Here is a 115,343-nt window from a genome sequence, read left to right on the forward strand (position 1 = left end):
TCCGCTCCTACGAGTGGTACATCCTTCCCGCGGAGGAGCGCGGCCGCATGCTGCGCGACCACGGTCTGCTGGGCCGCGAGTTCCCGCAGGTCCAGTCCAACACGGTGGCCTCCTTCGCGCTCGGTGACTGGGAGTGGATCCTGGCCCTTGAAGCCCCGGCGCTGGTGGACCTGGTGGACCTCATGCGCCATCTGCGTCACACCGACGCCCGCAACCACGTCCGTGAGGAAATTCCGTTCTACACCGGCCGCCGCATCCCGGCCGCCGAGATTGCCGAGGTTCTCGCATGAACACGCCGCTCGACACCGCCCTCGAAGCCCTGAACATCAGCATCGAGCCGAACGCCGTGACGGAGCGGGGACGCATGGCCCCCGCCGATTACGACGCCGTGCTGCTGGCCTCCTTCGGCGGCCCGGAAGGCCAGGACGATGTGATCCCGTTCCTGCGCAACGTCACGCGCGGCCGCGGCATCCCGGATGAGCGCCTCGAAGAGGTCAGCCACCACTATCGTGCCTTCGGCGGCGTGAGCCCCATCAACCAGCAGAACCGCGAGCTCAAGGCGGCGCTGGAAGCGGAACTGGCGGCGCGCGGCATCGCTCTGCCGCTCTACTGGGGCAACCGGAACTGGGATCCCTACATCCCCGAGACCCTGCAGAAGATGTACGACGACGGCCACCGCCGTGTCCTCATGATCACCACGAGCGCCTACTCCTGCTACTCCAGCTGCCGCCAGTACCGTGAGGACATCGGCATCGCACTCACGGAGACCGGTCTGGACGGCAGGCTCCAGGTGGACAAGGTGCGCCAGTACTTCGATCACCCCGGTTTCATCCTCCCGTTCGTCGAGGGCACGCTGGAAGGCCTTCAGAAGGTCCGCCTGGCTCTGAACGCCGAGGACGGTTCCCGTGACTCCGAGATCCGGGTGCTTTTCGCCACCCACTCCATCCCGACCCGGGACGCCGAGGCAGCAGGCCGCAGCGAGGACGAGCCCCGCGAGTTCGAGGGGAACTCCGCCTACGTGGCGCAGCACCTCGCCGCGGCCCGCGCCATCATGGCCGTCGTGGCACCTGACGTCTCCTGGGATCTCGTGTACCAGTCCCGCTCCGGCGCGCCGCACGTGCCGTGGCTGGAGCCGGACATCAACGACCACCTCGAGGAGATCGCCCCGCTGGGCGTCAAGGGCGCTGTGATCGTGCCGCTCGGCTTCGTGAGCGACCACATGGAGGTCGCCTGGGACCTCGACACCGAGGCCCTGGAGACCTGCGGTGAACTCGGCATCGAGGCGGTCCGCGTCCCGACCCCGGGCACGCACGGCACCTTCGTCGCCGGGCTGGTGGATCTGATCTCCGAGCGGACCGTGGAGAAGAACATCTCCGAGCGTCCGCATGTGACGGACCTCGGCCCCTGGTACGACATCTGCCGTCCGGGTTGCTGCGAGAACTTCCGTGGCGCCAAGCCCGTCATCGCCGAAGCGGGCGTGACCCTGGGCACCACGCACGACTGAGCCGCTTCCAGACAGAGGAGTTTGAGGAACATGGGCGTCCGTATCGGAACCCGCGGCAGCCAACTGGCTGTCACCCAGTCCCAGCACACGGCGGATCAGCTGGCCGCTGTCGGGGGCTTCGAGACCGAGCTGGTCCGCATCAAGACCGATGGCGACGTGCTGACCGGACCGCTGTCCCAGATGGGCGGCACCGGGGTGTTCGCCGTCGCGCTGCGGGACGCGCTGCTCGTCGAGCGTTGCGACGTCGCCGTTCACTCCCTCAAGGATCTGCCGACGGCGGCCGTGCCGGGCCTGGCGATCGCAGCTGTCCCGGCGCGTGAAGACGTCCGCGACGCCCTCTGCGCCCGGGACGGGCTGACCCTCCAGACCCTCCCGCAGGGCGCCCGGGTCGGCACCGGGTCGCCACGGCGTGCCGCGCAGCTGCTGATGGCCCGGCCCGATGTGCAGATCGTGGACATCCGGGGGAACGTCGACACCCGGCTTGGACGCGTGCCCGGATTGCCCGGCAACGCCGCGGACGCCCCGGGGGACCTCGACGCCGTCGTGCTCGCCGCCTCGGGTCTGAAGCGTCTGGGCCGCACGGATGTCATCAGCGAATACCTGGAGACCTCCGTGATGCTGCCTGCGCCCGGACAGGGCGCGCTGGCGGTCGAGACCCGCGCGGCGGACGCCCCGCATCACGAGTCGCAGGCCACTGCACCGGAGGTTCTCGCCCAGGCTCTCGCTGCGATCGACGACAACGACTCGCGACTCGCGGTGACGGCTGAGCGCGCGCTGCTGGCACGGCTGGAAGCCGGCTGCGCGGCACCCGTCGGTGCTCACGCCTATCGCAAGGGAAGCTTCCTGCACCTCGAAGCGGTGGTCTGCGCAAACGACGGTTCGCGGCACGAACGCCGTGCGAAGGCCAGCGACCTCTTCACCGAGGTCGGTGCGACCTTGCTCGGGATCGAGCTGGCCGAGGAACTCCTCGACGCCGGGGTGGCGGACTTTGCCGACCTCGGCTGAGAAGCCTCCCCTCGCCGGACGGTCCGTGCTCCTGACCCGGAGTCCCGACCGGTCCGGCGGCATGACCGCCGCCCTCCGCACCGCCGGGGCGGAAGTATTCCTGCTCCCTCTCATCGACTTCGAAGCGGTGGAGGAGGAAAAGGCCGTGGTGGAGGCGCTGGAGCGCGCCGCAGCGGGGGAGTACGACTGGCTCGTGGTCAGCAGCATCACCACCGCTCGTGCGATGCTGCAGTACCTCGGCACCCAGCGCCTCGAAGCCTTGGGCAATGCTTCGCTCAAGGTGGCGACCATCGGCCCGAGCTCCCGGAGCATTCTGGAAGAGCTCGGGTTCGCCGTGGAACTCGCCCCGGAAGACCGGCAATCCGCGGCCGGCCTGCTGGAACTGTGGACCGCCGCTGGAGCCAGGATTCTGCTGCCACAGGCGGACATCGCCGGGACCGCACTCGCGGAGGGACTGCGGGCGGCCGGAAACGTCGTCGACACCGTCACCGCGTACCACACGGTCGACTACCCGGCCCGGGCAGACCGCCGTCTCACGGCGGATCTCGGCAGGCCGGATGCCGACGCCTCGAACGAATCCCCGGAGCCGATCCTCAGCCCCGGAGAGGCCCGCAGCGCCGACGCGGAGGGCGCCTTCGACGTCGTCGTGGCTGCCTCGCCCAGCGCGGCACGTGCCGTCGTGGATCGCCTGGGTTCTTCACCACGGGCCCGCTTCCTGGCGATCGGGCCGAGCACTGCCGCCGAAGCCGAACGCCTCGGCCTCGCCGTCGCGGCCACCGCCGCCACCCCCACACCCCACGGAATCGTCGACGCCGCCATCGCGGCGCTGAACAGTTGATCATTCAGGAGAAGGATCCATGGAACTTTCACACCGCCCCCGCCGTCTGCGCACCACCCCCGCCCTGCGCCGTCTGGTCGCTGAGAACAGACTGTCTCCCTCCGAGCTGATCCTGCCCGCCTTCATCCGTGAGGGGCTGAGCGAGCCTGCGCCGATCACGTCGATGCCGGGCGTCGTGCAGCACACCACGGACACCCTCCGGCGTGCGGCTGCTGAGGCCGTGGAACTCGGGGTGGGTGGCATCATGCTGTTCGGCGTGCCCGAGGTGCGCGACGCCGAGGGCAGTGCCGGCCTGGACCCGGACGGAGTGCTGAACAAGGCGATCCGCGACGTGCGGGCCGAAGTGGGCGACGAGCTCGTGATCATGAGCGATGTGTGCCTGGATGAGTTCACCGACCACGGGCACTGCGGCGTGCTCGACGCCGAGGGACGCGTGGACAACGACCGCACCGTGGACATCTATGCCCGGATGGCCGTGGCACAGGCCGAGGCCGGTGCCCACGTCCTCGGCCCCTCCGGCATGATGGACGGTCAGATCGCTCCCATGCGTGCGGCTCTGGACGCGGCCGGATTCCAGGACGTTTCGATTCTCGCCTACGCGGCCAAGTACGCCTCCGCCTTCTACGGTCCGTTCCGCGAAGCCGTCGACTCTCAGCTCAAGGGCGACCGCCGGACGTATCAGATGGACGCCTCGAACCGGCGGGAAGCGATCCTGGAGGTCCAGCTGGACCTGGAGGAGGGGGCGGACATGGTGATGGTCAAGCCCGCCATGAGCTACCTGGACATCCTCGCCGATGTCGCAGCCATGAGCCCCGTGCCCGTGGCCGCCTACCAGATCTCGGGTGAGTACGCCATGATCGAGGCCGCCGCAGCGAATGGCTGGATCAACCGCGAGGCGGCGATCCAGGAATCGGTCTTGAGCATCAAGCGGGCTGGTGCGAACATGGTCCTCACGTACTGGGCGAGCGAGCTCGCCGGGTGGTTGCGCCAGGGCTGATCTCCTGCGCAGGCAGGCGGCGGGGCGTCGTCTGAGCGCCGCCCCGCGTGCCGGGACAAAAGGGGGACGCGTTGGCTGAGGTGCAGATCGCCGTATCGGGCGGCCGTATCAGGCCGGAAGAACGGCAATCCTGGATCGAGACCTCCAGGAGTCAGGGGCAGGACGTCTTCACCGGCCGCGGTCTCGCCACGCTCGGAGCCGTCCTCGCGGCCGTGCTGCTCTCCGCCCTCCTGGCCGCAGGAGTTCTGCTCCTGGCGGGTACCGTCGTCCTGCCCCGGCTCATGGGTTACGAAGCCGACCTCAGCGGACTCGAGGAACAGCCGCTGAGGCTGGTGCTGCTCCTCCTGGTCCTGGCCGGCAGCGCGCTCGGCGGTGGACTCGACGTCTCCTTCATCGCTTCGGATCCGACCCGGGTGTTGCCGGTGCCCGGCGCGTACGTGACCGGCCCGGTACTGGCCTACTTGTTGTTTCTGTGGTGGATTCTGCGCTGGCTGTACCGACGCGCATCCCGTAGGCAGGCCGTATCGATGACGATGTCCGCGGTCGTGTTCCGGGGGCTCTGGGAAGGTCTGTTCTGTGCCCTCCCCGTGATGGCCTTGCTGTGCTTCTGGCAGCTGGGGCTGGAACTGCCGCAGGGAGGGAGTGCTGTCCTGCAGAACCGCTGGTGGTCCGTGGCGCTCACCGTCTTCCTGGTGGTGACCTGTGCCGCGATCCTCGGGCGGTCTCGGTATGTGCGGGACGACCGCAAAGGAGTGTTGGAACTCGCGCTGCTGGAGACGGCGGCGTTTTTCGAACGGGTGATCGTCGTGTTCACCCTCGTGACCCTCTGCGTCAGCTACGTCATCATTCCCATCACATCTGCTCCGGGGGCTGAGAACGCCGATCTCGCCATGATCGAACAGCTCCTTGATCCGGTCGCCATCGGTGCGGGTGTCGCCGCGGTTCTGCTCGGTGGCGGCCTGATCGCGTGGAACACCATCGGCCCCGACTTCCAAGCACTGGTGGAGGTTCCCGGACCCTTCACCCCCGACGTCGGGGTGACCGATCCGATGCTGCCGGTCCTGGCCGTCGTCCTGGTCCTCCTGCTGTCCCTCCGGTCCGCCGTCGTCATGGGCATGCGGCGCTTCGTCGCAGAGCGCTTGATCGCCGGACGTCCGCAAACGGCCGAGGTCGTGTGGAGGCGCGTGATTCTGCGGGGTCTATCGTTCCCGGTGCTCGTCGCGATCACACTTTTCCTGCTTCAGCGGTTCACCGTGGCGGCCGTATCCATCGTGGAGCCGATCATCCTTCCACCGTCCGGAGGAGTCGCCCCGGGATATTCGATAGGCGCCTTCCTGCCGTGGTACGCCCCGGTCTTCGGCGGGGTTCTCGCCTTGCTGATCTCCCTTGTCTCCGCGCTGGTCGCCGTGGGCGCCGGGAGTGGATCTCCGCGGTTGCTCTCGCTGCTCGCCTGGCGGTCCCCGGTGTTGTTCCCCTGGGCCGAGGAACGGGCGTTGCTGCGTGGCGAGCCTCCGATGCGGTCGGCCTGGTCCGTGGAGATCCGGGAACTGGAGCCCGGAAACGGTGCACCCGGGGACTCCCGGGAATGAATCCCACCGAGCCGCAGTTTGGATGCATATGCATACAGATTCCACGAACCCGCTTCTGATCGGCGTCGATACCTTCGGCGATGTCACTCTTGGCGATGACGGCCAGCCCAAGACCCACGCGGAGGTGCTCCGCGATGTGGTGGCCGAGGGTGTCCTGGCGGACCAGGTGGGCCTCCACAGCTTCGGGGTGGGGGAACACCACCGCAAGGATTTCGCCGTCTCCGCCCCTGAGGTCGTCCTGGCCGGGATCGCCGGCAAGACGGAGAACATCCACCTTGCCTCCGCCGTGACCGTGCTGTCCTCGGACGATCCCATCCGGGTGTTCCAGCGTTTCTCGACCTTGCATGCGATCTCCGGAGGCCGTGCCGAAGTGGTGCTCGGACGTGGCTCCTTCATCGAGTCCTTCCCGCTCTTCGGCTACGACCTTGAGGACTACGAGGTGCTGTTCGAGGAGCGTCTGGCGCTCTTCGACAAGGCCCGCTCCCAGAAGCCGATCCACTGGGAAGGGCGCACCCGAGGCCCGATCCGCGGGCTCATGGCCTATCCGCAGCTGAACGAAGGGCTGCTGCCCGTCTCGATCGGCGTCGGCGGCAGCCCGCAATCGGTGGTTCGCACCGCGAGCTACGGGTACCCGATGACCCTGGCCATCATCGGTGGTGATCCGAAGCGCTTCCGTCCCTACGTCGACCTGTACTACAAGTCGCTCGAGGAACAGGGCAAGGAATGGCAGCCGCTCGCCGTGCACTCTCCGGGACACGTCGCGGAGACCGACGAACAGGCCCAGGAGGAGTTCTTCCCGCACTGGCTGGCGAGCCGCAACCGGATCGGGGCCGAACGCGGCTGGGGGCCGGCGAGCCGTATCGAGTTCAACGAGCAGGTCGCCGCTCATGGTGCGCTTTACGTGGGATCACCCGAGACGGTCGCGAAGAAGATCGCGAACACCGCCAGGAACCTCGGGCTGCAGCGCTTCGACCTGAAGTACTCCAACGGCACCCTGCCGCACTCGGCCATGATGAAGAGCATCGAGCTTCTCGGCACCAGCGTGACTCCGCTCGTGCGCGACATGCTCTCCTGACTGCGCAGCTCAGTGCGCGGACCAGCCACCGTCCATCGCGTAGCTCGCCCCGGTGACCATCGCGGCGTCGTCGGAGGCGAGCCAGCAGGCGAGTGAGGCGACCTCCTCGGGTTCCACCAGCCGTTTGACCGGCATTTCCGTGAGCATCACCCTCTCCAGCACCTCGGAGGGGGTGATGCCATGTGTGGCCGCCTGGTCCGCGAGCTGCTGCTCCACGAGTGCGGTGCGCACATAGCCGGGGTTGATGCAGTTCGAGGTCACGCCGTGCCCGGCGCCTTCCAGAGCCGTGGCCTTCGACAGACCCTCCAATGCGTGCTTGGCGGTGACGTAGGCGCTCTTGAAGGGCGATGCCCGTAGGCCGTGCACCGAGCTGAGGTTGATGACCCGGCCCCAGCCTTTCCGGTACATCCCGGGGAGCGCTGCCCGGATCAGGAGGAACGGTGCTTCCACCATGAGCCTCTGGATCCTGCGGAAGGTGTCGGGATCGAAATCCTGGATGGGAGAGACCTTCTGGAAACCTGCGTTGTTGACCAGGATGTCGCAATCCAGGCTGAGGGTTTCGAGCGCGGTCGTGTCCAGCAGATCGACCGCCCACGCTTCGCCGCCGATCTCCGCAGCGAGTGTTTCTGCGGCCGTTCCGTCGAGATCTGCGATCACCACCTGAGCCCCTCCGTGCGCCAGGCCCCGGGCGACCGCCGCTCCGATGCCTGCCGCTCCACCTGTCACGAGGGCCTTCCGGCCGTGCAGCGTGGTCATCGCCTGGCCTCCTTACGGGTCTGAGGAACGACGACGGCGGCCGGCTGCCCGCCGTCGGATGCTGTGGCGTCGAGCGCTCGCAGCGAGATCCCGCGGGTTTCGCGCAAAGCCACTGCGGCGACGAAAGTGACGGCTCCGGCGAAGGCGAGGTACACGGCGGTCGGCCACCAGGAGCCGGTGGATTTGAGCCATTCGGTGGCCAGGACCGGTGCAAGCGAGCCCGCGACGATCGATGTCACCTGGTAGGCGATGGAGACCCCCGAATACCGCATGCGGGTGGGGAACATCTCCGCCATGATGGCCGGCTGGCCGGAGTACATCAGGGCGTGGAACAGCAGGCCGATGATGATCGTGAGCAGGATGACCCAGGTGTTGCGTGTGCCGAAGGCGGGGAAGGCCCAGAATCCCCAGGTGCCGCCCAGAACGGCGCCCGCAAGGTAGACGGGTCTGCGGCCCACGCGATCGGCCAACCGTCCGATCAGCGGGATCACCACGAAGTGGCACAGATGCGCTATGGCGATCACTCCGAGGATCTCGGCCGTGTTCACCTTGAGCGCGGTGCCGAGATAGACGATGGAAAAGGTCACCACGAGGTAGTACAGGATGTTCTCCGCGAAGCGCAGGCCCATGCCCACCAGCACGCCGCGCGGATACCTCTTCAGGACCTCCAGGACTCCGTAGCCGTTGCTCTTCTCCTGATCCATCTCCGCCTTGGCCTCCTGGAAGACCGGGGCGTCGGTGATCTTGGTGCGGATGTAGTATCCGACCAGGACCACGACGGCGGAGAGCCAGAACGCCACACGCCAGCCCCAGGAGAGGAATTCGGAGGGAGCGAGCACCGAGGTCATGATCCAGAGGACCAAGGTCGCCAGGACGTTGCCGAGCGGGACCGCCGCCTGAGGCCACGACGCCCAGAAGGCCCGTTGCCCGTCTGGAGCGTGTTCGGCCACGAGGAGGACGGCGCCGCCCCACTCGCCGCCCAGTGCCAGACCCTGGATGAAGCGGAGGGTGACCAGCAGAACCGGTGCCCAGACACCGATCTGCTGGTAGCTCGGGAGACATCCCATGAGGACTGTGGCTGCGCCGATGAGCATGATCGTGACCTGCAGCGTCTGCTTGCGGCCGAAGCGGTCACCGATGTGCCCGAAGATCACGCCGCCCAGTGGCCGGGCGATGAAGCCGACGGCGTAGGTGACGAAGGCGGCGATGATCGCGTCGTACTCATTGCCCATCTTGGGCAGCAGGATCTTGTTGAAGACGATGGTCGACGCCGTCGCGTACAGGAAGAAGTCGTACCACTCCACGACCGTGCCGGCCATGGAGGCCGAGACGATCCTGGTCAGAAGCGGACGGTCGGCGGCCGCTTCCTGGGTTGGGGGGACAGAGTTCATGGGTTCCTCCGGTGGTTGCTGTGGATCGCCTCATTGCGGCCGTGTGACACCGGTCACTGGATCCCTGCCAGTATCCATGCGCGAATTTGCCATATCAATGACCAGAAGCGCACCAGCCATGTGCATTCATGCACATGGCCAGTAGGGTGGCCCCATGATGACGCAACCGGCCCCCGACCAGCTCCTGGTGCTCCTGGAAGTCTCACGTTCCGGGCGCTTCACCGTCGCGGCGGAGACTCTGGGGGTCAACCACACGACGGTGGCGCGCAAGATCGCCGCTTTGGAAAAGGCGCTGGGCGGCCGTGTTCTCGTGCGGGCGGCCGGCGGATGGGAACTCACGCCCCTGGGGGAGCGCGCGGCAGGAGTCGCCGCCCAGGTGGCCGACGCCGTCGGCCGTCTGGCTCCCGGCGCTGATGACCCGGTCACCGGCGTGGTCAGAATGACCGCCACCGACGGCTTCAGCGCCTACATCGCGTCCCCGGCCGTGGCGGAACTGCGGCGGGATCATCCCGGTCTCGCCGTGGAGCTCGTGACCGTGACCCGCCGCGCGCAGCAGCAGCGGTCAGGGGTCGACATCGAGGTGGTGGTGGGTGAGCCGCAGGTGCACCGTGCCGAAGCCATCCAACTGGGCGCCTACACGCTCGGCATGTATGCCTCACGCGACTACCTGGACCTGCACGGCACGCCGGAGAACGAGGAGGATCTCGCCCGGCACGGCCTGGTCTACTTCGTCGATTCGATGCTTCAGGTGGATGACCTGGACGCGCCGCGCAGGCTCGCTCCTCAGATGAAGGACGCCCTGACCTCGACCAATGTCTTCGTCCACGTCGAAGCCACGAGGGCCGGCGCGGGAATCGGCTTCCTGCCCTGTTTCATGGCCGACCGTCATCCCGACCTGCTCAGGATTCTCCCGGACCGGTTCAGTGAACAACTCCCGTACTGGATGGTGGTGCGGGCGGACGCCTTGCGGCAACCCGCCGTCGCAGCGGTCATCGACGCGCTCCGCGCCCGGATGGTCCAGGAACGCGCGACGCTGCTGGGACGGTCGTCACAGGGCATGTCCTGGGCGAACGATCCGGCCGCCCGGAGTGGGAGAATGGAGTCATGACCCACTCCGAAGAGCTTTTCGCCCGTGCCCAGCAACTCATGCCCGGCGGGGTGAACTCGCCCGTGCGGGCCTTCGGTTCCGTGGGAGGCACGCCGCGCTTCATGGCCGGGGCCAAGGGCGCTCACCTCTACGACGCCGACGGCGCGGAGTACGTCGACCTGGTCTGCTCCTGGGGCCCTGCACTCCTGGGACACGCACACCCGGCCGTGCTGGACGCCGTGCATGCCGCCGTCGACCGCGGCCTCTCCTTCGGCGCCTCCACCGAGGATGAGGGCCGTCTGGCTGAGCTGGTCATGCAGCGCGTACCCGCCGTCGAACGCATCCGCATGGTGTCCACGGGCACCGAGGCGACCATGACGGCCATCCGTCTGGCCCGCGGCTTCACCGGCCGTGAGCTGGTCATCAAATTCGCCGGTTGCTATCACGGCCACGTCGACTCGCTTCTTGCCGCAGCGGGCTCCGGCCTGGCGACTCTCGCGATGCCCGGCAGCGCCGGTGTCACCGAGGCCACGGCCTCGCAGACGCTGGTTCTGCCCTACAACGATCTGGCAGCCGTCGAGGCCGCCTTCGCCGCCCACCCGGGCCGTATCGCCGCCGTCATCACCGAAGCCGCACCCGCCAACATGGGCGTCGTCACCCCGGGCGAGGGCTTCAACGCCGGGCTGCGGCGCATCACCGAAAGCAATGGCGCCCTGCTCATCCTGGACGAGGTCCTCACCGGGTTCCGCACCGGATGGGCGGGCTATTGGGGCCTGACCGGAGCCACCGAGGGCTGGGCTCCGGATCTGTTCACCTTCGGCAAGGTCATCGGCGGCGGACTGCCCACCGCTGCGCTGGGCGGTCGCGCCGAAGTCATGGACTACCTGGCCCCGCTCGGCCCGGTGTACCAGGCGGGCACCCTGTCCGGTAATCCGGTGGCCATGGCTGCCGGCGTCGCAACCCTGACCCATGCCACCCCCGAGGTCTATGCCACGGTGGATGCGCGTTCCCTCGAGCTGTCCACGGCCCTGTCCGCCGCACTGGACGCTGAAGGGGTGGACCACTCCATTCAGCGTGCCGGAAACCTCTTCTCCGTCGCATTCGGAACCTCAGCGAGCGGCGTGCACAACTATGCCGAGGCTCAGGCACAGGAAGCCCATCGCTACGCGCCGTTCTTCCACTCCATGCTGGACTCCGGTGTCTACCTGCCGCCCAGTGTCTTCGAGGCCTGGTTCCTCTCCGCCGCGCACGACGACGCCGCCATGGAGCGGATCGTCTCAGCCCTTCCCGCCGCGGCGAAGGCTGCGGCATCCGTCTGAGCGGAGGAACGATGACCAGGAACAGCCGGACGAGGATGCGGGGAGTCGCGCTGGCGGCGGCACTCCTGAGCTGCTTGGCCGGCTGTTCCTGTCAGGCACAGCCATCCGCATCCCCCACCTCGGCCGCACCGAGCCCTGGCGCGTCCACGCCGGTGACCTCCCCGACGTCGTCGTCCCCGATGACGCCCAGTGCCAGCCCGACGCCGAGCAGCACCCCGAAACCCACTGCCGCCCCGACGCAGAAGCCGGCGCCGGCTGTGGACGGTCTGAGTCTGCGCCAGCGGGTGGGTCAGCTCTTCCTGGTCGGGGCGAAGGCCGACGGCAGTGATCTGGGGCGTGCCGTCGCCGCACTTCAGAGCGGTGTCGGGAACGTCTATCTGAGCGGACGGTCGACGACGGGTGTCCAGGCGACCGCGGGCGTGGTCGCTCAATTGCGGGATGGGGTGGCTTACGCCTCGCCGGTGCCGCCCCTCGTCGCCAGCGACCAGGAAGGCGGGCAGGTCCAGGTGCTGCGAGGGCCTGGATTCAGTGCCATGCCGAGTGCGCTTGATCAGGGGCAGATGGGCCCGGCCGCGCTCCAGGCCGCCGCGCAGGGCTGGGGGAGCGAACTGCGTTCCGCAGGTCTCAACATGGATCTCGCCCCGGTGCTGGACGTGGTGCCGTCCGCTGCGTTCGCCCCGCAGAACATCCCGATCGGCTATTACCAGCGGAACTACGGATTCACGCCCGGGTCCGTCTCACAGTCGGGCAACGCCTTCGCCCAGGGGATGCGTGCGGCGGGCGTGCAGCCCGTGGTCAAGCACTTCCCGGGGCTTGGCAGGGTGACCGCCAACACGGACACCGCCACCGATGTCCATGACTCCGTGACGACGCGCCAGGATCCCTTCCTGCAGCCGTTCCGGGATGCGGTGAACTCCGGTGCCAGGTGGGTCATGCTCTCCAACGCCTACTACGATCGGATCGATCCGGCGCGGATGGCCCCGTTGTCCCCGGTGGTGATCGGCGGCATGCTCCGTCAGGATCTCGGTTTCCGCGGCGTCGTGATGTCGGATGACCTCTGCGATGCCAAACAGCTGTCCGTGCTCAGTCCGGCCGACCGCGCTGTGGGGTTCTTCGCCGCGGGCGGCACCATGCTCCTATGTGCCAACAGCGGGACCGTCGGACAGATGATGGATGCCGTGGTGGCCAAAGCGACAGCCGATCCGGCTTTCCGGGCGACCATCGATGCGGCCTACACGACGGTGAAACAGAACAAGCCGAAAGGCCCCTGAGCGCTCGGTGGTTCCGTCGCCACGGCCCGGGCTCAGCCCAGCAGGCGTCCGGACTGCTCCACGAGCAGAAACGCGGAGATGACCAGCATGAGGATCCCGCTGCTCAGGGTGACTCTCTGCGCGAGGTGCGGTCGACTGCCCAGGAGCCGCCGTGCCGTGAAGGCGACTGCCCCGTAGACGACGACACAGATCACGATGTGGGAGAAGCCCATCACGGCGGTCTGAGCGGCGACGGGGAGCGGAGACGCGACGGTGATGAACTGGGGCATGATCGCGGCGAAGAGCAAGACGCCTTTCGGGTTGATCCCGCTGGTGCCCAGTCCCTGCCAGAAGGCTCTCCTCCCCGAGGCGGCGGCCGGCGCGGGGGCGACGGAACCCGGCTCAGCACCGGTGGCGTCACCGATGGCGTCCAGCCGGACGGAGCGCCACGCGCGGATGGTGCTCAGGCCCAGCCAGGCGAGATAGAACGCCCCGGCGACCGACAGCCAGGCGACAAGGCCCGGCTGGGCGGCCAGCAGGACACCGAACCCGGCCGCCACCAATACGGTGTGGAGCAGATACCCGGTGCACAGCCCGGCGATGGACGGGGCCGGAGAACCCGGGCGCAGTCCGGCGGCGATGCTGTAGGCCCAGTCGGCGCCCGGTGTCATCACGAGGGCCAGCGAGATCCCCGCGAAGCCGAGGAAGGGCGAGAAATCCATGCCGCAAGACTAGGAAAAGATCCTCGCGAAGTGCTTACCTTTTTCCCGAGGAACGCGGGAATATGGGGTAAGTTTTTTGCATGATCGATGCCATCGACAGAAAGATTTTGCGCACGCTTCAGAAAGATGGTCGGATGACCGCGACGGCCCTGGCCGCGGAGGTCGGTCTGACCGTGGCCCCGTGCCATCGTCGCCTCAAGGACCTGGAGAGTGACGGAGTGATCCGTGGGTACCGGGCGGACGTGGACCTGGAACGGGTCGGGCTCGGTTTCGGTGCGCTCGTCTTCGTCACGCTGCGGGAGACGTCGCAGGGGACCATCCGGGACTTCGAGGACGCCGTGGTCGCAGAGACCCAGATCGTGGAGGCCTACAGGCTCTTCGGCGATCCCGACTACCTGCTCAAGTGCGTGGCGTCCGATCTGGCAGGCTTTCAGCGGCTCTACGACGCCCATCTCGCGGCGTTGCCAGGCGTCGCGAAGCTCAGTTCCACCATCGTGATGCGCGATCTGAAGGGTGCCGGCGTCCTGCCTCTTTGACGCTCGGCGCGTGAGGACGCCGCACATCCCCCGCGAAGTAACAGTTGACGCCCCTAAAACTCAGTTTTAGGGGCGTCAACTGTTACTTCGCGGGGGCTCAGAGGACGTCGGAGAGGAACTTCTTCAGACGATCGGTCTGCGGATCGGAGAAGAGCTTCTCCGGATCGCCGTTCTCGACGACGACTCCGCCGTCCATGAAGACCACCTGGTTCGAGACATTGCGGGAGAAGCCCATCTCATGGGTGACAACGACCATCGTCATGCCGTCCTTGGACAGGTCCGACATGAGGGCGAGCACGCCCTTGACCAGCTCCGGGTCCAGGGCCGAGGTCGCCTCATCGAAGAACATGACCTCGGGCTTCATGGCCAGAGCGCGGGCGATGGCGACGCGCTGCTGCTGACCTCCCGAGAGGGTCCCGGGGCGGACCTCCGCCTTGTGCTTCAGACCCACCTTGTCCAGCTGTTCCAGCGCCTCGGTCCACGCCTGGTCCTTGGGCAGCCTGCGCAGTTTCCGCAGGGCGAAGGCCACGTTCTCTCCCACGGACTTGTGGGGGAACAGGTTGAACTGCTGAAAGACCATGCCGATCCGGCGGCGGAGTTCGTCCGGATTGTCTTTGAGCACCGAACGTCCATCGAGCAGGATGTCGCCCTGATCAGGTTCGATCAGGCGGTTCATGACGCGCAGCAGGGTCGATTTGCCGGAGCCGGAAGGGCCGATCACCGACGTGGCGGTGCCCTTTTCGACGTGCAGGTTGATCCCTCGCAGGACCTTGTTGGCGCCGAAGGCGAGGTGCAGGTCTTTGCCGGTCAGCGAACCGGATTCGAATGTGCTCACGAGTGGGCTCCCTTCCCGATGACGGCGGCGGCCTCGTCCGGCTCGGCCTTCTGGGCCTTGCCGGTGCTGAGGCGCTTGTCGATGTAGTTGACCAGGTGGGTCAGGGGGATGGTCATGGCGAGGTAGAAGATCGCGGCGGCGACCAGAGGGGACTGGTTGCCGTTGTTGGCTGCGAAGTCCTGGCCGATCTGGAACAGCTCGCGTTCGTGGCTCATGAGGCCGAGGGTGAACACCAGGGAGGAGTCCTTGATGAGGGCGATGAACTGGTTCATCAGTGCCGGGAGCACGCGACGGATGCCCTGTGGCACCACGATCATGCGCATCGAAGGGCCGTAGCCGAAGCCCAGGGCCCGGGAGGCCTCGAGCTGCCCCTTGTCCACGCTCTGGATGCCAGAGCGGAAGATCTCACCGATGTACGCGGCCGCCATCAGGCCGAGGGCGACGATGCCCAAGGGGTACGGGCTCCGGGTGCCGGTGAGCTCCTTGACGAGCGGACCGAAGCCGAGACCGATGACCAGAATCAGCAGCACAGCGGGAAGCCCACGGAACACGTCCGTGTAGATCCGTGCGATCCAGCGGGCCACCGGGTTCCGGGAGATGCCCATCATGGCCAGCAGAATGCCGAGAACGGTGCCGATCACACCGGAGGCGAGGGCCAGCACAATGGTGTTCAGCAGGCCGTAAGAGAACATGGTCGGCAGGACTTCGCCGATGTATCCCCAGTTCAGGAAGGTGTCCGCAAGGCGGCTCCAGGCGTCCATATGACTCCTCGCTTTCAGCCGCTCAAGCCTGGACCCACCACGGGGTCCAGGCTTGAGCGAAGGTTTTCGTCAGATCAGGCGTCTTCGGTTCTCAGTTTCCGGCAGGAACCTTGACGGCCTTGCTGCCCGGCTTCCAACCGTCCGGCATGCGCTCGGCGTCGGTCTTGCGCTCCGGGAACCACTGCTTGACCAGCTTGGTCCAGGTGCCGTCCGCGATCACGGCGTCCAGAGCCGAGTTCAGGGCGTCCGTCAGTGCCTGGTTGTCCTGAGCGACCGCGTAGGCGGCGAAGTTCTGGGTGGCGACCTTCTTCTCCCAGATCTTGGTGCCGTCGGACGGCTTGATCTGACCTTCGGCCTGCTGGGAGGGCGCCAGCCAAGCGTCGATCTGACCGCTCTTCACGTTCGCGTAGGCGGTGTTGTAGTCCGGGTAGCGGACCGGATCGAGGCCCAGCTGGTTGGTGACCATGTCGTCCTGGACGGTGCCCTGCACGACGCCGACGCGCACGCCGGACTTGAGGTCGGCGATGCTCTGGACCTTGCTGTCATTCTTGGCCACGAGCGCCATGAAGCCGAAGTCGTAGCCGTTGGTGAAGCTGACGGTCTTGCGGCGGGCGTCCGTGGTGGAGATCGAGGAGGAGCCGACGTCGAACTGCTTGTTCTTCACCTGCGCGAGCAGGCTCTGGAACTTGGTCGAGGCGAACTGCACCTTCAAGCCCAGCTTGTCGCCCATGGCGCGCAGGAGCTCATTGTCGAAGCCGGTGAAGTTGCCGGACTTGTCGATGAAGATGCTGGGCGGAGCGTCGGACAGGGTGCCGACCGTCAGGGTGCCCGGGGTCAGGAGACCGAGCTTGTCCTTCTCGATCTTGTCCAGCGGGGTGACGCTGGCGGTGGTGTACTTGTCGGTGCTCTGCTGGTCAGCACCCTTGAGCGCTTCCGTCGGGGTCCCGCTGGACGAGGCGCCCCCGTTGCCGCAGGCAGCCAGGGACAGCGCCAGGGCCGCGGCGACCGCGCTGGTCTTGAGGAGTTTTCCGGTCAGTTTCAAAGGTGCGTGCTTTCTCTCGTGCCTTCCCGGCGGGCAGTGGAGCCGATGGCTCCCGGCGACGGGGATCCGGTCGTGGAAACGGCCCGCACGTGAGGTCACAAAGTTGACACCCGGCACGGGCCGAAGACTGAATTTAAGTATGGCATGAGCCTCGGGCGCGCTTCATGATCACGTAACATTCGGGGTTGACTTGAAATTATCGAAGAATATTCGATCAAAGGCGAAACGGTCCCGGAAACTGTTCCAGCGGGTGCCCGATTGCTGAAGCTCTGCTCGATGCAAGCTGTGGCAACCCTGTGTGAGCTTCGTCTCAACGACGTTGCGGCTCGCACTTTTGCCCCGCGTCCACACATGCCGGAGCGACTGCTCAGAAGCCGCCCCGGTCCGGTTCCTGAGGCGGGAGCACGGGCCAGTCTCCTTCAACGACGGCGGTGGGTTTGGTCCTGCGCAGATACTGCTGGAAGTCTGCCGCCTGGGCCGCCGCCCACTCGACCTGCAAGCGGTGCAGCGCGGCGGCGGACATGCCGATCTTCGGGAATTTCACGGCCATCGCATCGAGCAGTTTGATCGTGGCCAGCGCGTCCGCCGCAGAGGTGTGGGCGTTCTCCAGGCGTATCTTGTACTCCTCGCACAGCGCACCGAGGGTTCGCGGGCCCTTGCGGTAGCGGTCCACCTGCTTGTTGATGATGAAGGGGTCCAGCACCGGGAAGCGGCTCACTTGCGGCACTCCGTAGCGGGCGCATTCCGCAGCGAGCACGGTGAAGTCATAGTTGGCGTTGAACGCCATGACCGGCACGCCATCGTCGAACAATGCCTGAATCGTATTGCGGAGTTCGACGACGACGGCGGCTGCCGGCCGTCCTTCCGCGCGGGCCTTCGCTGTGGTGATGCCGTGCACTTCACTGGCCTCCGCGGGGATCTCCACCCCGGGATCCGCCAGCCATTCGTGCTCCTGAAGCACCGCGCCCTTCGCATCGACCACGATCAGGGAAGCGGTGACGATCCTGGCGGCGCGGGAGTTCTTGCCGGTCGTCTCCACATCGAAGGCCGCCCGGGGCCCGGCGTTCCAGGTGCTGTCATTCCGCTGCGCTGTGCTCATGCCTCAACGCTACCCGGCGGCACGGACAGGAAACGCGGACTCGTACCCGGCTCACCTACGCTGGTGCCCATGCGCGAGGAATTCATTGATGCGGTGCGGCGGGTGGTCGCGATGGTGCCGGCGGGAAGCGCCGTGGCGTACAGCGACATCTCCGATCTGCTGCAACAGGGCGGCCCCCGGCAGATCGGTCGCGTGATGGCGCGGCATTCCGAGGGGCTTTGCTGGTGGCGGGTCCTGAGAGCGAGCGGGGAGGCGCCCGCCGGTCATGAGCTTGAGGCGTTCCGTCTCTACCGGGCGGAGAAGACGCCTCTGAGGGGCGAGGTGGAACGCTTCGACAGGAGCGGAGAGGGTCGCTGGCGCGTGGACTTCCCCACCGCCCGATGGGCTCCCAGCGCGGCGGACTTCGACGCCGTCGACGCCATCGCGGACGAACTGAGGGCTCATCTGGAGGCTCCCGGCCAGGTGGTGGAATAACTGTCAGTGGCCCGTGATGGAATGAATCCCGTGACGGACGAACTGAGGAGAGCACAGCCCGGTGGGCGCGAGCGAGTGAAGCCCGTGCTGCTGGCGCCCCTGGAAAAGGCCGGGAAGCGTCCTCGTCTCAGTCCAGACCAGGAGGCCGTTGCAGAACTGGTCCGGGGTAGTGGGCCTGCGGTGCTCTGGGGCGCTCCGGGCACTGGGAAGTCCACTGTTCTGGTGGAGTCCGCGGTGCGGAGAGTCGAAGCGGGCGAAGCCGACCCCGAACGGATCCTCGTCCTGGCCCCCAGCCGCGCATCGTCGGCGGCGCTTCGTGACCGGCTGACCGGGAGCCTCGGCCGGAGCCTGGGCACCACCCCTGCGAGAAGCTGGGCCTCATATGCCTTCGATGTGATCCGTCGTGCCCATCGAGAGGGGATCCTGGGCCTGGACGGGCCGCCTCGTCTCCTGTCGGGTCCTGAGCAGGATCAGGTCATCAAGGACCTCCTCTCGGCACCGGGCCGTGAACGGTCCTGGCCGAGGGATCTGAACGCCGCGCTCGCCACCAGGGGGTTCCGTCAGGAGGTCCGGGAACTTTTCGATCGCTTGATCGAGCATGACGGCGAAGCCGAAGACCTGGAAGATCTCGCAGTCCGTCTGGGGCGGCCCGAGTGGTCTGCGGCCTCGCACTTCTACCGGGAGTACCGGGACGTGATGGACCTGCGGAATTCGGGCGCCTTCGACCCGGCGGGGATCATCGCCGCGGCACGGCAGGTCTTCGCGCTTTCGCCGGAGTTCCTCGCAGCAGAACGGGATCGCTTGGACCTGATCCTCGTAGACGATCTTCACGAGGCGAGTTGGTCCGTCTATGAGCTGTTCCTGGATCTCTGCCAGGGCAAGGATGTCCTGGCCACCGTCTGCCCCGACACGGCGGTTCAGGGCTTCCGAGGGGCCCGTCCGGACCTTGTGCCGCAGTTGGCGCGGCAACTGGGCGGTCCAGAGGGGCCGGCCCAAGTCCACGAGCTGACCGTGTCCCATCGCCTGCCTGACAGAGTGGCCTCCGCGTACCTCCGGGCCGCGGAGAGAATTCCCCGGGGCGCCGATGCCCTCCGGGGTCGGGTGCTCTCGGCGGTCCCGGGAACGGCCGGGCGATCCGAAGACCCGGTGGACGCGGAAGCGGCTCCCACCGAAGAAGAGGTCACTGCGACGGTCTTCCATGGCAGCGGACACGAACTGCGCTATCTGGCAGGACAGATCCAGGCTGAGCATCTCAAGGGTGGCCGAGGCCTGGAAGACATGGCGGTACTGGTTCGCAATGGAGCTGAAGTGGCCCGCGTCCAGCGCTATCTGCTTTCGCGAGGCATCCCGGTTCGGGTGGCGCTGGGAGAGACCGCCGTGCGCGATGAGATCGCGGTGCGCCCGTTGCTGGAGATCATGGGAATCGTGCTCGGCCAGGCCGAGCTGGATCCCGAAAGAGCGGTCGCCCTCCTATCGTCCCGTGTGGGGGGCGCGTCCAGTCTGGACATCCGACGGCTGCGGCAGCGGCTCCGGACCGTGGAGCGAGCGTCGGGCGGTGGCCGCAACAGCGACGAACTGCTGATCGATGCGCTCAACGAGCCGCACTGGCTTGAGGACCTCGGACTGGAGGCACGTCACGCCGTGCGGATCGCCCGGATGCTCGCGGCGGGCCACCGCGCGGCTGCCGAGCCGGCCGCCAATGGTGAGACTGTCCTCTGGGCGGTCTGGAAGGCCTCAGCATTGGCGACGCCGTGGGCTGAGACCGCTCTGGACTCGGGGCCTTCGGGAGCGCGTGCCGACCGGGACCTGGACGCGGTGATGGCGCTCTTTGAAAGCGCGGAACGATTCGCCACGCAGTTCCCGGGCTCCGGGGCCGCCCAGTTCTACGACTACCTGACCACGCAGGAACTCCCCATGGACACGTTGACCGCCCGGCCACCCGTCGAGGAAGCGGTGGAGATCCTCACCCCGGCCGGTGCGGCAGGTCGGGAATGGCCGGTGGTCTTCATCGCAGGAGTTCAGGAAGGCGTCTGGCCTAATACCCGGTTACGCGGCGAACTGCTCGGCAACACACTCCTGGCCGATGCGCTGGAACACGGCGCCGAAGTAGCGCTGCAGCAGGGCCCGGGGGAACGGCTCCGTGCGGTTCGCACGGACGAACTGCGGACCTTCGCGTGCGCACTGAGCCGGGCCTCGGAACGCATGGTCCTGACCGCCGTCGACGACGGAGAAACCAGTCCTTCAGCGTTCCTCGAACTGGCGGTGCCCGGGGCGTCGGACACCGTCGAACGTGAGACGGGCAGGGCGATGGACCTGCGGTCCTTGGTGTCGGAGCTTCGTCGCGAGTCCGAAGAACACCATGCTGCCAGGATCGCGGCTCAGCCGGTGGACCGTGCCGACCTCCGTCCGGACCGGAGGACGGTCTCAGGCGGGGGTGCGTTTTCTGAGGGGCGACTGCTCACGGAGGAGGAGTCCGCGGACGCAGCAGCCGTGCTGGCCTTGCTGTCCCGCCACGGGGTCCCCGGAGCGAACCCTGCGCAGTGGTGGGGCCTTCTTCCGGCCAGTACCGAGGACCATCTGGTGCCCGATGGCGGAACGGTCGTCGTCTCGCCCTCGAAAGTGGAGAAGGCACACGACTCTCCGCTGGAATGGTTCGTCCCAGCCGCCGGCGGTGAAGCCCACACGGATTTCGCGCGCAGCCTCGGAACCCTGATCCATGCCATCGCCGCGGACCTTCCGCGGGCGGGGCTGGACGAGTACCTGGAATCACTGGAGAAGCGCTGGCCCGAACTCGGCCTGCCGGAGGGGTGGGAGAACGATGCTCTGCGGCGCAGGGCCGAGCAGATGCTCTTCAAACTGGCCTCCTACGTCGCCTCGTTGCAGGCGTCCGGCCGAACGCTGACGGCTGTGGAGATCGACTTCGCTGTCGACCTCCCAGAGGCCATCGAGGTCCCGGACACGAAGGGAACCACTGCGAAGGGAAGCGCCGCGGAGACCGTGCGGACCGTTCAGGCCCGTATCCGGGGTCAGATCGACCGGCTGGAGGTCGACGCCGAAGGGCGCGCCTACGTCGTGGACCTCAAGACCGGCAAGAGCAAGCCGAAGAAGGATGAGATCGACCGGCACGCTCAGCTGGGCACCTATCAGGCGGCCATCAACCACGGAGCCTTCGCCGACGGCGACACCGCCCTGGCCTCCAGCGGCGGTGCTGCGCTGGTCCAGCTCGGGGACTCCACCAAGGGATTCACCGAGCAGCAGCAGCCGGCGTTGGAGTCCGAGGACGGTTGGGCCATGGAACTGGTCCACGAGGCCGCCGGCGCCATGGCCGGCAACGAATTCGAGGCCCGGCACGAATCTGCGGGGACGCCTTTCGGGGGATGCAAGACCCCCGAGGTCTGCCCGCTCTGTCACTCCGGAAGGCAGGTCACCGAATGACCACTCAGCACACGGGCACCATCTCGCCGGAGGAACTGGCGGCCCTGCTCGGCGCGAACACGCCCACCGAGGAACAGTCCCGGATCATTTCAGCGCCCTTGGAACCGCTTCTGGTGATCGCCGGTGCGGGTTCCGGGAAGACCGCGACCATGACCGAGCGAGTGGTCTGGTTGGTGGCCAACGGTCTGGTGGCTCCTGAAGAGGTGCTGGGTGTGACGTTCACCCGGAAGGCCGCCGGTGAACTCTCTCACCGGATCCGTCACGCTCTCCGGCAATTCGCGCAGGTCAATCAGAGAGTCCGTGCGGTCCCGGTGGAGCTGGACATCGATGAGCTGCATGATCCACGAGTCTCCACCTACCACTCCTATGCCAACTCCCTGGTGGGCGATTTCGGTCTGCGTCTCGGTGTGGAGCGGGACGTCACCCTCATGGGCCCGGCCCAGTCGTGGCAATTGGCCAGCCAGGTGGTCGAGGGCTATGACGGGGCGATGGACTTCGTGGACTCCGCGAAGTCGACGCTGGTCAGTGGCGTCATCACACTGGCCGGTGAGTGCTCGGAGCATCTGCGCCCGGCCGTGGCGGATGCTCCTTATCGCGGTGCAGCAGCCCGCCAGAGTCTGGATGAGTGGCTGGAAGAACTGCTCGGCCTCTACGAGTCCTTGCCTCCGAAGGCCGGCGGCCGGTCGGCAGACGGTGCAGTCGGCACGTTGAAGACGCGTTTCAAGACCCGGATCGCCCTGGCACGGATGGTGGGTCGTTACGCCCGGGCCAAACAGGAACGCGGGCTGCTGGACTACGGCGACCTCGTCTCGTTGGCTGCCACGATCGCGCAGGATGTCCCGGCGGCCAGGGAACTTGAGCGCGCCAGGAGTCGCGTGGTGATCCTGGACGAGTTCCAGGACACCTCGCACGCCCAGATGGTCCTGTTCTCGGAACTGTTCGGTGACGGCCACGCCGTGACCGCCGTCGGCGACCCGAACCAGTCCATCTACGGATTCCGCGGGGCTTCCGCCGGTCAGCTGTTCCGGTTCAACGAAGCCTTCCCCCGGCAGACCGGCGAAGGGACGCTGGAACCCTCCGGCACCGCGTATCTGACGACGGCGTGGCGCAACGGTGAAGACATCCTCGGCGCCGCGAATGCGGTAGCCGCCCCGCTGTCGAAGACCGGGCACGGTGCTGGCGTCCCGGAATTGCGCGCGCGTCCAGGCGCCGTGCGGGGCAGGGTGGTCCTGGCACGGTTCGCCGATCAGGAGAGCGAGGCGTCCGCACTTGCCGACGACATCCTCTCGTTGCGCTCAGGCCCCGGCAATGGGAAGACCATTTCAGTGCTCTGCCGTAAGCGCTCTCAGATGTTGCCGGTCCAGGACGCTCTGGAACGCCGGGGCATCCCGTACGAAGTGGTCGGTCTCGGAGGGCTCCTCGAAACGCCGGAGATCATGGATCTGACAGCCACGCTCCACGTGCTGGCCGATCCCGGAAGGTCCGACAAACTCATGAGGCTCATGGCCGGCGCCCGATGGAGGATCGGGCCCGCCGATCTCATGACCTTGCGGGAGTGGTCGGCGCAGCTCGCGCGCCGTCGTACCGGTCTGAGCGTTCCGGAGGACAGCGGAGACCGCGACGACATCGCCCCGACTCCGGATCCGGTGGACGATTCCAGCCTGGTCGAGGCCCTCGACCAGCTGCCCGGCGCAGAGTGGACGTCCCCGTCCGGCCGGACGCTGAGCGTTCCGGGCTTCCATCGCTTGGAGATGCTGTCCCAGGAACTGCGCAGGCTCCGCGGCCATCTCGGACACGAACTCGTCGACCTGGTTGCCGATGTGGAGCGTGCAATGCTTCTGGACATCGAAGTGGAGGCGCGGGGCGGCCGGAGCCTGCACGCGGCGCGACGAAATCTTGAGGCTTTCACGGAGCAGCTGCTCCAATTCAACCGGAGCAACGAGCGGGTGGACGTTCTCGCGTTCCTGGCCTGGCTGGAAACCGCGGCGAGGGAGGAGAACGGTCTGGCTGCGGCCCCGGGGGAACCCGACCCGGAGGCCGTGCAGATTCTCACCGTCCATGCCTCCAAGGGACTCGAATGGGATGCGGTCTTCGTCCCCGGCCTGAACGCCAAGGACTTCCCCTCCGACCGGGCCGCGCATTGGGATGCGGAGATCGCGACGTTGCCATGGCCCCTGCGTGGAGACCACGCGAGTCTGCCGGAGTGGGACGTGAGCGAGCAGGGGCAGGCCGAATGGACCCGGTCCGCCAAGCTCTTCGCAGACGAGGCCAAGGACCATGCGGTGCTCGAGGAACGGCGTCTCGCTTATGTGGCGTACACCCGGGCGAAGGATGTTCTCTGGGTCTCCAGCCACGCCTTCGGCACCTCTGCGTCGCTGAAGATGATGTCCGATTTCCTGACCGAACTCCTGCCGATGGCAGAAGAGCCGGAGCCTCGGGCGGTGCTTCACGCGCGGAGCCTGGGAGAAGAAGACCTGCCGGAGAAGAACCCCCTGACCGCACGGGTCCGCCGGGCGGTCTGGCCTTACGATCCGCTGGAAGGTCCACGGGACGCCGAGACCGGGGAGCGGAGGAGCCTCGTTCCCGGGCGCCGGGCTGCCCTGGAGGCATCGGCTCATCAGCTTCAGGCATTCCTGACGTCGGCCGCGGACGAACAAGGCGCCGTGCCGGAGGTTCACACCGCGAGAGGGAAAGCCTGGCGTGAGGACGCCTTGCTGTTGCTCGCAGCCAGGGAACGGCAGCCCCGTCGTCACGAGGTCCGACTGCCACCCCATATCTCCGCCTCCACGCTCGTGGAACTCGGCAAGGACCCTGACGCGGTGGCCCGCCAGATGCGCCGGCCGGTCCCCAGGGAACCGGGACAGGCTGCCCGGAAGGGCACCGTGTTCCACGGCTGGGTCGAACAGTTCTACGGGCAGGCCGGCATGCTGGATCTGGACGAGCCACTCACGGAGGATGCCGGGCTCGACACGGCTCTCGGCGTGGACGAACTCATCGGACGCTTCAAAGAATCGGCCTGGGCGGACCGCACCCCTGCTCATCTTGAGGCTCCGGTGGAGACGGCGGTCGGCCCCGTGGTGGTGCGCGGGAGGATCGATGCCGTGTTCCAGGATGCCGATGGCGCCTGGGACCTGATCGACTGGAAGACGGGGCGTGCACCCCGGGACGAGCGGGATCTGGCGGAGAAAGCGGTGCAGCTCGCCGTCTATCGCCTGGCATGGTCCCGCTTGCGGAACGTACCCCTTGAGTCGGTGCGTGCGGCGTTCTATTACGTCGTGGACGGTACGGAGCTGAGGCCGCACGATCTAGCAGATGCAGCTCAGCTGGAGGCCTTGGTCACCCGCGCCCTGGGCTGAGCGTGCTGGGCAGAGCGTGCTGGGCTGAGCATGCGGCCGCCGTCGTCGCCCGGGAATTCGCGGGCGACGACGGCGCCGTCAGGACTCGTGCCGAATGACCGGCAGTGCCGTGGTGGCCGTGTCGTCGGCGGCGGAAAGGCCTTCGGCCTCACCCGCAGGCGTTGCCGCCGGGGGAGTGTCCACCGGGTCGCTGGCTGCATCCGCGGCGTCTGGTCCCGGCGTCTTCACGGAGTCGCCGGCAGTTGGAGCATTCCCTGCCGGGGCGCCATCCTGGGAAGCCACCTCGTCGTCCGCAGACCCGCTGTCGGCGTCGTCCGTGGGCCTGGACTCTGGCACGGACGACGCGTCTTCCTGCGTAATCGCCCCCTCAGCCGGCTCGTCTTCGGCCGGTGCCAGCGCAGTCACGGTGACCTTGGCACCTGCTGCCGAGTCACTTTCCTCGCCGGGCTCATCCTCGAGCTCGGCTTCTTCGACTTCCCGTGCCGCTGTCTCGGCGGCCTGGACGTCCGATGCCAGATCGTGCAGCATCTGTTCGGCTTCCTGCACCATCGCGGCGTCGTTCTTGGACATTCCCTTGACCAGATACTGGGCCAGGGCGAACTCCGCCGAGAGGGCTGCCCGGCGCAGTAGCTGGGCGTCTCCATCCTGCTCTGCGGCGTCGCCACGAGCCGCCAGGTAGTGCTGCAGCACCGCCTCCACGAACGCCGTGTCATGAGAGGCCACCAACCAGGCGAAGTCATCGGCAGGATCGCCGATGTGCAGATCAGTCCAGCCGGTGACGGCCGTGATGCGGGAGTCGTCGTCGAACAGAAGATTGTCTTCGTGCAGTTCGCCATGAACCACTGCGGCCTTGAAGTTCCACAGGGTGACATCCTCGAGAGCGTGCTCCCAACGCCGGAGCAGATCAGCGGGGATCCTTCCGCTCGTGGCGGCCTGGTCCAACTCGTTCAGACGCCGCTGGCGGAACTCTTCCGCGTCGTACCGGGGCAGATCCGCCCGGTCCACCACCGCGTGAGGCAGGGCGTGAATCGCCGCCAACGCGGTTGCGATCTCGCGTGCCGTGGCTTCACCGCCGCGCTCCAGAGCCTCCAAGGAGCGGGCCTGGCCCGCGACGTGAGAGTAGACGAAGGTGCTCAATGGGCCCTGTCGCACACAACCGACCACTGTGGGGATGCGGAACGGCAACTCGGCCCGCACCGCCGCTGTGAAGGCGTGCAGGACTGCGAACTCGCTCTCCAGCCGAGCGCTTGCCTCTTCATGACGCGGTGCGCGAACCCGCCAGCGCTTCTCATCCTTGTCGTACAAGAGGGCTGCGTCGAAGTCCGCAGGGTCGTCGATATCGGGACGGACTGCGGTGGGGGAGAGTCCGGGAACGGCGGCCGAGGCGAGTGCCGCGAGCTCGAGGGGGGATCGCTTCACCCCTCCACCGTAGTCTGGCCGCCCGCTCCTTCCTCCCCAGCCGGGCGGCGAGTCGTCAATCCGGACGGCAGTGGGTACCGTTGAATCATGCGCTCTCCAGGGCTTTTCAGCTCACCTGCCGACCTCTTGTCCGAGACGGTTTTCCCCAGCCGGCGGACCCTCATGGACAGAGCGTCCGGGGAACGTGCGGACCCTTCGACGCTCGCCAGGCTCCGGCAGGATTCCGCCACCCGCTATCTGCTCTTCGCACAACGCAGCGCACCGGTGATACTCGAAGGCCAGGCCCGAGGGCTGGTTCTCCTGGACGCATCCGCCCTGCCGGTGCTGGCTGGCACCACCGTCCTGCACGAGATCCTGCTGGGTCGTGTGGACGCCGAACCCGGTCCCGGCCACGAGACACTGGTGTCGGGGGCCGGTCTCCCGCTCGGGACCCCGGTGGTGGCACTGGTCCTGGCGGAACCCCTGGAAGCGGGACATCAACTGTTGCCGGAGGGGACCTCCTGGCGGGGCTATCGCGAAACCGGCGCCTGGTTGCCCGCCGTGGATGCGGAACTCTTCATCGAGACACAGGCCATCGCGGGATGGCACGAAAGCCATGGCTTCTGCCCCCGTTGTGGGACCCCTACGAGCGTGGAACAGAGCGGCTGGGTGCGACGCTGCCCTAAGGAACAGCTGGAGATCTTCCCCAGGATGGATCCAGCCATCATCGTCAGCGTGGTCGGCCCGGACGGCCGGATCCTGCTGGGCGGTGGCGGACCGGCCGACAGCAAGGGACATTCCGTGCTGGCGGGCTTCGTCGATCCCGGCGAGTCTCTGGAACAAGCGGTCATGCGGGAGCTCATGGAGGAGGTATCCGTGCGGGTCGAGGCGGTTCAATACCTCGGATCCCAGGCCTGGCCCTTCCCGGCCTCCCTGATGCTCGGATTCACCGCCCGGACCTCGGACGGCGAAGCCCGCCCCGATGGTGTCGAGGTGACACACGCCCGGTGGTTCGCTCAGGACGAACTTCAGAACGCGGTCCTCTCCGGCGAGATCGTCATCCCAGGTCGGCTCTCCATCGCCAGGGACCTCATCGAACACTGGTACGGTGGGCCGGTGCGGGAGCCCGGCGATCCCTTGCCGGAGAGCTGAACCAGGTGCTGGAGGCTCGCCTTGGATCAGCGGCGCAGGGACGCTGGCCGGCGAGGACCGACGACGGCGGGAAGGCTGCAACGCGCGGGAACCACCGGCGCGGCGGGACGACGTATCGGATGGACTCATGGGGTCGATCCGCGAACCGGGACGGCGGGCCCGGTGCCGCCCGGGAACGGGCGGCCGGAACATGGAGCAGGCTGCCGGAACACCGGCAACACTGCGGGAACACGGTGATGAAGGAGCAATGACCCTGGACGTCGAGAACAGCGCCGGACTCGAAGAGCGGATCCTCGGAGGACTGGACGCGGAGCAACGCGCCGTGGCCACCAGTCTCCAGGGGCCCCTCTGCGTGCTGGCCGGTGCCGGGACGGGCAAGACCCGCGCGATCACGCACCGGATCGCCTACGGAGTGCACTCGGGTGTCTACACCCCGCAGCGGCTCCTGGCCGTGACTTTCACGGCACGTGCCGCCGCGGAGATGCGCAGCCGGTTGCGGGATCTTGGCGTGCCGGCCGTGCAGGCCCGTACCTTCCATGCGGCGGCCTTGCGTCAATTGCAGTATTTCTGGCCTCAGGCGGTCGGTGGTTCCGTGCCACAGCTTCTGGATCACAAGGCCGGTCCCATCGCGGAAGCCGCCCGTAGGCTCCGTCTGAATGTCGACCGGGCCGCAGTGCGCGACCTCGCCGCCGAGATCGAATGGGCGAAGGTCTCGATGCTGACACCGGACAACTACCTCGCCCGGGCACAGGGCCGAGGCGAGCCGGGCGGCCTGGAGCTCCCCGCCGTGGCACGGGTGTTCTCCGCCTACGAGGACCTCAAATCGGACCGCAATCTCATCGACTTCGAAGACGTCCTGCTGATCACCGTCGGCATCCTGGAAGAGGACGCGAAGGTGGCGGCAACGGTCCGGGAGCAGTACCGTCACTTCGTCGTCGATGAGTACCAGGACGTCTCCCCGTTGCAGGAGCGGCTCCTGCAACTCTGGCTGGGAGGCCGTGACGAACTCTGTGTGGTGGGTGACGCGAGCCAGACCATCTACTCGTTCACCGGTGCCACGCCACGCCATCTCCTGGATTTCCAGAAGAGCTACCCGGAGGCCCAGCTGGTGAGGCTGGTGCGCGACTACCGTTCCACCCCGGAGGTCGTGAAGCTCGCCAACACACTGCTCCACAGCCGTCCTTCGGGCGGCCCTGAGGCGGATCGTCTCTGGGCCCGTCCCCTCGAACTCATCGCCCAGCGGCCATCGGCAGCCGAGCCCGTCTTCCTCGAGTGCCCGGACGACGAAGCGGAGGCCGCCGTCGTCGCCGAGCGTATCGGTGAGCTCATCACGCAGGGGACCCCTGCCGCTGAGATCGCCGTCCTCTATCGCACCAATGGTCAGTCGGAGGCCTTCGAGCAGGCGCTCGCAGCGCGTGACATCCCGTACCAGCTACGTGGCGGTGAGCGGTTCTTCCAACGCCGGGAAGTGCGGGAAGGACTCCTTCAGCTGCGTGCGGCATCCAGAGCCGACACGAGCCGGGGAGGTGCCGTCGTCGGCACCGTGGCAGACGTCCTGTCGAGCCTCGGCTACACGCCGGAGGCCCCCGTCGGTGGGGGAGCGGTGCGGGAGCGCTGGGAATCCCTCGCAGCTCTGGTGAACCTCGCCCAGGATCTGGCGACCGTCCGTGGCGAAGAGTTCTCACTGAACGAACTCGTGGCCGAACTCCAGGAGCGCGCCACCGCACAGCACGCCCCCACCGTGCAGGGGGTGACGCTTGCCTCCCTGCACTCCGCCAAGGGCCTGGAGTGGGACGCGGTGTTCCTCGTGGGGCTCAGCGAAGGACTCATGCCGATCTCGTTCGCGGAGGAACCCTATGAGGTGGACGAGGAGCGCCGGCTGCTGTACGTCGGCATCACGCGAGCCCGTCTCAGGCTGTGCTTCAGCTGGTCCACCGCCCGCACCCCAGGCGGCCGCGCGCACCGCAAGCCCAGCCGATTCCTCGATGCCCTGCGCCCCGGAGGAAACGGTGACCCCAGCCCGCGGAGTACCGCCGCACGGCTGCGCAAGAACAGGGTGAAGGCGGTGGCCACACAGTGCAAGGTCTGTGGAACCCTCCTGAACACCGGTCCGGAGCGCAAGGTCGGCCGCTGCTCGGATTGCCCGCCCAGCGTGGACGAGCAACTGTTCGAGGCCTTGCGCGAATGGCGGCTCAAGGAGGCCACCGATGCGGATGTGCCGGCCTACGTGGTGTTCACCGATGCGACCCTGACGCTGATCGCGGAGGAGAAGCCCAAGACACTGGAAGCGCTCGCCGTGCTCTCGGGGGTCGGTCAGCGGAAGCTCGAGAAGTACGGTGAGGCCGTACTGTCCGTGGTGGCCGGGTCATGAGCCGGAACGCCGGGCCGGAACAACCGCGTTTCGCGCCCGACGGCACCCCCGTGGTGGTCAGGCGTTCCGCGCGCCGCAAGCGCACCGTGAGTGCGTTCTGGGAGGGTGGCACGATCGTCGTCGCCGTCCCCGCGCGCTTCACGCACGCGCAAGAGGACGAATGGGTGCAGAAGATGCTGCACCGGCTGAAGTCGAAAGAAGCGGCCAAGGGGCCGAACGTCAGGAACGACGTCGAGCTCGCGTCCCGTGCGAAGCTGCTGTCCGAGCGCCACCTGGGTGGTCGTGCGGTCCCGAGCAGCGTGCGCTGGGTCAGTAACCAGAACTCGCGATGGGGCTCGGCGACCCCGGCCGACCGGTCGATCCGGCTCTCGGACGAGCTGCAGGGGATGCCCGAATGGGTGGTGGACTACGTCCTGGTACACGAATTGAGCCACCTGCTCGTGGCGGGACACGGTCCACGTTTCTGGGAGATCTGCGGAGCGTACCCCGAGATGGACCAGGCGCGTGCGTTCCTGGAAGGCGTGGCCTACGCCCAGAGCCGAGGGCTGGCCGCGGACTAGCAACGCGGGGTCACTCAGGGCCCGATCCCGGCAGGAAATCGGGCCTTGAGTGACCCCGCGTCAGGGGAGTGCGCTCAGTCCTTCTCGTCAGGCTCGTCGAAGCCGCCGTCCAGGAGCTTCGCGATCGCATCGTCGACCTCGGAGTCGCCGGCTTCCGCCAGCTCGCGGCGCTTGCCGAAGCCCGCCGGATCGTCCAGATCCTCCGGCGTCGGCATGAGATCGGGGTGCTTCCACACGGCGTCACGGCCTTCGGTGCCGCGTTCCTCCTTCAGGGCGGCCCAGAGAGTGGTCGCCTCACGGAGCCGCCGGGGCCGCAATTCAAGACCCACCAGGGAGGAGAAAGCGTGTTCGGCAGGGCCGCCGGTGGCTCGGCGGCGCCGGACGGTCTCACGCAGCGCCGGAGCACTGGCGAGAACGCCCTCGAGGGCCTCGGTGGTGACCTCGTCCACCCAGCCTTCGATCAGAGCGAGCGCGGTCTCCAGCTTCTCCAGGGCTGCCTGCTGCGCGGGGGTCCGTTCCGGCATGAAGACACCCTGCTGGAGGGCCTCCTGGATCGACTCGGGATTGGCAGGGTCCACCTCGTGGGCCAGATCCTGGATCCGGGACACGTCGATATGGATGCCGCGGGCATAGTCCTCGATGGCGCCGAGCACGTAACCGCGCAGCCACGGCACGGAGGCGAAGAGGCGGGCGTGCGCGGCCTCGCGGACGCCGAGGTAGATGCGGACGTCCTCGGCGGGCAGTTCAAGCCCTTCTCCGAAGGCCGCGACGTTGCTCGGCAGCAGCGACATCTCAAGGTCCGCCAGCGGGATCCCGATCTCGGTGGATCCGACCACCTCGGTGGACAGCGAACCGATGGCCTGACCCAGCTGCATGGCGAAAATGGCGCCGCCCATGTTCTGCAGCATGGAGCCCGCGCCGCCCAGCATTCCGCCGAGACCCTGCTCACCGAACGACTCCGGCAGATTCTGGGTCATGGCGTCGGTGAGTGCCTTCGCGATGCTGTTGGCCACGGGTTCCGTGAGCCGCCGCCAGGTGGGCATGGTCGCTTCGACCCATTCGGCACGCGACCAGGCTTTGCCGATGATGTTGGGTTCCTGGAAGTCGGTGACCTTGTCCAGCCACATGTCCGCCAGCCGGAGGGTCTGGTCGATCTCGCGCTGCTGAACGCTGCTCGGGCTCGGGTCGCTGGACTGCGCGGCGACGTTGCGGGCCGTGTCGTGGGCCAGCTTCCAGTTCACCGGACCGTCCGAACTGGACGAGAGCATCGCCTGGACCTGCTGGAACATGGTGGCCAGGAACTGCGGGTCATCAGGAAGGCCACTGGCCTTCATGAACTGCTGGGCGTCGAAACCCTCAGGTCCTTCTCCACCCATCAGGCGCCGCAGCATCTCCTGCAGTGGATCCTGGGGGTTCTCGCCGGGGTTGTTCTGACTGGGCTCGTTGCTCATGGTCCACCGATCTTTCCTGGGCCTTTTACTTCACGGTACTCCCGGCCGTGCTCCGCTGTCGCTGCTGCGGAAGGAGGTTTCGCTGAGGGCAAAGCAGAGAACACACAGCGTGGCCGCATAGGCTTGAGCGAGCACACCGGACTCGGAAGGAAACCATGAGCGATCAGTTCCAGGCGCCCTCGCACCAACAGCCCCAGCCTCTCCCGGCGGGGTGGGGCACCGGGAATGCACCGCGGCGCCGTTTCCCGGTGGGCGGTGTGCTCATCGCGCTCTTCTTCGTCGCCGTGGCGGTTGCCGCGCTGCTGCCGTTGCCTTATGTGGTGGAGTCGCCGGGGCCCACCTACAACACGATCGGCTCCGTCAACGACAAACAGGTCATCGCCGTCACCGGACGGCAGAGCTATCCCACCTCGGGGCAACTCGATCTGACCACCGTCTATGTCTCCGGCGGTCCGAACGGCCGGGTCACGGCATTCGATCTGCTGCAGGCGTTCCTGGACCCGTCCAAGGCGGTCTACAACGAGGACCAGATCTTCCCCAAGGGGATCACCAAGCAGCAGTCGGACCAGGAGAACGCCCTGGAGATGACGAGTTCCCAGGAGAATGCGACGGCGGCCGCTCTGACCGCCCTGAAGATCCCTTTCAAGCAGTCGCTTGAGGTGGCCGATGCGGCCAAGGGTTCCCCGGCGGAGGGAAAGCTGAAAGCCGGAGACGTGCTGCTTGAGATCAATGGCAAGGCCAGCGAGTCACTGACCGCGGTGCGGAGTGCCGTGGACGCCGCCCAGGGCAATGAGATGACGGTGACCGTGCTGCGCGGGGGAGCCCGGCAGAGCGTGAAAGTCACCGCGGTGAAGGGGGAGAACGGCCAGTATCTGATGGGGATCGGCCTGCAGTTCCGTTACACCTTCCCGTTCAAGGTGCAGTATCAGCTGGACCAGGTGGGAGGTCCGAGCGCCGGCATGATGTTCACGCTGGGCTTGATCGACACCCTCACTCCGGGGGATCTGACCGGGGGCAAGCACGTGGCCGGCACGGGCACGATCTCGCCGGACGGCCAGGTCGGCCCCATCGGCGGCATCGCCCAGAAGATGCATGGGGCGCGTGCTGCCGGAGCGGGTCTCTTCCTGGCCCCCGCGGCCAATTGCAGCGACGTCGTCGGGCACATCCCGGATGGCCTCACCGTGCTCAAGGTGGCCACCCTGAGCGATGCCCGCACCGCGGTCGAGACGTACGCCAAGGGCGGTGACCTCTCCTCGCTGCCGCATTGCACTGCGGGCTGAGACGACGACGGCGCGGGACGGCCGGCGTCGTCGGCCCGCCTCCGGGTGGATCGGCGGCTCACCTCGCAGAAGACCGAACGGCGAGGTGAGGTTAGGCTGAAGGGCAAGGGAACCTCACAGCGTCCTCACACGTGGAACAGTCGTGACGGGTCCCCGTCCATCACCGCAGCGACACTTCCAATGAGGTACCCAGCGTGTCAGGATCATCCCACCCCGCATCAGCCCCCGGCGTCCGCCGGCGCCGCGGAGCATTCGTGCCAACACTCATCGTGGTGGCCGTGCTCGTGGCGGCTTTCATCTTCTTAGCCAACGTCTGGACCGACGTCCTCTGGTATCAGCAACTCGGCTTCGTCGGGGTCTTTCTGACCCAGAATCTGGCGCGGATCGGGGTGTTCCTGGTCGGCTTCCTGCTCATGGGCCTCGCGGTCTACTTCTCCATCCGGATCGCCTACCGGGCCCGGCCGGTCTATGCCCCGGATCCGGCGTCCCAGGACAATCTGGGCCGTTATCAGGCGCAATTGGAGCCGGTCCGCCGAGTGGTCATGATCGGTCTGCCGGCCGTTCTCGGCCTGTTCGCGGGCACCGCGGCCATGGCGCAGTGGCCCAAGGTGCTGCTCTTCTTCAACCAGGAGTCGTTCGGGCAGAACGACCCGCAGTTCGGCATCGATCTGGGCTTCTACGTCTTCGCGCTGCCGTTCCTCGGCTTCCTGCTCGCTCTCCTGATGAGCATCGTCGCGGTGGCCGCCCTGGCGGGCTTGCTGACCCACTATCTCTACGGCGCCATCCGCATTCAGCCGCGTGGCCTCTTCGTCAGCCACACGGCGCGTCTGCACCTGGGCATCATGATCGCCGTGTTCCTGGTCCTGCTGGCCGCGAACTACTGGATCGGGCGTTACTCCACCGTGCAGAGCGCCAACCCGGGCCGCTGGGCGGGTGCGCTGTACACCGACGTCAACGCCGTCGTGCCCACCAGGTCGATCCTCGCCGTCGCGGCGGCGATCGTGGCAGTGCTCTTCATCATCGGAGCGATCATCGGCCGCTGGCGTCTGCCGATGATCGGCACCGCCATGCTGATCATCACCTCTTTGCTGGCCGGGGGCCTGTACCCGTGGGTGATCCAGCAGTTCCAGGTCCGTCCGTCGGAACAGACCCTGGAGAAGCAGTTCATCCAGCGCAACATCGATGCCACCCGGACCGCTTACGGTCTCGACAAGATCCAGGTCAAGGACTATCAGGCGACGACGACGGCGACCGCCGGCGCACTGCGCGGTGACGCTGAGACGGCGGCCAGTATCCGCCTCATGGACCCCAACCAGGTCTCGGCCGCCTTCCAGCAGCTGCAGCAGTACCGCCCGTACTACCAGTTCCCGCAGAGCCTGAACGTGGATCGCTACGAGATCGACGGGAAGAAGCAGGACACCGTCATCGCCCTGCGTGAACTCAACCCGTCCGGGCTGAACGCCAGCCAGCAGTCCTGGTACAACAAGCACATCGTCTACACCCACGGCTACGGCGTGGTCGCGGCCAAGGGCAACACGGCCACCAAGGACGGCAAGCCGGACTTCCTGCAATCAGGCATTCCGAGCACCGGCGTCTTCGGTGACGACAGCAAGTACCAGCCCCGGATCTACTTCGGGCAGAACTCACCGGACTACTCCGTGGTCGGAGGCCCTGAGGGTTCCTCCCCACGTGAGCAGGACCGTCCCACGAGCAAGGACGGCGGCGACGCCCAGTACACCTTCACCGGCAACGGCGGTCCGAACGTGGGCAACCCGTTCAACAAGCTCCTGTACGCCGTGAAGTTCCAGTCCACTGACCTGCTGCTGTCCGACGGTGTCAACGCAGATTCCCAGATCCTGTACGACCGGGACCCCAAGGACCGCGTCCAGAAGGCCGCGCCGTATCTGACCGTTGACGGCAACCCGTACCCCGCCGTCGTGGACGGCCGGGTCAAGTGGATCGTGGACGGCTACACCACCAGCAGTGACCTGCCGTATTCGCAGCCCCAGGAGCTCGACAACGCCACGACGGACTCCCAGACGGTGTCCGGTCGGAACGCGGCCCAGCCGAGCGACAGCGTGAACTACATCCGTAACTCGGTGAAGGCCACGGTCGACGCCTACGACGGTTCCGTGACCCTGTACGCCTGGGACGATCAGGATCCGCTCCTGAAGGCCTGGCAGAAGATCTTCCCGAACACCCTCAAGCCGATCAGCGACATGTCGGGCGATCTGCTGAGCCACGTGCGCTACCCGGAGGACCTCTTCAAGGTCCAGCGTGAGCTCCTGGGCCGCTACCACGTGACCAACGCGGACGACTTCTACCAGAACAACGATGCCTGGAGCGTCCCGAACGATCCGACGGCCAAGAGCGGGGACACCACCACCCCGGTGAAGCAGCCGCCGTACTACATGTCGATGCAGATGCCGGGCGAGACGACGTCGTCGTTCCGTCTGACGAGCAGTTTCATTCCGCAGACCGTGGGTGGCGACGCCCGCAACGTGCTGTACGGCTTCCTGGCCGCGAATGGCGACGCCGGCGACAAGAAGGGCGTCAAGGACCCCAAGTACGGGCAGCTCGAACTCCTGTCGATCCCACCGGAAACGCAGGTGCCCGGCCCTGGCCAGGTGCAGAACCTGTTCAACTCGAACACGACCGCTTCCAATGAGCTCAACATCCTCAGTCGTGGAGCCTCCGCGGTGGTCTACGGAAACCTGCTCACCGTGCCCATGGGCGGCGGTCTGCTGTACGTCCAGCCGGTGTACCTGAAGTCGACCGGTGACACCGCCTACCCGACGCTGCAGCGTGTTCTGGTGGCCTTCGGTGAGCATGTGGGCTTCGCCCCGACACTGGACGCCGCGCTGGACCAGGTCTTCGGCGGCAACTCCGGCACCAAGGCAGGCGACGCTGCGAACAACAACGGCAGCGGGACCTCCGGTTCCGGCAGCAGTGGCCAGAACGGTTCGTCCAGTGGCAATGGGAGCACTCCTCAGGCGCCGAGCCTGAAGGCGGCGCTCGACGATGCGAAGAAGGCGATCGACGCAGGGCAGACGGCCCTGAAGAACGGCGACTTCGCAGCATACGGTGAGCAGCAGAAGAAGCTGCAGGACGCACTCAACCGCGCGATCGCAGCCGAGACGGCCCAGCCGTCCGGCGCTGCGAGCGGCAGTCCGTCGCCGTCGCCGAGCCCGTCGAGCTCCGGGAAGTAGCCCGGCAGCCCACCCCGCGCCGCGAGAAAGCCCAGCTGAGACGCGGATCACGTCACCTCGATTTGGTCTGTGGTTCACCAGCCGGTAGAGTAGTTCTTGCGACGCGGGGTGGAGCAGTTCGGTAGCTCGCTGGGCTCATAACCCAGAGGTCACAGGTTCAAATCCTGTCCCCGCAACTGGCAAGGGCCGGAACCATATGGTTCCGGCCCTTTTGCTTTCCCTGATTAGGCCAGCGGTGTGAAGCGGCACTGGTTCACCTTGCACTTTCTCGGGCTTGCGATCCTCTGAATCCCGAGAAAGTGCGGACTCAACCCCGTGATGGTTTGCCGCCCGGGCCCTTGAGAGTGAGGATGGGCTGATGACCGTACTGCGTTTGATCTCCCCGGACGACGCTCCGGAACTGGCCGCCCTGCTTCGCGCGAGCCGCGAGCACCTGGCCCCCTGGGACCCGATCCGTCCGGAGAACTACTTCACGGTGCAGGGTCAGCGGGACGAGATTCGCGTGGCGCTCCAGGGACATGCGCAGGGCACCAGGGCGCCCTTCGTGATCCTCGACGACGACGGGGCCATCGCGGGCAGGCTGAACCTCAACACGATCGTGCGTGGCGCCTTCGAATCGGCTTCGCTGGGCTATTGGGTCGCGGCGGACCGGGTGGGCAGGGGACTGGCGACGCGTGCCGTCTCTGCGGCCGTGGAGCACGGCTTCCAGCGCCTTCAGCTGCATCGTCTGGAGGCAGGCACACTCCTGCACAACGAGGCCTCCCAGAGAGTCCTGCGGAAGAACGGCTTCACCGAGTTCGGCCTGGCCCCGGGGTATCTGAAGATCCAGGGGCAGTGGCAGGACCACCGGCTGTTCCAGCTGCTCGCCCCGCGCTAGCCCCGAGGCTCCCGGCCGGTTTCCCCCCAGGCTGCCCTGCATCGGGTGCCTGCCAGCGGCTGAACCGCCTACTGGAGGACCCTATGCGCCACTGGGGACAGCTGACAGCGGAAACGAAAGGACCCCGGACCGTCACGGTCCGGGGTCCTTCGCCTGTCAGGGATCAGAGGCGGTCGAAGTCGGCCTCGTCCACGGTCCCGGCACCTGCGAGCGGCTTGGCTGCCGTGGCGGCGGGCGCACCCGAAATGGCGGCGGGGCTGCCACCGGACTTCAGTGCGGCCAGCCGGGCCTCGACCTCGGTCTGCTCGCCCAGGTCCTCGAGCTGGTTGAACTGAGCGTCCAGGCTGGAGGCCGCAAGTTCCTGCTGGCCGAGGACCTTGGCCTCTTCGCGGCGGATCTTCTCTTCGAAGCGACCCACCTCGCTGGTCGGGTCCATGATGTCGATGCTCTTGAGGGCGTCGTTGACCTGGGTCTGGGCCTGAGCCGTCTTGGCGCGGGCCACCAGCTCATTGCGCTTGGAGGTGAGCTCGTTGAGCTTGCCCCGCATCTGCTCCAGACCGGTCTTGAGACGGTCCACGACCTCGGTCTGCGCCGCGATGTTCGGCTCGGCCGCACGGGCCTCGTTCTCGGCCGTCATCTGGCGCTGCAGTGCGACCTTGGCCAGGCTGTCGAACTTGTCGGCGTCCACGGTGTTTCCGGCACCGCGGTAGTCGTCGGCCTTGCGGGACGCGGCGAGAGCCTTGTTGCCCCAGTCCTGGGCGTTCTTCACGTCTTCGGCGTGATCCTGCTCGAGCATCCGGAGGTTGCCGATCGTCTGAGCGACGGCCGACTCGGCCTCGGAGATGTTGCTGGAGTAGTCACGGACCATCTGGTCCAGCATCTTCTGGGGGTCCTCCGCCGAGTCGAGCAGGGCGTTGATGTTCGCCTTGGCCAGCTGCGCGATGCGACCGAAGATGGACTGCTTTGCCATGGTGTTACCTTTCGTGTTGCCCTTGGACGCCACGGCGGATGCCGCTGACGCTGTCATGGACGCGTGGTTGGTGATGAGTGATAGATCAGTCAATCGGTCTGTCGGTCAGAAGCTGTCTCCGCCGCCGGAGTCGCCGCCCCAGCCGCCGGAGTCTCCTCCGCCGAAGCCGCCGAAACCTCCACCGGAGTCGCCCCCGCCCCAACCGCCGCCCCAGCCACCGGAATCGTGGTGGTTGCCGCTGTTGAGGATGGAATTGATGAGGATGCCACCCAGGATGGCCCCTCCGAGGCCTCCGCCGTTGCCGTTCCCGCCGAACATGCCTCCGCCGAAGCCCTGCTGGTTCACGCCTCCGAAGCCGTTCACATCGGACTGGGCGAGCTGCGCAGCCTGGCCCGCCAGTGCATTGGCCTGGTTGGCGTAGTTGAGCGCCTGGACCGGATCGTTCTGCGCGATGGAGATCGCGTAGTCGAGGTTCCGCTGGGCTTCGGCGACCCGGGTGCGGGCCTCAGTCCCGACGGCGCCCCGCCGGGCGGCGATGTAGTCGTTCGTGGCGCTGATCTGGGACTGCGCGGTGACGATGCTCTGCTGGAGGGCGGCACGGGCCCGCTGTGCCTGTTCCTGCTGGTCGCGTACTCCGCCCAGCACCGAATCGAGGGTGCCCGTGGCATTGGCGAGGGCCTGAAGGTCGGCCACGGGGTCCAGGTGCCCGTCCTGGTAACGACCCTTGATGGTGGCCAGTGCGGACTCGACTCCTCCGATGGGACCGTTCAGTTCCGGGTGCTGTCCGCCCTGGGCATAGGCCTTCGCCTGCGCCAGGTCCTGGGCCGCCTGGGACACTGCCGACTCCAGCGAGGCCTTCGCGGTCTCGAGGTTCTTATCCACGGAGCCGATGGCGTCGACCAGTTTGCGGGCCTGAGCCAGTCCGGATTCCGCGGCATGCACGGCGACGGCGGCCTGGCCGGATTGACCGGCCTGGAGGTTCTGATCCGCGGCGCTGAGCGCGTTTCCGACGAACTCGAGCCGTTCGCGAGCCTGTGCGATGTTGTCGTGCACCGGTGCGAGGGCCGATGCGGCGTAACCCTGGCGGAGCGATTCGAGCTTCCTTTCGGCCTCCTCCACCACTGCGGATGCCGCAGCTGCGTCACCGCGGATGCGAGCGACGGCGGCGGGCGCGTTCTTCTCCAGTTCGCGCAGTGCGTCGAATGCGGCCTTCTGGTCCTGGAGTGACGCGACGGCGGCTTCCGAGTACTGGATGATCTGGGTCAGCCACTCGCGCTGCTGCTCGGGGGTGTCCGGAATGTGGTCGTCGAGCTGCTGCTGGAACTTGAACGACTCTGCCATCTGGGCTTTGGCCTGGGTCAGGGCGGCGGAGAAGTCCTTCACCGCGTCCGAACCGAATTCCGCCTCCGCGAAACCGAGCTCCTGCTCGCTGTTCTTGATGGCGTCGTCGGCCGCGACGAGGAGTGGACCGCTTTCGGCCCGAAGCTGCTCGATGCTCATCCGTGCCAGACGATCCTGTTCGTCCACGGCGTTCTCGATGCCGGCGGCCTCGGCGGCCTTGCGACGACGGCGGACCAGCCAGAAGGCCCCGGCGCCACCCAGCACGACGACGGCCCCGCCCACCACGTACGGTGTGGCCCCCGGACCGGAGAGCTGACTGTCGGTCGTCTGCGCGACGGCCACCGCTGCCGCGGTGAAGTCCTTCTTGCCTTGAGCGAGCTGTTCGGTCGCCGCCTGCCTGATCGCAGTCCGCTGGGACTCGGTGATCTTGCTGCCCGGACCGCGGGTCAGGTACGTCTGCCCGCCGTCGTACGCGACGGTGTAGAGCAGATCGGAAGAGCCCATGCCCTTCTGCTTCGCGACGGCGGTGGCCCAGGCCTGCGGGTCCGCCGGGTTGCTGAACTTGTCGACCATGACCACATAGAGGTTGATCTTCTGGTCCTTGTACAGCTTGCTGATCGCCGACTGGACCTTGCCCGTGTCGAGCTTGTTGCCCGGATCCACGATGTTCTGCCCGGCCCCGATGGTGACGGGGTCCGCGGCGTGGGCGGCCCCGGCGCCGAGAACCAGCGGCGCCGCGAGGCTCAGCCCGAGGGCCAGCGCCACTCGGGCCTGTTTCAAGAGGGTACGCATCGGTGACCTTTCAGCAGTCGCGGGCCCGCCGTGTGCGGTACCGCAGTAGTCGCGTCCCCCAGCCGTACTGCCCAGCCGTTGGCCGCTTCGAGGCTTTTCCTCGATTCTAGGCACGCCCGGAAAAGGCGTCCATCAGCAGAACTCCGCCGTCGGCGAAATGGTTCCCCAGGGTGGGAGGAAGTCGATGTACCTTTCAGGAAATAATCAGGAAGGGCTTTCAGTCCGCTCAGACTCCTTGGGAATAGTGGAAGCCAGAAGACGAAATCTGAAAGGCAGAACGATGACCGAGAACCCCAGCGCAGGGCACGGCGGCTCCTCCTCGGAAGAACCCACGCCCCAGGAACACCCCACGATGCCGATCCAACGCCCGAGCGAGCCGACGCAGGCTCTGCCGAGCCACCCCGTCGCACCTCCGGCCTCCGCCGAGGAAGCGGCGACGTTCGGCGCGGCCTCGTCTTCTGCGGAACAGCCTTCTGCGGAACAGCCGGAATTCCGCCAGCAGCCCGAGGCCCACCAGCAGTGGTCCACTCCGCAGCCGGCAGCCGTGCAGCCTCCGCTGCCCGCTTACGCCCCGGGGGCACCAGCCGCCGGACAGCCCGCACCGCACTTCTATGGTCAGCAGAGCGGACAGCCGCAGCACGCTGCTCCGCACAGCTACCAGCCGGCTCAGCCGAAGACCGCCCGGAAGGTGGGTGTCGGCACCCTGGTCGTCGCCGTCCTGGCAGCAGGCCTGCTCGGCGGTGGCATCTCGGCCGGCGTCGGCGGTCTGATCAATGGCCAGCAGACTGCGAGCTCTCAGCCGGACACCACGGGACAGAGCGGCATTGTCATCAACAACAAGGACAGCGTGACGGCGGTGACCGCAGCCGCGGCGAAGGCGGCGCCGAGCGTGGTGACCATCGCGGCCACCGGCGGGAACTCCTCCGGCACCGGCTCAGGCATCGTGCTTGACGATCAGGGCCACATCCTCACCAACACCCACGTGGTCACCCTGGACGGGGCTACCGCCAGCGCCACCATCCAGGTGAGGACCAGCAGTGGCGCGGTCCTCCCGGCGACGGTGGTCGGCACTGACCCGCTCTCCGATCTGGCCGTCATCAAGGTCGATCCCAAGGGACTCTCCCCGGCGACCCTCGGAGATTCCTCGAAGATCAACGTCGGTGACACGGCGATCGCGATCGGTGCCCCGCTCGGCCTGAGCAACACGGTCACGGACGGCATCATCTCCACCGCCAACCGCACCATCTCCGTGCAGTCCTCGGCGGTCCCTTCCAACGGCAGCGACAGCTCCGGCCAGAACGGCAACGGCTACAACTTCGCCCCGCCGAACGGCGGCCAGAGCAGTAGCGGCAGTTCCGGCGGCTCGGTCTACCTCAACGTGATCCAGACGGATGCCGCCATCAACCCCGGTAACTCCGGTGGTGCGCTGGTCAACGGCCAGGGACAGGTGATCGGTGTGAACGTCGCGATCGCCACCGCGGGCAGCAGCAGCTCCAGTGACAGCAGCAGCTCCGGCAACATCGGCGTCGGTTTCAGCATCCCGATCAACTACGCGAAGCGGATCGCGAACGACATCATCCAGAACGGCAAGGCCACCCACGGCCAGCTGGGCACCACGGTGCAGAGCGCTCCGGCCGGTTCCTCGAGTTCCTCGGCCTTCTCGGACGGCGGACAGGTGGTGAGCGTGAGCTCCGGTTCCGCGGCGGAGAAGGCCGGCATCCGCAAGGGTGACGTCATCACGAACTTCGCGGGCTTCGCGATCTCCGATTCGCAGGAGCTGACGGCAGCGGTCCGCGAGCAGCCGGCCGGCAGCACTGTGACCGTCAAGATTCTGCGCAACGGCAAGAGCATGGACGTTCAGGTCACCCTGGGCTCCGCGCAGTCCTAGATCAGCGCCGGATCTGCCTTTCCTGGCCGGGTCCCACGGGGTTCACGGTGACGCACCGTGAACCCCGGCGGGACCCGGCCAGTCGTCTATGGCAAGCTTGGGGATACAGCCGCCTGTCCGGTCCCCGATGAGGAGGGCCGGGGACGACTGACCGCCCGTGGGCGGTGAATCCCGTCAGCCAGGCCTGAACCACGGGCCTGCGTGAGAACACTTGTGGGAGAACCATGAAGATTGTGGTCTTGGTCAAGCATGTCCCGGACGCCCAGTTCGACCGCCATCTCTCCGGCCCCGGCCACAGCGTGGACCGTGCCGAGAGCATCCTGTCCGAACTCGACGAGTACGCCTTGGAGGCGGCTCTGCAGCTCAGCGAAGCGCGCGGGGGAGAGAAGGGCGGCAACAGCGTGATCGCCCTGACCATGGGTCCGGAAGGCGCGTCCAACTCCATCAAGAAGTCCCTGCAGATCGGTGCGGGCGAGGGCTATCACCTGAGTGATCCCGCGCTGGCCGGCTCGGACGCCGCGGCCACTTCGCTGGCGCTCTCCGCCGCGCTCGGCAAGATCGCTGAGGACGGCCCGATCGATCTGGTGATCGCCGGGATGGCGTCCACCGACGGCGAGACGTCGTTGGTCCCCGCCCAGCTCGCCACGCGCCTGGGCTGGTCGTACCTCGGCCATGCCAAGTCGCTCGACGTGGACGGCGCCACGGTGACCGTGAACCGTGAAGTCGACGGTTACGCCGAGACTCTGGAGGCGGCGCTGCCTGCCGTGGTGTCCGTGACGGACCAGATCAATGAGCCGCGTTACCCCAATTTCAAGGGCATCATCGCAGCCAAGCGCAAAAAGACCCATCCCCTGTCTCTGGCCGAGGTATCACTGGATCCCTCTTCCGTGGGCGCTGCGGGTTCCCTGACCGTCCTCGCAGAGGCACAGGAACGCCCCGCCCGTACCCAGGGGACCATCATCACGGACGAGGGCGACGCCGGCATCAAGCTGGTCGAGTTCCTGGCCGCCGAGAAGCTGATCTAGCGCGAGCAGGAGCGAGAAATGACCCAAGCCCTCATCGTCATCGCAAGCCCCGATGGCACTCTGAAGAAGAACCAGCAGGAACTCCTCACCCTGGGCCGCAGCCTGGGCGAAACCTCCGTCGCGCTCGTCGGTGATGCCGCTGCAGCGGAGGCCGCCGCGGCGTTCGGCGCCGTCGTGAGCTACACCGCACCCGCGGAGCTCGGCTCCTTCGGAGCCGCCGCCCAGGCGGCCTTCGTGGCGGAAGCGGTGGCCCGTTCCGGTGCCACCGCCGTGCTGCTGGAGAACTCCGTGTCGGCCAAGGAGATCGCGGCGGTTCTCGGCGTCCGGCTGAACGCCGGCGTCGTGACCGATGTGGTCAGCCTCGCAGCCGATGGTGCTGCGACGAAATCGGTGCTCGCCGGTGCCTACACCACGGTGGCGAATTCGCGCGGCGCCGTGGCCGTGTACACCGTCAAGTCACACGCCGTGGAGCCCTCGGAGGCGCCTGTCGCCGGCCGGGTGGAGGCCATCGAGCTGCCTCAGGACGCGTACTCGACGGCCGCCCGTGTGGTGTCCCGTGCGGCCAAGCCGAAGTCGGGCCGCCCTGAGCTGTCCGAAGCCCGCATCATCGTGGCCGGTGGCCGTGGCGTGGACGGCGATTTCGCGCCTGTCGAAGAGCTCGCCGATGTGCTGGGTGCCGCCGTCGGCGCCTCACGCGTCGCAACGGACAACGGCTGGATCGGCCACGACTCCCAGGTCGGTCAGACCGGCGTCGTCGTCTCCCCACAGCTGTACATCTCGGCCGGCATCTCCGGAGCCGTCCAGCAGAAGGCCGGAATGCAGACCTCGCGCGTGATCGTCGCGGTGAACACCGATGAGGACGCGCCCGTCTTCGAAATCGCTGATTTCGGCATCGTGGGCGATCTCTTCACGGTGCTGCCTCAGGCGAGCGAAGAGATCCGGCGCCGGAAGGGCTGAATGTGAGCATCACTCATCACTCGCTCGCCTTCGCCCCACGCGAGGGCGGGCGGGTGCTCTGTTTCACCGCGCACCCCGACGACGTCGACTTCGGCGCTGCCGGGACGATCGCCGCCTGGACGGCGGCCGGCGTCGAGGTCGTCTATTGCGTGATGACCGACGGTGACGCCGGAGGCTTCGAGGCGGACGCGGACATCGCCGCGCGACGGCTTGAGGAACAGCGCGCAGCAGCCTCTTTGGTGGGCGTCAGGGAAGTGCACTATCTGCACGAGCGGGACGGTTACCTCGAAGTGACGCATCAGGTCATCTCGCAAGTGGTGGCCCTGATCCGGCGCTATCGTCCGGACGTGGTCCTGACGATGCACCCGGAACGTAATTGGGAGCGTCTGCAGAAGAGCCATCCGGACCACCTCGCGGCGGGGGAGATCGTCACCCGCGCGGTCTATCCGGCGGCGGAGAACCCTTTCGCCTACCCCGAGCTGGAGGCCCAGGGCCTGGCGGCCTTCAAGGTGCCTCAGCTCTGGTTCATGGCAGCTCCGGCGGAACGCGAGAACCACTACGAGGACATCGGGGACACCGTCGAGGCGAAGCTCGCGGCCATCCACATCCATGCCTCGCAGCATCCGGACCCGGCTGCTATGGATGCCGAGGTCAGAGGCCAGTTGCTGGAGAACGGGCGACGCACGGATGCTTCCGGTGACGTCTTGGCCGAGTGCTTCCACGTGGTGGTCGTCAACGGTTCGGGAACCTTCGCAGGGTTCTAAAAATGTGATTTAAGTCTCCGGGGCCCCTTGCAAGGGGCCCCTTCGGCGTCTAGAGTTCAGGGGTATTAAATAATACTTTATTCCTCTGAAGGGCAGACCTCGATGGAGAAGACTGCAATCGAAAACCCGGTGCTGGTGGTCATGGGAGTCTCAGGCTCCGGCAAGTCCACCGTGGCGGGCTTTCTCGCCGGAACGCTCGGCTGGGAGCTCGCCGAAGGCGATGACTTCCACCCGGCCGCCAATGTGGCCAAGATGGCCGAGGGGCATCCGCTCGCGGACGAAGACCGCTGGCCGTGGCTGGACACCATCGCCGGTTGGATCAAGGACCGTGACACCCTCGGTGAGCCCGGCGTCGTGACCTGCTCTGCGCTGAAGAAGAAATACCGTGATGTGCTCCGCGGGCCCAACGTCGTGTTCATCTACCTGCACGGCGGCAAGACGCGGATCTCCGAGCGCCTCCAGGCGCGGCACGGTCACTTCATGCCGCCGGAACTCCTACAGTCCCAGTTCGAGGCGCTGGAGGAGCCCACCCCGGACGAGAACGTCCTCATCGTGGACATCGAGGGCACCCCTGCGGAGGAAGCCCACCGCATCATCGACGCATTGGGCCTGAAGGCCACCGCACACGGAGAGGGCGGAACGCGATGAACACGACCGCGTGGACCGGGCACGACACTCAGCTGATCATCGTGGCGTTGCTGGGCATCGCCGCGATCGTGCTCCTCATCACCAAACTCAAGGTGCATCCGTTCCTGGCGCTGGTCCTCGGCTCGGCCTTCGTGGGCCTGGCATCCGGCGTCGAGTTCGGCAAGGTCATCAGCAACTTCGAGGACGGCGTGGGAGGCGTGCTCAAGGAGGTTGGCCTGCTGATCGCCCTCGGTGCGATGCTCGGCAAACTCCTCGCCGACTCCGGTGGCGCAAACCGGGTGGTGGACACCCTTCTGGAGAAGGCGCAGGGTAAGAAGCTCGTCTGGATGATGACGCTCGTCGCGGTCATCATCGGCCTGCCGATGTTCTTCGAGATCGGCCTCGTGCTGCTCCTCCCGGTCATCGTGCTGGTGGCCCAGCGCTCAGGGCTCAAGCTGATGCGTGTCGCCATCCCGGCGCTCGCCGGGCTCTCCGTGCTGCACGGCCTCGTTCCGCCGCACCCGGGTCCGCTCGTCGCCATCGCCGCACTGAAGGCCGATCTCGGTCTCACCCTGATCTTCGGCCTCACCGTGGCCATCCCGACCGTGATCATCTGCGGTCCGCTCTTCTCCCGTCTGGCGGCCCGCTGGGTCCCGGTCGACGCCCCCGCCGTCGCAGGAGGCATCGACACCCAGACCGGTCCGGACCTCACGGAGGTCAAGCGGGTTCCCAGCTTCGGCATCACCTTGATGACGATCATCTTCCCGGTGGTCCTCATGCTGTTCAAAGCCATCGTGGACATCGCCACCCCGGCCAAGGACGGCCCCTGGGTCCGCACCTTTGCGGACTTCATCGGTGAGCCGCTCGTGGCCATGACCCTGGCGGTCATCCTCGCCATGGTGACCTTCGGCTATGCCGTGGGGTTCACCGGAAGCAAGATCACCTCGAAGCTCGGCGCGAGCCTGGGCCCGATCGCCGCCATCATCCTGATCGTGGGTGCCGGCGGAGGCTTCAAGCAGACCCTGATCGGTGCGGGTGTCGGCGACGCCGTCGCCAAGTGGGCGACAGGGGCCAACATCTCGGTCCTGGTGCTCGGCTTCCTGATCGCGGTGGCGCTGCGTCTGGCCACCGGCTCCGCAACGGTGGCGACCGTGACCGCGGCAGGCATCGTGGCTCCGCTGGCCGGTTCGCTCTCCCCGGCCCATGCAGCATTGCTGGTGCTCGCCATCGGTGCCGGCTCGCTGTTCCTCTCCCACGTCAATGACGCCGGCTTCTGGCTGGTGAAGGAGCTGTTCGGTCTGACGGTCGGGCAGACGTTCAAGACGTGGTCCGTGATGGAGACCCTGATCTCCGTGGTCGGCTTCGTCTGCGTCATGCTGCTCTCCTTCGTGGTGCCATAGCCGCGCTGCGATGCTCTGCTGAGCGCTGCGAACTGTGACGACGACGGCGGCCCACCACCTGAACAGGAGGTGGGCCGCCGTCGTCGTACGCGCTGTCGGTGACGCGTATCGGCGTCGAACGAGCTCGCTTGTTCCGTGCCGAATCGCGCATTCGAGGCGCGAGCTGGCAGGGAACAAGCGTTCCGGACATGATCGGAGCGGAGCGGGCCAGCCCGGATGTGGGGCAGGGGTGGTGCCGTGTCCAGCGGTGCGCAAGAATCGTGACATGCGGATCATGCGACAGGTGGTCGTCTTCGACGCCGCCGACCTTGAAACGGAAAGCGCCTTCTGGGCGGGAGTGCTCGACGGCCAGGTGAGCCGGGACGATGACTGGCACGCGGTGCGGGTCAACGGTGAATCGAGGATCGCGGTGCAGCTCGCACCGGATCACGTCGCGCCCGATTGGCCGAACGGTGCCCCGCCTCAGCAGATCCACCTCGATCTATGGGTGGATGACTTTCCGGCGGCGCACGAAGAAGTGATCGCCCTCGGCGCGCGAGTTCTCCAAGCAGTGGAACCCGGCGACAACTTCCAGGTGTACGCCGACCCCGCAGGTCACCCGTTCTGCCTCTGCTGGCCGCTCGAGCAGTAGCCTCCGCCAGGGATCAGAGCTGGGCGCCCTGGAAGCCGTTCTGCCGCCAGGCCTCGAAGACCGCGATGGAGGCCGAATTGGCCAGGTTGAGGGAGCGCCGGGACGGCAGCATCGGCAGGCGGACTCGTGCCGTCACGTGCGGGTCCTGCTTGACTGCCGTCGGCAGGCCGACGGATTCCGGACCGAACATGAGGACATCGCCCGGCAGGTAGTCCAGGTCCGTGTAGGAGGTCTCGCCGTCGCTCGTGAAGGCGAACACCCTGCGTGGCTTCAGCGCCGCCCAGGCATCCTCCAGGGTCTTGTGCACGGTCACCACGGCCAGGTCGCGGTAGTCCAACCCGGCACGGCGGAGCTTGGCATCGTCGAAGTCGAAGCCGAGAGGCTCCACCAGGTGGAGCTCGGCTCCCGTGATGGCCGCCAGGCGGATGGCATTACCGGTGTTGCCCGGGATCTCGGGGGTGTAGAACAGGATGCGGAACACGGGACCCATCCTACTGGGACCGGCCGAGCAAGGGTTCAGTGCATTCCCCGGATGAGCCGGGCCAGTGACGGCATGTGCACCACGTTCGGCTGTGGTCCCGAGCCGAGGAACTCTTTCAGACCGCGCACGGTGCCTGCGGCGTTCCCCACCTCGACGCCCCCGGAGGCGCCCGGACGACGGTCGATCACCGGCTGGTGCAGATTCTCATCGGGGGAGAGGACCATGGTCCAGCCGGTCACATGGAGCTCCGGGAAGAGATCCTGGAGATGCCGCACGGAATGCGACAGCAAGGGCGGCAGGACGGAGCGTCCACCGTGCAGGAGCCGCTCACCGTCCCAGGCGTAGGCGCCATGCGGCAGCACCATCGAGTCCACCAGCGCCAGGCGGTATCCGGCCAGCACGGCGTGATCGATGTAGGTCTTGCCGTCGGGAGCCCTCAGCCCGTTGATCAGGCGGGCGGAAGGCTGCTGCGCCACGACGTGACGCAGGAGGATCTGCATTGCGCGCTGCTCCCTGCGAATCCGGGCCTCGGCCCCGAAGATGCCCCGGCGGCGCGGCATTCCGTGCATCTGAAGACGGGCCTCCACCGGAGTCAGAAGCTGGCCCGGTCCGTCCAGCGGTGGGACGAACACCGCGGGGTCGGTGGACTTGGTCTTCGGCCCGGAACCACGTGACGTCGTATGAGAAGTGGTTCCGGCCTCCCACACTCCGGTGCCGTTCCCCGCCGCAGGGCTTGTCCCCGCCCTTGACGAACCTCCCCCATAGGAGGCGTCGTACCCGGCCCGGGTCTTCTGATCGACCAGGACCTCGTACGCCAGGGTCACGGCGCGGAACCGCTCCGGGTCGCCTCCGAGGTCGGGATGGGAGATGCGGGCCGCCCGGCGGTATGCCGCTTTGATGTCCTGGGTGCTGGCCGTGACGGGCACTCCCAGGATCTCGTAGTGCGACTGGCCCGATGGTGCGGTCATGTTCCCTCTCCTGCACCCCCGGTGCGACATTGTTGAACCCGTCCAACGAACCACTCACCTCTGCGGTTCCGGCCGTGCACAATAAAGCGTGATCAATAGCAGCCCCACCGTCAAACCCACAGCCCTCCGGGATGTCCGGGTCCTCCTGCTGGTCAACAGGGGCTCAGGTGATGCGAAGACGTCCCTGAGGGCGCACACGGCCTGTCTGGCCCTGCAGGCCGAAGGAGCCGCGGTGACCTTTCTGAGCTTTGCCGATCCGGTGGGTGCCCTCCCGTTGCTGGTGAGCGAGTCCGCACGTGCCGACGCGATCGTGGTGGTGGGCGGGGACGGGACCGTGCAGCTCGCGGCCGAAGTGGCGCTCCAGGCAGGTCTTCCGCTCGGGATCGTCCCGGCAGGCACGGGTAACGACGCCGCGCGGGCACTCGGGCTGCCCAGCGACCCGGCCACTGCGGTCCGGAACATCGCGAAGGCCTGGGGCCGGGAGCCACGCAGCATCGACCTTGCCCGTGTGGAGATGGCGGACGGCGGAAGCCGCCACTATCTGACGACCCTCGCGGCGGGATTCGACGCCGTCGTCAATCGCCGGGCGAACCGTTTGCGCCGACCGAAAGGGACGCTGCGCTATGTCGCGGCGTTGCTGGCCAGTCTGCCGGGCCTCGAGACCATTCACTACAGGCTGGCGGTGGACGGCGTCGCGGAGGAACGGGATGCCGTGATTCTCACAGTGGCCAATGGACGCAGCTTCGGGGGAGGCCTGCGGATCGCCCCGGCGGCAAGACTCGACGATGGGCTTCTCGATCTGGTCACGGTGGACCCCCTGCCGCGCTGGCAGCTGCTTGTGGTTTTTCCGTTGGCGTTCCTCGGCTGGCACCGCCTTCACCCGGCCGTCCGCATACGCAGGGTTCGCCGCGTGGAGATCGTTTCGGGAGGCCCGCGCTGTCACGCCGACGGGGAGGAACTGGCGACTCCGCCCTTCACCGTCGTGGCCGTTCCGGGTGCGCTGCGCATCCTCGCCTGAAATCCTGGGCCATCGCGACTTGAGATGGACGCGACTTAAGATGGAGGGGTGCCTGTCTATCTCGACCATGCTGCCACCACGAGCCTTCACCCGGCGGCGCTCGCGGCCATGACGGACGCCCTCGTCAGAACCGGCAATCCGTCGTCCTTGCACGGTGCCGGGCGCCGGGCCCGGCGTCTGGTGGAGGAATCCCGCGAGAGCCTGGCCAGGGCGGCAGGGGCGCACCCCTCGGAACTCATCTTCACGTCCGGGGGCACCGAAGCGGACAACCTCGCGGTGAAGGGGCTGTACTGGCAGCGCCGGGCGGAATCCCCGGAGCGGACTCGCATTCTGTGCTCCACCGTCGAGCACCATGCCGTGCTGGACACCGTCGAATGGCTGGAGAGGCACGAGGGAGCCGAGGTCACCTGGATCCCCGTGGACGGCTCCGGCGTCGTGGACCTGGACGTCCTGGCCCGTGAGCTGGCGCGTGAGCCGCAGAGGATCGCCCTCGTCACGATCATGTGGGCGAACAACGAAGTGGGCAGCTTGCAGCCTCTCCGGCAGGTCGTCGAACTCGCAGGGGCTGTGGGCGTGCCTGTCCATTCGGACGCTGTCCAGGCCTTCGGCGCAGTGCCCCTCGACTTCGCATCCTCGGGGCTGGCCGCCATGAGCGTCAGCGGTCACAAGATCGGCGGGCCGGTCGGCATTGGAGCGCTCTTCCTGCGCCGGGACGTGAAGCTGGTTCCGGTCCAGCACGGCGGTGGGCAGGAACGGGATGTCCGGTCCGGAACGCTCGACACGGCCTCGATCGCCGGCTTCGCCGCCGCAGCGGAAGCCTGTGCCGCATCCCTCACGGAGGAGTCCGTGCGGCTTGCGGCCTTGCGAGACCGGCTGATCGAGGGCGTGTTGCAGGCGGTCCCCGGTGCCGTGCTGCGAGGTTCGCCCGGGTCCGGCCGGCTGCCCGGCAACGCCCACTTCACCTTCCCAGGGTGTGAGGGGGATTCACTGCTGTTCCTTCTGGACATGGCCGGGGTGGAGAGCTCGACCGGATCGGCCTGCACCGCGGGCGTACCCCGGCCGTCGCACGTGCTGCTCGCCATGGGGCTGGACGAGGAGACGGCGCGCGGCGCCCAGCGTTTCACGCTGGGCCACGCATCCACTGCCGACGACGTCGAGACCCTCCTCAGGGTTCTTCCTGCGGCCTATGCCCAGGCGAGCAAAGCCGGGATGGCCGGTCACGAGTCAAGCATCCAGACTGCCGGAACCGTTGGGCGGCGCGCGGAGTCCTGACGGCGTCATCGGCCGAGCAGGTCATTCGGACGGCAGCAGATCCTCAAGAGGAACGTCAGGATCGGCCAGGCGTGCCGGATCCACCGGCACCCTCCCATTGATGAGCGCCTTGACCGGTTTCTGGACCCGATGGACATTGACGTTCATGCCGGCCACCACGGCGCTGTCCCGGAGCCAGAAGGCGAGGAATCCTTCCTCGCCCACGCTGCCACGGATCACGGGTTCTGAACTGGTCGCCAGCCCTCCGAAACCTGAATACTCCAGGCTCAGCTCGAACTGGTCGGTATAGAAGTACGGCAGCACGTCCAGGGACACGTCCTGCCCCAGCATCGACTTTGCCGCCACCTTGCCGCCATTGAGAGCGTTGGACCAGTGCTCGCTTCGGTGATGCTCGCCGGTGAAGGGATGCAGGGCGTTCGCCACATCACCCGCGGCGAAGACGTCCGGAGCGCTCGTGTGAAGCCCGGAGTCCACCAGGATCCCGTTGCGCAGGTTCAGCCCGGCGGTCTCCGCGAGTCCCGTGTCCGGAACCACCCCGACCGCCAGGATCACCAGGTCCGCAGGGATGTTCTCTCCGGAGTCGGTGACCACCGTGGTGACGTGGCCGTCCCGGCCCTCCAGACGGGCGGCGCTCGCAGGAAGACGGAACCGCACACCGTGCGACTCATGCACGCGACGGAAGAACGCACCGATCTCCGGGCCGATGGCTGCGGCCAACGGGATCTCCTCCAGGCCCAGGAGGGTCACCTCGTTGCCGTACGTCGCTGCTGCCGCGGCGAGCTCCATGCCGATCCAGCCGGACCCGACCATGACCACGCGCCTGCCGCCGTCGTGCAGGAGTTCCCGCAACCGCAGGCTGTCTTCGAGAGTCCGGAAGGTCATGACACCGTCCAGCTCCGCTCCAGACAACGGGATGCGCCGCGGTCGTGCGCCGGTGGCGAGGAGGACTTTCTCATAGCCGAGAGTGCCGCCGCCGGCCAGGGTGAGTTCATGTTCCGCCGGGTCGAGGGAGACCACGGAGTCGCCGAGCACCAGCTGGACGTCCTGTTCGCCGTACCAGGCCTGCGGTGCCACGTCGACGACGGATTCCTCGGCCTTGCCCAGCAGGAGCTCTTTGGACAGAGGCGGCCGCTGATAAGGCCCTCGATCCTCGGCACAGACGACGGTGACCGGACCCGTGTACCCCTCCGCCCGGAGTGTCTTGGCGGCGGTTCCGCCGGTCAGGCCTCCACCGATGATGACCATGCCGGATGCTGCCATGTTCCCACCCTCCCGAGGACGGCCCCCGGGGACTTGCAGCCCTCGGAGGACTCTTGAAGCGGACGATTTCGACGCTATGACCGTGACGGGGTGGAGTCAAGGGGCGGGAATATCCGCCAGGAAGGAGCGTTAAGATTGATTAAGGCGCAGACCGTCTCCGGTGCGCCAGAGCCCCAGACCCCTTCAGAAAGCCAGTATGCGAGTTCTAGCAGCCATGAGCGGCGGAGTGGATTCCGCCGTCGCCGCCGCCCGTGCCGTCGAAGCCGGGCACGACGTCGTCGGCGTCCACCTCGCACTGTCCCGCATGCCTGGCACCCTGCGCACCGGCAGCCGTGGCTGTTGCACCATCGAAGATTCGCGGGATGCCTACCGGGCCTGCGATGTGCTCGGGATCCCGTTCTACGTCTGGGACTTCTCAGAGCGTTTCCAGGAAGACGTGGTCCAGGACTTCATCGACGAATACGCCGCAGGACGGACCCCGAATCCTTGTATGCGCTGCAACGAGAGGATCAAGTTCGCCGCGCTGCTCGAGAAGGCCGTGGCCCTCGGCTTCGATGCCGTCTGCACCGGGCACTACGCCAAGGTGATCACCGATGAGGACGGCAACCGGGAGTTGCACCGGGCCGCGGACTGGGCCAAGGACCAGTCGTACGTCCTGGGCGTCCTGACCCACGAACAGCTGCAGCATGCCATGTTCCCGCTGGCGGAGACGCCCTCCAAGGCTGAGGTCAGGGCGGAAGCGGAACGTCGCGGCCTGTCCGTGGCCAACAAGCCCGACAGCCACGACATCTGCTTCATCCCGGACGGCGACACTGCCGGCTGGCTTGCCGAGAAGATCGAGATGCAGCCCGGCGACATCGTGGACGAGACAGGCACCAAGGTCGGCGAGCATCCCGGGGCCAACGCGTTCACGGTCGGGCAGCGCCGGGGACTGAAGCTCGGCCGCCCGGCGTCGGATGGCAAGCCGCGGTTCGTCCTGGAGATCCGCCCGAAGGAGAACACCGTGGTGGTGGGTCCGCAGGCGCTGCTGGCCATCGATGAGATCCGCGGCATCCGCATCTCCTGGGCCGGCTTGCCCATCGGTGAAGCCGCCACGGGAGAGGAGTTCGCCTGCCACGCCCAGGTGCGGGCGCACGGTGAAACGGTCCCGGCACGGGGCCGCGTCGAGACGGTCGAGGGAACGGCGCAGCTCGTGGTGCTCCTTGACGAGCCGATGCGAGGCGTCGCTCCCGGTCAGACCATCGTGTTGTACCAGGGCAGCCGGGTCCTCGGCCAGGCCACGATCGACAAGGCCCGTTCGCTCCAGCGCGCCGAGTTCTGACGGTCGCGCGCCGTTCCAGCCAGCGGACCGTCGCGGCTCTGGGCCTCCCCGCTCAGTAGACTTGATCCATGACCGACGAGCACCACGCCAGCCAGGCCTTCGACTATGACCCGACGGCAAGCTCCCTGTCAGGGGAGGTGGAGCAGGGCGTCATGGACGAGCTGCTCAGCATCCGTTCCAGCATCGACAACATCGACGCGACGCTGGTCTTCCTGCTTGCCGAGCGCTTCAAAGCCACTCAGCGGGTGGGCGTGCTGAAGGCCCGTCACAAGCTGCCCGCGGGGGACCCGGGCCGCGAAGCCGCACAGATCGCCAGGCTCCGGATCCTCGCCACGGAAGCGCATCTCGACCCGGCCTTCGCCGAGAAGTTCCTGAACTTCATCATCAGTGAGGTCATCCGGCACCACGAGGCGATCTCCGCCGATCACGAACGGCAGGCCGCCCGGCCCGACTCCTCCCGGTGAGCGCCGAGATGCGCGGCCTTCCCGGTGGCCGGATCATGGCCTCGGCGCACGGCGCCTGGCCGGGCGTCGACCCGGTGGAGGCGACACTGGCCCTGCGTGGCGAACTCGGGGCCCCTCATGCGGCCCCGCTCGCAGAACTTCCCGGCCGCGGTGTGGGAGCCGACAGTGTGGGCCGGTCCGCCGCCTTGCTGGCCGGCCTCACGACGGATGTGCAACCGCATGGATGGCGGCTGAGCTGGCGCCCCGAGCAGGGTGACTTGAAGGATCACCGGCGGGCTCTCGCCGCACTGAGCACCGACCTTCAGGTTCTCGCCGACATCGCGGGGGAGGAGGACAGCGTGCCGGGCCCGGTGAAACTCCAGTTCCGCGGACCGGTCAGTCTTGCCGCGTCCTTGTATCTGCACCATGGTGAACGTGCCGTCAGTGATCACGGTGCCCGCCGGGACATCGCCCAGGCTCTCGCGGAGGGCGTCGGGGACCACCTCGCGGCGGCTCGCCGGGCAGTCCCCGGTGCGCCCCTCGCCGTCGTCATCGAAGAGCCGCTGGTGACGGAGGCGCTCGCGGGGACCATCCCCACGGCTAGCGGTTACCGGACGCTGCGGTCGATCCCCGGCGAGGAGGTCACACAGAACTGGAGGCTCCTGACCGACTCGGTGAAGGCGGCGGGAGCCGAGGAGGTCGTCATCGCCGTCCCCGGAGTCGAGGCGCCCCTGGAACGGGTGTACGACGCCGGAGCGGACGGCATCTGCCTTCCCACAGGGCCGCTGACCACCCGGCAATGGGAACGGCTTGCCGGCCGCTTGGAGGCGGGGGCCACAGTGTGGGCGGAATGCATACCGCTGACCGTGACCGCCGGTCGGGAGGCCACCGCGACTGCTGGACTTGCCGAGGGACTGTTGCGCACCTGGCGCGACCTCGGTCTGCCGCTGTCTTCGCTGTCCCGCCTCCGTCTGCTCCCCGAAGCCCGTTTCGTCTCCGAGCGCGGCGAGAGAAGCCTCCGTCCGCAGGATTCCCTGAAGGTCCTGCGCCGCCTGGTCGCACTGGCGGACGAGCTCGAACAAGCTGCGGCGTCCTGAGTGTTCAAGCGGCGCCCGCGCGTTGCGGATACGACAAAGAGCAGGCGCTTAAGCGAAGATGGGAGCCATGAAGGGACGCATTCTGGTAGTTGACGACGACGAGGCACTGGCCGAGATGATCGGCATCGTGCTGCGCAATGACGGCTTCGAGCCCAGTTTCTGTGCCGATGGTTCGCAGGCGCTGAACGCCTTCCGGAACACCAAGCCCGACCTCGTGCTGCTGGATGTGATGCTCCCTGGTTCCGACGGCATCGAGGTGTGCCGCGCGATCCGCGCCGAATCGGACGTCCCGATCGTCATGCTCACCGCTAAATCGGACACCACGGACGTGGTCCGGGGCCTGGAGTCCGGAGCGGACGACTACGTGCCGAAGCCTTTCAAGCCCGCAGAACTCGTGGCCCGGGTCCGTGCCCGTCTGCGGCCCGGAGACCTGAAGGCGCCCGAGACCCTCCGGATCGGCGATGTGTCCATCGACGTCGCCGGACACACCGTGACCCGTGCCGGGGCGGCCATCTCACTGACCCCACTGGAGTTCGATCTGCTGGTCGCTCTGGCCCGCAAGCCTTGGCAGGTGTTCACCCGGGAGGTCCTCCTGGAGCAGGTCTGGGGGTATCGCCATGCAGCGGACACCCGCCTGGTGAACGTCCACGTTCAGCGCCTGAGGTCCAAGATCGAAAAGGATCCGGAGTCTCCCGAGATCGTTCAGACGGTGCGCGGTGTCGGATACAAGGCCGGTTCCTGAGTCGTCGGCACCCGGTGACGAGGTGAGTGACCCCGGAACCGGGGCCCATCCCGCAGGCCGGGGCCGGGTCCATGATGCCGCAGGCGTACTGAATCGCTACGGCGGCCGGGCCACACGGCTGAGCAGACTGTACGGGCTCCGTGCGCTCGCGTTGGTCCGTCGAGGAGGCCGCGCCGTCTGGCGAGCTCTCGGGTGGACCGGGCGGTCCCTCCTGAGGCGCTGGCGGCGCTCCTTGCAGTTCAGGACCGTGCTGGTGACCGTGCTGCTGGCATCGATCGCCCTTGTCGGGGTCGGCGCGTATCTGAGCAGCCAGATCGCCAACAACCTCTTCCAGGAGCGGCTCCGGCAGGCGGAGAACGACACACGCGAAAGCGTCAAGAACGTTCAGGACACTTTCGACGGCGCCCAGGTCACGGACCGCTCTTCAGTCCAGAAGCTCGTCGCGGACACTCTCAGCGCCCTCGAGAACAAGACCAACGATCCTTCCCGCCGGTACGTCTTCCTTGCGGTGCCGAATCAGAACCAGCCCCGGGACCGCTGGGTGGATTCCCGTGCGTCCGCAGGGATCGGACTGACGATCCTTCCGGACGACCTCCGCAAGTCCGTAGAGGAGGCCGGCCGCGAACAGTACTGGGCGTCGATCGCCTTGCCCAATGGCACCGGCACGGACCCCGCCATCGCGATCGGCAACAAGGTCACCTTCAACGGCACCGTGTACGAGCTGTACCTGATCTACGACATCGCGTCTGCGGAAACGACCCTTCAGGACATCCAGAACGTGCTCCTGATCGGGTCCTCGGTCCTGGTCGCCCTGATCGGCCTGGTCGCCTGGTACGTGACGAACACGGTGGTGCGGCCGGTCAGCCACGCCGCCATGGTGTCTGAGAACCTCGCGGCTGGACAGTTGCAGGAACGTATGAGAGTCAAAGGCGAGGACGAAGTGGCCCGGCTCGGGGCATCGTTCAACCACATGGCGGCCAGCCTGCAGGAGCAGATCACCCAGCTGAACGCCTTGTCGCAGATGCAGCAACGGTTCGTGTCGGATGTTTCGCACGAGTTGCGGACCCCACTGACCACGGTGCGCATGGCGGCCGATGTGTTGTTCGCGTCTCGTGACGACTTCGATCCGATCAACAAACGATCCGCGGAGCTTCTCCACACGCAGGTGGAACGGTTCCAGTCCCTTCTTGCGGATCTGCTGGAGATCTCACGCTACGACGCCGGAGCGGCGCAGCTCGACGCGGAGCCCGCCGATCTCGTCATGCTGATGAACAAGGTCATCGATGAATCGACGCCGGTGGCTGTCGAGTACGGATCGCCGGTGCGTCTCTACACCTCGGAGCCGGAGGTGGTGGTCGAGATGGACAGCAAGCGCATCGAGCGGATTCTGCGCAACCTCCTGTTGAACGCTTTGGAGCATGGCGAGGGCCGCCGGGTGGATGTCACGATCGCCACGAACCACGAGGCGGCGGCAGTCTCGGTCCGCGACTATGGGCTCGGTCTGGAGAGCTCAGAAGCGGCTCGCGTCTTCGACCGTTTCTGGCGCGCCGATCCGGCCCGGGCCCGTTCGACCGGCGGCAGCGGCCTGGGCCTGTCGATCGCCCTGGAAGACACCAAGCTGCACAACGGCTGGCTTGAGGCCCGCGGACGGAAAGGCGACGGCAGCACGTTCCGCCTGACTCTTCCCCTGAAACGGGAGGGGGAGATCGTCGAGTCGCCGGTCTCCGTGGACCACTATCAGCCGTCGGGTACTCCGACCGCACTTCCCGTCCTGCCGCTGCCGCCTGTCGCTGGGCAAGCTGACGAAAACGACGCAGCGGTGCTGCCTCAGGAGAAGGGGGCTGGAGCGTGAGCATGAAGGTGGCCTCGGGGCTGAACGGACGACGTCGGCCGGTGACCCCGTTGCGTGTGGCTCTGGCATGGGTGATCAGCCTCGCTGTCCTGCTCGGCACGGGTGCCTGTGCGTCCATTCCGCGTTCCGGAAGCGTTCACAAGAGTGAAGGCGACTCGACCTCTCAGCTGGGGAACCCGCCGGCGGTCTACTTCCCGCCCGGCCCCGGCAACGGCGCGTCCCCACAGACCATCATCGAGGACTTCTACAACGCTGGCAGCAGTTATGAGCGTGACTACGCTCTGGCCCGCCAGTTCCTGACCCAGGATGCCGCCGCCTCCTGGAAGCCCGATGACCAGGCGTTGGTGTACCGTTCCGCCAAGGTCGTGAAAGGCACCGGAGACTCCGGTTTCTTCTACGATCTGGATCTCGCCTACGCCATCGATGCGCAGGGCATCGTCACCGCGTATCCGGCCGGGACGGTCCGCAAGGTGCCGCTGAGCCTCACACAGGTCGATGGGCAGTGGCGGATACGCTCGCTCTCGGACGGCACGGTGATTCCGGAGGAGATCTTCCACGGTCTGTATCAGCCCTACACCGTCTACTTCTACGACCCCAGCTACCAGTACGCGGTGCCGGACATCCGGTGGTTCATCAACAGACCCACCGTGACGAAGTCGATCGTCAGCGCTGTTCTGGCCGGGCCGGCACCTTATCTGAAGGGCGCCGTGGTCAGCGCTTTCCCGGCAGGGGCCCGGCTGGCCAAGGAATCCGTCCCGGTGGTGTCCGGAGCCGCCCAGGTGGACTTCACGGAAGACCTGCTCCAGAGTTCGGTGACGGACCGGCACCGGATGCTCAACCAGCTGACGATCGCCCTGAGGGCCACCGGTTCCGTGGTGAACGTGCAGCTGCTGGCCGGATCCACGGTGGTGAACCTCGACGACTCGGATTCGGTGACGCCTCCCATGGTCAACCGTCCGGTGCCGAACTGGCAGGTCGCGCTGCTTCAGGGGCAGCTGAGCACTTTTGAGAACAACAAGGCTCAGAAGATCCCCGGCATCGACATCTCGGGTTTCGCGCCCCGTCATCCCGCGGCCGCCGAAGATCAGCATGCTTACGCGTTCGTGAACCAGCAGGCGAGCGACATGTTCCTCGTCAGGCCGGGTCAGCCCAATCGTGACATCCTGAGCGGTGCGAATCTGGTCCGGCCGAGTTTCGACCCGCAAGGCTGGGTGTGGGGCGGCGGAAGCGCGGCGAAGGGACCGCAGCTCACTGCGGTGGACACCAAGAGCGGGGTGGACCCGAAGAACCCGCCGTCGATCACCTTCGGGCCTGATTGGCTGCAGGGCTACACCCTCAAAGATGCTCAGCTTTCCCGGGACGGAACCCGTGTCCTGATCCTCGCTGAAAAGGGCAAGAGCACCTCGGTGTACGTCGCGGGCGTCGTCCGCGGAGCGGACGGAGCGCCCCGCGCCCTGACCGAGCCGCTGAAACTGCCGGACACCAGGAACGTGAATCAAGGTGCCTGGGTCAGTGACACGATCGTCGTGGTGGCGAACACGTCCGGGACGGGGGCGGAGGCACCCGTGCGGCTCAGTCTCAAGTCCTTCCAGCCGGTCGTCATGCCTGATGTGGTGGGGCTGCAGGGCATCAGCGCGGGCAACGGGGTGTCGGACATCTATGTTCAGACCGGTGCCGGGGTCTCGCAGCAGATCGGTAACACCTGGGTGCAACAGGGAGCAGGGGTCAAGGACCCCAAATTCGCCGGTTAGCGATCGGCCGTCACGGGTCTCCGGCCCCTGTGGACGGCGACCCGGTGAAGCTGTCCACATTCTCGGGGATCCTATGAGCGGACCGTCCGTGAGACGCACACGATGGGACCATGGAAGACGGGCCGCAGGAATGTCCGCCGGGCACTGGTCATCGGCAGAGCGGAGCTGTTCAGCGCCCTCCCACGGGCCGGCACGCTCGGCCTGAACGCGGGTTCCGGCGGGTCGTCACGGAGACCCTCAGCGGCTTGCAGTCCCTGGCTTCGTTGATCACGAGCGCGCAGTGCCTGGTCTGTGGCCTGACGGACGTGATCCTGTGCGATGAGTGCCGCTCGGCTCTGCGGTCCGAAGGGGCGGAACCTTTTCGTGTGGAACAGCGGGCTCCGGCACTGGCCGGGCTCACGGACTTCCCAGTGTTCGCCGGTGCCGACTACGCACAGGCGACGGCGCTGGCGATGCTGGCGCACAAGCGGCAGGGCAATCCGCGGTTGGCGCGTGAACTCGCGGCCGTGCTGAACCGTGTCCTCTGGTCGGCAGCCGCTTTTCAGGCCGTCGAGGGCAGGTTCCCGGAGCCCGTCCTGCTGATTCCTGTTCCAGGGACGGGAGCCTCCTTCCGGCGAAGGGGCTTCGATCCCCTCGGGTTGCTGCTGGGCTGCTCCCGTCGAACGGGTCTGCCGCCGGGGTTCACGGTGTCGACGCTGCTGGCCGTCAGATCGGGCCCGGAACGTCTCCTGGAAATGGCTTTCTCCTTGCTCACCGGCGCTCCCGTGCCACGATGGTCAGGCTTCGGCAGCGGACAGAAAGGGCTCGGGGCTGCTGCCCGGCGACGGCGGTTGCACGGCAGCATGCGGCTGGCCCTGGTTCCACGGGGGATGGGCGCGGGGAAGACGCTGGCAGGAATGGTCTGTCTGCTGGTCGACGATGTCCTGACGACGGGAGCGACGCTGGCCGAGGCCGCCCGCGTCCTGTCAGGGGAGGGAGCCCTGGTCAGAGGGGCGGTCGTGGTGGCCGCCACCAGATCCCCTGGGACTTCTCAGGAAAAATACATGAACAAGGGGTGAATTAGTGGCCGCGATCCACTAACGTCGGGAGTGGGTACCAAGCCAAGAAGGTACCTGTCGATAGCGGCTCGGAAAGGGGCTCGACTGTCAAACAGACCGGCCCCATGAAGCGTCGTCGTCGTGCCACCGAAACACTGTGGAGGACACCATGGAGTTCATGATCAGCGGCCGCAACGTGACAGTATCGGACCGTTTCCGCGAGTACGCCACCGAGAAGCTCTCCAAATTGGAGGCTCTGGGGGACAAGGTTCAGAGGATCGACACCAAGGTCTCCAAGAAGGCGCATTCCCGCGCAGCGGACAATGAGCTCAGCGTCGAAGTCACCGTCCAGGGGCGCGGTCCGGTCATCCGGGCGGAAGCCGTCTCCGGTGACAAGTTCGCAGCATTCGATCTCGCTTACGCCAAGCTGGCGGAGCGCCTGCGCAGAGCCAAGGACAAGCGCAAGGTGCACCACGGGCGGCACACCCCGCAAGCGGTCTACGAGGCCACGGCCGGGCTCGATCAGCCCGGTTCCAGCCCGGCGGACGCCTCCTCGTCCTACGACATCGCCAACGACATCCCCGCCGGCGATTCCCCTGTCCTGATCCGCCGGAAGGTCTTCCCGGCGACCCGCATGTCGGTCGACGAAGCGGTCGACAACATGGAACTGGTGGGGCACGCCTTCTATCTCTTCGTGGATCAGGAGACCGAACGCCACTCCGTGGTGTACCGTCGCACCGGATGGACCTACGGGGTCATCACCCTGGACCCTGAATGCGTGGACGGCCAGGGCGAGGAACGGATCCACGCTTATCGTTCGGATGATGAGGACGCCGTCGTCGTGGCCTGAGCCTCATCTCAGACAAGGAGAGTCGTGCCTGAAACGCTGAACCTGGGGCAAGCCCGGAGGATCGCACTCAAAGCACAGGGACTCTCCCAGCAACGGCCCACCGGCCCCGCCTCGGCGCGGTCGGTGGGCCGTTGCTTCACCAGGATGCAATTGGTGCAGATCGACTCCGTCAATGTTCTTTCCAGAAGCCACTATCTGCCCTTCTTCTCCAGGCTCGGACCGTACGACCGTGCGCTGCTCGACCGTATGTCGCAGAAGGCGCCTCGCAGCATGATGGAGTTCTGGGCTCATGAGGCCAGTTTCATCCAGCCGGAGCACTTCACGTCCCTGCGCCTGTGGCAGCGACGCCGTTGGGTGGATGCGCGCGGTCTCGATCCGGTGCAGCGCGAGGAGCTCGGCGAAGCCGTCCTGAATGTGCTCGCAGGCTCCCGGCCGCTGACCGCGGCACAGCTCACCGAACGGATCGGGCATGTCGAGGAACGCCGGAAGGACCACTGGGGCTGGAATTGGAATGCCGTCAAGGTCGTCCTGGAATACCTTTTCGCTCGTGGGGATGTGACGTCGGCCGGTCGCACGGAACAGTTCGAACGGCGCTACACGGTGACGAGCAAGGTGTTCCCCGGCCTGATGACGGTTCCGGGTCCGGAGGCACAGGCCCCCGAAGTCCGGGACCAGGCCTTGGACCTCCTGGTCGAGGCATCCGCCCGGGCTCACGGCATCGGCACGGTGAAGTGCCTGGCCGACTACTTCCGGCTGCCGGTCCGCCCGGTGGCCGAGGCGCTGCAGCGGCTGGAGGCGTCCGACGTCGTCCGCCGCGTCGACGTCGACGGCTGGGGGACGGGGCTGTACCGCCATCTCGAGGTCAGGACGCCGCGCGAGGCCGGTGGGCGGGCGCTTCTGAGCCCCTTCGACCCCGTGGTCTTCGAACGCCGCCGGCTGGAGCGGCTGTTCGGGTTCCACTACCGGATCGAGATCTACACGCCCGCTGAGAAGCGCCGCTTCGGGTACTACGTGCTGCCGTTCCTCCTCCGGGACACGATGGCCGCGCGCGTGGATCTGAAGGCGGACCGCGGGACCTCCACCCTCGTCGTCCGCGGCGCACATGCCGAACCCGATGCGCCGGCCGACACGGCTCAGGAACTGGCTCAGGAACTGGAATCCATGGCCGGGTGGCTCGGGCTGGATCGTGTCGCCGTGACGGGTGGCGGCGAGCTGGACCGGTTGCTCAGCCGGTTTTTGTGAGCCCCGACGGCGAGGCTGTGGGAACCCTGGGCGGTTCCCACACGTGTCTCACGTAGACTGAACTGGCCGAAAGGCTTGCCCTGACACGCGTATCGATTGGGAGCACCCACACGTGGCCTCACTTCTTGAAAAACTCCTGCGCACCGGCGACAAGAAGACGCTCCGGCGTCTCCGCAATTATGCGGACGCCATCAATGCACTCGAGGATTCCTTCACTGGCTTCAGTGACGCGGAGTTGCGCGCGGAAACGGACCGTCTGAAGGAACGCCACGAGGACGGCGAGACCCTCGACGCCCTGCTTCCGGAAGCCTTCGCCGCAGTGCGTGAGGCTGCGTCCCGCACCCTCGGCATGCGGCACTTCGACGTTCAGCTCATGGGCGGCGCTGCCCTGCACCTGGGCAACATCGCCGAAATGAAGACCGGTGAAGGCAAGACGCTGGTGGCCACTGCACCCGCCTACCTCAACGCTCTCTCGGGCAAGGGCGTGCACATCGTCACCGTCAACGACTACCTGGCCGAGTACCAGTCGGAGCTGATGGGCCGCGTCTTCCGCTTCCTGGGCATGAGCAGCGGCTGCATCCTCTCCAACCAGGATCCCGCTGCTCGTAAGCTGCAGTACGACGCCGACATCACCTACGGCACGAACAACGAGTTCGGCTTCGACTACCTGCGCGACAACATGGCCTGGGACAAGTCGGAACTGGTGCAGCGCGGTCACAACTTCGCGATCGTGGATGAGGTGGACTCCATCCTCATCGATGAGGCGCGTACCCCGCTCATCATCTCCGGCCCGGCGCAGGGCGACGCCAACCGCTGGTATGGCGAATTCGCCACCATGGTCACCCGGCTTGAGGAAGGCCGTGACTATGAGGTCGACGAGAAGAAGCGCACGGTCGGTGTTCTCGAGCCGGGCATCGCCCGCGTCGAGGACTACCTGGGCATTCACAATCTCTACGAGTCGGCCAACACCCCGCTGATCGGTTTCCTGAACAACGCCATCAAGGCCAAGGAACTCTTCAAGAAGGACAAGGACTACGTCGTCCTGGACGGGGAAGTCCTGATCGTCGACGAGCACACCGGCCGTGTTCTGGCCGGGCGCCGGTACAACGAAGGCATGCACCAGGCCATCGAGGCCAAGGAGCATGTCGAGGTCAAGCCGGAGAACCAGACCCTCGCCACCGTGACCCTGCAGAACTACTTCCGCATGTACGAGAAGCTTTCCGGCATGACGGGTACGGCCGAGACCGAGGCCGCCGAGTTCATGTCCACTTACAAGCTGGGCGTCGTTCCGATCCCTACCAACCGGCCGATGCAGCGTCAGGATCAGCCGGACCTCGTGTACAAGAACGAAGTGGTCAAGTTCGACGCCGTCGTTCAGGACATCGTCGAGCGTCACCAGAGCGGGCAACCGGTTCTGGTGGGCACCACCAGCGTGGAGAAGAGCGAGTACCTCTCTCAGAAGCTGGCCAAGGAGGGCGTCCGGCACGAAGTCCTCAACGCGAAGAACCACGCCCGTGAGGCCGCCATCGTCGCCGAGGCAGGCCGTAAGGGCGCCGTGACCGTTGCCACCAACATGGCCGGCCGTGGTACGGACATCATGCTCGGCGGAAGCCCGGAGTTCACAGCCGTTGCTTCCTTGAAGGCTCGTGGCCTGGATCCGGAGGAGAACCCGGAGGACTACGAGGCAGCCTGGCCGGAAGCCCTGGAGGCCGCCAAGAAGGCCGTCAAGGATGAGCACGAGGAAGTGCTCGAACTCGGCGGCCTGTACGTACTGGGAACTGAGCGTCACGAGTCCCGCCGTATCGACAACCAGCTGCGCGGCCGTTCCGGCCGTCAGGGTGACCCGGGGGAATCCCGCTTCTACCTCTCGCTCACGGACGATCTCATGCGCCTCTTCAACTCCGGTGCTGCGGAGCGTCTCATGGCGTCGACGCTTGACGATGACACCGCTCTTGAATCGAAGATGGTCTCGCGGGCCATCGCGTCGGCGCAGGGGCAGGTTGAGGGACGTAACGCTGAGCAGCGTAAGAACGTGCTGAAGTACGACGACGTCCTGAACCGTCAGCGCGAAGCCATCTACGGCGACCGTCGGCGCATTCTCGAGGGCGACGATCTGCATGAGAAGGTGCAGTTCTTCCTCGAGGACACCGTCAATGCCGTCATCGATGATGTCACGGCTGAGGGCCACAGTGAGGAATGGGACTACGAGGTCCTCTGGACCAATCTCAAGACGCTGTACCCGATGACTCTGAGCCAGAAGGATGTCTTCGAGGAGGTCGGCGGCAAGTCCGGGGTGACGTCCAACTTCCTGAAGGAGGAGATCCTTTCGGATGCCCGTCTCGCCTACGAGTCTCGGGAGGGTCAGCTCGGCGAGGAGAACATGCGGGAGTTCGAACGCCGCGTGGTCCTTTCCGTCATCGGCCGTAAGTGGCAGGAGCACCTCTATGAGATGGACTATCTGAAGGAGGGCATCGGCCTGCGGGCCATGGCCCAGAGGGATCCGCTGGTCGAGTACCAGCGGGAGGGCTACACCCTGTTCCAGGCCATGATGGGTGCCATTCGCGAGGAGTCCGTCGGTTTCCTCTTCAATCTCGAGGTCGAGGTCACGGACGCTCCGGCTCCCGAAGGCGACCACGTTGCCGAAGGGCATATCCACGCCGCTGGCCTTGAGGCTCCCGAGGCACCGAGCCAGCTGCAGTACTCGGCACCTGCGGAGGACGGTTCCACGGCCACGCGTGTGGAACGCCCCGCCGGATCCTCCTCGGCGAAGGACGAGCGTTCCGGAAACCCGGCGAAGAGTGGTGGCAAGAAGGGCAACCGCAAGCGCCGTTGACCTCTGAGACCACCGGTGCAGCCGGTGGTCTCAGGTCTACGGTGGTCCGAGGTTTCCAGTGACCCGGAGCTTCCGACGCGACGCGGTCAACCGATTTCCAGGGCCGTGGCGATCCATGAGGCATTTCGTGCCTCCATTCGGATCGCCACGGCCCTGACGCGTTTCCGGCATCGGACGACCACGGTGAGTTCAACAGCCGTGGGACCGGAGAGCTGACCGTGGACGCTGTGTATCTGCGCTCCGGCATAGGGCGAGGCGTGATCGCGGCCATAGTGCGACTGGGCACCGAGTATGAGCGCGCGGCGCAGCTGAAGTGAGCGGAAGATCCGCGGTTCCACCCAGCGGGAGAGCTGCTGGAGTGGACGCGTGCCGTTCAGGCCTTCCAGGACGGCCTGAACGAGCCGGTGAGTCTGCCCCTTCACGTGAGCGAGCCGTTGTCTGTCCCGGAGCAGGATCGGCGCCTCGAGCCGATCGGCTCCGGGCCTGGGTGCCGCGGTCGTCTCGGCAGCTGAAGAGACGACCGGTTCGACTGCGGCGGACGAGGGATTCCGTGCCCCCGTCTTCGGGCGGGGAAGTGATGGTGCGATCAGACCACTCGCGTTCATGCATGGCTCCTCAGGGAAGGCGGCAGTGCCGCGATGGATATCTGTTCAGGCCTGCCCGGACTCGGCCAAGGGCTGTGAAGGCAGGGGCGGATCCGTGCGGGATCGCTCATCGGACTTCCGGAGCATCGGGTGGGGGTTGCAGCAACGTGCCGGGAAGCAGGCGATCCGGGTCCGGGCCGATGACACCCTTGTTGGCCGCATACCAGCGTGGCCAGGCCCGGGCGACTTGAAGGTCAGTGACATCGGGGCCTAGATGTCTGCTCACCACTGACCAGAGGCAGTCGCCGGTGCGAACCGCCACCTCCCGGGTTTTGCGTGAGTCGCCGTCCGCAACTCTCCATGACGGACCGAGCAGGGGTGCGGAGTCCGTGAGAGCCGGGGGTGGCGTCCATGTCGGATCCAGCGACGGCCCAGGCTGTTCGTCGGGCAGTGTCCACGCGGGATCGAGGCCGAAGCGGTCAATTATGGAGCCGTCGCTCTGCGCCGGGGCGAAGGTGAGTTGAGCTGCTGAGGGATCCCGGATTTCTCCCGCCGCCTGAGCGGGAGGCAGAACCGTCAGATTCAGCCCGAGAACGGCGAAGGCCAGTCGCTGCATGAAGGCCGGGCTGAATGGCGCGATCCGGCGCGCGCTTCCTGAGCTGCCCAGCGCCGTCATCCCGGCATACAGGAAGGCGGAGACCAGCGACAGGCCCCACCATGCGATGACGGACAGGCCTCCCCAGCGGGCTGCGGCTCCCACCAGTGCTTCGACGCTGGAGTCCCCATCGGAAAGAACAGCGGGGGCGCCGGGGCCTCCGCCCACCGGATGCGACGCCGCACCGAGCCAGACCAGGAGTGCCCCCAGGAGAAGAATGAGAGCCACCATCGTCACGTCGTGGCTGACTCGATGGGCCGGCGGTGCCTCATCCGATGGAGAGTGAAAGGAGCTCATATCAGTCCTTTTGATGTCATTTGATGCATTTTGGTGGAATTGAATACATCTTGAGGTCTTCTCGACGATTTGTCCAGCGTGTGGTTCTTCGTGACAGACCGCTCTTCCGTGGTGGCCGGTTGATGACTAGCCTTGCCCCATGCGATGGGGCTCACTCTTCGAGGACATGGAAGCGCAGCTGGGCGAGTCTGCTCGCCTGGAACGGGAGGCGTTGGCCGCCGAACTCGCCAGGGCCGAAAGGGCCGCCGTCGAGCTCTCCGGGCGACTGAGGGCCGGAGTCGGTGCTCAGGTGGAACTCTTGTTGAGCGGCGGCTTGCGCACGAGCGGCATTCTGACTCAGGCGGGCAATGGCTGGCTTGTGCTTGAGGATAGTGCGCGGGACTGGCTGCTGCCGTCGGCGCGGATCATGTCGGTTCGAGGTCTGGGCGGCGCGGTGGCTCCGCCATCCACGGCCGTATGGAAGGGGCTGGGCCTCGGGTCCTGTCTTCGCACGCTCGCTCGCGTCGGCCTGGCCGTCGACCTCCTTTTGAGGGGATCGGACGACGGCGGGGCCGGTGCTCGAGGGCGTATCAGGAGCGTGGGGGCCGATTACCTGGAATTCGTCCCGTTGTTCGATGTCGCGGGCGAGGCGCCGTTCACGACGTCGCCGACGCTGGTGCCTTTCCACGCAATACTGGCGTTGCGGAGTGAGGCCGGCGCGGTCTTCTCTGAGCGACCTTGAAGCTCGTTCGGAAGCGCGTCAGAGAGCCGGGTTTCCGCCGGATTGCGCAGAGGTCTCCTCGATGCTCCGGCGGGTGGCCTCGTACTGCTCCTGAATGTATTCCTCGAGCTTGTCGGCCTCGACCCGCCATACGCCTCGGCCCCCGACGCGGATCGCCTTGAGCTGGCCTGAGCGGACCAGGGCGTAGGCCTGAGACGAATTGATCTGGAGGACCTCTTCGACGTCGGCGAGGGTGAGGAAGCGAGGCATGGGACCATTCTGCCATCTTGTGGAGTTCGCCCCTCTGACGTTATCCACAGTTGGGGCGAATATTCAGTCACATCATTGAATAATTTGTCATATATCATGAAGAATGGAGCTCGCTGCTGATCGCAGACTTATGAATCCGAACCGGAGGACTGTTGTGAACGATGGTGCCCCGACGCGCTTGAGGAAGCCGTCCTGGAAGGATCCCAGACTCCTCCTGGGGCTTCTGCTCGTCCTGGCGTCCACGTCAGGAGTCGTCGGCTTGGTTGCAGCTCTCGACCAGAGCGTCGAGGTCTATGCGGCCAAAGAGCGATTGCCGGTGGGACAGCGCCTTGCGCCGGAAGACCTTGTCCGGGTGAAGGTGCGACTCGGCGACGTCGAGGCCGGTTACCTGCCGGTCGCGGAGATGCTTCCGGGCGACGCCGTGATGACGAGCTTCGTGGACAAGGGTCAACTGCTTCCGAGGGGCAGCATCGGCGCCGCCTCCTCGCTTGGCAGCAAGCCGGTTCCGGTCGTCGTGGACGGGGTTCTGCCGGAGCAGCTTTCGGTGGGTGAGCGCGCGGATCTGTGGGTCGCGGCGCCGGACGAGCGTAATGGCTACAAGGAACCCCGCCTGGTGGTCCCAGCCGTGGAGGTCTCCCAGCTCGTGGTTCCGCAACAGAGTTTCGGCGTCGGGGCTTCGCGGGTGGTCGTCGTTCTGGTTCCCGATTCGCTGGTCTCCAGGGTTCTTGCGGCCCAGGGGAACAGGTCGAAGATCTCCCTGGTCTGGAACCCGTTGGGGAAGGGCTGATGACGGCTTCGGTTGCTGTTCTGGGGACCGCGCCGAGTGGTTTGATGGATGCCCTCGAATCCCGGCGTTCCACCTCGCTGCGGGTGACCCGGTCGTGCGGAAGTGTGGAGGAAATCCTCGGAGCATGCCAGGCGGGCATCGCCCAGGTGGCGTTGTTCCTGGAGGGTGCGGAACTGCTGGACGTCACGACAGTGGATCGCCTACGGGCATTGGGCGTCCTGGTCGTGGTGTGCCATGGCGATCCTGAGGAGCGCGCAAGGTTATCCGGCGTGGGTGCTGTGGCGTTACCCCTGGAGGCGGGGATCGAACGGCTCGAAGCGGTGGCGGCGGGCACCGGGCAGGCGATCGTGCCGTCGTCTGTTCAAGAATCCCAGGATTCCGTGCCGTGGCCCGAGGCCGGCCCCGTGGACGAGGCTCCTGGCTCCCGCGGATTTCCGGACGAAGGGGAGTCCGGTCGTGGTGGGAAAGCCGTCGACGATGCCGCGGTCGATTCTGTTCCCCGCCTGCTGGCCGTCTGGGGTCCGGCCGGCGCACCGGGCCGGACCATGGTGGCGGTGAATCTCGCGGCGGAATTGGCGCTTGGCGGTCGCCGGGTACTGCTGATGGATCTCGACACCTATGGGGCCAGCATCGCGGCCTCTCTGGGTCTGCTGGATGAGTCCGCCGGTATCGCCCTTGCTTGTCGCCAGGCCGACCTCGGACGCTTCGACGTGGCCGCTCTCGCGAGAATCGCCGTGTCCGTGCAATTGCCGTCCGCCACGTTCGATGTCCTCAGCGGGATCACCCGGGCGGAGCGGTGGAGCGAACTGCGGGCCGCTGCTCTTGAACGGGTCCTCCGCCTCTGTGGAACCGTTTACGATCACCTCGTCATCGACACCGGCTTCTGTCTGGAAGGGGAGGAGGAAGCCCTCTATGAAGCCACAGCGCCTCGAAGGAACGAAGCAGCGCTGTGCGCGCTGGCGCACGCGGACCGTGTCTATGCGGTCGCTGATTCGGGCCCGGTCGGAGTTCCCCGATTGGTGCGTTCTCTTCCGCGTCTGATGGAGGTTGCGCCGACTGCCGACTGGGTTGTGCTGATGAACAAGGTCCGGAAGGAGACTTCGGGAAGATCTCCGGAGCGCCAATTGCGTGAAGCATGGGAACGTTTCGGCCCGGACATTCCCATTCGGGGATTTCTGCCTTTCAATCCGGCAATTGCAGACTCCGCACTCCGCGAAGGCACTGTATTGGCGGAGTCGGCTCCCAACTCGGAGCTTCGGAACGCACTCCGCGCTCAGCTTTGTGCACCTGCACAGCGTTCTCGAAGATCCTCTGTGTTTTACACCACGACGCGGTGGCTTCGATCGCGCTAGGCTCGCCACTAAGGCCGCAATGAAGCGGCGAGTCTTTCTCCCTGGAGGCGTGCAACGTGTCGCTGGCAGACAGTAATCCGACGATGACCCCGGAAACGGTCGACACTTACCTGGCCAATTACTACCAGCACCTCGCCCCGGAGGACCGGGCGCGATATGCGGCGGACGTCCTGCGGGACCGTGCCTTGGCCCACCACGAGCTGGGGGCGCGTCGCCTGCCCGAGCAGGCTCTCGTCAGCGTTCGCGACGAAGCAGGCAGCAGCGTGGTCATGGTGGTCACCGATGACATGCCGTTCCTGGTCGATTCCGTCGTCGCCGAGCTCGTGCGCCAGAAGCAGGGCATTCACCTGGTCGTCCACCCGATGCTCGTCGTCCAGCGCGATGAAGAGCACCATGAGGCGGGCAAGATCGCTCAGGTTCCTGCGCACGTCGGTCAGACCAGCGGTGACACCGCGGCGATTCCTTCGCTCGCCGCGTACGTGGCCTCCACGGGTTCCACCACTCGCCTCGAGTCATGGATCGCCGTCGAGGTCGACCGGGCCGACGAGGAGACGGCCGAACAGCTGGTCTCAGGCCTCGCCCGGGTCCTCTCCGACGTGCGGACCTCGGTTGAGGACTGGCAGAAGATGCGGGACAAGGCCGCTGAGATCGCGGACGAACTCGGTCAGCTCCCCGCCGAGGCAGGCGTCCAGGACGTAGCCGGCGCGCAGGCGCTTCTGCGCTGGATGGAAAGCCATAACTTCACCTTCCTCGGATATCGCGAGTACAACCTTCTCAACGTCGACGGCGAGGATGTGCTCGAAGCCCATGAAGAGGGCGGCCTCGGCCTCATGCGTCATCTGGGTGACGCACCCAAGATCCAGCACCTCACCGAGACCGGCCGGCAGCGGGCCCGCGAAAAGCGCGCACTCGTGATCACCAAGGCCAACTCGCGGTCCACGGTGCACCGTGCCGCCTACCTTGACTACATCGGCATCAAGAGCTTTGACGCCGCCGGCAACGTCACGGGCGAACGCCGGTTCATCGGTCTTTTCTCGACCAACGCGTACACGAGTTCCGTGCGTACCATCCCGATCATCAGGGACAAGGTGCGTGCGGTCCTGGAGGCCTCCGGATTCCCCATGGAGTCGCATTCCGGCAAGGACCTCCTGGGCATCATGGAGACCTATCCCCGTGACGAGCTCTTCCAGATGGACGTGCCCGAGCTGGTATCCACCGCGCAGGCGATCATGCTCCTTCAGGAGCGTCGCCGTACGCGCCTGTTCCTGCGTCCTGACATCTATGGGCGCTTCATGTCCGCCGTCGTCTTCATCCCGCGCGACCGGTACACCACCTCGGTCCGTCTGCGGTTGGAGGACGAGCTCAAGCGCACCTTCGACTCCGAGTCCATCGAGTTCGAAGCGCGGATGAGCGAGTCGGCGTTGGCCCGGGTGTTCTTCCGGATCCGTCTTCCCAAGAAGGCTGAGCTTTCGGCGTTCGACACGGATGGTCTGGAAGACCGCCTGGTGCGGGCGGCACGTTCCTGGTCCGAGGGCCTCAGCGAGGTGCTCGGGGAGAGCTATCCGGAGGACTCGGCGGAGCGTCTTTCCGCCCAGTGGAGCGAGGCATTCCCGGCCGGTTACCGTGTCGACTACGAGGTCGAGGACGCGCTGGTCGATATTCAGCGTTTCGAGGATTGCATCGCCCAGGCAGCCGCCCAGGGTGGAGACAGGGCGATCGAGCGTCAGATCCAGCTGCATGCCTACCTTCCCGAAGGCGTGGGGGAGAGCCTGGAGGAGGACGCACGGGTCAAGATCTACCTGCTGGCCCCCCGGAGCCTCAGCCAGATCCTTCCGGTCTTCCATAACCTGGGACTCGAAGTCCTTGACGAGCGCCCGTTCGAAATCGAGACCAAGGACGGGCAGGACTTCTTCCTGTACGACCTCGGCCTGAAGTATCCCGCCGGAACCGATCCGATCGGCAGCAGCGAGCTGCTGGCGTCCTCTTTCGCCTCCGCTTTGAACGGCACCATCGAGTCCGATCGTTTCGACCGCTTGGTTCTGGCGGAGGGCATGACCTGGCGTCAGGTGCTCATCCTGCGCAGCTACGCCAAGTACATGCGGCAGATGGGCAACACCAACTCGTACGGCTTCATCGCGGACACGCTGATGGCCAACGCCGAGGTCACACGCGGCCTCGTGGCCCTTTTCGAGAGCCGTTTCGATCCGGCTCTGCCGGGCCTCGACGGTGAGCTTGACGGAGAAGGCCGCACGGCCGTCATCGAGAAGGCCCACGCGGCGCTCGAGGAGGCCATGGCGGAGGTCGCCACGCTGGATGCCGACCGCGTGCTCCGGATCTTCATCAACCTCATCGACCAGACGCTTCGCACCAACTACTACCAGGGCAAGGACTACCTGAGCTTCAAGCTCAACCCGGCCGGCATCGAAGGCCTGCCGTTCCCGCGTCCCGCCTTCGAGATCTGGGTCTATTCGCCCCGCGTCGAAGGTGTTCACCTGCGCTTCGGCGCGGTGGCCCGTGGCGGTCTGCGCTGGTCGGACCGCCGTGAGGACTTCCGTACGGAGATCCTGGGCCTGGTGAAGGCGCAGATGGTCAAGAACGCCGTGATCGTGCCGACCGGTGCCAAGGGCGGGTTCTTCGCCAAGCAGTTGCCTGATCCGTCCGTGGACCGTGCTGCCTGGATGGCCGAAGGCATCGAAAGCTACAAGACGTTCATCCGGGGCCTGCTGGACATCACGGACAATCTGGTCAGTGACGCGGAGGGTGAGCACGTGGTCGCCCCGCGCGACGTCGTCCGGCACGACGGCGATGACACCTACCTCGTGGTCGCCGCCGACAAGGGTACGGCGTCCTTCTCCGACATCGCCAATGCGATCTCGGCCGACTACGGCTTCTGGCTGGGTGACGCGTTCGCGTCCGGCGGTTCCATCGGCTACGACCACAAGGCCATGGGCATCACTGCCCGCGGCGCCTGGGAGTCCGTCAAGCGTCACTTCTCGGAGCTGGATCTCGACACCCAGAGTGAAGACTTCACGGTGGTGGGCGTGGGTGACATGTCCGGTGACGTCTTCGGCAACGGCATGCTGCTCTCCGAACACATCCGCCTGCTCGCCGCCTTCGACCACCGGCATATCTTCCTCGATCCTCAGCCGGTCGCCGAGATCTCGTACGCCGAGCGCAAGCGCCTCTTCGAACTGCCGCGTTCGTCTTGGGACGACTACAACCGCGAGCTGATCAGTGCAGGCGGCGGGGTGTTCCCCCGCAATGTGAAGTCCATCCCGATCTCACCGCAGGTGCGTGTGGCTCTCGGCCTGCCCGAAGGCACCGTTCAGCTCAGCCCGCCTGAATTGCTGCGGTCCATCCTCCTGGCGCCGGCCGATCTGCTGTACAACGGCGGCATCGGCACGTACATCAAGGCGAGCACGGAGAGCAACGCCGAAGTCGGCGACAAGGCCAACGACGCCATCCGGGTCAACGGCGGTGAACTGCGGGTCAAGGTCGTGGGCGAGGGCGGCAACCTCGGTATGACACAGCGAGGCCGGATCGAGGCCGCCCTGCAGGGCGTCATCCTCAACACGGATGCCATCGACAACTCCGCCGGCGTCGACTGCTCCGATCATGAAGTGAACATCAAGATCTTCGTGGACCGGATGGTCCGGGCCGGAAAGCTCGCAGCCGAGGAGCGTGCGGAGTTCCTGGCTTCCATGACGGACGAAGTCGGCGAACTGGTCCTTCAGGACAACGTCGAGCAGAACATCCTGCTGCTGAATGACCGGACCCGCGTGGCCGAGTGGAGCCCCAGCTACGAACGCCTGATGGACTGGCTGGACGTCAAGGCCGAGCTCAACCGTGAGCTGGAAGCCCTGCCGACCACCGATGTCCTGCGGCAGCGTCTGGCTCAAGGACAGGGCCTGACCTCTCCGGAGCTCTCGGTTCTTGCCGCTTACGCCAAGATCGAACTGGCCAATGCTCTGCGTGACAGTGATCTGGCCGACGACCCGTGGTTCTCCGACACCCTGAGGAGCTACTTCCCGAGGGCCATCGCGGAGCGCTTCGACGCCGAGCTGGACAGCCACCCGCTGCGCCGCGAGATCATCGCCACGGTCGTGGCGAACGACATGATCAACGTCGGCGGCATCACTTTCGCCTTCCGGGCGATCGAGGAGACCTCCGCAACGGAGGCCGCCGTCGCCAAGGCGTTCATCGCCATGCGGGAGATCTACAAGCTGCAGGACATGCTGGACGGCCTCAACGGCCTTCCCGCATCCTTCCCGACGGCGCACTGGACGACCGTCCATCTGGACATCCGCCGTCTGCTGGACCGCGCGGTGCGCTGGCTCGTCGCTGACGGTTCGACGGCGGCGCCCATCGCCGAGATCGTCGCGGACTTCGGTCCGAAGGTCTCCGCGCTGCGAGGCCGCTTGGAGGACTACCTCCGCGGTGAGGACCTCAAGCGATTCCAGGCCTGGCACACTCGTGCCACTTCCTGGGGTCTGCCCGAGGAACTGGGCGTCCGTTGGTCGGAGTTGTTCGAGAGCTTCCCCTTGCTGGAGATGGCCCGCATCGCCAGCAACAGCGGTGAGTCCGTCGAGGACGTGGCGAAGGTGTACTACACCGTCTTCGACCGCTTCCACGTCGACTCCTTGCTGGAGCGGATCAGCGCGTTGCCCCGGGATGATCGCTGGCAGGCTCTCGCACGTGCGGCGCTGCGCGACGACCTCTACTCCACCGTGGCTGACATGACCACCTCGGTGCTCGCCGTCAGCTCGGAATCCGAGGAACCGGATGCCCGGATGGGGGATTGGGAAGAGCGCAATGCCGAACAGCTGACCCGGGCCCGGAACATGTTCGAGGAGGTCAACTCCCTTGAAAAGGACGACATGGCCTCACTCTCGGTAGCATTGAGGCTCTTGCGTTCCATCGTCCGGCACTGATCAGGAGACCCCGTGGCCATCTTCACCGATCCCATCAAGGAACACGCTGATTTTGGCCCGGGGGATGCTGAATGGCTCCATCTGCTCGTCGGGGACTGGCAGATGGTGGCCGATCTGGCCTTCGCCGACCTGGCGCTGTGGTTCCCCGATCCGGACCTGGGGTTCGTGGCACTGGCGCATGTGCGTCCGTCCACGAGCCACACGGTCTTCCACAGTGACTTCGTCGGCGAAGGCATCCGCTCCGATCTCGCACCGCTCGTGGAGCGTGCCTGGAGGTCCCGGCACATCGAGCGGTCCAATGAGGCCGCGTGGAGCAACGGGGAGTCCGCACTGAGGGTCGAGGCGATCCCGATGGTGCGCAACGGCCGGACCCTGGCCGTGGTCACCTCGCATCTTGACCTCTCCAGCTCACGGATGCCGTCGCGACTGGAGCTGACCTACCGTCAGTGTGCCTACGACCTTCTGAAGATGGGTACGCAGGGGCTGTGGCCCGACTTCGCATCGCCGACAGGGTCCCGTCGTGGCGCACCCCGCGTGGGCGACGGTCTGATCCGGCTGGACGAGGACGGCATCGTGCAATATGCCAGCCCCAACGGCGTCTCGGCGTTCCGCCGGCTGGGTGATATCGAATCGCTTGAAGGACGTTCACTGGCAGAGGTGACGGCCGGTCTGATCAAGGACCGCCGGCTTGCCGATGAAACTCTTCCTCTCGTGGTCACCGGCCGCATGCCGCTGCGCAGCGAGATCGAATCCCGCGGTGTGTCTCTGACGCTCCGGGCGATCCCCTTGCGGGACGGCACCCATCGCTTCGGGGCGCTGGTTCTCTGCCGTGACGTCTCGGAACTCCGGCGCCGCGAGCAGGAGCTGGTCAGCAAGGACGCCACCATCCGCGAGATCCATCACCGGGTGAAGAACAATCTGCAGACCGTGGCCGCTCTGCTGCGCATGCAGTCGCGGCGGATGGTGAGCGACGAGGCGAAGCAGGCGCTTGAACAGGCGATGCGCCGGGTGGCCACGATCGCCCGCGTTCACGAGACGCTCTCGCAGGGCTTGTCTCAGGTAGTGGACTTCGACGAGCTCATCAGTCCGCAGTTCCGGCTGTCCGCGGAAGTCGCTTCTCCTTCCCAGAAGGTGAGCACAGAGCTGACCGGGGAGTTCGGTAAGCTTCCCAGCGATCTGGCGACCCCGCTGGCCTTGGTCATCAACGAACTCGTGACCAATGCCGTGGAGCACGGTCTGCAGGACCGGGCCGGTACCGTCTGGCTGGACGCGAGTCGCACGCACAGCGAGGCGGGGGAGCGGCAGCTGACGGTCACCATCGCCGACGACGGCGTGGGCCTGCCCGCTGTGAACCAGGAACCGGCCGCTCGGGATGCGATGGCTGCTCCCGGCGAGGGCCTTGGCCTTCAGATCGTCCGGACCTTGGTGACATCCGAACTCAGAGGCACCATCAGATGGCTTGCGCGGGACGGTGGTGGCACGGTGGTGCGCCTGGTGATTCCGCTCGACGCCTGAACGTGACAGAAAAAGGGCCGGACGAGAACCTGTGGTTCTCGTCCGGCCCTTTGGGTCTGCGGAATGCTCAGGAGGCGCGACGGGCGCGCGCTGCGCGGCGCTTCAGAGCGCGGCGCTCATCCTCGCTCATGCCGCCCCAGACGCCGGCATCCTGGCCGGATTCCAAAGCCCACTGAAGGCAGGTGTCCACAACGGGGCAACGGCGGCAGACGCTCTTGGCTTCTTCAATCTGGAGAAGCGCCGGGCCTGTGTTGCCGACCGGGAAGAAGAGCTCGGGGTCCTTGTCCAGGCAGGCGGCACGGCTACGCCAATCCATGCGATCACTCACTCCAAATCTGTTTCTCAGGCTTTGTGAAAAATTTCACTTGGCCTTCCATAGGAAAGGGGCCATTTCTGGCCCCGCTGTCTCTATTAACAAGCGTGTCACGTTAACGCGGAGCAAACAAGGGGTGAAAGCTGTCAATGTGCCGAATAACGTGAGGAATAGATCACATTGAGAGGCGGGCCATGTCCTCAATTTGACTATGTCCGGTAGGGTGCGAGGGTGTCAAGGCCTCCCGTGGATCTCCGGGCCTGAGCCTTAGGCCGTGAGGAGAGAACAGCTGATGAAGCCCACCGACGCCGCACCGGCGGGTCCCCGCCCGCTTTCGGTCACGATCGTGTCCCTGGTCGCTCTCGTGGAAGGCATCGCACTGCTGGTGGTGGCCGCTGTCTACCTTGTCAATATCGTCACGGGTGCCCCCGTGCTGACGCTTTCCGGAGCCGTCTTCCTCATGGTGCTTTTCGCAGTGCTCGGCCTTGGCCTGCTGGCGGTCGGCCATTTCCTTTTCCGCGGCTATCGATGGCCTCGTTCCGGCGCCCTGGTGGCGCAACTCTTCGTCCTGACCATCGGTGTTCCCACGCTCCAGTCAGGCCTCGTCTGGCTTGGCATCCTCATGATCGTTCCGGCGGCGGTGGCCGCACTGCTGGTCTTCGACCCCAAGGCTGTTGCCTACGGGCGCAGATCGGTGCAAGCCGAAGAGGAATGACCTCTTACCTTTCATGCCCGGTCCGGGTTTGCCCCTGAATGTCATTCGCCTTGAACGAGTGCAGGCGCGGCGGCTGCTGCCCGGTGGAGCCGGCTCCTCTCAATTGCGCGAAGTGAAGGATCCCGCCGTGTGCTTCACTGCGAATGACCACCCGGCCAGGGACGCGTGGCAGGGAGGCGAGCGCCCGGCGCAGTCCAGGATCGGTTTCCGTTTTTGCCGATCGCAGGTGAATGACGTGTGTCAGGAGGCCTGAGGTACGAGATTCACCGAGGGCCTCGTTGCCGCAGAGCAGAATGTGCAGGCCTGATCTGTGGGCCGAGCGGAGGAGCTCTGTCAGGCGTCCTTCGGCCTGGAAGCGGTCCGATCGTCTGAACGTGGCGACGAGGGTCTCCCACGATTCGATGTACAGGATGGCTCGCGGCGGTTCGGAAAGGGCCGCCGATCGGGGAACCAAGAACTGCTCGAGGAGGGCGTCGACCGCCGCGGCATCGGAGATCCGATGATGAACCGAGTCCGGAGTGCCCAGCGGATGGCTCGATGTCCGATCGGATCGGGGGATTCCCGGTTCCGCTGCGACGGTGTGGAGGGTGATGTCACGGCCGTCTGTTCTTGCGTGGAGCAGGGCGCCGAGCAGGGCTGTGACCGCAACGGTGCGTTCTTCTTCGGAACCGAGCAGCCCGACGGCCTCGCCGGGACTCCAGATCAACGGTGCGAGCCGTTGCTCCTCGGCGATGTCGAGCAGCGCGATGGTCGCGATGGCGGCCGGTGAGGGATCGAACTGCGGGGGAAGCGCCGGGGCGAGGGCCGCTCGCGGCGCGGAGAACGCGCCGTGTTTCCAAGCTTCCAGGATCATGGCGGTCCAATGGCCGGAAACATCGTGCTCTCCGCGGACGGTGTGCTCGTCCTGTCGTGGCAGGCCGGTGCCAGGGAGCCACTCCTTGACGAGGATCTTTCCGGCCTCCGGAAGTACCGTTGCCGTGCCGGAGGCGAGCTGGAAGGTCTGCTTCGAGGCACCTTGGCTGAAGATCGTTCGACCTGGTCTGTTCGCCGGCAGTCGCGCAGCTTCTGAAGTGCCGATGGTATCCAAGGAGTCGAGTTCGGACTGCACCCTCAAGACGAGGCAGGACCCGATGTTCGCCCGGATGTCAGCGCTGACCGCACCCTGAGGCCGTTGGGTGGCGAGGATCAAGTGCAGGCCCAGCGACCGTCCGATGCTCGCCAGGCGGATCAGTTCACCAAGACTGTCAGGGGCGTGGTCCATCATCATCCGGAATTCGTCCACGATCAGACATACCCTGGGCAGGGGAGGGAGGTCTCTGGCTCCGAGAAGCCGTCGGTATCCCGGCCAGTCGCTGACACCGCACTCTGCGAAGAGGACCTCCCGGCGGCGTATCTCGGCGCGCAGGGAAAGCAGTGTCCGCTCCAGTTCCGCTGCGCCGAGATCGGTGATCAGCCCCTGCACCTGGGGAAGCGTCTGCAAGTCGTGGAAGGTCGACCCTCCCTTGAAGTCCACCAGGATGAGCCCTAGCTCAGACGGTGGAACCCGGCATGCCGCGGACAGGACGAGGGTGCGCAGCAGTCCGGATTTTCCGGAGCCCGTGGTGCCTGCGACGAGAACGTGGGGCCCGTCCTCCACAAGGTCTATGGAGACGACGTGCGTTCCATCGCGTCCCAGAGGGAGACGGAAGGAAGGACTTTCGACCATCTCGGTCCAGTGGTGAGCGATCTCATCGACGGTTCGCGGCAGCACCTCCGAGAGCGGTACTTCCTGGGGAGGCTCGGAGCGGTCTTCTTCGTCGTTCGCCGACGATGAGGAAAGAGCTGAGTGACCTCGGCAATACCGTTCTACGGCGCTGGGACGGGCCAGATCCGGGGTGAAGCGGGTCTGGCCGTTGTCCGAAGGGCGTTGATCCGCCGATGCCGGGTCCAGGACGACACCCTGGGCCCTGTCGAGACGGAGGACCCGGCCCGGACGGACGACGCGTTCACCGCGTGCGGGTGTGGCTCCACTCGATTGAACGATGATGCTCGCCTCCGGCAGGAAGGGATATTCGGCGAGGGATACGCCGGGTGCCGCGATCACAACTACTTCGGGAGCCGGCGAAGAGCGGGCCGGGGACGGTGCCGGTTTGGCGGGCTGTTCCTCGTGCCAGCTGAGGGAGGGGAGGTATCGCAGACAAGAGGGGAAGGACTTGGCCGGGTCGAACAGGACGATGAGGGGTGTCCGAGCGTGATGCCGGACGGTCAACTGGACGATCAGGCCGCAGACGAAATCCATGTAGTCCTCGTCTCCGGCCTCAATGCTGAGCCCTGGTTCCAGGTTCAGGAGGTATGGCGCATTCCGGTGGACCAAGGCCCGCGACCGGAGGCGGGTCCTGGAGCGGAGGAAAGACCTGGCCTTTGAGGGGTGAGTGACCGGATCCGCTGTTCGGGTCAGGTTCGCCTCCACATCGGCTGTGCCGAGACGGACCCAGAGGCGATTCCCGGAGGGGCCTGCCGAAGGCGTCGCTGACGGCGCAGTGTCATGACGCCGGTACGCCAGGAGCAGGGTCCCCAGCGAAGGGAACGAAGACTCCATGCGAAGCCGGTCGCGCCGAACGGACTCCTGCCGGATCGACCGTGCCGAGGCCTGTCCTCGGCCCGTGCCGATGGACGGGATGAGGAGGGGCACGGCGGACAGCACGGAAAAGAGGAGCAGCGGCCACGAGCCCGTGGTGGCTGCGAATGAGACGCCGGCCAGAAGAGACAGGACCGCAGTGAGCGCGCTTGTCAGCCATCCGGGCCCGCGATGCAGCGACGGTACCTGGAGAGGCTCATCGCAGGGCAGTCCGAGCAGACCGACGTCGACTGTCCAGAGCTCGCGCGCACGGAGCGCGAGGAGTGAGCCTCCGCGCCGTAGTGAGCGCTCCGTGGTGAGAACCGAGGGAGGCGTCATGCGAGCCTTGGCTCGCGCCCGCCGTCGTCCGGGTGTTGAGTGTTCGGTCCAGATGACCGAATCCTGTGTCACGGCCAGCGACCCCTGCCGTCGGGAGATCCTCGGATCCGTCATCGGCAGATCCGCTTGGCCACGCCCGATGTGATACTGACCACGGAACAGCGGGAGGCTGGCGCCGGAGTCGGGACCGGAGAGCACCACCAGATCAAGGTGGGCCTCGGGAGGTGTGCGGGCTTCCGGAGAAGGGGTCATGGACAGCTCCGACGCCACGATGAGACACCCGTCGCGTAAGGGGTCCGTGCCGGGGGTCAGCGCCTGCAGAGGATGCCCTCCCACCGAGAAGGACGAAACGCCGAAGCGGCCGGTCAACGCCTGGGCCAGGTGATCGCCGGTGCTTCCCTTGCTCAGTTCGATGGTGACCTCCACCGGGGTGGGACCCGGCGCTCCGCCCCGGCCCGCTGGATGCAGGAGGATCAGCGTGCATTCGAGCTTCATCGCTCCGTTCCTTCGATGTTCACGGTCCGAGATTAGGCGGCTGTTCGATGCACAGCGGGTGTGGAGGTGCGCCATGTGGACAGCGGGGCGCCCGGACCTGTGGATGCAAACTCGGGTAACCTAGTTCAGCGGGCCGACGTCGCAAGGACGACGGCCCCGTAACTGTCCCGAGTTTGTTCAGGAGAATTGGTGAACGCTGATCTGGTCATCGTCGGTTCGGGCTTCTTTGGCCTGACCATCGCGGAGCGTGCTGCAAGCGAGCTGGGTCTGAAGGTGGTCGTCATCGACCGCCGCCACCACATCGGTGGCAATGCCTACAGCGAAACCGAACCCGAAACCGGAATCGAGGTTCACCGCTACGGCGCACACCTCTTCCACACGTCGAACGAGCGTGTCTGGGAGTACGTCAACCGTTTCACCACGTTCACGGACTACGTGCACAAGGTCTACGGGGTGCACAAGGGCGAGGTGTACTCGCTCCCCATCAACCTGGCGACCATCAACCAGTTCTTCCGGGCGAATCTCACCCCGGGCGAGGCCAAGGCGCTCATTCAGGAGCAGGCCGGCGAGCTTGCCGGAACCGATCCGCAGAACCTCAATGACAAGGGCATCCAGCTCATCGGGCGTCCGCTCTACGAAGCGTTCATCAAGCACTACACGGGCAAGCAGTGGCAGACGGATCCGAAGAACCTGCCGGCCGGCATCATCTCCCGCCTTCCCGTGCGCTACAACTACGACAACCGGTACTTCAACGACAAGTACGAGGGCCTGCCCACCAACGGTTACACGGCCTGGATCGAAAAGATGGCCGAGCACCCGAACATCGAGGTTCGGCTCAACACCGACTTCTTCGACGATTCCCACGAGTACTCCAAGTCCAAGGTCGTCGGCAAGATCCCGGTGGTCTACACGGGCCCCGTGGATCGCTACTTCGACTTCGTCGAGGGTGACCTTTCGTGGCGCACCATCGATTTCGAAGAAGAAGTGCTCCCCATGGGCGACTTCCAGGGCACCAGCGTGGTCAACTACAACGACGCCGACGTCGCCTTCACGCGCATCATCGAGCCGCGTCACTTCCACCCTGAGCGCGGCTATCAGGAAGAGAAGACCGTGGTCATGCGTGAGTTCTCGCGCTTCGCCGAGAAGGGCGACGAGCCGTACTACCCGATCAACACTTCCGAGGACCGCGAGAAGCTTCTGAAGTATCGCGATCTGGCAGCCCAGGAAGACATGGTCCTCTTCGGCGGACGCCTCGGCACGTACAAGTACCTCGACATGCACATGGCGATCGGTTCGGCCTTGTCCATGTTCGACAACAAGATCCGTCCGGCTTTCGCCGGCGGCAGCAAGATGGAAAGCGGTGGGGTGGACGCATGAGCCGCCAGGCGGACCTCGGTGAGGGGACGTTCACAGCACTGCAGCGGGTGATCCTCCCGGAGACCACACAGATGGACACCGTTCCGCTGTACGTGGACACGGGCTCCGCCATCGGTGTCGCGATGCCCACCATCCCGGGAGCTCCGAAGACGGACCGTCCGCGTCAGCGGATGGCCGTTCCCGGACGCGAAGCGCACGCGGAGGACTTCCTCAGCCGGGTGTCCACCAAAGTCCGCCCGGGTGAGCGGATCTCATTCGGAACGTACTTCAACGCATTCGCGTCCGGCTACTGGCGTCGCTGGACGACCGTCGACTCGGTGCAGCTGCGGGTCAGGACGTCCGGCCGGGGCACCGTCATCGTTTACAAGTCCAATGCGCGCGGCTCTCTGCAGCGTGTGGACACGCGTCGTGTCAGCACAGAGGAGACCTCGGTCTTCGAACTGTCTCTTGAGCCCTTCGGCGACGGTGGATGGTACTGGTTCGACCTGGTTGCGGGCACCGAGCCGCTGATCCTTGAAGAAGCGGTCTGGGGTACCACTGAACCCGCGCCTGAGATGGGCAGCATCACGGTGGAGATCACCACCTTGAACAAGCCCGACTACTGCCTCAACAACCTTCGACTGCTGGCCGCCAACCCCGAGGCGCTGGCGAACGTGAAGGAAGTCCTGCTGGTCGATCAGGGATCGCAGAAGGTTCAGGAGACCGAGGGATTCTCCGAGGTCGCCGCCGAGCTGGACGGAAAGCTGCGGATCATCAACCAGGCCAATCTGGGCGGTTCCGGTGGCTTCGCGCGTGGCATGTACGAGGCTCTGGAGAACGGCAGCGACTATGTCCTGCTGATGGATGACGACATCGTCGTCGAACCGGAGTCGATCAATCGCCTGCTGACCTTCTCCTCCTTCTGCCGCAAGCCCACCCTGGTGGGTGGTCATATGTTCGATCTCTACAACCGGACGGTGTTGCACACCTTCGGAGAGATCGTGAATCCCTATCGTTTCCAGCCGGATCAGCCGCACGCCGATATGGAGATGGGCCACGACTTCATGTCCGGCAATCTCCGGCAGACGCCGTGGATGCACCGTCGCGTCGATGTGGACTACAACGGCTGGTGGATGTGCCTCATCCCGACTTCCGTCATCCGGGAGATCGGTCTGTCGCTTCCGGTCTTCATCAAATGGGACGACGCCGAGTATGGCCTCCGGGCCAAGGAACACGGCTACCACACGGTGAGCCTGCCCGGTTCGGCGGTGTGGCATGTCTCCTGGATCGACAAGGACGATCTGGTCGGCTGGCAGGCCTACTTCCACGCGCGCAACCGCTTCATCGCGGCCCTGCTGCACAGCCCGTATGAACTTGGCGGCCGTGTCCTGAAGGAATCGCAGTTCGCGGACGTCAAGCACATCGTGTCCATGCAGTACGCGACCGTCGAAGGCCGGCAATGGGCCCTCGACGACGTGCTCGAGGGCCCGGAGAAGATCGCGCCGTTGCTCTCGACCAAGCTTCCCCAGATCAGAGCCATGATGTCCGCGCACGAGGACACCACGATCAAACGGGATCCGGAAGCCTTCCCGGCCCCACGGATGGCCAAGCCTCCGGCCAATGGACGTCTGGCGGGCAAGCCGAATATGGTCACGCTGTTGCCGTGGACCGCGAAGACCGTCATCCGGCAGCTCTTCGTGCCGGTGACGGACATGAGCAAGGAGTTCCCCCAGGCGAAGATCGCGCACCAGGACAACAAGTGGTGGACGGTCTCGCAGTATGACTCCGCCGTCGTGTCCAATGCAGAGGGGACCGGGGCGTCCTGGTACCGGCGGAATCCGGCACAGGTGCGCAACTACCTCGCAGCCTCGGCAAGACGCCACGGAGAATTGCTGTCCAAGTGGAAGACCCTTCGCACCCAGTACCGGGAGGCGTTGCCGGCCATGACTTCGGTCGAATCCTGGAAGGTCATCTTCGACGAATTCACGGAACCTGAGAGCTGATATGAGCATCACCACCGAAGCCGCCCTGGTCCGCCCGGGCGTGGGGCGTGGTCTGGCGGATGTCTTCCGTGATCGCTACCTTTTGAAGCTGCTGGTCAGCAAGGAACTCAAGATCCGCTACCGGGGCTCCATCCTCGGGTTGCTCTGGTCCTATGTGAAGCCCGGCGTCCAGTTCGTCGTCTTCTACGTCGCCATGGGCAAGTTCCTCGGCCTGGAAAGGGCAACCGAAAACTACGCCGTGTACTTGTTCTCGGGCATCGTGCTCGTCAACTTCTTCGGCGAGGCGCTGAGCAACGGGGCGCGCTCGATCGTCAACAATTCGGGGCTGATCAAGAAGATCTACCTGCCCCGTGAGATGTTCCCGGTGGCCTCCGTCTGGGTGTCCGGGGTCCATTTCGTGCCGCAGGCCGCAGTACTCCTGATCGGTTGTTTCATCGCGGGCTGGCGGCCGGACTGGACCGCGTTGCTCGCCGCGGTCGGCGGCTTCCTGATCATCGCGATGTTCGCGCTGGGTCTGGCGCTGTTCTTCAGTGCGGTCAATGTGTTCTTCCGCGATATGGAGAACATCGTGGACCTGTTCCTCATGGTCGCCACCTGGGCCTCGCCGGTCATGTACAAGTGGGACATGGTGCAGAAGGTCCTCGGCGATTTCTGGTTCACCGTCTATCAGGCCAACCCCTTGACGGTTGCGGTGGAACTGTTCCACCGGGCCTTCTGGTCCCCGACCATCCCCGGTGATTTCTCCGCCTATTCACCGCCCAATCTGCTGACCATCTGGTTGCCGCTCGGGCTGGTGGTGTCCGCCGCCGTTCTGCTCATCGGACAGCTGACCTTCCGGCGCGTCGAGCATCGTTTCGCTCAGGAGCTGTAGGCCGTGACCACTATCCCCATCGCTGTTGAGATCCGGTCCATCAGCAAGCAATTCGTCCTTCGCCACTCGCGCTCGATCAAGGAAGCCATCGTCTGGCTTGCTCAGGGGCGCCGCAAGGATCTGTCCAATCGTTTCCACGCGCTCAAGGACATCAGCCTGGACATCGTCCAGGGGGAGACGGTGGCCTTGCTCGGCCTGAACGGCTCCGGCAAGTCCACCCTGCTCAAGCACATCTCGGGTGTCATGACTCCGGACGAGGGGACGGTTCGCACTCGCGGACGGGTCGCCGGTCTGATCGAGGTGGGGGCGGGATTCCACCCCGACCTCTCGGGCCGGGACAATGTTTTCCTCAACGGGGCGATCCTCGGGATGACGGAAGAGCAGATCAAGGAACGTTTCGACTCGATCGTCGAGTTCGCTGAGATCGAGCAGTTCATCGACACCGAGGTGAAGTTCTACTCCTCGGGCATGTACCTCCGTCTGGCCTTCTCGGTCGCGGTGCATTCGGACCCGGAGGTCTTCCTGGTCGATGAGATCCTGGCAGTCGGTGATGAGCCGTTCCAGCGCAAGTGCCTGGAGAAGATCCAGGAACTGGTCGATGCCGGGCAGACGCTCGTGGTGGTCAGCCACGACCTCGAGCTGGTCCAGAGGGTGTGCCAACGCGGCATTGTTCTCGAACACGGAAATGTCATTTTCGACGGCGACGTCAGCGAGGCCGTCTCGGTGATGCGCACGCGGTGAGCGGTCCGAGCCGGCCGGTTTCCGCCCAGACGGTAAAGTCTGATGCTGAACCATGAGGCTGCTCAGACGATACTTCGCCCGCATGGGAAACAGAACGGATTGACTCAATGACGCCTGAACGAAACAGCACGAGCCGGAGGGCCTTCCTGGCTTTGGCAGGACTCCTGCCTCTGGGCCTGGCCGCGTGCAGTGCTGACGGCCAGGCCCCTGCTCCGGCTGCGTCGCTGCCGGCACCGGACAACGGGCCGTACCGGTTCACCGTCGAACACGAGTTCGGCACAGTGACCCTCCAGGCTCCGCCGCAGCAGGTCATCACGCTCGGTCTTCAGGAGTCGGAGGGGCTGCTCGAGCTGGGCGTGGCTCCTCGCGGCCGGACCGATGCGGACATCACGACCTGGTACAACACCCTGCTGAACTCGATGAAGCTCCCGGGGGCCGATCTGCCTCAGCTGGTGGATGCCAGCATCGGTGTTCCGGTCGATGCGATCGCCAAGCTCCAGCCTGACCTCATCATCTCCTTCGAAAAGTCCCTGAGCCGGAGCGATTACGATTCTCTGAGCAAGGTGGCTCCGGTGATCCTTCCTCCGAAGGGCGTGGATCTGACGGACTGGGCGGCCGCACTGACCTTCTATGGCCGGCTCATGGGACGCACTGCGATCGCCCGCCAGCAGATCGAGACCACCCGTGCTGCGGTTGCGGACAGTGCCGCGGACTACCCGGCCCTGAAGAAGGCCACCGCGATGTACATCGGTGCGTCGAGTGTTCCGGGATCCGACGTCACGGTGTTCGCAGCCGACGCCGCCCCTAACCGTTTCCTGACTTCCCTCGGACTCAAGTTGCCGGCCTCGCAGCGCGTCGCCGCTTCCATGCCGGCGGTGCGCAACAGGCCGTCTCAGCCTGGAAATCTGCTGCCTCGGAGCCGCAGCAAAGAGCTCACTGCCGACTTCCTCGTCGTGGTGCTGCCGTGGACGGACTACGCGCAGTACACGGCGAACGGGACGGTTCCGGGGATCCCGGAGTTCGGCACCAAGAACGTCCTCTATGTCGCAGGACAGGACGCGTTCTCCATCGATCGAGCCTCAGCGCTGGCCATGCAATGGGCGGCACGGAACACGATCCCCTCGATCGCCCGGGTGGCCTACACCTCTACGACGAAGTAGGCCGGACGCATCGCGCGCCTACGCTGAGGGCCTGTGGCCGACGGGGTTCCGTCGGCCACAGGCCCTCAGCGTAGGCGCTGTCGGATCAGCCGCAGGCGGTCACCTTGAAGAGGCGGGCCTTGCCGACCGCCTTGATGAGTTCGACGCCGGGAGCGTTATTCGTGGAGAGATCCCTGGTGCCTTCGAGAGGCTCGGCCCGCGTTGCGATTTCACGAGTACCGAAGTCCAGGGCGTAGAACGCGTTCTTTTCACGGACGAGGGGGCAGACCCGGGGGTTGTAGGCGGCTTCGTCCCAGTGATCCATCAGATACTGCTCATCCGGAGTCCTGACCCCGAAGATGTGCGGTGCCAGGACATGGATGCCCGTGAAGGCGTAGGTCAGGGACGCACCGGTCCGGGGGTTCCCGACCAACAGCTGTCCTGCCGGCACGAGATCCGGCAGCTGCTTGATCAGTGCAAGCTCATCGGTGCTGACGAGACTGTTGTCGTTGGTGACCTTGAAGATCGTGGAGATGCGGGTCTGGGCCGTGTTGAGCGTACCGCCCTGGCTCAGAACGCCGAGCAGCAACGCGGCCACCACCGGAATCACCGAGGCGAGCCGGAGGGGCATGGAGGACGCCAGGCGGGTCAGTCGTCCGGGAGACGCATCCGCGTCCGAGGCTGCCGAGTCGCGCCGGGAATGCACGAGCCAGCCGTGCAGGCGGCCCAGAACCCAGTCGGCGCCCAATGCCGCGACCGGAAGAGTCACCACAGGGAGCAGTGCCGCCAGCCGGAAGGAATCGGTGTACCAGACCCCGGTCATGAAGTCGCGGAACGCTCCGGCCGGCCAGGAAGACACGATGGCGTAGAGGAGCCCGCCGACCGCGTACGTCGCAGCGACCCACCAGAGCCGGGCGAAGTTACGGGAGATCACGTACAGACCGAACATGGTCAGAATCGCGATGACCCAGGCGATGGTGGTGCCCATCGGGGCGCTGGTGAGAACCTCACCGACCGCGCGTGCATTGGTCTGGAAGCCTGTCCATCCGGCTGAGGCCAGCGACGGGCGCGCCTTGAGCCAGAGCACACCGCTGACCAGGATGTAGAGGACCACAAGGGCGAACCAGCCCAGGAAGGTCCTGTTGGTGAACTCTCCGCGTCGTCGGGCGGCGATGCTGCGCAGCAGGACGGCCAGCACCACGGGGGCGCCGAAGACGAGCAGTGCGACCAGAGCACTCGGATGGGTCAGTGCGAGTCCGGGTATCGTCACGACGAAGAGGATCAGCGCCGACCAGCGCAGTCGAAGCGAGGGCCGGGTGATCCCGGTGCCTTCGATGAGCAGGCCCAGACAGGCAGGCAGGAGCGCAAGAGCGGCATGATTCGGATAGAGGATTCCCCAACCGACCATCAGGTACGGGAAACCGCTGAAACCTGCGGAGATGACGCCCGTTGCGAGCAGTCCGAGCGGACGCATGCCGATGATCCGGGACACGAGGAAGACACAGGACAACGGCCAGATCACCGCACCGAGAAGGATGGTCACCCAGTTCACAGCGACCGTCACGGTCGGTGCCCCCAGCATGAAGACCAGACCCATCACGGCATGCATCCCCACCGGGTACATGCCGTGGGATGCCGGGGTCAGGTTGCCGATGGTCAGGGTGTCGGCGCTCTGCGTATCGGCGATGTAGCGGACCGCGTTCAAGTGGTAGACGTTGTCGAAGGTCTCGGAGAACGCATCAGCCTGGCCGAATCCGGTCATGTAGCGATAGCCGATGAAGATGGCCGGGACCAGCAAAGCCAGGGGGAGGATCATCCGGGTCAGGAGCCGTCCCAGTGTCTCGGTCTGCAGAGGCCCGTTGTGCTGGAGTTCCAGACGGCTGACGGGAACCTTGCGTCGCGCCAGGAACCAGCGGAGGGCCACGACGACGAGCGTCAGGAACACGGTCAGCGCGGCGATGGTCGCCGGGTTGAAGGGGATGTGAACGGTTCCGAAGACGACTCCGGCGCAGGCGATCACGGTCGCGGTCACCGGCGCCGACAGCGCTGCCAGATTAAGACCGCGCACCCCGGCTGCGAACAGCAGGGCGAGACCGGGGATCGCGTACACCGCGACGGAGAGCGCTAGCGTCGGGAGGGTTTCCCACCAGGACATGAATCAACTCCTATTAAATCAACCCAAGACTACTAGGCGCGGCTGAGGTCGACGGTCCGGCACGATCGGAAACACCAGGAAGCCTCGGCGAACCAGGGCGGGCGTCTTGATATAATTTATGATCATGGGTAATTCGCGGCAGTCCGGCGTGCTCATCATCATGCCAGCGTGGAACGAAGCCGCAGTCATCGGCCAGACGGTCCGCACGGTACTGAGAGAGAGCCCGCAGTACGACATCCTCGTCGTCGACGACGGATCCACCGATGGGACAGCGCGTCTCGCGGCTGAGGCGGGAGCTGAAGTGCTCCGTCTTCCGTTCAACCTTGGTGTAGGCGGCGCGATGCGCGCCGGATTCAAGTACGCGGTCCGCAACGGCTACACCGCGGCCATTCAGGTCGACTCGGACGGCCAGCACGATCCCAAGGACATCGACCGCGTGCTGGACGGGCTGCGTGTCGCTGACATCTCCATCGGCGCCCGTTTCGCGGGCCGGGGCAACTACCAGGCCCGGGGTCCCAGGAAATGGGCCATGGGTCTCCTGGCCAAGGTGATCTCCTGGGTGGCCAAGACGGAGCTGACGGATGTCACCTCAGGGTTCCGAGCGGCCAATGAGCGGGCCCTTCACCAGTACATCGCCCATTTCCCGGCTGAGTATCTCGGCGACACCGTCGATTCCCTCGTCGTCGCCCTGAAGTCCGGATGCACCGTCACCCAGGTTCCCGTGGAGATGAAGGCGCGCCAGGCGGGAACCCCGAGCCAGAGCCCGCTGAAGTCGACCATCTACCTGGCCAGGTCCGGCCTGGTCCTTTGCTTTGCGCTCGCACGACGTCGGACACGGTCCGCGGAAGAAGTCCAGAACCCGTCCTCGGGTGACATCGCCGGGGAAGGGATCGCATAACGTCATGACAGTCACGCTTCCACTGATCATCGCCATCATCATGGTGGTGGCCGTCCTGGTCATGCTCCGCAATGGTCGACTTCGGGAGAAGTACGCCATTCTGTGGATCATCATCGGAACACTGACGATCGTCCTCGGCATCTTCCCCGGGCTGCTGAAGTGGGCATCCAACCTGGTCGGCGTCGTGGTTCCGGTGAATCTGCTGTTCACCCTCTCGATCCTGTTGCTGGTCGGCGTCGGGCTCCACGTGTCCCGGGAACTCACCATCCTTGAGGACGAGACCCGTATTCTTGCTGAAGAAGTGGCCATTCTGCGCGCTGCCGTAGATGATCTGAACCAGGAAGCCCGCTCCGACGGGACGACAGGTTCCCCCTCCGTAACCCCTGACAACGACGAATGAAGAGAGTTCACCAGTGACTATTGACGTCATGCTGCCGTACTACGGCGACGTTGCGATGATGAAGGCCGCGGTGGAATCCGTCCTTGCGCAGGAGGACCGCGACTTCCGCCTGACGATCGTCGACGACGGTTACCCGGACGAGAACCTTCCCGCCTACTTCAACGGACTGGTCGAGGGCGATGACCGTGTGCGGTACTACCGCAATGAGGTCAACCTCGGCGCCAACGGCAACTACAAGAAGTGCATCGGCCTCGTCGAACACGACATCGTGGTCATCATGGGTGCCGACGACATCATGCTGCCCAATTACCTGGGCACCGTCCGTAAGGCCTTCAGCGACCCGTCGGTCAGCATCGTGCAGCCCGGCGTCGAGGTCATCGACGAAAACGGCAAGGTCTACGAACCGCTCGGCGACAAGGTCAAAACCTACCTGCGGCACAAGCTCGTCGGCGGCAGCAGCGAAGCGGTCGTCGAAGGCGAGGCGATCGCTGAGAGCCTGATGGTGGGGGACTGGCTGTACTTCCCGTCGGTGGCGTGGCGCGCCGACGCAGTGAAGACCCACGATTTCCGCCCGCAGTACGACGTGGTCCAGGACCTGGCTCTGGCCACCGACATCATCCTCGCGGGTGGCCGCATGGCCGTCGTCTCCACGGTCTGCTTCCAGTACCGTCGTCACCGCGAGTCGGATTCGTCGGTCCGCGCCCTTGACGGGCGCCGTTTCGCTGAGGAGCGGGCCTTCTTCGATGAGTGTGTCCGTGACTTCACGGCCAAGGGCTGGAACAGCGCCGTCCGTGCCGCGAAGTGGCACCTGACGTCCCGCCTGAACGCGGCGTCGTTGACGCCCAAGGTGATTCAGAAGCGTATGTGGCCGGGCCTGCGCAAGCTGGCCGTCCACGCCGTCCGCCCCTAGGGCAAGTCCCCGCCGACAGGCGGAATGCTAAGCTTGGCAAGGCTTGGGGTCGGTGCGTGGGTCAACCCGCGCACCGACCCTGGAACATCTATTCTCAATAACAATCAAGGTGGTTCATACGGATGTCTCTCCTGAGCGGTTCTTCGGTTCTGATCACGGGTGGTACAGGATCCTTGGGCAAAGCCCTCATTCGGGAAATCCTCGACAACCACGACGTTCGGCGTCTTGTCATTTTCAGCCGCGATGAGCTCAAGCAGCTCGAAGTCCGGTCGATGTTCAACAACGATCCGCGTCTTCGCTGGTTCATCGGTGACATCCGTGACCGCAGCCGTCTGAACCGTGCGTTCCACGGCATCGACTACGTGATCCACGCTGCTGCACTCAAGCAGGTCGACACCGCTGAGTACAACCCCTTCGAGTACGTCCAGACCAACGTCATGGGCTCGCAGAACGTCATTGACGCTTCCATCGACGCTGGTGTCAAGAAGGTCGTCGCGCTGTCCACCGACAAGGCCTCCAGCCCGGTGAACCTGTACGGTGCCACGAAGCTGTGTGCCGACCGTCTGTTCATCTCCGGCAATCACTACGCCGCCGCGTATGACACCCGTTTCTGCGTGGTCCGCTACGGCAACGTGATGGGTTCCCGCGGGTCCATCGTTCCGATCTGGAAGAAGATGGCAGCCGAAGGCCAGTCCCTGGGTGTGACCGACAACCGCATGACCCGCTTCTGGATCACGCTGGACCAGGCCGTCAAGTTCGTCCTCGACTCCTTCGAGATCATGCAGGGTGGCGAACTCTACGTTCCGAAGATCCCCTCGGTCCGGATCACCGACCTGGCACGTGCCGTCGATGAGAACGCCACGACCCACGAGATCGGCATCCGCCCCGGCGAGAAGCTGCACGAAGAGATGATCGCCGCTGACGATTCCCGTCGCACCGTTTCGGTGGGCGACCGTTACATCGTGGAGCCTCACCTCGGCGGCTGGGGCTACACCCAGCCGGAGGGCGCGGCACCGGTTCAGGACGGCTGGAGCTACCAGTCCGATGGCAATGAGCGCTTCCTGACCATCGATGAACTGCACGCCATGTTCGAAGCAGAAGGCCTCTGAGCCGTGCTTCCCTACGGACGGCAGTCGATCGACGAGAAGGACATCGAAAACGTTGTAGCGGCCCTCCGGAGTGATTGGCTCACCACGGGACCGAAGGTCGACGAATTCGAGCAGGCCATCTCCTCCGTGGCAGGAGGCTCTCACGCGGTAGCGGTGACGTCAGGAACCGCAGCCTTGCATGTCGCCTATGTGGCGGCTGGAATCAAGCAGGGCGACGAGGTTGTCACGACGCCGATGACCTTCGTCGCGACGGCGTCGACGGCGGCCATCGCAGGAGCCAAGATCGTCTTCGCCGACGTCGAGGAGAGCACCGGGAATCTGTCGCTTGATGCGGCCGCGGCCGCAGTGACCGACCGTACCAAGGCCATCACCGCGGTAGATTACGCAGGGCTTCCCGTGAACGCCGCGGCGTTCACGAAGCTCGCGCACGACAACGGCGCCCTCTTCATCGAGGATGCTGCTCACTCAGTGGGTTCGTTGCTCAACGGCGTGCCCGTCGGCAAGGAAGCGGATTTCACCACGTTCTCCTTCTTCCCGACGAAGAACATGACCACCGGTGAGGGCGGCGCCGTCGTCTCCCCGGTTGAGGAACTGGCCACCCGCGCCCGTCTGTTCAAGGGCCAGGGTCTGATCCGCGACACCAGCATCCAGCGTTATCCGGATGAGGGCCCCTGGCACCAGGAAGTCCACGAGTTCAGCCTGAATTACCGTCTCCCCGACGTCCTGTGTGCCTTGGGCATCAGCCAGGTGGCGCGCCTCGCGGAATTCCGTTCCAAGCGTCAGTCGATCCACGATCGGTACAACGCGGCTTTCGCAAGTCACGCAGGATTGAAGACGCCTGGCACAGTACCCGGTGCTGAGCCGGCCTGGCACCTGTACCCGTTGCGGGTGGAAGCCGGTCGCCGGCGTCAGATCTTCGAGGAGCTGCGCGCCCGGGGGATCGGTGTCCAGGTCAACTACATCCCCGCCTACTGGCACCCGGTGTTCGAGGATCTGGGATACAAGCGGGGCATGTGCCCTGTCGCGGAGCAGTTCTACCGTGAAGAGATCTCCCTTCCTCTGTTCCCGGATCTGAGCGATGATCAGGTGGACATGGTCATCGAGAACGTCCTGGCCGTCGTCGGTTCATGAACGTGAATTCTCAACCCAAGGTCGTCGCGGTCATCCAGGCCCGGGTCGGGTCATCCAGGCTTCCCTCGAAGGTGCTTCGTGCGCTGGGCGGCAAGCCGGTGTTGCAGTGGGTCGTGGAAGCGGCGCAGCGCGCCAAGGGCATCGACCAGGTCGTCATCGCGACCTCGACCGAGAGCGGCGACGACGCGATTCTGGAGCTCGCGGACGGTCTGGGCGTCGAGGTGGTGCGCGGCAGCGAGGACGACGTCCTCAGCCGTTTCCTGCTGGCGATCGAGCAGACATCGGCAGACGCCGTCGTACGTCTTACCGCGGATTGCCCGCTGTTGGATTCCACGGTGATCTCGCAGGTGGTGTCTCTCTGGCGGCAGGACCCGGTGACCGACTATGTCTCGACGACCCAGGTGCGGTCGCTGCCGCGAGGGCTGGATGTCGAGCTGGCCACCGCGAAAGCGCTGCGTCAGGCTGACGAACGGACCGAGCCTCATCACCGGGCGCATGTGACGAGCGCTCTCTATGAGGAGGGCGCCCCGTATGCGCGTGCCGCGTTGAGCTTCGTGCCTCGCTCGGATCACTACCGCGCCACGCTGGACACACCGGAAGACGCTGAGCTGCTGGACGCCCTCGTCGCCGAACTGGGTTCAGGGGAGCCGGTCTGGCGTGACGTGGTGGCGGTGCTCGACGCACGCCCGGACATCGTGGCTCTGAACGCGCATATCGAACAGAAGGCCCTGACCGAGGGCTGACCGTGCGGGTACTTTTCCGAGCAGACTCCCGGAAATCACAGGGACTTGGACACGTCATCCGTGCAGTCGCCGTGGCAGAAGCCGCGAAGGCACGCGGACACGAGGTGTTCTTCAGCGGCGATGTGGAGATCGCCTTCGGGCAGAAGATCGTCCAGGACACCTTCGGGGAGTACAGCCCTCGCCCGGCCGATGCCGTGGCGTTGGCGGAACTGGCCGCAACGCTGAAGGCCGATGTGGTGCACCTGGACAGCTATGAGGACCAAGGGAACGTCCGGGACATCCTCGAATCCCGCGGCGTCCTGCTGTGTTCCGTCGAAGACAAGGATTTCGGGCGCAGGCCTGCACATATCATCGTCGACCCGTCCCCTCTGGGTGAGTTTCAGCCTCGCCAGCTGGACGGTGCTTGGCGGATGCTGCGGGGCACGGGATTCATCCCGATCCGGCTCTCGCTCAAGGACACACCCCCGCCTCCGGACGTTGCCACGGGCCAGGAGCGGGGCCTGAGCCTCATGATCATCATGGGAGGCACCGACGCACGGGACCTGACGGGGACCATGGCCGGCCTGTGGGCGGCGTGCGGGGTGCCTTCGACCTGCTACGTCGTCAGCCCCCGTGAGCTCAGCGTTACAGCCGGGCCCGGGCAGCGACTGGTACGCCTTGAGCCGTCGGCGCACGTCGCCGGTGCTTTCCGGCACATGGACCTCGTAGTGTCCGCCGCCGGCACGACGGTCTGGGAGTTGGCAAGCCTCGGCGTGCCAACGGCCGCCCTCCAGACGGTGGAGAACCAGCGTGACACTTATCGGTACATGACGGAATCCGCCATGGTCCTCGGCCTTGGCGATGCCAGCACTGAGGTACCTGACTGGTCGGCCGCCCAGGAGGCGCTCCGTGCGGCGCTCCGCAGCCCGGAGGAACGCGACGCCCTGGCCGAAACCGCCCACCATGTGGTGGACGGCCTCGGTGCCCACAGAATCGTTGAGGTATGGGAGGACATGGTCGAGAACGCCGAAAAGGGTCTGAGAGCCCGTCCTGCGGCTCTCGGTGATGCCTCGCTGCTTTTCGAATGGCGGAATGACCCGGGAGTACGGGCGGTCTCGCGCCAGACCGACGAACTGGAGTGGGACGGACATGTCTCATGGGTGTCGCGGACTCTGGGAAATCCCTCCCGAAGGCTCATGATCATCGAGGACGGCGGCACCCCTGTGGGCACTGTCCGTTTCGACGAACTGGAGCCGGGGGAATGGGAGGCCTCAATCACGATCGCACCGGCTCAGCGCGGCAAAGGGCGGGCCCTTGAGATGTTGACGGTCGCAGAGGACGCCCTCGTCGGCGCGGTGTCTCCCAGGGTCCTGATCGCCGAGATGCTGACGGACAATGCGGCGTCCTACCGCCTGTTCCAGAAGGCCGGCTACGATGGAGGCCCGGCGGAGGGCAAAGCGGGTTGGTATCGCCTCTCCAAGGAACTCGGCTGAACCGGTCCTTCTGCGAAAAGAGGGTCGGCGCGTGAAAACGCGCCGACCCTCTTTTGCGTCAGTGAACTATCAGACGACGTCCCACGTCAGGGGAGTGCCGGCGTCGGCGTCCTGGCGGAATTCACGTCCCAGGACGGTGTCCAGGTAGACGGGCTCGAGGCCACCGGCGGGACGGATGGAGCGGACGTTCTCCGCAGTGACCTTGTCTCCGGCCTTGACCGGCTTGACCACGTAGAGGGAGCGGCGGAGACGCAGGCTCTCGCTTTCTCCGGCCGTGTGCTGGATGACGGGGGAACCCAGGGCTTCCCACGCGGTCCGGCTCTCGGTGACGAGCGAGCGGAGCTCATGGGGCTCCAGGGAGAAGTCGGAGTCCACACCGCCGTCGGCGCGGCTGAGAGTGACATGCTTCTCCACCACGGTCGCGCCGAGGGCCACGGCGGCGATCGCCGCACCGATGCCCATGGTGTGATCCGAGAGGCCCACCTGGATGCCGAAGGCGTCCCGCAGCACGGGGATCGTGCGGAGGTTCGATTCGGACGGCGCTGCCGGGTAGGACGAGGTGCAGGCGAGGACGACGATCTGATCGTTGCCTTCGGCGCGGATGGTCTTCACCGCGGTGTCGATGTCCGTCAGGGTGGCAGCGCCGTCGGAGAGGATCACCGGCTTACCGGTCTGAGCCACCCTGCGCAGGAGGGCCAGGTCTCCGATTTCGAGAGAGGCGATCTTGTACAGCGGAGCGCCGAGAGACTCCAGGAGTTCGACGGCGGTGTGGTCGAACGGGCTGGAGAATGCGATCAGACCCTTGGAACGAGCGCGCTCGAAGATCGCTTCGTGCCACTCCCACGGCGTGTGAGCCTCGGTGTAGAGCTGGTAGAGGTTCTTTCCGCCCCACAGCGGGTGATCCCCGCTGATGGTGAACTGCGGCTTGTTCGAGTCGATGGTGATCGTGTCTGCGGTGTACGTCTGAAGCTTGACTGCCTGTGCTCCGGACTCGGCGACCATGTCGACGATGTCGAGTGCGCGCTGCAGATCTCCGTTGTGGTTGCCCGACATCTCCGCGATGATGAACGGTGCGGCGTCGGGGCTGATGCTGTGGTCGGCGACCTGGTAGGAAAGAGCCATCTGGGATTCGTCCTCAAGTAGGCGGGATGGGTTGTCTATGGTCATTGATCAGACTACTGCTGTACCGCGTTCCTGCTATGGCGGTGGGAGTCAGCGCTGAATGTCCAGAGGGGGCTGGACGAGACGGGTTGAGACCTTCTTCGGCAGGCGGTCGGGCAGGTGTTCCATCGGATGGAAGACGAAGTGCCACGGTGAGACCTTGACCGCGTTGACCACGGGTCCGACCTCTCGCTTCTTCAGCCCGAGGATCGCCGCGGCTTTCGCGAGCGGAGCCCCGAGCCAGTAATGGAAACCGGCGACGAAGCCCCTGCCATTCCAGCCGAGGACATCCCGCAGTTCCTCGGGACTGCGCATGGATGCGGCACCGAGCTCGGCTCGTGCGAGGGCCTGGAGCGCTTCCGGGGTGACTTCGGGATCGTAGAATTCGGGCCAGAGTTTGCGGAGGTACTCTTCCGAGGATTCTTCCTGGATACCTGCGATCTGGAAGTGCGGGCCGTAGATCTCGATCGGAGTGCCGACCGCTGCGGCATAGACCAGGGCCGTGGCCAGCCTGTTCGATACGACCTTGCGCGAATTCATGATGAGCCAGAGGACCTTCGCCAGGAAGTCCGGGTCGCGGCGCTCACCGGCCGTGGTGAGCTGGTGTCCTGCGTCCTTCCACGCTGCGACGACGTCGGGACGCTGCAGATCATCAGCGTGCATGCAGACGAGCGACGGCCCCTCTTTCTCGAAGATCTCCCGGGCGTAAGCCGCCTGGTCACCTTCGACGGCGACGAGCCGGGTCCCGTGGAAGGGGAACACGACCGTTCCGAGGGTGGGTTCGGGACGTTCGCCGTTCCGTTCGATCATTTCGGCCAGATAGAGGGCCGGCGAACCGATGGGAGTGCTCGAAAAACCCGTCTCCTGCTGGGACTGCTCCTCGGTCCATCCCCTGGAGTCGTGCGTCCACGTGAACAGATTGCCCGCGGGTGCCGACCCGGCCAGGTCTGCGAAATGGGTGCGGATCGGAGTCACCGGCGTCCATCCATGCTGCAGGAGTCCTTGGAAGTGCCGGGGCCGGTCCAATCCGGCGTACCCTGCCAGGACGGCGGAGTGTCCGTAGAAGTGGTTTTGTATGTCCACGTATCGAAGTCCTTCTGATGGCTTGCAACGCGGTCCCGTGAGGCACGCAGGACCGCTCTTCAGAATACGCCATGAGTGTTTGATACATGGCGGAACGCTGTTGCGGAGCCGGATGTTCCCTGGTGGGTACCGCCACTGGGGATGCGGCGGGGCCGGTCCTTCCAGGCTCTGTGGACCGGGGGAAGGTAGCATTCCCAGGTATCGGGGTGCCGGCCTTTGCAAGCAGGGCAACTCCTCTGACCGACGGCCCGGTGGACTCCGGGCCCTCCTTCGACGATTGTGATCAGCGTGTCCGTCACCTCAGAGTCCGCCCGTCCGAGTAGCTCGGTGGGCCGGAATTCGGCACTGTATCTACTGGGCGCACTGTTCCAGGGTGCGGGGGTCTTCCTTCTGCAACCCATCACTCTGCGGGTTCTGCATGACGACTTCAAATGGCAGGAGTTGTTCCTCTCCATCTCCGTGATCCAGGTGGGTGTGGTCCTCGCCACGGCTGGTCTGCCGCTTGAGATCACGAACTCCTGGTTCGAGAAGGACAACGGGCCGAAACGTTCCCGCGCGATCAGCGGCTTCCTGTCCTTCGGCGGAGCGGGCCTCGGCGTGGTGATCGGGCTCGGCTACATCGCGATCGCCAACTTCACCGGCTGGCCACCGGTCTTCGGGCTGGCCATCATCGCGCTCGGTTTCCAGGCCAGTGTTCTGAGCGCTCAGGCGATTCTCCGGGCCAAGGGACAAGCCGTCAGGTTCGTGGCGCTCAGTCTCATGTCCTCGATGGGGGCCTACGCGGTCGGTCTGCTCGTCATGGTCATCTGGGGCCCTGAGCCCTTCTACTTTATGCTCGGCTACCTGTCAGGCGTACTTGTCAGCGCGATGGTCGCCTGGGCCTGGACCAAGCCGAGCAATCCGTGGAGCATGCCGGGAATCGTACGGGAGTCCCTGCGGATCGGACTTCCCGTTCTGCCTCACACGGGTGCCCTGATGCTCATGACCCAGGGCATGCCGTTCCTCCTGGCCGTGGTGGCGGCACCGGGCCTGTCAGGTGACTACGGCAAGGTGCAGATCTTCGTTCTGGGCACCATCACCGTTCTCAATGCCCTCAACAATGCGTGGGTGGCGTCCATCATGTCGAGTCGGGGCGAAGCGCGGACGGCCCAGGTTTCGCGCATTGCGAGAACGGCGAGCTGGATCTCCGTCATCCTGGTGTTCCTGGCCGCTTGTGCCGCGAACGTGGTGGTCCACCTGATGGCTCAGGGAAAGGAGACGCTCATTCCGCTGGCACAGGTGATGCCGCTGGTCGCGGTGGGATACGCGCTGTACCTGACGGCGACCACCTTGCTGTTCGCCGTGCGTCAGACCTGGTGGCTGGCCATTCTTTCGCCGTCGGCGCTGGTCCTCGGCATTCTGATCGCGCTCTTCCCCGCAGTTCAGGGAAATCTCACCTTGGTGGCGGTCGCCTCAGCTGTGAGTTTCGTCCTGCTCGGTGCCATGTACTATCTGGTGGCCCGCCGCTATCTGAGCGGCCACTGGCCGTTGAAAGACTTCCTCTTCGCGGGTCTGCTTTCTGTTGCCTTCGTCGTGGCGGCCGAATCCCTTCCGCGAGACCTGGTCACCGGGCTCATCACCTTGGGCGTCGGTGGCATAGTGGCCGTGGCCGGGGCGCTGGTGTTCCTGGCCCGTCGACGCAAGGCCGCCGCGGAGGTCACGGTAGAGGACAGCCTCCGCCCCTGATCAAAAGGTCAGACAGTCAAAAGGTCAGGGGCAGAGGCCGGTGGCGTTGTCCGAGGGGCTTTATCCGAGCCCCATGGGGAGGATGACGTTGCGCATGCCGCCCTGTCCGTTCCCCAGGGTCAGCTTCAGGGTTCCGTCAGCAGACCGTGCAAGGACGGCGGGCGATCCGGTGGAGGCGAAATCACCGGCGGGCACCAGGAGATCGCCGGGATTCCAGGATGCGGAGACCTGACGACGTGGGAGGAACCCGCCCCGGCCATCACCGGGATACAGCCACGCCGTGCCGTCGCTCGTGGTGGCGATCAGATCGGAGGCGCCATCCCCTGTGAAGTCTCCGGGGGAGACGATGTTCGTGAAGATCTGCCACCCGTTCCCGATGGCCTGACGGGGCAGGAATCCGCCCTTCCCATCGCCTGGGTACAGCCAGAGGGTACCGTTGCCGGCCCGGGCGATGATGTCTCCGCGACCGTCTCCGTTCCAGTCCGGCACGCCGATGATCGAGGAGAAGATCTGCCATCCGTTTCCGATGACGCGCCGGGGGAGGAAGTTGCCTTTGCCGTCCGTGGGGTAGAGGAGGAGGGTTCCGTTCGTGGCCCGGGCCAGGAGAGAGACTCCGCCTCCCGCCACGAAGGACGGTGCGACCGAGACGGATGTGAAGCCTTGCCACCCGGCACCGATCTGTCGTCGGGGAAGCCAGCCTCCGCGTCCGTTGCCCGGGTAGACGTACAGGAGGCCGGAGCCGTCCCTGGCAAGAACGTCCGAGTTTCCGTCGCCGTCGAAGTCTCCGCTTCCGAGGACGGATGTGAATCCTTGCCAGCCGAAACCGATCGGAGTGGAGGTCGCGAAGCCGCCTTGGCCGTTCCCGAGGTAGGCCGTCAGCTTTCCGGAAGCGTCAGCCGTCAGAACGTCGTTCGTGCCGTCCCGGTTGAGATCCAGGCCGCCGAGAATGGATGAGAAGGAGTTCCACCCCTGCCCGATGGTGATCCGTGGAGCGAAGCCGGCAGACGATGTCATGGGGTAGAGCATCAGCGCACCCGTGCCGGTCACCGCAAGGAGGTCAGGATTCTTGTCACCGGTGAAGTCGCCTGCGCCGAGGACCTGAGTGAACTGCTGCCAGCCGCTTCCGATGCTGCGTCGGGCAAGGAAGCCGCCGTTTCCGTTGCCGGGGTACAACCAGAGTGTGCCGTCGGTGCCGATGGCCAGGAGATCGTTCTTACCGTCCCCGGTGACGTCACCGGGGGCGATGATCTGCTGGAAAACAGTCCATCCGGTGCCGATGCGCACACGGGGAAGGACGCCTCCCCGGCCGTCCCCTGGGTACAACCAGAGGTTTCCTCCTGCATCGCGCGCCAGGATGTCGGGGATGCCGTCTCCGGTGAAATCCTTGGTCGCGACGACGATGTCGTAGATGTTCCATCCGGTGCCGATCGTAGTCGGGGTGCCGAAAGAGGAATCGGCTGTACCCGCTTGGAGTGTGAGCTGGCCGTTGCTCTGCTTCTTGATCAGGTCGGTACGGCCGTCACCGGTGAAGTCTCCGGCGGAGAGCCGGATCGTCCGAGCGAAGTCGGTGGAGGGGATTCCGGTTGCGAACCGCTGCAGTCCGGTGTAGTCGCCGTTCCACACATTGGAGTCTCCGGCGAAGGGACCCGAGTCGCTGTACTGCCACATGCTGTACTGCTGCCAGCTGGCGGGGAGCGTTCCCGGCGTCGTGCTGGGTGTGGAGGGGTAAGCGGCGATCCAGAGCGGGTAGTTCGAGAAGGCTGCGGAGTTGCCCGTGCAGCGAGTCCACCAGTCGGTGGTGGTGTAGATGACGGGATAGCGCCCGGTCAGTTGGAGCATGGTGGAACCGAAGTCGGAGATCCACTTGACCATTGCTGCCCCGGCCATGCTGTAGCAGGTGTCTCCAGGGTTGAAACCGAGGTCGGTGCGTCCGACGTAAGGGTTGTACTCGATATCCAGGACCGGAGGCAGAGTGATGCCGTCCCGGCTCCATCCGCCGCCGTTGTTGACGAAGTAACGGGCCTGGTCCGCGCCCGAGGAGAAACTCGGGATGGCGAAGTGGTAGGAACCACGGATCAGACCCTGCTGCGCGGAACCGGTGTACTGAGAGCCGAAGTTGGCATTGGTGTAGTAGGCGCCCTCGCTCGCTTTGACGTATGCGAAACGCGAGCCGAGGTTCCATTGACTGGCCCAGTTGACAGTTCCTTGCCAAGCGCTGACATCTTGTCCCGGGACTCCGAAGCCGGGCTGCCAATGGCCCGTGCTGAAGTCGGCGGGGGCCATGCGGGAGAATCCGTTTGAACCGGTCACCGGGCCGGAACCGGAGGATGCCGGAGCCTCGGGGAAGTCGGACTTCTCTTGGGCTGTGCGTGCCTCGGGCTTCGGAGCGGGCCCCTGAAGCCCCACCGCGTCAACCTGCTTGAACCGCGCATTCGTGTTCATGGTCGCGCCGACGGCACCGACTGCCTTGCGCGCGGTCTCCGGGTCGCCGGCGACAGCACCCTCCGGGACGACGCCGGCCGTGGACGCCGGTTGCGGCGTGGGAGGAGGAGTCGGGCTCGCGACAGCGATGCCCGGAGTAGCCACGAGAAGGGCTGTCACGGTGAGCACGCAACCCCACTGGGAGGCGTGGGAGCGCAACGCGCCCAGGGGAGAGGTGGGCAAGGACCCGTGAGACATGGTGCTCTCCAAAAGCAGGGGAAACGATGAGAAACGGAACCTGGATCTCACATGATGGAACCAGCGTAACAGGGCGGTTCCCTCCCGACCGGAGGTGAAATGAGCGCCACTTATCCACAATTTTTATGAATATGACTTGGATTGCCGATTGATATGCCATAACGTGACAGAGATATGACAAATATTTGAACGGAAGGCGTGCCATGGAGGCCCTTCAGATCGTTGAATCCGAGGTGCGGGAGTTGGTCCGGCGCCGGGGAATAGATCCCCAGGTGGATGACCGGCTGGTGCGTCGTCTTGTGACAGATGCTGTCAGTGACTATGAAGAACGTTCGCTCGCCGGAGGGCTGCCCGCCCTGGGATCAGCGGAGGCCGCGCAGCAGCAGATCCTGGCGAAGGTGGCCGGCTTCGGGGAACTGCAGAGTTACTTCGATGACCCGACGGTGGAGGAGATCTGGCTCAACTCCCCGCAGGAGGTGTTCGTCGCGCGCCGGGGTGAGACCGAGAAGACGGGACTCGAGCTGACGCAGGAGCAAGTCGAAGACCTGGTGGAGCGCATGCTGAAGACCTCGGGACGACGACTCGACCTCAGCAGCCCCTTTGTGGATGCCTCGTTGCCGGACGGTTCCCGCCTGCACGTGGTGATCCCCGATGTCACGAAGCGGCACTGGGCGATCAACATCCGCAAGTTCGTCGCCCGCGCCTCTCGCCTGGAGCACCTGGTGGATCTCGGGACGTTGACCCGGCCCGCGGCCCGGTTTCTCGGTGCGGCCGTGAGCAGTGGACTGAACATCCTCGTCTCCGGTGCGACCCAAGCCGGGAAAACTTCACTTCTGAATTGCCTCACATCGGCGATCGGCACACGGGAGCGGGTCATCACCGTGGAGGAGGTCTTCGAGCTCCAGTGCCCCATGCAGGATGTGGTCGGGCTTCAGTGTCGGCAGCCCAACCTTGAGGGGGAGGGGGAGATCCCCCTCAGAAGGCTCGTCAAAGAAGCCCTGCGAATGCGCCCGGACCGGCTCATCATCGGAGAGGTCAGGGCCGCTGAGAGCCTGGACATGTTGATCGCGATGAACTCAGGAGTGGGATCCATGGCGAGCGTTCACGCGAACTCCGCCCGGGACGCCGTGACGAAGATCTGCACCCTTCCCCTTCTGGCCGGAGGAAACATCAGTAGCGACTTCGTCGTTCCGACCGTTGCGTCCTGCATCGATCTGGTGGTTCATTGCGTCCGGCTCCCCAATGGGCGGCGGGTCGTTTCCGAGATCCTGGCACTGGGGAGACGGGTGGAGAACAACATCATCGAGTCCGGCCAGATCTTCTCCATCGTCGACGGAGTTCTCGTGCCCACCGGCAACCGGCCGGACGAAGAGAAATTCCTCCGGGCCGGGTATCACCTGGAATCCCTCCTGGAGGTGGCGTGAATGCCGGCGGTTCTCGGCGTGCTCCTGGGCCTCGGATTCCTGTTGCTCTGGTCGTCCTGCTGGCCCCGGCACCAGCGGAGCTCCCGGACGCCTCGTCCGTCCAGGATGGCCGTCGTCCTGCGGGACGCCGGTGTTGAACGGGTGACACCGACGGCGCTGATGATCACCAGCGTGGTCTGGGCGTTCACGGTTGCGGTTCTGGTGCTCGCGGGGACCCGTTCCCTTCCCATTGCGCTTTGTTTCGGGCTCTTCGCGGTGTGGTTGCCCTGGGCGACTGTGCGCTGGCGGGCACGACGGCGCGCGGCCGCGCTGCGCCAGGCGTGGCCGGACGCGGTGGATCACCTCCGTTCCGCAGTCCGTGCGGGCCTGTCCCTCCCGGAAGCCCTGATTCAGCTGTCCCATAAGGGGCCTGAGGAGCTGAGAAGGCCGTTGGAGGAGTTCGCTGCCGACTACCGTTCCGGTGGAAAGTTCGACACTTCTCTTGATCGCTTGAAGTCGCGGTTCGCAGATCCTGTCGCGGACCGCATCGTCGAGGCGCTTCGTCTGACCAGGGACGTGGGCGGCGCCGATCTGGGTCGTTTGCTCTCCACCCTCGCGGAGTTCTTGCGCGACGAAACCAGAACTCGGGGTGAACTGGAGGCCCGGCAGTCCTGGACCGTGAACGCGGCGAGACTGGCTGTCGCGGCCCCTTGGCTGGTGCTGTTGATGATGGCCAGCCGACACGAGGCGGTGGCAGCTTTCAGTTCCCCGGCAGGGGTCGCAGTTCTGCTGGGCGGGCTGCTCGTTTCCACTGTCTGCTACCGGGCGATGCTGCGGATCGCCGCACTTCCGTCCGAGGAACGGGTACTCGGATGAGCGCGACGACGGCAAGTGCGTTCCTGGGCGTCGCTTTGGGCGTCGGTCTGTGGGTGACTCTCCTGAGGCTGCCGTTCATGAGGGCCACTACCCTGACGGAACGGATTACGCCCCAGCTGAGGGCGTATGACACCAGTTCCAGACTTCTGAGAACGGCGGAGCACGAGCTGACCCCGTTCGGGCCGGCGGAACGGATCCTCGCTCCGTTGCTGAGGGATGCCCGCGGGTGGCTGGGACGGTTCACCGTCAGCCATGCTGCGCTCCAACTCCGCCTGGACCGCGCAGCGGTGAAGAAAGCGCCACTCGATTTCCGGGCTGAGCAGCTCCTAATCGGGGGTGCGCTCTTCGCCGGAACACTGTCCCTGGCGGTCATCGCGGTGCTCACGGGTCACATCCCTGCGACAGTGGCGATCCTGGCCGCGCTGCTCGCTGCCGTGTCTGGATCCTTAGCACGGGAGCAGTGGCTCAGCCATCGCATCCGGACCAGGGAACGGAAGATGCTCCGGGAGTTCCCGGGACTGGCCGAGATGCTGGCGCTCGCGGTCGGAGCGGGTGCCAACGCCAGGTCGGCATTGGAGCGGGTCGTGGCGGTCGCACAGGGGGAACTGGCCGGGGAGTTCGCGCAGGCATTGGCGGATTCCCGGGCCGGGACCCCGTTGCTCGAATCGCTTCAGAATCTCGCACGCCGGGTCCGGCTGGCACCCGTGGAGAGGTTTGTCGACGGGATCGTCGTCGCCAGTGAGCGGGGCACTCCGCTCGCCGAAGTTCTCAGGGCACAAGCCCAGGACGTCCGGGATCTCGGTAAGCGAGAACTCATGGAGTCGGCCGGCCGCCGTGAGATCGCCATGATGGTGCCGGTCGTCTTCGGGGTCCTCCCACTCACGGTGATCTTCGCGGTCTTCCCGGGCCTGGCCGCCATCACCATCATGCTCTGACATCTCAACGAAAGGACATCATGACCGAGTCAGGAAACCACGGACGCTTGTGCGTCCCGGGACAAGCGCAGCAGCCGAGTTCGAAGCCCGGGAGCGCCGGGTGGAGCCGTGCCGGATGTATGGCCTGGACGGCATTGTCGACGATGTTCCTCGCCGCCGCAGCGCTGCTGAGCCGTGGCCTTCCGAGCGCATCTGGCGCGCCGGAGGACGACCCGATGGAACGTGGGGACGTGCCGGGCTGGGTCATGGTCACGCTCATGACGGCCGCTCTGGTGGCTCTCTTGCTTGCCCTAGCGGGTCCGGCACTGGAGAGCCTGTTCCGGCAGGCCATTGACACGGTTTCCAAGAAGTAGTTCGTGGAGCATCTCGGGAAAGGACGGAACCGGGAGGACGGAGCCGCCGTCGTCGACTTCGTGCTGATCGCGGCCTTGATGACGGTTCTCTTCCTCGGAATCCTTCAACTGACACTTCTTCTGCACGTGAGGAACAGCCTCATTGACGCCGCGTCCTCCGGTGCCCGCTACGGGGCGCTCGCAGACCGTTCGGTCGACGACGCAGCCGAACGTGCCCGGGAGTTGGTCTCGTCGTCGCTGGGTGACGGCCTGCAGCACAAAGTTTCGGCCGTCGAAGAACCCGGCCGTGGTGGAGCGGTCGTGACCGTGACCATTCGATCGGCATTCCCACTGTTCGGGCTCATGGGCCCAGGCCAGACCCTCGAAGTGACCGGTCATGCGGCGCGTCGCCGGTAACGCACGGTGTCCGGAAGTCCGTCCTGCCTGCAGCGAGCCTTGCGAGGACGGAAGCGCCGCCGTCGAGTTCATCTTCCTCTCATTGATGTTGCTGGTGCCACTGCTCTACTTCATCATCACCATCACGCAGATACAGGGCGCCTCCTATGCTGCGGCCGGAGCCGCCGACCAGGCCGCCAAGGTCTTCGTGCGGGCGACGACGGAGCGTGATGCCTACGAAGCGATGGAGCAGGCCATAGGCCTGACACTTTCTGACCATGGCCTGCCACGGGAAGCGGCCGTATTCACCGTCATGTGTGAGCCCGAGGAGTGCCACTTGAGCGGAACAGCCGTCACGGTCGAGATCAGAGTCGATGTGCCTCTGCCCTTCACGCCGGCGGGCCTCGGGCTCGACGCCGCCCATCTCGTGGCGCGCAGCACTCAAACGATGAGCAGACCGTGAGGGTACGTATTGCGGGGTACCTCAGTGCAGTCAGAGCGCCGGGACGATCCTCTGCGATGCCGGACGAGCACCGGGAGCGGGGGAGTATCAACGTTCTTACGCTCGGGTACCTGGTGATCGCCCTTCTGGCTGCCACGGTCCTGATGGCCGCATCTTCCGTTCATCTTGAATACCAGCGGCTGCTCTCCGTGACCGACGGGGCGGCTGCGGCGGCAGCGGACAGCTTCGATGTCGCGGACATCAGGGGAAGTGACAAAGGCCGGGCGTCCGCGCATCTTGACGACTCCCGGGTCCGCTCGGCGGTCAGCGAGTACCTCACGCACAGCCCCGAGAGCGGACGGCTCGACAGGCTGCGGATCCTGGAAGCGTCGGGAAGTCAGGACGGACGGAGCTCCAGGGTGACTTTGCAGGCGGTGGCTCACCCGCCCGTGGTGAGTCTCTTCCTCCCGGACGGCGTGGTGCTGGAGTCACAGAGCACCGCTCGTGCGGTGCTCGTGCGCTGAGCGCGACAAGCCCGTGATGGATCGAGTCGCCTCGCCATGCCGTACGCTTGGATGACCATGGCTGAGATTGATTTTCCCGCAGAGATCCGTGCCCTGAGGGCCACCTACGACTCGATCGCCCAAGTGACGGATGTCGACGCCCTCCGGAAGGAGATCGCCGAGTTGAGCGAGAAGGCAGGCGCCCCGGACCTCTGGGACGATCCCGCCGCGGCTCAGCAGGTCACCTCCCGTCTGTCGCACCGCCAGTCCGAGGTGGAGCGTCTGACCAAGCTCGCGGACCGGATCGACGACCTTGAGGTCCTGGTGGAACTCGGTCAGGAAGCCGGCGATGAGGACTCCATGAACGAGGCGGCAGCCGAACTCGGGAGCATCCGTTCCTCTCTGGAGCAACTCGAAGTGGTCACGCTCCTCTCGGGTGACTACGACGAGCGCGAGGCGGTCATCACCATCCGTGCCGGCGCCGGTGGCGTCGACGCCGCGGATTTCGCTGAGATGCTCATGCGGATGTACCTGCGCTGGGCCGAACGCCACGGCCACTCCACCACGGTCATGGACACCTCCTACGCCGAAGAGGCCGGGCTGAAGTCCGTGACCTTCGAGGTCAATGCCCCGTATGCCTACGGCACGTTGAGTGTGGAAGCCGGAACCCATCGCCTGGTTCGCATCAGCCCCTTCGACAACCAGGGTCGCCGCCAGACGTCCTTCGCCGCTGTCGAGGTCATCCCTCTCATCGAACAGACCGATCACATCGACATCCCGGAAAACGAGATCCGCGTGGATGTCTTCCGTTCCTCCGGTCCGGGTGGACAGTCCGTGAACACCACGGACTCTGCTGTCCGTCTGACCCACTTGCCCACGGGCGTGGTGGTGTCCATGCAGAACGAGAAGTCACAGATTCAGAACCGCGCTGCGGCGATGCGTGTGCTTCAGTCCCGCCTCCTGCTCCTGAAGAAGGAAGAGGAGGATGCTGAAAAGAAGGCACTGGCCGGCGACATCAAGGCGTCCTGGGGTGATCAGATGCGCTCCTACGTCCTGAACCCGTACCAGATGGTCAAAGACCTCCGTACGAACCACGAGGTGGGCAACACCAGCGCGGTCCTCGATGGCGAGATCGACGATTTCATCGATGCAGGGATCCGCTGGCGTGCGGACAGCCGCAAGAATGACTAAGAGCTTCATGGGACGGTCCAGCGGATGGTGAGCACTCAGGATTCTCCCCGAGTGGAAGCGAACCGCCCCGGGACGGGCGCCGCCCGTGCTCGTGCCGGGGGACTCGCTCGGCTCGGGGGAGCGATCCCGGGTGCACGTCACCTGCGGACCGTCACGAAGGTCAGAAATGCCTCATTCCGTGCAGACATCCAAGGGCTGCGTGCGGTTGCGGTGCTTTCCGTGGTTGCGGATCATCTTTTCCACTGGCCATCCGGTGGGTTCATCGGCGTCGACATCTTCTTCGTCATCTCCGGATTCCTGATCACCGGCCTGCTGATCCGCGAGTGGGAACGAACAGGGCACATCTCGTTCCGCGACTTCTATCGTCGCCGGGTCAAGCGAATCCTGCCGGCCTCGCTCCTGGTCATCGTCGTGACGGTGACTCTCGCCCTGGTCCTGTTCCCGTTTTCGCGTTTCATCGAAACCGTATGGGACGGCATCTGGTCCACGCTGTTCGCCGCCAACTGGCGCTTCCTCATCACCGGCAGTGACTACTTCCAGGCTGACGGGCCCGTCTCGCCACTGAGGCATTACTGGTCGCTGGCCGTGGAGGAGCAGTTCTACTTCGTCTGGCCCTGGCTCATGCTGGGTGTCCTGCTGCTGGCCAGGAAGTTCCTGTCCGTCGGAAAGACTGCACTGCGCGTCGCCGCCGTCGTGATCGCAGTGCTTACCGCGCTGTCGTTCGTCTGGTCACTCCAGGAGACTGTTTCGGCGTCCACCATGGCGTACTACGACACCTTCTCAAGAGCCTGGGAGCTGGGCATCGGCGCGTTGCTCGCCTTCGGCAGACCGCTCTTCCAGCGGATCCCCGACGCCGTGCGGCCGTGGCTTGCGAATCTCGGTCTGCTCGGACTCGTGTTGTCTCTCGCATTCGTCTCTCCAACAGCAGGTTTCCCGGCCCCGGCGGGTCTGGCTCCGGTCCTGGCGACGGCCGCCGTGATCGTCGCCGGCTGTGGCGGCGCCCAGCGTGCGATCCCGGTGCTGACGAACCGCGTCAGCCAGTACCTCGGCGACATCTCCTTCAGCCTCTATCTCTGGCATTTCCCGGTGATCATCTTCCTGGGAGTGTTTCTCGACGTCGATCCGGGCTACTACGTCCTGGCGGGGCTTCTGACCTTCGCGCTTTCCGCGCTCTCCTTCATGCTCGTTGAAGATCCGATCCGCCGCAGCGGGTGGCTCGTTCCCCGGGCCAAGCGCCGTCCGGCCTCCCCGGGCCGTGCCGCGTGGAGTCTTCCGGTCCGGCCGGTCTTCGCTGCGGGGCTCTCAATCCTGCTGCTCCTCGGCATCACCGTTCTGCGAGCTCAAGGGTCCCTGTCACCGGTTGAGGTTCCGAAGAACGCGGTGGGAGCCAGCGCACATGGTCCGGCCTTCCCCGTGGACGGTCCAGCCGTCCGGAAGATCCAGGGCGAGCTCATGGAGGGTGTGAAGGCCACGTCCTGGCCACAGTTCAACCCCTCGATGGACGAGATCATGACCAAGGACCCCTTCCCGTCCGAACGACTGCGGGCATGCGGTGCTCCTGGGGTGAACGATGCCCAGAGCTGCACCTGGGGTCCTGCGGACGCCTCCAAGCACGCGCTTCTGGTCGGAGACTCCATCTCGACGCGCTGGGCGATCCCGCTCACCAAGCTCTACGCCAGCAATGGCTGGAACATCCGGGTGATGAGTCTCTCGGGATGTCCGTACAACCTCTACGACATCAAGAAGCCGTCGGCCAAAGAGGATCAGAACTGCAACGCACGCAAGGCCGACATCGCCAAGACGGTCTCGCAATTGAAGCCGGACATCGTCTTCATCGGTAACACCCAGGTGCCGGAGCGGAGAGCGAGCACCGGAACTGTGGCCACCCCGGCGGACTGGGGTGATGGCCTGCGGAAGGCGATGATCGTGCTGGCTCCGGTGAAGCACAAGGTGGTTCTCAGCCCACCGCCGTTCGATAAGGACATGCGGCAGTGCCACAACGAGATCAAAGGCCCCCAGGCGTGTCTTGGTGAAGTCGGGCAGCAGTGGTTCGATATTTCGGCTCAGGACCGGAAGGTCGCGGAGTCGACTCCCGGTGGCGTCTACATCGACACCCGGGCCCTCTACTGCACTCCTCAGGGGCTCTGCCCCGCCCTGGCCGATGGGATCCCCATCAAGAAGGATCACACGCACATGACCATGTTCTACGCGGAGCACATCCAGCCGGCTCTGGCTGAAATGCTGAGCAAACGGCAGTTGCTCTAGCTGCGTGGAACCTCGCGGAACAGCCGACACGCCGCTCCAAATGAGCGGGGGGCTCGGGACGCTGACCATAGACTCGTGGTGCCGGTGCCATCACTTCCCCCAACACTAGGCCCTGGCCCCGGCCGCTGGAGCGGTTCACCCGTGCCCGCCGGCAGGGCTGTGTGAAGCCATGATCCGATTCGAAAATGTCACGAAGATCCATGACCCCAAGGCCAAGCCTGCGCTTGAGTCGGTGAGTGTGGACATCGAAGGCGGCGAGTTCGTCTTCCTTGTCGGTGCCTCAGGTTCTGGCAAGTCCACCTTCCTCAAGATGATCTATCGCGAAGACGTCGCGACCACCGGCTCGGTGTACGTCGCCGGCCACAACGTCTCCACGCTGTCGAACTGGCGCGTCCCCAAGCTGCGTCGCAAGATCGGCGTCGTGTTCCAGGACTTCCGCATCCTCCCGCAGAAGAACGTCTACCAGAACGTGGCCTTCGCCATGCAGGTGATCGGCGCCAGCCGGGCCCGCACCAAGGAGCGTGTCTCCGAGGTCCTCGCGATGGTCGGACTGGACGGTATGGAGAAGCGCATGCAGCATGAACTCTCGGGTGGTGAGCAGCAGCGCGTCGCGATCGCCCGTGCCGTGGTCAACCAGCCGGACATCCTGCTGGCGGACGAGCCCACCGGTAACCTCGACCCGACCACGAGCGAGGAGATCACCGCGGTGCTGAAGAAGATCAACGCCAACGGCACCACCGTTGTCATGGCCACCCACGACGATGACATCGTGGACCGGATGCGCAAGCGCGTCATCGAGCTCTCTCAGGGCAAGGTGATGCGTGATGAGGCGAAGTCGACCTACACCTCCCTGATCCCCACGGTCCCGGCGGCTCAGAAGGATGCGGCGGCCACCTCCGCCGACGCTCCACGTCAGACGGCCACGGGAACCGGCCCCACCATCGTGGCGCCCTCCCGTGACGCCGCCAAGCCGGAGGAGGAGCGCGCATGAGGCCCATGTTCATCCTCAGCGAGATCGTCAACGGTCTGCGCCGGAACCTGTCCATGTTCATCTCGGTGGTCCTGGTCACCTTCGTCTCACTGACCTTCGTCGGTGCCGCGGGCATGCTCCAGATGCAGATCACCCAGATGAAGGGCTACTGGTACGACAAGGTCCAGGTCGCCATCTTCCTGTGCAGCCCCGGTTCCACCACGGCGAACTGCTCCTCCGGCCCCGTGACCAAGGAACAGCAGGACAATCTGCGGAAGACGCTCGCCTCGGACGCCGTGCGGCAGTACGTCAACGACTTCCAGTTCGAGTCGCAGCAGGAGGCGTACCAGCACTTCAAGGAGCAGTTCGCCAACTCACCGATCGTGGATTCGGTGACGCCTGACCAATTGCCGTCGTCGTTCCGCGTCAATCTGAAGGACCCGGAGAAGTACCAAGTCATTTCCGAGACCTTCTCGTCACAACCCGGCGTTGAGAGCGTCATCGATCAGCGTCAGATCCTCGAGAAGCTGTTCGCTGCGATGAACACCGCCTCGATCGTGGCCATCGGTATCGCGGCGATCATGATCATCTGTGCGGCGCTGCTGATCGCCACGACCATCCGGCTCTCGGCCTTCATGAGACGCAAGGAGACTGCGATCATGAGACTTGTGGGCGCGTCCAAGGCTGTCATCCAACTGCCGTTCATCCTGGAAGGGGTGATCGCAGCGGTGGTCGGCGCCGTCCTGGCCTCGGGTGCCATCTGGGCGATCTCACACTTCTTCCTGACCGGTTATCTCGCCGATCAGTACAAGCAGACTGCGTTCATCTCGGACTCCCAGACGCTGTGGCTGGTGCCCGGACTGATCGTGCTCGGTGCCCTGATCGCAGGCATCTCTTCCCTGTTCACCCTCCGCAAGCCGCTCAATGCCTGAGGCCTCCGGTGCGGAGGACTGGCCCATGGAAAGGACCGCAGTGAAAACTTCAACAGCGTTCGCCCGGGGGAGGGTGAACGACGACGGCCGCCGTCGTTCACTCGTCCGCCGGACGGTGGGCGGCACAGCCGTCGCCGCGCTCCTCATGGGTCTCGGGCTCGGACCCGGCTTTGCCGACAACCTCGACGATCAGCAGCAGGCGCTTCAGAACAAAGCCGCCGATGTGCAGGCCTCGCTCGAGTTCCTGGACGGCAAGATCGCCAAGTCCGCGGCTGACCTGACCCTCTACCAAGGACAGTTGCCGGGGGCCCAGCAGGCGCTCTCCGATGCTCAGGGCCGGGTGGCGGAAGCAGCATCCGAAGCGCAAGCTCTCGCCGCTCGGGTGGATGCGGCCCAGCAGAGCAAGGCCAAGCTTTCGCAGCAGATCGACCAGGACACGAGCAAGTCCGACGAGACCAAGAAGCTCATCGGCCAGATCGCCACCCAGGCCTACAAGTCAGGTGGTGTGCCCACCGACCTGACGCTGTTCTTCGGAGCCACCGATCAGGAGAAGCTGGTCAGCGGCATCGATCTGGCGAACCAGGCACTGCGCACACAGAACGCGGCGATGGAGAAGCTCAATCAGCAGAAGGCCATCCACGTCAACCAGTCCGCGCGGCTGAGCGCCGTCGAGCAGGAGATCTCCGATCTCAAGGCCCAGGCGGATGCCGCACTCGCCCGTGAACAGGCGGCGCGTGACGAAGCGTCCCGCAAGAAGGCCCAGGTGGACAAGCTGGTGGCCGACACGACCCGGCTGAACAAGGAGCTTTCCGCGTCCAAGCCGCAGATCCAGGCGCAGCTGGCCAAGGTCAACGACCAGCAGAATCAGGTGGCCTCGCAGATCAAGGCCCGTGATGAGCGGCTCCGTCAGGAATGGCTCGCCGAGCAGCGCCGCAAGGCGGAGGAAGCCGCCGCGGAGGCCGCCCGTCAGAACCAGCAGCAGAACCAGAACAATGGTGGTGGCGGGAACACCGGCGGCGAGTACGTGCCGCCGGCACCAGGGCCGATCTCAGCCTTCGGCATCAGGGGCCCGTTCGACGGCAACCCGCCCATCACCTCGGGCTGGGGCTGGCGCGCGACACCGCCCGGCACCATTGATTTCTGGGGCACCGGCGGATACATGCACACGGGTGTGGATTACGGCGTCGGCTGTGGCACTCCGGTGCACGCTGCGGCGGCAGGCACCGTGGTGGTCGGCGGATGGCTCAACAACGGCGGCGGCAACACCGTGCAGATCTCCCATGGGGTGGTGCAGGGCAATGCCCTGACCACTGTCTACTACCACAACAGCTCCGTGGTGGTGTCGCCGGGCCAGCAGGTGTCCCAGGGGCAGGTCATCGCCTACTCGGGCAGCACCGGCAACTCGACCGGTTGCCACGCCCACTTCGAAACCTGGGTCAATGGCTCGCCGGTTGATCCGATGGGACTGCTCTGATCGTTCTCCCCGTCCGCTGAAGGGCCCGTTCCGCGATTGGAACGGGTCCTTCAGCGTTCCTGTGTTCTCCTGCGGCTGAGAATGCAGAGGAAAGCGCCCGGCGTGAGTAGACTGGAAGGACTGTTTTCACGAAGAAGGAGTCCACCGTGCCGAAGGAAAGTGGCCGGAAAGTCGTGGCCACGAACCGCAAGGCGCGCCACGACTACGAAATCCTCGATACCTATGAGGCGGGCATCGCCCTCATGGGAACCGAGGTCAAGTCCCTGCGCGAGGGGCATGCCAACATGGGCGATGCGTTCTGCACCTTCTACGGCGACGAGCTGTGGATGGAGCAGACGAACATCCCCGAGTACAGCCAGGGCAGCTGGACCAACCATGCGTCGCGCCGTCGTCGCAAGCTGCTGTTGCACCGCGCCGAATTGGTGAAGATCTCACACAAGCTCCGCGAGAGCGGTTTCACCGTGGTGCCTCTGCAGCTGTACTTCGTGGATGGCCGGGTCAAGGTGGAGATCGGCGTGGCCCGAGGCAAGCGCGAGTACGACAAGCGACACTCTCTGCGCGAGGCCCA

95 protein-coding genes and 1 tRNA gene (2 of these 96 cut by a window edge) are annotated in these 115,343 nt (G+C 65.8%); 72 read left to right on the forward strand and 24 right to left on the reverse strand.

Annotated features, from left to right (window positions below; translation table 11 throughout):
- The 7 genes from hemQ to ACIPXZ_RS01985 form a co-directional block, all read left to right on the forward strand.
- A protein-coding gene (hemQ, locus tag ACIPXZ_RS01955; protein WP_400590445.1) for a hydrogen peroxide-dependent heme synthase crosses the window boundary here: on the forward strand, positions 1 to 290 show its end. It extends 421 nt beyond the left edge of the window; the window shows 290 of its 711 coding nt (coding positions 422-711); its start codon lies beyond the left edge, outside the window; it ends in the stop codon at positions 288 to 290.
- Positions 287 to 1,504, forward strand: a complete 1,218-nt coding sequence (locus ACIPXZ_RS01960) for a ferrochelatase (RefSeq protein ID WP_400590446.1) — start codon at positions 287 to 289, stop codon at positions 1,502 to 1,504. The genes hemQ and ACIPXZ_RS01960 overlap by 4 nt, the downstream gene beginning before the upstream one ends.
- A 30-nt stretch (positions 1,505 to 1,534) precedes the next feature.
- Positions 1,535 to 2,509, forward strand: coding sequence for a hydroxymethylbilane synthase (hemC, locus tag ACIPXZ_RS01965; protein ID WP_400590447.1), 975 nt, complete (start codon positions 1,535 to 1,537; stop codon positions 2,507 to 2,509).
- Between the two features lie 61 nt (positions 2,510 to 2,570).
- On the forward strand, positions 2,571 to 3,347 hold the full coding sequence (locus ACIPXZ_RS01970; RefSeq protein WP_400590448.1) for a uroporphyrinogen-III synthase: 777 nt from the start codon (positions 2,571 to 2,573) through the stop codon (positions 3,345 to 3,347).
- Between the two features lie 19 nt (positions 3,348 to 3,366).
- Complete coding sequence (hemB, locus tag ACIPXZ_RS01975; RefSeq protein WP_400590449.1) at positions 3,367 to 4,344, forward strand: porphobilinogen synthase; 978 nt, start codon at positions 3,367 to 3,369, stop codon at positions 4,342 to 4,344.
- A 71-nt stretch (positions 4,345 to 4,415) separates the two neighbouring features.
- The gene (locus tag ACIPXZ_RS01980; protein ID WP_400590450.1) at positions 4,416 to 5,933 is read left to right on the forward strand and encodes a hypothetical protein; all 1,518 of its coding nucleotides are present in this window, start codon (positions 4,416 to 4,418) and stop codon (positions 5,931 to 5,933) included.
- A 28-nt stretch (positions 5,934 to 5,961) separates the two neighbouring features.
- Positions 5,962 to 7,008, forward strand: a complete 1,047-nt coding sequence (locus ACIPXZ_RS01985; RefSeq protein WP_400590451.1) for an LLM class flavin-dependent oxidoreductase — start codon at positions 5,962 to 5,964, stop codon at positions 7,006 to 7,008.
- A gap of 9 nt (positions 7,009 to 7,017) precedes the next feature.
- Here the strand turns inward: ACIPXZ_RS01985 and ACIPXZ_RS01990 are convergent, their stop codons facing one another.
- On the reverse strand, positions 7,018 to 7,764 hold the full coding sequence (locus ACIPXZ_RS01990; protein ID WP_400590452.1) for a 3-hydroxybutyrate dehydrogenase: 747 nt from the start codon (positions 7,762 to 7,764) through the stop codon (positions 7,018 to 7,020).
- A complete protein-coding gene (locus ACIPXZ_RS01995) occupies positions 7,761 to 9,155 on the reverse strand; it encodes an MFS transporter (RefSeq protein WP_400590453.1) in 1,395 nt (464 codons plus the stop codon). The genes ACIPXZ_RS01990 and ACIPXZ_RS01995 overlap by 4 nt, the downstream gene beginning before the upstream one ends.
- A 154-nt stretch (positions 9,156 to 9,309) precedes the next feature.
- On the opposite strand from ACIPXZ_RS01995, the gene ACIPXZ_RS02000 reads away from it, so the two are divergent.
- Positions 9,310 to 10,263: a LysR family transcriptional regulator gene (locus ACIPXZ_RS02000; protein ID WP_400590454.1), complete on the forward strand. Its 954-nt coding sequence runs from the start codon at positions 9,310 to 9,312 to the stop codon at positions 10,261 to 10,263.
- Positions 10,260 to 11,561, forward strand: coding sequence for a glutamate-1-semialdehyde 2,1-aminomutase (hemL, locus tag ACIPXZ_RS02005; protein WP_400590455.1), 1,302 nt, complete (start codon positions 10,260 to 10,262; stop codon positions 11,559 to 11,561). Before ACIPXZ_RS02000 ends, hemL begins: the two co-directional genes overlap by 4 nt.
- A gap of 91 nt (positions 11,562 to 11,652) precedes the next feature.
- Here hemL and ACIPXZ_RS02010 read toward each other — a convergent pair whose 3' ends face one another.
- Complete coding sequence (locus ACIPXZ_RS02010) at positions 11,653 to 11,787, reverse strand: hypothetical protein (RefSeq protein ID WP_400590456.1); 135 nt, start codon at positions 11,785 to 11,787, stop codon at positions 11,653 to 11,655.
- A gap of 31 nt (positions 11,788 to 11,818) precedes the next feature.
- Between ACIPXZ_RS02010 and ACIPXZ_RS02015 the strand changes: the two genes are divergently transcribed.
- Positions 11,819 to 12,832 carry a glycoside hydrolase family 3 N-terminal domain-containing protein gene (locus ACIPXZ_RS02015; RefSeq protein ID WP_400590457.1) on the forward strand — a complete coding sequence of 338 codons (1,014 nt, stop codon included), beginning with the start codon at positions 11,819 to 11,821 and terminating at the stop codon, positions 12,830 to 12,832.
- A 32-nt stretch (positions 12,833 to 12,864) separates the two neighbouring features.
- On the opposite strand, the gene ACIPXZ_RS02020 is transcribed toward ACIPXZ_RS02015, so the two are convergent.
- Positions 12,865 to 13,533 carry a LysE family translocator gene (locus tag ACIPXZ_RS02020; protein WP_400590458.1) on the reverse strand — a complete coding sequence of 223 codons (669 nt, stop codon included), beginning with the start codon at positions 13,531 to 13,533 and terminating at the stop codon, positions 12,865 to 12,867.
- A gap of 80 nt (positions 13,534 to 13,613) precedes the next feature.
- Here ACIPXZ_RS02020 and ACIPXZ_RS02025 point away from each other — a divergent pair, with 80 nt between their 5' ends.
- The gene (locus ACIPXZ_RS02025; RefSeq protein WP_400590459.1) at positions 13,614 to 14,069 is read left to right on the forward strand and encodes an Lrp/AsnC family transcriptional regulator; all 456 of its coding nucleotides are present in this window, start codon (positions 13,614 to 13,616) and stop codon (positions 14,067 to 14,069) included.
- Positions 14,070 to 14,166: 97 nt separating this feature from the next.
- Here ACIPXZ_RS02025 and ACIPXZ_RS02030 read toward each other — a convergent pair whose 3' ends face one another.
- The 4 genes from ACIPXZ_RS02030 to ACIPXZ_RS02045 all read right to left on the reverse strand — a co-directional run bounded on the left by ACIPXZ_RS02030 (position 14,167) and on the right by ACIPXZ_RS02045 (position 17,806).
- Positions 14,167 to 14,904 carry an amino acid ABC transporter ATP-binding protein gene (locus tag ACIPXZ_RS02030; RefSeq protein ID WP_400590460.1) on the reverse strand — a complete coding sequence of 246 codons (738 nt, stop codon included), beginning with the start codon at positions 14,902 to 14,904 and terminating at the stop codon, positions 14,167 to 14,169.
- On the reverse strand, positions 14,901 to 15,665 hold the full coding sequence (locus tag ACIPXZ_RS02035; RefSeq protein ID WP_400590461.1) for an amino acid ABC transporter permease: 765 nt from the start codon (positions 15,663 to 15,665) through the stop codon (positions 14,901 to 14,903). The genes ACIPXZ_RS02030 and ACIPXZ_RS02035 overlap by 4 nt, the downstream gene beginning before the upstream one ends.
- 91 nt (positions 15,666 to 15,756) lie before the next feature.
- Positions 15,757 to 16,707, reverse strand: coding sequence for a substrate-binding periplasmic protein (locus tag ACIPXZ_RS02040; protein ID WP_400590462.1), 951 nt, complete (start codon positions 16,705 to 16,707; stop codon positions 15,757 to 15,759).
- Between the two features lie 367 nt (positions 16,708 to 17,074).
- Complete coding sequence (locus ACIPXZ_RS02045; protein ID WP_400590463.1) at positions 17,075 to 17,806, reverse strand: 3'-5' exonuclease; 732 nt, start codon at positions 17,804 to 17,806, stop codon at positions 17,075 to 17,077.
- Between the two features lie 69 nt (positions 17,807 to 17,875).
- Between ACIPXZ_RS02045 and ACIPXZ_RS02050 the strand changes: the two genes are divergently transcribed.
- The 3 genes from ACIPXZ_RS02050 to ACIPXZ_RS02060 are packed head-to-tail and all read left to right on the forward strand — an operon-like array spanning position 17,876 to position 25,071.
- The gene (locus ACIPXZ_RS02050) at positions 17,876 to 18,280 is read left to right on the forward strand and encodes an MGMT family protein (protein WP_400590464.1); all 405 of its coding nucleotides are present in this window, start codon (positions 17,876 to 17,878) and stop codon (positions 18,278 to 18,280) included.
- Positions 18,281 to 18,301: 21 nt separating this feature from the next.
- Entirely contained in the window at positions 18,302 to 21,715 is a 3,414-nt protein-coding gene (locus ACIPXZ_RS02055) for an ATP-dependent helicase (RefSeq protein WP_400590465.1), read from the forward strand.
- Positions 21,712 to 25,071: an ATP-dependent helicase gene (locus ACIPXZ_RS02060; protein WP_400590466.1), complete on the forward strand. Its 3,360-nt coding sequence runs from the start codon at positions 21,712 to 21,714 to the stop codon at positions 25,069 to 25,071. Before ACIPXZ_RS02055 ends, ACIPXZ_RS02060 begins: the two co-directional genes overlap by 4 nt.
- A gap of 78 nt (positions 25,072 to 25,149) precedes the next feature.
- Here the strand turns inward: ACIPXZ_RS02060 and ACIPXZ_RS02065 are convergent, their stop codons facing one another.
- Positions 25,150 to 26,490 carry a phosphotransferase gene (locus tag ACIPXZ_RS02065; protein WP_400590467.1) on the reverse strand — a complete coding sequence of 447 codons (1,341 nt, stop codon included), beginning with the start codon at positions 26,488 to 26,490 and terminating at the stop codon, positions 25,150 to 25,152.
- Positions 26,491 to 26,652: 162 nt separating this feature from the next.
- Between ACIPXZ_RS02065 and nudC the strand changes: the two genes are divergently transcribed.
- The 3 genes from nudC to ACIPXZ_RS02080 all read left to right on the forward strand — a co-directional run bounded on the left by nudC (position 26,653) and on the right by ACIPXZ_RS02080 (position 30,552).
- The gene (nudC, locus tag ACIPXZ_RS02070; RefSeq protein ID WP_400590468.1) at positions 26,653 to 27,621 is read left to right on the forward strand and encodes an NAD(+) diphosphatase; all 969 of its coding nucleotides are present in this window, start codon (positions 26,653 to 26,655) and stop codon (positions 27,619 to 27,621) included.
- Between the two features lie 247 nt (positions 27,622 to 27,868).
- On the forward strand, positions 27,869 to 29,992 hold the full coding sequence (locus ACIPXZ_RS02075; RefSeq protein ID WP_400590469.1) for an ATP-dependent DNA helicase UvrD2: 2,124 nt from the start codon (positions 27,869 to 27,871) through the stop codon (positions 29,990 to 29,992).
- Entirely contained in the window at positions 29,989 to 30,552 is a 564-nt protein-coding gene (locus ACIPXZ_RS02080; protein ID WP_400590470.1) for a YgjP-like metallopeptidase domain-containing protein, read from the forward strand. The genes ACIPXZ_RS02075 and ACIPXZ_RS02080 overlap by 4 nt, the downstream gene beginning before the upstream one ends.
- Before the next feature lie 74 nt (positions 30,553 to 30,626).
- Here ACIPXZ_RS02080 and ACIPXZ_RS02085 read toward each other — a convergent pair whose 3' ends face one another.
- On the reverse strand, positions 30,627 to 32,003 hold the full coding sequence (locus tag ACIPXZ_RS02085; protein WP_400590471.1) for a zinc-dependent metalloprotease: 1,377 nt from the start codon (positions 32,001 to 32,003) through the stop codon (positions 30,627 to 30,629).
- Between the two features lie 155 nt (positions 32,004 to 32,158).
- Between ACIPXZ_RS02085 and ACIPXZ_RS02090 the strand changes: the two genes are divergently transcribed.
- From ACIPXZ_RS02090 to ACIPXZ_RS02105, 4 genes are all read left to right on the forward strand, one after another.
- Positions 32,159 to 33,283: a PDZ domain-containing protein gene (locus ACIPXZ_RS02090; protein ID WP_400590472.1), complete on the forward strand. Its 1,125-nt coding sequence runs from the start codon at positions 32,159 to 32,161 to the stop codon at positions 33,281 to 33,283.
- Positions 33,284 to 33,537: 254 nt separating this feature from the next.
- Positions 33,538 to 36,492 carry a UPF0182 family protein gene (locus ACIPXZ_RS02095; RefSeq protein ID WP_400590473.1) on the forward strand — a complete coding sequence of 985 codons (2,955 nt, stop codon included), beginning with the start codon at positions 33,538 to 33,540 and terminating at the stop codon, positions 36,490 to 36,492.
- Positions 36,493 to 36,594: 102 nt separating this feature from the next.
- Positions 36,595 to 36,668 (forward strand) — tRNA-Met (locus ACIPXZ_RS02100).
- A gap of 182 nt (positions 36,669 to 36,850) precedes the next feature.
- Positions 36,851 to 37,369, forward strand: coding sequence for a GNAT family N-acetyltransferase (locus ACIPXZ_RS02105; RefSeq protein ID WP_400590474.1), 519 nt, complete (start codon positions 36,851 to 36,853; stop codon positions 37,367 to 37,369).
- A gap of 163 nt (positions 37,370 to 37,532) precedes the next feature.
- On the opposite strand, the gene ACIPXZ_RS02110 is transcribed toward ACIPXZ_RS02105, so the two are convergent.
- Together ACIPXZ_RS02110 and ACIPXZ_RS02115 are read right to left on the reverse strand one after the other, a co-directional pair.
- The gene (locus ACIPXZ_RS02110; protein ID WP_400590475.1) at positions 37,533 to 38,339 is read right to left on the reverse strand and encodes a PspA/IM30 family protein; all 807 of its coding nucleotides are present in this window, start codon (positions 38,337 to 38,339) and stop codon (positions 37,533 to 37,535) included.
- A gap of 105 nt (positions 38,340 to 38,444) precedes the next feature.
- The gene (locus ACIPXZ_RS02115; protein WP_400590476.1) at positions 38,445 to 40,472 is read right to left on the reverse strand and encodes a TPM domain-containing protein; all 2,028 of its coding nucleotides are present in this window, start codon (positions 40,470 to 40,472) and stop codon (positions 38,445 to 38,447) included.
- Positions 40,473 to 40,752: 280 nt separating this feature from the next.
- Between ACIPXZ_RS02115 and ACIPXZ_RS02120 the strand changes: the two genes are divergently transcribed.
- From ACIPXZ_RS02120 to ACIPXZ_RS02150, 7 genes are all read left to right on the forward strand, one after another.
- Positions 40,753 to 42,360: a S1C family serine protease gene (locus ACIPXZ_RS02120; RefSeq protein WP_400590477.1), complete on the forward strand. Its 1,608-nt coding sequence runs from the start codon at positions 40,753 to 40,755 to the stop codon at positions 42,358 to 42,360.
- A gap of 224 nt (positions 42,361 to 42,584) precedes the next feature.
- Positions 42,585 to 43,385 carry an electron transfer flavoprotein subunit beta/FixA family protein gene (locus ACIPXZ_RS02125; protein ID WP_400590478.1) on the forward strand — a complete coding sequence of 267 codons (801 nt, stop codon included), beginning with the start codon at positions 42,585 to 42,587 and terminating at the stop codon, positions 43,383 to 43,385.
- An 18-nt stretch (positions 43,386 to 43,403) separates the two neighbouring features.
- Complete coding sequence (locus tag ACIPXZ_RS02130; RefSeq protein ID WP_400590479.1) at positions 43,404 to 44,342, forward strand: electron transfer flavoprotein subunit alpha/FixB family protein; 939 nt, start codon at positions 43,404 to 43,406, stop codon at positions 44,340 to 44,342.
- 2 nt (positions 44,343 to 44,344) lie between these two features.
- The gene (locus tag ACIPXZ_RS02135) at positions 44,345 to 45,106 is read left to right on the forward strand and encodes a PIG-L deacetylase family protein (protein WP_400590480.1); all 762 of its coding nucleotides are present in this window, start codon (positions 44,345 to 44,347) and stop codon (positions 45,104 to 45,106) included.
- A 102-nt stretch (positions 45,107 to 45,208) separates the two neighbouring features.
- A complete protein-coding gene (locus tag ACIPXZ_RS02140; RefSeq protein ID WP_400590481.1) occupies positions 45,209 to 45,754 on the forward strand; it encodes a gluconokinase in 546 nt (181 codons plus the stop codon).
- A complete protein-coding gene (locus tag ACIPXZ_RS02145) occupies positions 45,751 to 47,133 on the forward strand; it encodes a gluconate:H+ symporter (protein WP_400590482.1) in 1,383 nt (460 codons plus the stop codon). Before ACIPXZ_RS02140 ends, ACIPXZ_RS02145 begins: the two co-directional genes overlap by 4 nt.
- A 265-nt stretch (positions 47,134 to 47,398) precedes the next feature.
- Positions 47,399 to 47,764: a VOC family protein gene (locus ACIPXZ_RS02150; protein ID WP_400590483.1), complete on the forward strand. Its 366-nt coding sequence runs from the start codon at positions 47,399 to 47,401 to the stop codon at positions 47,762 to 47,764.
- Positions 47,765 to 47,777: 13 nt separating this feature from the next.
- Here the strand turns inward: ACIPXZ_RS02150 and ACIPXZ_RS02155 are convergent, their stop codons facing one another.
- Positions 47,778 to 48,245, reverse strand: a complete 468-nt coding sequence (locus tag ACIPXZ_RS02155) for a tRNA (cytidine(34)-2'-O)-methyltransferase (RefSeq protein ID WP_400590484.1) — start codon at positions 48,243 to 48,245, stop codon at positions 47,778 to 47,780.
- A 35-nt stretch (positions 48,246 to 48,280) separates the two neighbouring features.
- On the reverse strand, positions 48,281 to 49,213 hold the full coding sequence (locus ACIPXZ_RS02160; protein WP_400590485.1) for a J domain-containing protein: 933 nt from the start codon (positions 49,211 to 49,213) through the stop codon (positions 48,281 to 48,283).
- 88 nt (positions 49,214 to 49,301) lie between these two features.
- On the opposite strand from ACIPXZ_RS02160, the gene ACIPXZ_RS02165 reads away from it, so the two are divergent.
- A complete protein-coding gene (locus ACIPXZ_RS02165) occupies positions 49,302 to 50,231 on the forward strand; it encodes a diacylglycerol/lipid kinase family protein (RefSeq protein WP_400590486.1) in 930 nt (309 codons plus the stop codon).
- A gap of 48 nt (positions 50,232 to 50,279) precedes the next feature.
- Positions 50,280 to 51,503, forward strand: coding sequence for a cysteine desulfurase family protein (locus tag ACIPXZ_RS02170; protein ID WP_400590487.1), 1,224 nt, complete (start codon positions 50,280 to 50,282; stop codon positions 51,501 to 51,503).
- A 21-nt stretch (positions 51,504 to 51,524) separates the two neighbouring features.
- Here ACIPXZ_RS02170 and ACIPXZ_RS02175 read toward each other — a convergent pair whose 3' ends face one another.
- Positions 51,525 to 52,763 carry an NAD(P)/FAD-dependent oxidoreductase gene (locus tag ACIPXZ_RS02175; protein ID WP_400590488.1) on the reverse strand — a complete coding sequence of 413 codons (1,239 nt, stop codon included), beginning with the start codon at positions 52,761 to 52,763 and terminating at the stop codon, positions 51,525 to 51,527.
- Between the two features lie 196 nt (positions 52,764 to 52,959).
- On the opposite strand from ACIPXZ_RS02175, the gene mnmA reads away from it, so the two are divergent.
- From mnmA to secA, 10 genes are all read left to right on the forward strand, one after another.
- On the forward strand, positions 52,960 to 54,084 hold the full coding sequence (gene mnmA, locus ACIPXZ_RS02180; RefSeq protein ID WP_400590489.1) for a tRNA 2-thiouridine(34) synthase MnmA: 1,125 nt from the start codon (positions 52,960 to 52,962) through the stop codon (positions 54,082 to 54,084).
- 68 nt (positions 54,085 to 54,152) lie between these two features.
- Positions 54,153 to 54,548: a chorismate mutase gene (locus ACIPXZ_RS02185; protein ID WP_400590490.1), complete on the forward strand. Its 396-nt coding sequence runs from the start codon at positions 54,153 to 54,155 to the stop codon at positions 54,546 to 54,548.
- On the forward strand, positions 54,545 to 55,624 hold the full coding sequence (locus ACIPXZ_RS02190; protein WP_400590491.1) for a hypothetical protein: 1,080 nt from the start codon (positions 54,545 to 54,547) through the stop codon (positions 55,622 to 55,624). The genes ACIPXZ_RS02185 and ACIPXZ_RS02190 overlap by 4 nt, the downstream gene beginning before the upstream one ends.
- 67 nt (positions 55,625 to 55,691) lie before the next feature.
- On the forward strand, positions 55,692 to 56,366 hold the full coding sequence (mtrA, locus tag ACIPXZ_RS02195; RefSeq protein ID WP_400590492.1) for an MtrAB system response regulator MtrA: 675 nt from the start codon (positions 55,692 to 55,694) through the stop codon (positions 56,364 to 56,366).
- 22 nt (positions 56,367 to 56,388) lie between these two features.
- A complete protein-coding gene (gene mtrB, locus ACIPXZ_RS02200) occupies positions 56,389 to 58,218 on the forward strand; it encodes an MtrAB system histidine kinase MtrB (RefSeq protein ID WP_400590493.1) in 1,830 nt (609 codons plus the stop codon).
- Between the two features lie 2 nt (positions 58,219 to 58,220).
- On the forward strand, positions 58,221 to 59,969 hold the full coding sequence (locus ACIPXZ_RS02205; RefSeq protein ID WP_400590603.1) for an LpqB family beta-propeller domain-containing protein: 1,749 nt from the start codon (positions 58,221 to 58,223) through the stop codon (positions 59,967 to 59,969).
- 365 nt (positions 59,970 to 60,334) lie between these two features.
- Positions 60,335 to 61,027 carry a ComF family protein gene (locus tag ACIPXZ_RS02210; RefSeq protein ID WP_400590494.1) on the forward strand — a complete coding sequence of 231 codons (693 nt, stop codon included), beginning with the start codon at positions 60,335 to 60,337 and terminating at the stop codon, positions 61,025 to 61,027.
- A gap of 148 nt (positions 61,028 to 61,175) precedes the next feature.
- Positions 61,176 to 61,856 carry a ribosome hibernation-promoting factor, HPF/YfiA family gene (gene hpf / locus ACIPXZ_RS02215; RefSeq protein WP_400590495.1) on the forward strand — a complete coding sequence of 227 codons (681 nt, stop codon included), beginning with the start codon at positions 61,176 to 61,178 and terminating at the stop codon, positions 61,854 to 61,856.
- A 24-nt stretch (positions 61,857 to 61,880) separates the two neighbouring features.
- Entirely contained in the window at positions 61,881 to 63,098 is a 1,218-nt protein-coding gene (locus tag ACIPXZ_RS02220) for a winged helix-turn-helix domain-containing protein (RefSeq protein ID WP_400590496.1), read from the forward strand.
- Between the two features lie 112 nt (positions 63,099 to 63,210).
- A complete protein-coding gene (gene secA, locus ACIPXZ_RS02225; protein ID WP_400590497.1) occupies positions 63,211 to 65,931 on the forward strand; it encodes a preprotein translocase subunit SecA in 2,721 nt (906 codons plus the stop codon).
- An 86-nt stretch (positions 65,932 to 66,017) separates the two neighbouring features.
- Here secA and ACIPXZ_RS02230 read toward each other — a convergent pair whose 3' ends face one another.
- Positions 66,018 to 66,536: an Rv3235 family protein gene (locus ACIPXZ_RS02230; protein WP_400590498.1), complete on the reverse strand. Its 519-nt coding sequence runs from the start codon at positions 66,534 to 66,536 to the stop codon at positions 66,018 to 66,020.
- A gap of 106 nt (positions 66,537 to 66,642) precedes the next feature.
- Positions 66,643 to 67,467 carry a LysM peptidoglycan-binding domain-containing protein gene (locus ACIPXZ_RS02235; RefSeq protein ID WP_400590499.1) on the reverse strand — a complete coding sequence of 275 codons (825 nt, stop codon included), beginning with the start codon at positions 67,465 to 67,467 and terminating at the stop codon, positions 66,643 to 66,645.
- A gap of 139 nt (positions 67,468 to 67,606) precedes the next feature.
- Between ACIPXZ_RS02235 and ACIPXZ_RS02240 the strand changes: the two genes are divergently transcribed.
- Positions 67,607 to 68,188 carry a hypothetical protein gene (locus ACIPXZ_RS02240; protein WP_400590500.1) on the forward strand — a complete coding sequence of 194 codons (582 nt, stop codon included), beginning with the start codon at positions 67,607 to 67,609 and terminating at the stop codon, positions 68,186 to 68,188.
- An 18-nt stretch (positions 68,189 to 68,206) separates the two neighbouring features.
- Here ACIPXZ_RS02240 and ACIPXZ_RS02245 read toward each other — a convergent pair whose 3' ends face one another.
- The gene (locus ACIPXZ_RS02245) at positions 68,207 to 68,437 is read right to left on the reverse strand and encodes a helix-turn-helix domain-containing protein (protein WP_400590501.1); all 231 of its coding nucleotides are present in this window, start codon (positions 68,435 to 68,437) and stop codon (positions 68,207 to 68,209) included.
- A 154-nt stretch (positions 68,438 to 68,591) separates the two neighbouring features.
- On the opposite strand from ACIPXZ_RS02245, the gene ACIPXZ_RS02250 reads away from it, so the two are divergent.
- From ACIPXZ_RS02250 to ACIPXZ_RS02265, 4 genes are all read left to right on the forward strand, one after another.
- Positions 68,592 to 69,224 carry a hypothetical protein gene (locus tag ACIPXZ_RS02250; RefSeq protein ID WP_400590502.1) on the forward strand — a complete coding sequence of 211 codons (633 nt, stop codon included), beginning with the start codon at positions 68,592 to 68,594 and terminating at the stop codon, positions 69,222 to 69,224.
- Positions 69,224 to 70,576 (forward strand): CpaE family protein, encoded by a 1,353-nt coding sequence (locus tag ACIPXZ_RS02255; protein WP_400590503.1) that lies wholly within the window; start codon positions 69,224 to 69,226, stop codon positions 70,574 to 70,576. The genes ACIPXZ_RS02250 and ACIPXZ_RS02255 overlap by 1 nt, the downstream gene beginning before the upstream one ends.
- 83 nt (positions 70,577 to 70,659) lie before the next feature.
- On the forward strand, positions 70,660 to 75,507 hold the full coding sequence (locus tag ACIPXZ_RS02260; RefSeq protein WP_400590504.1) for an NAD-glutamate dehydrogenase: 4,848 nt from the start codon (positions 70,660 to 70,662) through the stop codon (positions 75,505 to 75,507).
- A 12-nt stretch (positions 75,508 to 75,519) separates the two neighbouring features.
- Complete coding sequence (locus tag ACIPXZ_RS02265; RefSeq protein ID WP_400590505.1) at positions 75,520 to 77,022, forward strand: sensor histidine kinase; 1,503 nt, start codon at positions 75,520 to 75,522, stop codon at positions 77,020 to 77,022.
- Between the two features lie 67 nt (positions 77,023 to 77,089).
- Here ACIPXZ_RS02265 and ACIPXZ_RS02270 read toward each other — a convergent pair whose 3' ends face one another.
- Positions 77,090 to 77,338, reverse strand: a complete 249-nt coding sequence (locus ACIPXZ_RS02270; protein WP_066211085.1) for a WhiB family transcriptional regulator — start codon at positions 77,336 to 77,338, stop codon at positions 77,090 to 77,092.
- A 289-nt stretch (positions 77,339 to 77,627) separates the two neighbouring features.
- On the opposite strand from ACIPXZ_RS02270, the gene ACIPXZ_RS02275 reads away from it, so the two are divergent.
- Positions 77,628 to 78,050 (forward strand): hypothetical protein, encoded by a 423-nt coding sequence (locus tag ACIPXZ_RS02275; protein WP_400590506.1) that lies wholly within the window; start codon positions 77,628 to 77,630, stop codon positions 78,048 to 78,050.
- Between the two features lie 4 nt (positions 78,051 to 78,054).
- Here ACIPXZ_RS02275 and ACIPXZ_RS02280 read toward each other — a convergent pair whose 3' ends face one another.
- Positions 78,055 to 81,480: an FtsK/SpoIIIE domain-containing protein gene (locus ACIPXZ_RS02280; RefSeq protein WP_400590507.1), complete on the reverse strand. Its 3,426-nt coding sequence runs from the start codon at positions 81,478 to 81,480 to the stop codon at positions 78,055 to 78,057.
- Positions 81,481 to 81,669: 189 nt separating this feature from the next.
- Here ACIPXZ_RS02280 and glf point away from each other — a divergent pair, with 189 nt between their 5' ends.
- The 5 genes from glf (at position 81,670) to ACIPXZ_RS02305 (ending at position 87,611) form a co-directional block, all read left to right on the forward strand.
- On the forward strand, positions 81,670 to 82,857 hold the full coding sequence (gene glf / locus ACIPXZ_RS02285) for a UDP-galactopyranose mutase (protein ID WP_400590508.1): 1,188 nt from the start codon (positions 81,670 to 81,672) through the stop codon (positions 82,855 to 82,857).
- Positions 82,854 to 84,839: a glycosyltransferase gene (locus ACIPXZ_RS02290; RefSeq protein WP_400590509.1), complete on the forward strand. Its 1,986-nt coding sequence runs from the start codon at positions 82,854 to 82,856 to the stop codon at positions 84,837 to 84,839. The genes glf and ACIPXZ_RS02290 overlap by 4 nt, the downstream gene beginning before the upstream one ends.
- Before the next feature lies 1 nt (position 84,840).
- A complete protein-coding gene (locus ACIPXZ_RS02295) occupies positions 84,841 to 85,710 on the forward strand; it encodes an ABC transporter permease (RefSeq protein ID WP_400590510.1) in 870 nt (289 codons plus the stop codon).
- A 12-nt stretch (positions 85,711 to 85,722) separates the two neighbouring features.
- Entirely contained in the window at positions 85,723 to 86,451 is a 729-nt protein-coding gene (locus ACIPXZ_RS02300) for an ABC transporter ATP-binding protein (RefSeq protein WP_400590604.1), read from the forward strand.
- A gap of 107 nt (positions 86,452 to 86,558) precedes the next feature.
- Positions 86,559 to 87,611 (forward strand): ABC transporter substrate-binding protein, encoded by a 1,053-nt coding sequence (locus tag ACIPXZ_RS02305; RefSeq protein WP_400590511.1) that lies wholly within the window; start codon positions 86,559 to 86,561, stop codon positions 87,609 to 87,611.
- An 85-nt stretch (positions 87,612 to 87,696) separates the two neighbouring features.
- On the opposite strand, the gene ACIPXZ_RS02310 is transcribed toward ACIPXZ_RS02305, so the two are convergent.
- Entirely contained in the window at positions 87,697 to 89,745 is a 2,049-nt protein-coding gene (locus tag ACIPXZ_RS02310; protein WP_400590512.1) for a DUF6541 family protein, read from the reverse strand.
- Positions 89,746 to 89,869: 124 nt separating this feature from the next.
- Here ACIPXZ_RS02310 and ACIPXZ_RS02315 point away from each other — a divergent pair, with 124 nt between their 5' ends.
- The 7 genes from ACIPXZ_RS02315 (at position 89,870) to ACIPXZ_RS02345 (ending at position 96,408) form a co-directional block, all read left to right on the forward strand.
- Positions 89,870 to 90,643, forward strand: coding sequence for a glycosyltransferase family 2 protein (locus ACIPXZ_RS02315; protein WP_400590513.1), 774 nt, complete (start codon positions 89,870 to 89,872; stop codon positions 90,641 to 90,643).
- 4 nt (positions 90,644 to 90,647) lie between these two features.
- Positions 90,648 to 91,043, forward strand: a complete 396-nt coding sequence (locus tag ACIPXZ_RS02320; RefSeq protein WP_400590514.1) for a DUF2304 domain-containing protein — start codon at positions 90,648 to 90,650, stop codon at positions 91,041 to 91,043.
- A 13-nt stretch (positions 91,044 to 91,056) separates the two neighbouring features.
- Complete coding sequence (locus ACIPXZ_RS02325) at positions 91,057 to 91,953, forward strand: glycosyltransferase family 2 protein (RefSeq protein WP_400590515.1); 897 nt, start codon at positions 91,057 to 91,059, stop codon at positions 91,951 to 91,953.
- Between the two features lie 122 nt (positions 91,954 to 92,075).
- Positions 92,076 to 93,062 carry a UDP-N-acetylglucosamine 4,6-dehydratase (inverting) gene (pseB, locus tag ACIPXZ_RS02330; protein WP_400590516.1) on the forward strand — a complete coding sequence of 329 codons (987 nt, stop codon included), beginning with the start codon at positions 92,076 to 92,078 and terminating at the stop codon, positions 93,060 to 93,062.
- Positions 93,063 to 93,065: 3 nt separating this feature from the next.
- Complete coding sequence (locus ACIPXZ_RS02335; protein ID WP_400590517.1) at positions 93,066 to 94,193, forward strand: DegT/DnrJ/EryC1/StrS family aminotransferase; 1,128 nt, start codon at positions 93,066 to 93,068, stop codon at positions 94,191 to 94,193.
- Between the two features lie 2 nt (positions 94,194 to 94,195).
- A complete protein-coding gene (locus ACIPXZ_RS02340; RefSeq protein WP_400590518.1) occupies positions 94,196 to 94,936 on the forward strand; it encodes a cytidylyltransferase domain-containing protein in 741 nt (246 codons plus the stop codon).
- Positions 94,937 to 95,007: 71 nt separating this feature from the next.
- Positions 95,008 to 96,408 (forward strand): GNAT family N-acetyltransferase, encoded by a 1,401-nt coding sequence (locus ACIPXZ_RS02345; RefSeq protein ID WP_400590519.1) that lies wholly within the window; start codon positions 95,008 to 95,010, stop codon positions 96,406 to 96,408.
- 69 nt (positions 96,409 to 96,477) lie between these two features.
- On the opposite strand, the gene pseI is transcribed toward ACIPXZ_RS02345, so the two are convergent.
- Complete coding sequence (gene pseI / locus ACIPXZ_RS02350; RefSeq protein ID WP_400590520.1) at positions 96,478 to 97,530, reverse strand: pseudaminic acid synthase; 1,053 nt, start codon at positions 97,528 to 97,530, stop codon at positions 96,478 to 96,480.
- A 90-nt stretch (positions 97,531 to 97,620) separates the two neighbouring features.
- Complete coding sequence (locus tag ACIPXZ_RS02355; RefSeq protein ID WP_400590521.1) at positions 97,621 to 98,652, reverse strand: hypothetical protein; 1,032 nt, start codon at positions 98,650 to 98,652, stop codon at positions 97,621 to 97,623.
- A gap of 288 nt (positions 98,653 to 98,940) precedes the next feature.
- Here ACIPXZ_RS02355 and ACIPXZ_RS02360 point away from each other — a divergent pair, with 288 nt between their 5' ends.
- Complete coding sequence (locus ACIPXZ_RS02360; protein ID WP_400590522.1) at positions 98,941 to 100,377, forward strand: lipopolysaccharide biosynthesis protein; 1,437 nt, start codon at positions 98,941 to 98,943, stop codon at positions 100,375 to 100,377.
- Positions 100,378 to 100,437: 60 nt separating this feature from the next.
- Here ACIPXZ_RS02360 and ACIPXZ_RS02365 read toward each other — a convergent pair whose 3' ends face one another.
- Entirely contained in the window at positions 100,438 to 103,056 is a 2,619-nt protein-coding gene (locus tag ACIPXZ_RS02365; RefSeq protein ID WP_400590523.1) for a GH25 family lysozyme, read from the reverse strand.
- Between the two features lie 203 nt (positions 103,057 to 103,259).
- Between ACIPXZ_RS02365 and ACIPXZ_RS02370 the strand changes: the two genes are divergently transcribed.
- The 13 genes from ACIPXZ_RS02370 to smpB all read left to right on the forward strand — a co-directional run.
- Positions 103,260 to 104,480, forward strand: a complete 1,221-nt coding sequence (locus ACIPXZ_RS02370) for a CpaF family protein (protein ID WP_400590524.1) — start codon at positions 103,260 to 103,262, stop codon at positions 104,478 to 104,480.
- The gene (locus tag ACIPXZ_RS02375) at positions 104,481 to 105,335 is read left to right on the forward strand and encodes a type II secretion system F family protein (RefSeq protein WP_400590525.1); all 855 of its coding nucleotides are present in this window, start codon (positions 104,481 to 104,483) and stop codon (positions 105,333 to 105,335) included. It begins immediately after the preceding gene.
- Entirely contained in the window at positions 105,332 to 106,270 is a 939-nt protein-coding gene (locus ACIPXZ_RS02380) for a type II secretion system F family protein (protein WP_400590526.1), read from the forward strand. The genes ACIPXZ_RS02375 and ACIPXZ_RS02380 overlap by 4 nt, the downstream gene beginning before the upstream one ends.
- Before the next feature lie 143 nt (positions 106,271 to 106,413).
- Entirely contained in the window at positions 106,414 to 106,623 is a 210-nt protein-coding gene (locus tag ACIPXZ_RS02385) for a hypothetical protein (protein ID WP_400590605.1), read from the forward strand.
- Positions 106,624 to 106,701: 78 nt separating this feature from the next.
- Positions 106,702 to 107,019, forward strand: coding sequence for a TadE/TadG family type IV pilus assembly protein (locus ACIPXZ_RS02390; protein ID WP_400590606.1), 318 nt, complete (start codon positions 106,702 to 106,704; stop codon positions 107,017 to 107,019).
- Positions 107,020 to 107,104: 85 nt separating this feature from the next.
- Positions 107,105 to 107,461: a hypothetical protein gene (locus ACIPXZ_RS02395; protein WP_400590527.1), complete on the forward strand. Its 357-nt coding sequence runs from the start codon at positions 107,105 to 107,107 to the stop codon at positions 107,459 to 107,461.
- Positions 107,458 to 107,964, forward strand: a complete 507-nt coding sequence (locus ACIPXZ_RS02400) for a hypothetical protein (protein ID WP_400590528.1) — start codon at positions 107,458 to 107,460, stop codon at positions 107,962 to 107,964. Before ACIPXZ_RS02395 ends, ACIPXZ_RS02400 begins: the two co-directional genes overlap by 4 nt.
- A gap of 57 nt (positions 107,965 to 108,021) precedes the next feature.
- Positions 108,022 to 109,134: a peptide chain release factor 2 gene (gene prfB / locus ACIPXZ_RS02405; RefSeq protein ID WP_400590529.1), complete on the forward strand. Its 1,113-nt coding sequence runs from the start codon at positions 108,022 to 108,024 to the stop codon at positions 109,132 to 109,134.
- A gap of 51 nt (positions 109,135 to 109,185) precedes the next feature.
- The gene (locus ACIPXZ_RS02410) at positions 109,186 to 111,399 is read left to right on the forward strand and encodes an acyltransferase family protein (protein WP_400590530.1); all 2,214 of its coding nucleotides are present in this window, start codon (positions 109,186 to 109,188) and stop codon (positions 111,397 to 111,399) included.
- Positions 111,400 to 111,568: 169 nt separating this feature from the next.
- Positions 111,569 to 112,390, forward strand: a complete 822-nt coding sequence (gene ftsE, locus ACIPXZ_RS02415) for a cell division ATP-binding protein FtsE (protein WP_400590531.1) — start codon at positions 111,569 to 111,571, stop codon at positions 112,388 to 112,390.
- Positions 112,387 to 113,301, forward strand: a complete 915-nt coding sequence (gene ftsX / locus ACIPXZ_RS02420; protein WP_400590532.1) for a permease-like cell division protein FtsX — start codon at positions 112,387 to 112,389, stop codon at positions 113,299 to 113,301. The genes ftsE and ftsX overlap by 4 nt, the downstream gene beginning before the upstream one ends.
- 40 nt (positions 113,302 to 113,341) lie before the next feature.
- Complete coding sequence (locus tag ACIPXZ_RS02425; protein ID WP_400590533.1) at positions 113,342 to 114,775, forward strand: peptidoglycan DD-metalloendopeptidase family protein; 1,434 nt, start codon at positions 113,342 to 113,344, stop codon at positions 114,773 to 114,775.
- Positions 114,776 to 114,921: 146 nt separating this feature from the next.
- Positions 114,922 to 115,343: the 5' portion of an SsrA-binding protein SmpB gene (gene smpB / locus ACIPXZ_RS02430; RefSeq protein WP_400590534.1), read on the forward strand. It continues 49 nt past the right edge of the window; the window shows 422 of its 471 coding nt (coding positions 1-422); the start codon lies at positions 114,922 to 114,924; its stop codon lies off the right edge, out of view.

Origin of the sequence: Arthrobacter sp. NPDC090010, from assembly GCF_044748305.1 — a bacterium.
Classification (GTDB): Bacteria; Actinomycetota; Actinomycetes; order Actinomycetales; family Micrococcaceae; genus Arthrobacter_E.

Coding starts and splice junctions, on each gene's coding strand:
- ACIPXZ_RS02125 (WP_400590478.1), top strand. CDS start 42,585: ATGAAGATTGTGGTCTTGGTCAAGCATGTCCCGGACGCCCAGTTCGAC.
- ACIPXZ_RS02105 (WP_400590474.1), top strand. CDS start 36,851: ATGACCGTACTGCGTTTGATCTCCCCGGACGACGCTCCGGAACTGGCC.
- hpf (WP_400590495.1), top strand. CDS start 61,176: ATGGAGTTCATGATCAGCGGCCGCAACGTGACAGTATCGGACCGTTTC.
- ACIPXZ_RS02320 (WP_400590514.1), top strand. CDS start 90,648: ATGACAGTCACGCTTCCACTGATCATCGCCATCATCATGGTGGTGGCC.
- ACIPXZ_RS02145 (WP_400590482.1), top strand. CDS start 45,751: ATGAACACGACCGCGTGGACCGGGCACGACACTCAGCTGATCATCGTG.
- prfB (WP_400590529.1), top strand. CDS start 108,022: ATGGCTGAGATTGATTTTCCCGCAGAGATCCGTGCCCTGAGGGCCACC.
- ACIPXZ_RS02395 (WP_400590527.1), top strand. CDS start 107,105: ATGTTGCTGGTGCCACTGCTCTACTTCATCATCACCATCACGCAGATA.
- ACIPXZ_RS02385 (WP_400590605.1), top strand. CDS start 106,414: ATGTTCCTCGCCGCCGCAGCGCTGCTGAGCCGTGGCCTTCCGAGCGCA.
- mtrA (WP_400590492.1), top strand. CDS start 55,692: ATGAAGGGACGCATTCTGGTAGTTGACGACGACGAGGCACTGGCCGAG.
- ACIPXZ_RS02240 (WP_400590500.1), top strand. CDS start 67,607: ATGCGATGGGGCTCACTCTTCGAGGACATGGAAGCGCAGCTGGGCGAG.
- ACIPXZ_RS02230 (WP_400590498.1), bottom strand. CDS start 66,536: ATGAACGCGAGTGGTCTGATCGCACCATCACTTCCCCGCCCGAAGACG.
- ACIPXZ_RS02000 (WP_400590454.1), top strand. CDS start 9,310: ATGATGACGCAACCGGCCCCCGACCAGCTCCTGGTGCTCCTGGAAGTC.
- ACIPXZ_RS02160 (WP_400590485.1), bottom strand. CDS start 49,213: ATGACCGCACCATCGGGCCAGTCGCACTACGAGATCCTGGGAGTGCCC.
- ACIPXZ_RS02305 (WP_400590511.1), top strand. CDS start 86,559: ATGACGCCTGAACGAAACAGCACGAGCCGGAGGGCCTTCCTGGCTTTG.
- ACIPXZ_RS02375 (WP_400590525.1), top strand. CDS start 104,481: ATGCCGGCGGTTCTCGGCGTGCTCCTGGGCCTCGGATTCCTGTTGCTC.
- ACIPXZ_RS02020 (WP_400590458.1), bottom strand. CDS start 13,533: ATGGATTTCTCGCCCTTCCTCGGCTTCGCGGGGATCTCGCTGGCCCTC.
- ACIPXZ_RS02290 (WP_400590509.1), top strand. CDS start 82,854: ATGAGCCGCCAGGCGGACCTCGGTGAGGGGACGTTCACAGCACTGCAG.
- ACIPXZ_RS02390 (WP_400590606.1), top strand. CDS start 106,702: ATGACGGTTCTCTTCCTCGGAATCCTTCAACTGACACTTCTTCTGCAC.
- ACIPXZ_RS01995 (WP_400590453.1), bottom strand. CDS start 9,155: ATGAACTCTGTCCCCCCAACCCAGGAAGCGGCCGCCGACCGTCCGCTT.
- ACIPXZ_RS02275 (WP_400590506.1), top strand. CDS start 77,628: ATGAAGCCCACCGACGCCGCACCGGCGGGTCCCCGCCCGCTTTCGGTC.
- ACIPXZ_RS02025 (WP_400590459.1), top strand. CDS start 13,614: ATGATCGATGCCATCGACAGAAAGATTTTGCGCACGCTTCAGAAAGAT.
- ACIPXZ_RS02380 (WP_400590526.1), top strand. CDS start 105,332: ATGAGCGCGACGACGGCAAGTGCGTTCCTGGGCGTCGCTTTGGGCGTC.
- ACIPXZ_RS02260 (WP_400590504.1), top strand. CDS start 70,660: ATGACCCCGGAAACGGTCGACACTTACCTGGCCAATTACTACCAGCAC.
- ACIPXZ_RS02035 (WP_400590461.1), bottom strand. CDS start 15,665: ATGGACGCCTGGAGCCGCCTTGCGGACACCTTCCTGAACTGGGGATAC.
- ACIPXZ_RS02205 (WP_400590603.1), top strand. CDS start 58,221: ATGAAGGTGGCCTCGGGGCTGAACGGACGACGTCGGCCGGTGACCCCG.
- ACIPXZ_RS02255 (WP_400590503.1), top strand. CDS start 69,224: ATGACGGCTTCGGTTGCTGTTCTGGGGACCGCGCCGAGTGGTTTGATG.
- ACIPXZ_RS02175 (WP_400590488.1), bottom strand. CDS start 52,763: ATGGCAGCATCCGGCATGGTCATCATCGGTGGAGGCCTGACCGGCGGA.
- ACIPXZ_RS02370 (WP_400590524.1), top strand. CDS start 103,260: ATGGAGGCCCTTCAGATCGTTGAATCCGAGGTGCGGGAGTTGGTCCGG.
- ACIPXZ_RS02055 (WP_400590465.1), top strand. CDS start 18,302: ATGAATCCCGTGACGGACGAACTGAGGAGAGCACAGCCCGGTGGGCGC.
- hemL (WP_400590455.1), top strand. CDS start 10,260: ATGACCCACTCCGAAGAGCTTTTCGCCCGTGCCCAGCAACTCATGCCC.
- ACIPXZ_RS02280 (WP_400590507.1), bottom strand. CDS start 81,480: ATGAAGCTCGAATGCACGCTGATCCTCCTGCATCCAGCGGGCCGGGGC.
- ACIPXZ_RS01990 (WP_400590452.1), bottom strand. CDS start 7,764: ATGACCACGCTGCACGGCCGGAAGGCCCTCGTGACAGGTGGAGCGGCA.
- ACIPXZ_RS01970 (WP_400590448.1), top strand. CDS start 2,571: ATGACCGCCGCCCTCCGCACCGCCGGGGCGGAAGTATTCCTGCTCCCT.
- ACIPXZ_RS02235 (WP_400590499.1), bottom strand. CDS start 67,467: ATGAGCTCCTTTCACTCTCCATCGGATGAGGCACCGCCGGCCCATCGA.
- ACIPXZ_RS02315 (WP_400590513.1), top strand. CDS start 89,870: ATGGGTAATTCGCGGCAGTCCGGCGTGCTCATCATCATGCCAGCGTGG.
- ACIPXZ_RS02060 (WP_400590466.1), top strand. CDS start 21,712: ATGACCACTCAGCACACGGGCACCATCTCGCCGGAGGAACTGGCGGCC.
- ACIPXZ_RS02185 (WP_400590490.1), top strand. CDS start 54,153: ATGACCGACGAGCACCACGCCAGCCAGGCCTTCGACTATGACCCGACG.
- ACIPXZ_RS01985 (WP_400590451.1), top strand. CDS start 5,962: ATGCATACAGATTCCACGAACCCGCTTCTGATCGGCGTCGATACCTTC.
- ACIPXZ_RS02310 (WP_400590512.1), bottom strand. CDS start 89,745: ATGTCCTGGTGGGAAACCCTCCCGACGCTAGCGCTCTCCGTCGCGGTG.
- ACIPXZ_RS02365 (WP_400590523.1), bottom strand. CDS start 103,056: ATGTCTCACGGGTCCTTGCCCACCTCTCCCCTGGGCGCGTTGCGCTCC.
- hemB (WP_400590449.1), top strand. CDS start 3,367: ATGGAACTTTCACACCGCCCCCGCCGTCTGCGCACCACCCCCGCCCTG.
- ACIPXZ_RS02130 (WP_400590479.1), top strand. CDS start 43,404: ATGACCCAAGCCCTCATCGTCATCGCAAGCCCCGATGGCACTCTGAAG.
- ACIPXZ_RS02115 (WP_400590476.1), bottom strand. CDS start 40,472: ATGCGTACCCTCTTGAAACAGGCCCGAGTGGCGCTGGCCCTCGGGCTG.
- mnmA (WP_400590489.1), top strand. CDS start 52,960: ATGCGAGTTCTAGCAGCCATGAGCGGCGGAGTGGATTCCGCCGTCGCC.
- ACIPXZ_RS02050 (WP_400590464.1), top strand. CDS start 17,876: ATGCGCGAGGAATTCATTGATGCGGTGCGGCGGGTGGTCGCGATGGTG.
- ACIPXZ_RS02270 (WP_066211085.1), bottom strand. CDS start 77,338: ATGGATTGGCGTAGCCGTGCCGCCTGCCTGGACAAGGACCCCGAGCTC.
- ACIPXZ_RS02295 (WP_400590510.1), top strand. CDS start 84,841: ATGAGCATCACCACCGAAGCCGCCCTGGTCCGCCCGGGCGTGGGGCGT.
- ftsE (WP_400590531.1), top strand. CDS start 111,569: ATGATCCGATTCGAAAATGTCACGAAGATCCATGACCCCAAGGCCAAG.
- ACIPXZ_RS02080 (WP_400590470.1), top strand. CDS start 29,989: ATGAGCCGGAACGCCGGGCCGGAACAACCGCGTTTCGCGCCCGACGGC.
- ACIPXZ_RS02140 (WP_400590481.1), top strand. CDS start 45,209: ATGGAGAAGACTGCAATCGAAAACCCGGTGCTGGTGGTCATGGGAGTC.
- ACIPXZ_RS01960 (WP_400590446.1), top strand. CDS start 287: ATGAACACGCCGCTCGACACCGCCCTCGAAGCCCTGAACATCAGCATC.
- ACIPXZ_RS02075 (WP_400590469.1), top strand. CDS start 27,869: ATGACCCTGGACGTCGAGAACAGCGCCGGACTCGAAGAGCGGATCCTC.
- ACIPXZ_RS02245 (WP_400590501.1), bottom strand. CDS start 68,437: ATGCCTCGCTTCCTCACCCTCGCCGACGTCGAAGAGGTCCTCCAGATC.
- ACIPXZ_RS02110 (WP_400590475.1), bottom strand. CDS start 38,339: ATGGCAAAGCAGTCCATCTTCGGTCGCATCGCGCAGCTGGCCAAGGCG.
- nudC (WP_400590468.1), top strand. CDS start 26,653: ATGGACAGAGCGTCCGGGGAACGTGCGGACCCTTCGACGCTCGCCAGG.
- ftsX (WP_400590532.1), top strand. CDS start 112,387: ATGAGGCCCATGTTCATCCTCAGCGAGATCGTCAACGGTCTGCGCCGG.
- hemC (WP_400590447.1), top strand. CDS start 1,535: ATGGGCGTCCGTATCGGAACCCGCGGCAGCCAACTGGCTGTCACCCAG.
- ACIPXZ_RS02120 (WP_400590477.1), top strand. CDS start 40,753: ATGACCGAGAACCCCAGCGCAGGGCACGGCGGCTCCTCCTCGGAAGAA.
- ACIPXZ_RS02090 (WP_400590472.1), top strand. CDS start 32,159: ATGAGCGATCAGTTCCAGGCGCCCTCGCACCAACAGCCCCAGCCTCTC.
- ACIPXZ_RS02150 (WP_400590483.1), top strand. CDS start 47,399: ATGCGGATCATGCGACAGGTGGTCGTCTTCGACGCCGCCGACCTTGAA.
- pseB (WP_400590516.1), top strand. CDS start 92,076: ATGTCTCTCCTGAGCGGTTCTTCGGTTCTGATCACGGGTGGTACAGGA.
- ACIPXZ_RS02085 (WP_400590471.1), bottom strand. CDS start 32,003: ATGAGCAACGAGCCCAGTCAGAACAACCCCGGCGAGAACCCCCAGGAT.
- pseI (WP_400590520.1), bottom strand. CDS start 97,530: ATGGCTCTTTCCTACCAGGTCGCCGACCACAGCATCAGCCCCGACGCC.
- ACIPXZ_RS02045 (WP_400590463.1), bottom strand. CDS start 17,806: ATGAGCACAGCGCAGCGGAATGACAGCACCTGGAACGCCGGGCCCCGG.